At 63.7% G+C, this 110626-nt stretch carries 114 protein-coding genes and 1 pseudogene (1 of these 115 cut by a window edge); 56 read left to right on the forward strand and 59 right to left on the reverse strand.

Annotation, left to right across the window (positions count from 1 at the left end; genetic code table 11):
- The first annotated feature begins 341 nt into the window (after positions 1-341).
- Positions 342-605, forward strand: a complete 264-nt coding sequence (locus tag Q7J44_RS10255; protein ID WP_304879518.1) for a YjhX family toxin — start codon at positions 342-344, stop codon at positions 603-605.
- Between the two features lie 141 nt (positions 606-746).
- Here the strand turns inward: Q7J44_RS10255 and Q7J44_RS10260 are convergent, their stop codons facing one another.
- The 10 genes from Q7J44_RS10260 to argH all read right to left on the reverse strand — a co-directional run bounded on the left by Q7J44_RS10260 (position 747) and on the right by argH (position 9991).
- Positions 747-1508, reverse strand: a complete 762-nt coding sequence (locus Q7J44_RS10260) for a TSUP family transporter (RefSeq protein WP_304879520.1) — start codon at positions 1506-1508, stop codon at positions 747-749.
- Between the two features lie 84 nt (positions 1509-1592).
- Positions 1593-2423, reverse strand: coding sequence for an SMP-30/gluconolactonase/LRE family protein (locus Q7J44_RS10265; protein WP_304879522.1), 831 nt, complete (start codon positions 2421-2423; stop codon positions 1593-1595).
- Positions 2420-3028 carry a 2-dehydro-3-deoxy-6-phosphogalactonate aldolase gene (locus Q7J44_RS10270; protein WP_304879524.1) on the reverse strand — a complete coding sequence of 203 codons (609 nt, stop codon included), beginning with the start codon at positions 3026-3028 and terminating at the stop codon, positions 2420-2422. The genes Q7J44_RS10265 and Q7J44_RS10270 overlap by 4 nt, the downstream gene beginning before the upstream one ends.
- Entirely contained in the window at positions 3025-3924 is a 900-nt protein-coding gene (locus Q7J44_RS10275) for a 2-dehydro-3-deoxygalactonokinase (RefSeq protein ID WP_304880348.1), read from the reverse strand. Before Q7J44_RS10275 ends, Q7J44_RS10270 begins: the two co-directional genes overlap by 4 nt.
- Positions 3925-3935: 11 nt before the next feature.
- Positions 3936-4163 (reverse strand): hypothetical protein, encoded by a 228-nt coding sequence (locus tag Q7J44_RS10280; protein ID WP_304879525.1) that lies wholly within the window; start codon positions 4161-4163, stop codon positions 3936-3938.
- A gap of 59 nt (positions 4164-4222) precedes the next feature.
- The gene (locus Q7J44_RS10285) at positions 4223-6709 is read right to left on the reverse strand and encodes a TIGR02302 family protein (protein ID WP_304879527.1); all 2487 of its coding nucleotides are present in this window, start codon (positions 6707-6709) and stop codon (positions 4223-4225) included.
- Between the two features lie 29 nt (positions 6710-6738).
- Positions 6739-8004: a diaminopimelate decarboxylase gene (lysA, locus tag Q7J44_RS10290; RefSeq protein ID WP_304879529.1), complete on the reverse strand. Its 1266-nt coding sequence runs from the start codon at positions 8002-8004 to the stop codon at positions 6739-6741.
- An 88-nt stretch (positions 8005-8092) separates the two neighbouring features.
- Positions 8093-8401: a DUF2834 domain-containing protein gene (locus Q7J44_RS10295; protein WP_304879531.1), complete on the reverse strand. Its 309-nt coding sequence runs from the start codon at positions 8399-8401 to the stop codon at positions 8093-8095.
- Between the two features lie 58 nt (positions 8402-8459).
- Positions 8460-8591 carry a hypothetical protein gene (locus Q7J44_RS10300; RefSeq protein WP_304879533.1) on the reverse strand — a complete coding sequence of 44 codons (132 nt, stop codon included), beginning with the start codon at positions 8589-8591 and terminating at the stop codon, positions 8460-8462.
- Positions 8588-9991: an argininosuccinate lyase gene (argH, locus tag Q7J44_RS10305; protein ID WP_304879535.1), complete on the reverse strand. Its 1404-nt coding sequence runs from the start codon at positions 9989-9991 to the stop codon at positions 8588-8590. The genes Q7J44_RS10300 and argH overlap by 4 nt, the downstream gene beginning before the upstream one ends.
- 22 nt (positions 9992-10013) lie before the next feature.
- Here argH and Q7J44_RS10310 point away from each other — a divergent pair, with 22 nt between their 5' ends.
- The gene (locus Q7J44_RS10310) at positions 10014-10553 is read left to right on the forward strand and encodes a TlpA disulfide reductase family protein (protein ID WP_304879536.1); all 540 of its coding nucleotides are present in this window, start codon (positions 10014-10016) and stop codon (positions 10551-10553) included.
- A gap of 110 nt (positions 10554-10663) precedes the next feature.
- Here Q7J44_RS10310 and fliP read toward each other — a convergent pair whose 3' ends face one another.
- The 4 genes from fliP to fliF are packed head-to-tail and all read right to left on the reverse strand — an operon-like array spanning position 10664 to position 13866.
- A complete protein-coding gene (gene fliP / locus Q7J44_RS10315) occupies positions 10664-11392 on the reverse strand; it encodes a flagellar type III secretion system pore protein FliP (protein ID WP_304879538.1) in 729 nt (242 codons plus the stop codon).
- A gap of 8 nt (positions 11393-11400) precedes the next feature.
- Complete coding sequence (locus tag Q7J44_RS10320) at positions 11401-11670, reverse strand: FliM/FliN family flagellar motor switch protein (RefSeq protein ID WP_304879540.1); 270 nt, start codon at positions 11668-11670, stop codon at positions 11401-11403.
- Positions 11663-12262, reverse strand: coding sequence for a flagellar biosynthesis protein (locus Q7J44_RS10325; protein ID WP_304879542.1), 600 nt, complete (start codon positions 12260-12262; stop codon positions 11663-11665). The genes Q7J44_RS10320 and Q7J44_RS10325 overlap by 8 nt, the downstream gene beginning before the upstream one ends.
- Positions 12262-13866: a flagellar basal-body MS-ring/collar protein FliF gene (gene fliF, locus Q7J44_RS10330; protein WP_304879544.1), complete on the reverse strand. Its 1605-nt coding sequence runs from the start codon at positions 13864-13866 to the stop codon at positions 12262-12264. Before fliF ends, Q7J44_RS10325 begins: the two co-directional genes overlap by 1 nt.
- 121 nt (positions 13867-13987) lie before the next feature.
- On the opposite strand from fliF, the gene fliL reads away from it, so the two are divergent.
- The 5 genes from fliL (at position 13988) to Q7J44_RS10355 (ending at position 18550) form a co-directional block, all read left to right on the forward strand.
- Complete coding sequence (fliL, locus tag Q7J44_RS10335) at positions 13988-14470, forward strand: flagellar basal body-associated protein FliL (RefSeq protein WP_304879546.1); 483 nt, start codon at positions 13988-13990, stop codon at positions 14468-14470.
- A gap of 11 nt (positions 14471-14481) precedes the next feature.
- Positions 14482-14859 carry a hypothetical protein gene (locus Q7J44_RS10340; RefSeq protein ID WP_304879548.1) on the forward strand — a complete coding sequence of 126 codons (378 nt, stop codon included), beginning with the start codon at positions 14482-14484 and terminating at the stop codon, positions 14857-14859.
- The gene (locus Q7J44_RS10345) at positions 14856-15425 is read left to right on the forward strand and encodes a MotE family protein (protein WP_304879550.1); all 570 of its coding nucleotides are present in this window, start codon (positions 14856-14858) and stop codon (positions 15423-15425) included. The genes Q7J44_RS10340 and Q7J44_RS10345 overlap by 4 nt, the downstream gene beginning before the upstream one ends.
- 63 nt (positions 15426-15488) lie before the next feature.
- Positions 15489-16358, forward strand: a complete 870-nt coding sequence (gene motA, locus Q7J44_RS10350) for a flagellar motor stator protein MotA (RefSeq protein WP_304879552.1) — start codon at positions 15489-15491, stop codon at positions 16356-16358.
- Positions 16355-18550: a hypothetical protein gene (locus tag Q7J44_RS10355; RefSeq protein WP_304879554.1), complete on the forward strand. Its 2196-nt coding sequence runs from the start codon at positions 16355-16357 to the stop codon at positions 18548-18550. The genes motA and Q7J44_RS10355 overlap by 4 nt, the downstream gene beginning before the upstream one ends.
- A 58-nt stretch (positions 18551-18608) precedes the next feature.
- Here Q7J44_RS10355 and Q7J44_RS10360 read toward each other — a convergent pair whose 3' ends face one another.
- Positions 18609-19127 (reverse strand): DUF2478 domain-containing protein, encoded by a 519-nt coding sequence (locus Q7J44_RS10360; RefSeq protein WP_304879556.1) that lies wholly within the window; start codon positions 19125-19127, stop codon positions 18609-18611.
- Between the two features lie 90 nt (positions 19128-19217).
- On the opposite strand from Q7J44_RS10360, the gene mobA reads away from it, so the two are divergent.
- Both mobA and Q7J44_RS10370 read left to right on the forward strand, forming a co-directional pair.
- Positions 19218-19832, forward strand: a complete 615-nt coding sequence (gene mobA / locus Q7J44_RS10365; protein ID WP_304879558.1) for a molybdenum cofactor guanylyltransferase MobA — start codon at positions 19218-19220, stop codon at positions 19830-19832.
- Positions 19822-20679, forward strand: coding sequence for a molybdopterin guanine dinucleotide synthesis (locus Q7J44_RS10370; RefSeq protein ID WP_304879561.1), 858 nt, complete (start codon positions 19822-19824; stop codon positions 20677-20679). Before mobA ends, Q7J44_RS10370 begins: the two co-directional genes overlap by 11 nt.
- Here the strand turns inward: Q7J44_RS10370 and Q7J44_RS10375 are convergent.
- The 6 genes from Q7J44_RS10375 to Q7J44_RS10400 all read right to left on the reverse strand — a co-directional run bounded on the left by Q7J44_RS10375 (position 20671) and on the right by Q7J44_RS10400 (position 24849).
- The gene (locus Q7J44_RS10375) at positions 20671-20892 is read right to left on the reverse strand and encodes a sulfurtransferase TusA family protein (RefSeq protein ID WP_304879563.1); all 222 of its coding nucleotides are present in this window, start codon (positions 20890-20892) and stop codon (positions 20671-20673) included. The two genes, Q7J44_RS10370 and Q7J44_RS10375, sit on opposite strands and share 9 nt — an antisense overlap.
- Positions 20893-20906: 14 nt before the next feature.
- Positions 20907-21710 (reverse strand): 3-deoxy-manno-octulosonate cytidylyltransferase, encoded by an 804-nt coding sequence (locus Q7J44_RS10380; RefSeq protein WP_304879565.1) that lies wholly within the window; start codon positions 21708-21710, stop codon positions 20907-20909.
- Between the two features lie 2 nt (positions 21711-21712).
- Positions 21713-22540, reverse strand: coding sequence for a 3-deoxy-8-phosphooctulonate synthase (gene kdsA, locus Q7J44_RS10385; RefSeq protein ID WP_304879567.1), 828 nt, complete (start codon positions 22538-22540; stop codon positions 21713-21715).
- Between the two features lie 7 nt (positions 22541-22547).
- The gene (locus Q7J44_RS10390) at positions 22548-23513 is read right to left on the reverse strand and encodes an SIS domain-containing protein (RefSeq protein WP_370693005.1); all 966 of its coding nucleotides are present in this window, start codon (positions 23511-23513) and stop codon (positions 22548-22550) included.
- A 74-nt stretch (positions 23514-23587) separates the two neighbouring features.
- Positions 23588-24652: an AbrB family transcriptional regulator gene (locus Q7J44_RS10395; protein WP_304879571.1), complete on the reverse strand. Its 1065-nt coding sequence runs from the start codon at positions 24650-24652 to the stop codon at positions 23588-23590.
- The gene (locus Q7J44_RS10400) at positions 24646-24849 is read right to left on the reverse strand and encodes a SlyX family protein (protein ID WP_304879573.1); all 204 of its coding nucleotides are present in this window, start codon (positions 24847-24849) and stop codon (positions 24646-24648) included. The genes Q7J44_RS10395 and Q7J44_RS10400 overlap by 7 nt, the downstream gene beginning before the upstream one ends.
- Before the next feature lie 74 nt (positions 24850-24923).
- Between Q7J44_RS10400 and hisS the strand changes: the two genes are divergently transcribed.
- The 4 genes from hisS (at position 24924) to Q7J44_RS10420 (ending at position 28756) form a co-directional block, all read left to right on the forward strand.
- A complete protein-coding gene (gene hisS, locus Q7J44_RS10405; RefSeq protein ID WP_304879575.1) occupies positions 24924-26531 on the forward strand; it encodes a histidine--tRNA ligase in 1608 nt (535 codons plus the stop codon).
- The gene (locus tag Q7J44_RS10410; protein WP_304879577.1) at positions 26531-27637 is read left to right on the forward strand and encodes an ATP phosphoribosyltransferase regulatory subunit; all 1107 of its coding nucleotides are present in this window, start codon (positions 26531-26533) and stop codon (positions 27635-27637) included. The genes hisS and Q7J44_RS10410 overlap by 1 nt, the downstream gene beginning before the upstream one ends.
- Positions 27634-28338, forward strand: coding sequence for an ATP phosphoribosyltransferase (gene hisG, locus Q7J44_RS10415; protein ID WP_304879579.1), 705 nt, complete (start codon positions 27634-27636; stop codon positions 28336-28338). The genes Q7J44_RS10410 and hisG overlap by 4 nt, the downstream gene beginning before the upstream one ends.
- A 64-nt stretch (positions 28339-28402) precedes the next feature.
- Complete coding sequence (locus Q7J44_RS10420) at positions 28403-28756, forward strand: hypothetical protein (protein WP_304879581.1); 354 nt, start codon at positions 28403-28405, stop codon at positions 28754-28756.
- Here the strand turns inward: Q7J44_RS10420 and Q7J44_RS10425 are convergent.
- Together Q7J44_RS10425 and Q7J44_RS10430 are read right to left on the reverse strand one after the other, a co-directional pair.
- Entirely contained in the window at positions 28753-30756 is a 2004-nt protein-coding gene (locus tag Q7J44_RS10425) for an NADPH-dependent 2,4-dienoyl-CoA reductase (protein ID WP_304879583.1), read from the reverse strand. The two genes, Q7J44_RS10420 and Q7J44_RS10425, sit on opposite strands and share 4 nt — an antisense overlap.
- Positions 30757-30832: 76 nt before the next feature.
- The gene (locus tag Q7J44_RS10430; RefSeq protein WP_304879586.1) at positions 30833-31693 is read right to left on the reverse strand and encodes a zinc-ribbon domain-containing protein; all 861 of its coding nucleotides are present in this window, start codon (positions 31691-31693) and stop codon (positions 30833-30835) included.
- A gap of 201 nt (positions 31694-31894) precedes the next feature.
- On the opposite strand from Q7J44_RS10430, the gene Q7J44_RS10435 reads away from it, so the two are divergent.
- From Q7J44_RS10435 to Q7J44_RS10455, 5 genes are all read left to right on the forward strand, one after another.
- The gene (locus Q7J44_RS10435) at positions 31895-32566 is read left to right on the forward strand and encodes a cell division ATP-binding protein FtsE (protein WP_304880350.1); all 672 of its coding nucleotides are present in this window, start codon (positions 31895-31897) and stop codon (positions 32564-32566) included.
- Positions 32563-33459 (forward strand): ABC transporter permease, encoded by an 897-nt coding sequence (locus Q7J44_RS10440; RefSeq protein ID WP_304879588.1) that lies wholly within the window; start codon positions 32563-32565, stop codon positions 33457-33459. Before Q7J44_RS10435 ends, Q7J44_RS10440 begins: the two co-directional genes overlap by 4 nt.
- On the forward strand, positions 33459-34187 hold the full coding sequence (locus Q7J44_RS10445; protein WP_370692991.1) for a lysophospholipid acyltransferase family protein: 729 nt from the start codon (positions 33459-33461) through the stop codon (positions 34185-34187). Before Q7J44_RS10440 ends, Q7J44_RS10445 begins: the two co-directional genes overlap by 1 nt.
- 69 nt (positions 34188-34256) lie before the next feature.
- A complete protein-coding gene (locus tag Q7J44_RS10450) occupies positions 34257-34961 on the forward strand; it encodes an MgtC/SapB family protein (RefSeq protein ID WP_304879589.1) in 705 nt (234 codons plus the stop codon).
- Between the two features lie 59 nt (positions 34962-35020).
- Complete coding sequence (locus tag Q7J44_RS10455) at positions 35021-35626, forward strand: pyridoxamine 5'-phosphate oxidase family protein (RefSeq protein WP_304879591.1); 606 nt, start codon at positions 35021-35023, stop codon at positions 35624-35626.
- An 11-nt stretch (positions 35627-35637) separates the two neighbouring features.
- On the opposite strand, the gene Q7J44_RS10460 is transcribed toward Q7J44_RS10455, so the two are convergent.
- The 3 genes from Q7J44_RS10460 to Q7J44_RS10470 form a co-directional block, all read right to left on the reverse strand.
- Positions 35638-35952, reverse strand: coding sequence for a multidrug efflux SMR transporter (locus Q7J44_RS10460; RefSeq protein ID WP_304879593.1), 315 nt, complete (start codon positions 35950-35952; stop codon positions 35638-35640).
- A complete protein-coding gene (locus Q7J44_RS10465; protein WP_304879594.1) occupies positions 35949-36908 on the reverse strand; it encodes an acetyl-CoA carboxylase carboxyltransferase subunit alpha in 960 nt (319 codons plus the stop codon). The genes Q7J44_RS10460 and Q7J44_RS10465 overlap by 4 nt, the downstream gene beginning before the upstream one ends.
- Positions 36909-37202: 294 nt before the next feature.
- On the reverse strand, positions 37203-38159 hold the full coding sequence (locus Q7J44_RS10470) for an L-malyl-CoA/beta-methylmalyl-CoA lyase (RefSeq protein WP_304879596.1): 957 nt from the start codon (positions 38157-38159) through the stop codon (positions 37203-37205).
- 186 nt (positions 38160-38345) lie between these two features.
- Here Q7J44_RS10470 and Q7J44_RS10475 point away from each other — a divergent pair, with 186 nt between their 5' ends.
- Both Q7J44_RS10475 and Q7J44_RS10480 read left to right on the forward strand, forming a co-directional pair.
- The gene (locus Q7J44_RS10475; RefSeq protein ID WP_304879599.1) at positions 38346-38969 is read left to right on the forward strand and encodes an isoprenylcysteine carboxylmethyltransferase family protein; all 624 of its coding nucleotides are present in this window, start codon (positions 38346-38348) and stop codon (positions 38967-38969) included.
- 161 nt (positions 38970-39130) lie between these two features.
- Positions 39131-39991: a D-amino-acid transaminase gene (locus Q7J44_RS10480; protein ID WP_304879601.1), complete on the forward strand. Its 861-nt coding sequence runs from the start codon at positions 39131-39133 to the stop codon at positions 39989-39991.
- Between the two features lie 29 nt (positions 39992-40020).
- Here Q7J44_RS10480 and Q7J44_RS10485 read toward each other — a convergent pair whose 3' ends face one another.
- The 3 genes from Q7J44_RS10485 to Q7J44_RS10495 all read right to left on the reverse strand — a co-directional run bounded on the left by Q7J44_RS10485 (position 40021) and on the right by Q7J44_RS10495 (position 42223).
- Entirely contained in the window at positions 40021-40341 is a 321-nt protein-coding gene (locus tag Q7J44_RS10485; RefSeq protein WP_304879604.1) for a DUF1244 domain-containing protein, read from the reverse strand.
- Between the two features lie 55 nt (positions 40342-40396).
- The gene (locus Q7J44_RS10490; RefSeq protein ID WP_304879608.1) at positions 40397-41287 is read right to left on the reverse strand and encodes a calcium-binding protein; all 891 of its coding nucleotides are present in this window, start codon (positions 41285-41287) and stop codon (positions 40397-40399) included.
- A gap of 183 nt (positions 41288-41470) precedes the next feature.
- Positions 41471-42223, reverse strand: coding sequence for an N-formylglutamate amidohydrolase (locus tag Q7J44_RS10495; RefSeq protein ID WP_304879611.1), 753 nt, complete (start codon positions 42221-42223; stop codon positions 41471-41473).
- 132 nt (positions 42224-42355) lie between these two features.
- On the opposite strand from Q7J44_RS10495, the gene pyk reads away from it, so the two are divergent.
- From pyk to rplT, 4 genes are all read left to right on the forward strand, one after another.
- The gene (pyk, locus tag Q7J44_RS10500) at positions 42356-43801 is read left to right on the forward strand and encodes a pyruvate kinase (RefSeq protein ID WP_304879613.1); all 1446 of its coding nucleotides are present in this window, start codon (positions 42356-42358) and stop codon (positions 43799-43801) included.
- Positions 43802-43828: 27 nt separating this feature from the next.
- Positions 43829-44053 carry a hypothetical protein gene (locus Q7J44_RS10505; RefSeq protein WP_304879616.1) on the forward strand — a complete coding sequence of 75 codons (225 nt, stop codon included), beginning with the start codon at positions 43829-43831 and terminating at the stop codon, positions 44051-44053.
- A 132-nt stretch (positions 44054-44185) separates the two neighbouring features.
- Positions 44186-44386 carry a 50S ribosomal protein L35 gene (gene rpmI, locus Q7J44_RS10510; RefSeq protein WP_300855159.1) on the forward strand — a complete coding sequence of 67 codons (201 nt, stop codon included), beginning with the start codon at positions 44186-44188 and terminating at the stop codon, positions 44384-44386.
- A 12-nt stretch (positions 44387-44398) separates the two neighbouring features.
- Positions 44399-44761: a 50S ribosomal protein L20 gene (gene rplT / locus Q7J44_RS10515; RefSeq protein ID WP_304879617.1), complete on the forward strand. Its 363-nt coding sequence runs from the start codon at positions 44399-44401 to the stop codon at positions 44759-44761.
- 114 nt (positions 44762-44875) lie between these two features.
- Here rplT and Q7J44_RS10520 read toward each other — a convergent pair whose 3' ends face one another.
- Entirely contained in the window at positions 44876-45823 is a 948-nt protein-coding gene (locus tag Q7J44_RS10520) for a glycosyltransferase family 8 protein (protein WP_304879620.1), read from the reverse strand.
- Between the two features lie 162 nt (positions 45824-45985).
- Between Q7J44_RS10520 and Q7J44_RS10525 the strand changes: the two genes are divergently transcribed.
- The 4 genes from Q7J44_RS10525 to Q7J44_RS10540 all read left to right on the forward strand — a co-directional run bounded on the left by Q7J44_RS10525 (position 45986) and on the right by Q7J44_RS10540 (position 50314).
- Positions 45986-46282: a hypothetical protein gene (locus tag Q7J44_RS10525; protein ID WP_304879622.1), complete on the forward strand. Its 297-nt coding sequence runs from the start codon at positions 45986-45988 to the stop codon at positions 46280-46282.
- Positions 46283-46365: 83 nt separating this feature from the next.
- Complete coding sequence (gene map, locus Q7J44_RS10530) at positions 46366-47118, forward strand: type I methionyl aminopeptidase (RefSeq protein WP_304879625.1); 753 nt, start codon at positions 46366-46368, stop codon at positions 47116-47118.
- Positions 47119-47409: 291 nt separating this feature from the next.
- Positions 47410-49551 carry a polyribonucleotide nucleotidyltransferase gene (gene pnp, locus Q7J44_RS10535; protein WP_304879628.1) on the forward strand — a complete coding sequence of 714 codons (2142 nt, stop codon included), beginning with the start codon at positions 47410-47412 and terminating at the stop codon, positions 49549-49551.
- A gap of 169 nt (positions 49552-49720) precedes the next feature.
- Positions 49721-50314, forward strand: coding sequence for a L,D-transpeptidase (locus tag Q7J44_RS10540; RefSeq protein ID WP_304879631.1), 594 nt, complete (start codon positions 49721-49723; stop codon positions 50312-50314).
- Between the two features lie 36 nt (positions 50315-50350).
- Here Q7J44_RS10540 and Q7J44_RS10545 read toward each other — a convergent pair whose 3' ends face one another.
- Entirely contained in the window at positions 50351-51541 is a 1191-nt protein-coding gene (locus Q7J44_RS10545) for a hypothetical protein (protein ID WP_304879634.1), read from the reverse strand.
- A gap of 123 nt (positions 51542-51664) precedes the next feature.
- On the opposite strand from Q7J44_RS10545, the gene Q7J44_RS10550 reads away from it, so the two are divergent.
- Positions 51665-52882, forward strand: coding sequence for a GTP-binding protein (locus Q7J44_RS10550; RefSeq protein WP_304879636.1), 1218 nt, complete (start codon positions 51665-51667; stop codon positions 52880-52882).
- Positions 52882-53142 carry a DUF6525 family protein gene (locus tag Q7J44_RS10555; RefSeq protein WP_304879639.1) on the forward strand — a complete coding sequence of 87 codons (261 nt, stop codon included), beginning with the start codon at positions 52882-52884 and terminating at the stop codon, positions 53140-53142. Before Q7J44_RS10550 ends, Q7J44_RS10555 begins: the two co-directional genes overlap by 1 nt.
- Positions 53143-53187: 45 nt before the next feature.
- Here Q7J44_RS10555 and Q7J44_RS10560 read toward each other — a convergent pair whose 3' ends face one another.
- A complete protein-coding gene (locus tag Q7J44_RS10560) occupies positions 53188-53844 on the reverse strand; it encodes a peroxiredoxin (protein ID WP_304879642.1) in 657 nt (218 codons plus the stop codon).
- A gap of 282 nt (positions 53845-54126) precedes the next feature.
- On the opposite strand from Q7J44_RS10560, the gene Q7J44_RS10565 reads away from it, so the two are divergent.
- The 7 genes from Q7J44_RS10565 (at position 54127) to Q7J44_RS10595 (ending at position 62385) form a co-directional block, all read left to right on the forward strand.
- On the forward strand, positions 54127-55584 hold the full coding sequence (locus tag Q7J44_RS10565; RefSeq protein ID WP_304879645.1) for an aldehyde dehydrogenase family protein: 1458 nt from the start codon (positions 54127-54129) through the stop codon (positions 55582-55584).
- A gap of 262 nt (positions 55585-55846) precedes the next feature.
- Positions 55847-56920, forward strand: a complete 1074-nt coding sequence (locus Q7J44_RS10570) for a hypothetical protein (RefSeq protein ID WP_304879647.1) — start codon at positions 55847-55849, stop codon at positions 56918-56920.
- The gene (locus Q7J44_RS10575; protein ID WP_304879649.1) at positions 56921-58051 is read left to right on the forward strand and encodes a hypothetical protein; all 1131 of its coding nucleotides are present in this window, start codon (positions 56921-56923) and stop codon (positions 58049-58051) included. It abuts the gene before it with no gap.
- Between the two features lie 8 nt (positions 58052-58059).
- Positions 58060-59988, forward strand: coding sequence for an ATP-binding protein (locus Q7J44_RS10580; RefSeq protein WP_304879651.1), 1929 nt, complete (start codon positions 58060-58062; stop codon positions 59986-59988).
- Positions 59989-60069: 81 nt separating this feature from the next.
- A complete protein-coding gene (locus Q7J44_RS10585; RefSeq protein WP_304879653.1) occupies positions 60070-61428 on the forward strand; it encodes a DUF6638 family protein in 1359 nt (452 codons plus the stop codon).
- Complete coding sequence (locus Q7J44_RS10590) at positions 61425-61703, forward strand: hypothetical protein (RefSeq protein WP_304879655.1); 279 nt, start codon at positions 61425-61427, stop codon at positions 61701-61703. Before Q7J44_RS10585 ends, Q7J44_RS10590 begins: the two co-directional genes overlap by 4 nt.
- Before the next feature lie 7 nt (positions 61704-61710).
- Positions 61711-62385 carry a DUF1523 family protein gene (locus Q7J44_RS10595; protein WP_304879657.1) on the forward strand — a complete coding sequence of 225 codons (675 nt, stop codon included), beginning with the start codon at positions 61711-61713 and terminating at the stop codon, positions 62383-62385.
- Positions 62386-62462: 77 nt separating this feature from the next.
- Here Q7J44_RS10595 and pheT read toward each other — a convergent pair whose 3' ends face one another.
- On the reverse strand, positions 62463-64871 hold the full coding sequence (pheT, locus tag Q7J44_RS10600; protein WP_304879660.1) for a phenylalanine--tRNA ligase subunit beta: 2409 nt from the start codon (positions 64869-64871) through the stop codon (positions 62463-62465).
- Between the two features lie 168 nt (positions 64872-65039).
- On the opposite strand from pheT, the gene Q7J44_RS10605 reads away from it, so the two are divergent.
- Complete coding sequence (locus tag Q7J44_RS10605; RefSeq protein ID WP_304879662.1) at positions 65040-65171, forward strand: hypothetical protein; 132 nt, start codon at positions 65040-65042, stop codon at positions 65169-65171.
- 8 nt (positions 65172-65179) lie between these two features.
- Here the strand turns inward: Q7J44_RS10605 and pheS are convergent, their stop codons facing one another.
- The gene (pheS, locus tag Q7J44_RS10610; protein WP_370692992.1) at positions 65180-66259 is read right to left on the reverse strand and encodes a phenylalanine--tRNA ligase subunit alpha; all 1080 of its coding nucleotides are present in this window, start codon (positions 66257-66259) and stop codon (positions 65180-65182) included.
- 370 nt (positions 66260-66629) lie between these two features.
- Here pheS and Q7J44_RS10615 point away from each other — a divergent pair, with 370 nt between their 5' ends.
- A complete protein-coding gene (locus Q7J44_RS10615) occupies positions 66630-67247 on the forward strand; it encodes a hypothetical protein (RefSeq protein ID WP_304879663.1) in 618 nt (205 codons plus the stop codon).
- A complete protein-coding gene (locus Q7J44_RS10620) occupies positions 67244-68284 on the forward strand; it encodes a DUF262 domain-containing protein (protein WP_304879664.1) in 1041 nt (346 codons plus the stop codon). Before Q7J44_RS10615 ends, Q7J44_RS10620 begins: the two co-directional genes overlap by 4 nt.
- Positions 68285-68376: 92 nt before the next feature.
- Here the strand turns inward: Q7J44_RS10620 and rpsO are convergent, their stop codons facing one another.
- Entirely contained in the window at positions 68377-68646 is a 270-nt protein-coding gene (gene rpsO / locus Q7J44_RS10625; protein WP_118154278.1) for a 30S ribosomal protein S15, read from the reverse strand.
- Positions 68647-68937: 291 nt separating this feature from the next.
- Between rpsO and Q7J44_RS10630 the strand changes: the two genes are divergently transcribed.
- Complete coding sequence (locus Q7J44_RS10630) at positions 68938-69969, forward strand: calcium-binding protein (RefSeq protein ID WP_304879667.1); 1032 nt, start codon at positions 68938-68940, stop codon at positions 69967-69969.
- A gap of 12 nt (positions 69970-69981) precedes the next feature.
- Here the strand turns inward: Q7J44_RS10630 and Q7J44_RS10635 are convergent, their stop codons facing one another.
- The 4 genes from Q7J44_RS10635 to rbfA all read right to left on the reverse strand — a co-directional run bounded on the left by Q7J44_RS10635 (position 69982) and on the right by rbfA (position 72725).
- A complete protein-coding gene (locus Q7J44_RS10635) occupies positions 69982-70509 on the reverse strand; it encodes a DUF1643 domain-containing protein (protein ID WP_304879669.1) in 528 nt (175 codons plus the stop codon).
- Positions 70510-70630: 121 nt separating this feature from the next.
- Positions 70631-71536 (reverse strand): tRNA pseudouridine(55) synthase TruB, encoded by a 906-nt coding sequence (truB, locus tag Q7J44_RS10640; protein WP_304879671.1) that lies wholly within the window; start codon positions 71534-71536, stop codon positions 70631-70633.
- 3 nt (positions 71537-71539) lie between these two features.
- Positions 71540-72265 carry a phosphodiester glycosidase family protein gene (locus Q7J44_RS10645; protein WP_304879673.1) on the reverse strand — a complete coding sequence of 242 codons (726 nt, stop codon included), beginning with the start codon at positions 72263-72265 and terminating at the stop codon, positions 71540-71542.
- A 4-nt stretch (positions 72266-72269) separates the two neighbouring features.
- On the reverse strand, positions 72270-72725 hold the full coding sequence (gene rbfA, locus Q7J44_RS10650) for a 30S ribosome-binding factor RbfA (protein ID WP_370692993.1): 456 nt from the start codon (positions 72723-72725) through the stop codon (positions 72270-72272).
- Positions 72726-72833: 108 nt separating this feature from the next.
- Between rbfA and dapB the strand changes: the two genes are divergently transcribed.
- Positions 72834-73643 (forward strand): 4-hydroxy-tetrahydrodipicolinate reductase, encoded by an 810-nt coding sequence (gene dapB, locus Q7J44_RS10655; RefSeq protein WP_304880356.1) that lies wholly within the window; start codon positions 72834-72836, stop codon positions 73641-73643.
- Positions 73644-73711: 68 nt separating this feature from the next.
- Positions 73712-74074 carry a dihydrodipicolinate reductase gene (locus Q7J44_RS10660; protein ID WP_304879676.1) on the forward strand — a complete coding sequence of 121 codons (363 nt, stop codon included), beginning with the start codon at positions 73712-73714 and terminating at the stop codon, positions 74072-74074.
- A gap of 10 nt (positions 74075-74084) precedes the next feature.
- Here the strand turns inward: Q7J44_RS10660 and Q7J44_RS10665 are convergent, their stop codons facing one another.
- Positions 74085-74267 (reverse strand): DUF1674 domain-containing protein, encoded by a 183-nt coding sequence (locus Q7J44_RS10665; protein ID WP_304879678.1) that lies wholly within the window; start codon positions 74265-74267, stop codon positions 74085-74087.
- 72 nt (positions 74268-74339) lie between these two features.
- Here Q7J44_RS10665 and Q7J44_RS10670 point away from each other — a divergent pair, with 72 nt between their 5' ends.
- The gene (locus Q7J44_RS10670; RefSeq protein ID WP_304879680.1) at positions 74340-75581 is read left to right on the forward strand and encodes an RsmB/NOP family class I SAM-dependent RNA methyltransferase; all 1242 of its coding nucleotides are present in this window, start codon (positions 74340-74342) and stop codon (positions 75579-75581) included.
- A gap of 91 nt (positions 75582-75672) precedes the next feature.
- On the opposite strand, the gene Q7J44_RS10675 is transcribed toward Q7J44_RS10670, so the two are convergent.
- From Q7J44_RS10675 to Q7J44_RS10690, 4 genes and pseudogenes are all read right to left on the reverse strand, one after another.
- Positions 75673-76410, reverse strand: a complete 738-nt coding sequence (locus Q7J44_RS10675; protein ID WP_304879682.1) for an SDR family oxidoreductase — start codon at positions 76408-76410, stop codon at positions 75673-75675.
- Between the two features lie 135 nt (positions 76411-76545).
- Positions 76546-77793: an MFS transporter gene (locus tag Q7J44_RS10680; RefSeq protein WP_304879684.1), complete on the reverse strand. Its 1248-nt coding sequence runs from the start codon at positions 77791-77793 to the stop codon at positions 76546-76548.
- A complete protein-coding gene (locus Q7J44_RS10685; RefSeq protein WP_304879686.1) occupies positions 77790-78542 on the reverse strand; it encodes a DUF1365 domain-containing protein in 753 nt (250 codons plus the stop codon). Before Q7J44_RS10685 ends, Q7J44_RS10680 begins: the two co-directional genes overlap by 4 nt.
- Positions 78539-79830 (reverse strand): annotated as a pseudogene (locus tag Q7J44_RS10690) (NAD(P)/FAD-dependent oxidoreductase). The gene Q7J44_RS10685 and the pseudogene Q7J44_RS10690 overlap by 4 nt, the downstream one beginning before the upstream one ends.
- A 260-nt stretch (positions 79831-80090) precedes the next feature.
- On the opposite strand from Q7J44_RS10690, the gene Q7J44_RS10695 reads away from it, so the two are divergent.
- Both Q7J44_RS10695 and Q7J44_RS10700 read left to right on the forward strand, forming a co-directional pair.
- Complete coding sequence (locus Q7J44_RS10695; RefSeq protein ID WP_370692994.1) at positions 80091-80654, forward strand: sigma-70 family RNA polymerase sigma factor; 564 nt, start codon at positions 80091-80093, stop codon at positions 80652-80654.
- Positions 80651-81295, forward strand: a complete 645-nt coding sequence (locus Q7J44_RS10700) for a ChrR family anti-sigma-E factor (RefSeq protein ID WP_304879688.1) — start codon at positions 80651-80653, stop codon at positions 81293-81295. The genes Q7J44_RS10695 and Q7J44_RS10700 overlap by 4 nt, the downstream gene beginning before the upstream one ends.
- Here the strand turns inward: Q7J44_RS10700 and Q7J44_RS10705 are convergent, their stop codons facing one another.
- From Q7J44_RS10705 to Q7J44_RS10755, 11 genes are all read right to left on the reverse strand, one after another.
- Positions 81296-82456: a DNA recombination protein RmuC gene (locus tag Q7J44_RS10705; protein WP_304879690.1), complete on the reverse strand. Its 1161-nt coding sequence runs from the start codon at positions 82454-82456 to the stop codon at positions 81296-81298.
- Positions 82453-84279 (reverse strand): DNA mismatch repair endonuclease MutL, encoded by a 1827-nt coding sequence (gene mutL / locus Q7J44_RS10710; RefSeq protein WP_304879692.1) that lies wholly within the window; start codon positions 84277-84279, stop codon positions 82453-82455. Before mutL ends, Q7J44_RS10705 begins: the two co-directional genes overlap by 4 nt.
- 57 nt (positions 84280-84336) lie before the next feature.
- Positions 84337-85647 carry a pitrilysin family protein gene (locus Q7J44_RS10715; protein ID WP_304879694.1) on the reverse strand — a complete coding sequence of 437 codons (1311 nt, stop codon included), beginning with the start codon at positions 85645-85647 and terminating at the stop codon, positions 84337-84339.
- A complete protein-coding gene (locus Q7J44_RS10720) occupies positions 85644-86975 on the reverse strand; it encodes a pitrilysin family protein (protein ID WP_304879696.1) in 1332 nt (443 codons plus the stop codon). Before Q7J44_RS10720 ends, Q7J44_RS10715 begins: the two co-directional genes overlap by 4 nt.
- A 104-nt stretch (positions 86976-87079) precedes the next feature.
- Positions 87080-87568: a DUF3035 domain-containing protein gene (locus Q7J44_RS10725; RefSeq protein WP_304879698.1), complete on the reverse strand. Its 489-nt coding sequence runs from the start codon at positions 87566-87568 to the stop codon at positions 87080-87082.
- 80 nt (positions 87569-87648) lie between these two features.
- Positions 87649-88149, reverse strand: coding sequence for a signal peptidase II (gene lspA, locus Q7J44_RS10730; protein WP_304879700.1), 501 nt, complete (start codon positions 88147-88149; stop codon positions 87649-87651).
- A 3-nt stretch (positions 88150-88152) separates the two neighbouring features.
- Positions 88153-89742, reverse strand: coding sequence for a bifunctional phosphoribosylaminoimidazolecarboxamide formyltransferase/IMP cyclohydrolase (gene purH / locus Q7J44_RS10735; RefSeq protein ID WP_304879702.1), 1590 nt, complete (start codon positions 89740-89742; stop codon positions 88153-88155).
- A 15-nt stretch (positions 89743-89757) separates the two neighbouring features.
- A complete protein-coding gene (locus Q7J44_RS10740; protein ID WP_304879705.1) occupies positions 89758-91506 on the reverse strand; it encodes a heparinase II/III family protein in 1749 nt (582 codons plus the stop codon).
- A 107-nt stretch (positions 91507-91613) separates the two neighbouring features.
- A complete protein-coding gene (locus Q7J44_RS10745; RefSeq protein WP_304879706.1) occupies positions 91614-92765 on the reverse strand; it encodes a saccharopine dehydrogenase C-terminal domain-containing protein in 1152 nt (383 codons plus the stop codon).
- A 12-nt stretch (positions 92766-92777) separates the two neighbouring features.
- Positions 92778-93827, reverse strand: a complete 1050-nt coding sequence (locus tag Q7J44_RS10750) for a saccharopine dehydrogenase (protein WP_304879708.1) — start codon at positions 93825-93827, stop codon at positions 92778-92780.
- The gene (locus tag Q7J44_RS10755; RefSeq protein ID WP_304879709.1) at positions 93824-94060 is read right to left on the reverse strand and encodes a WGR domain-containing protein; all 237 of its coding nucleotides are present in this window, start codon (positions 94058-94060) and stop codon (positions 93824-93826) included. Before Q7J44_RS10755 ends, Q7J44_RS10750 begins: the two co-directional genes overlap by 4 nt.
- 70 nt (positions 94061-94130) lie before the next feature.
- On the opposite strand from Q7J44_RS10755, the gene Q7J44_RS10760 reads away from it, so the two are divergent.
- The 4 genes from Q7J44_RS10760 to Q7J44_RS10775 all read left to right on the forward strand — a co-directional run bounded on the left by Q7J44_RS10760 (position 94131) and on the right by Q7J44_RS10775 (position 98655).
- A complete protein-coding gene (locus Q7J44_RS10760) occupies positions 94131-95060 on the forward strand; it encodes a hypothetical protein (RefSeq protein WP_304879710.1) in 930 nt (309 codons plus the stop codon).
- A 9-nt stretch (positions 95061-95069) separates the two neighbouring features.
- Positions 95070-97571 carry a hypothetical protein gene (locus Q7J44_RS10765; protein WP_304879712.1) on the forward strand — a complete coding sequence of 834 codons (2502 nt, stop codon included), beginning with the start codon at positions 95070-95072 and terminating at the stop codon, positions 97569-97571.
- Complete coding sequence (locus tag Q7J44_RS10770) at positions 97565-98383, forward strand: glycosyltransferase (protein WP_370692995.1); 819 nt, start codon at positions 97565-97567, stop codon at positions 98381-98383. Before Q7J44_RS10765 ends, Q7J44_RS10770 begins: the two co-directional genes overlap by 7 nt.
- Before the next feature lie 71 nt (positions 98384-98454).
- Positions 98455-98655, forward strand: coding sequence for a hypothetical protein (locus Q7J44_RS10775; protein ID WP_304879717.1), 201 nt, complete (start codon positions 98455-98457; stop codon positions 98653-98655).
- A gap of 21 nt (positions 98656-98676) precedes the next feature.
- On the opposite strand, the gene Q7J44_RS10780 is transcribed toward Q7J44_RS10775, so the two are convergent.
- Complete coding sequence (locus tag Q7J44_RS10780; RefSeq protein ID WP_304879719.1) at positions 98677-99465, reverse strand: exodeoxyribonuclease III; 789 nt, start codon at positions 99463-99465, stop codon at positions 98677-98679.
- Between the two features lie 106 nt (positions 99466-99571).
- On the opposite strand from Q7J44_RS10780, the gene Q7J44_RS10785 reads away from it, so the two are divergent.
- Complete coding sequence (locus tag Q7J44_RS10785; protein WP_304879721.1) at positions 99572-100792, forward strand: MFS transporter; 1221 nt, start codon at positions 99572-99574, stop codon at positions 100790-100792.
- Between the two features lie 282 nt (positions 100793-101074).
- Here Q7J44_RS10785 and Q7J44_RS10790 read toward each other — a convergent pair whose 3' ends face one another.
- The gene (locus Q7J44_RS10790; protein ID WP_135428910.1) at positions 101075-101761 is read right to left on the reverse strand and encodes a response regulator transcription factor; all 687 of its coding nucleotides are present in this window, start codon (positions 101759-101761) and stop codon (positions 101075-101077) included.
- 153 nt (positions 101762-101914) lie between these two features.
- Between Q7J44_RS10790 and ribA the strand changes: the two genes are divergently transcribed.
- The 3 genes from ribA to Q7J44_RS10805 are packed head-to-tail and all read left to right on the forward strand — an operon-like array spanning position 101915 to position 105448.
- The gene (gene ribA / locus Q7J44_RS10795) at positions 101915-103003 is read left to right on the forward strand and encodes a GTP cyclohydrolase II (protein WP_304879725.1); all 1089 of its coding nucleotides are present in this window, start codon (positions 101915-101917) and stop codon (positions 103001-103003) included.
- A complete protein-coding gene (locus Q7J44_RS10800) occupies positions 103000-103503 on the forward strand; it encodes a L,D-transpeptidase (protein WP_370692996.1) in 504 nt (167 codons plus the stop codon). The genes ribA and Q7J44_RS10800 overlap by 4 nt, the downstream gene beginning before the upstream one ends.
- A 58-nt stretch (positions 103504-103561) precedes the next feature.
- Complete coding sequence (locus Q7J44_RS10805) at positions 103562-105448, forward strand: amylosucrase (protein WP_304879727.1); 1887 nt, start codon at positions 103562-103564, stop codon at positions 105446-105448.
- On the opposite strand, the gene Q7J44_RS10810 is transcribed toward Q7J44_RS10805, so the two are convergent.
- Positions 105449-106102, reverse strand: coding sequence for a YggS family pyridoxal phosphate-dependent enzyme (locus Q7J44_RS10810; protein WP_304879728.1), 654 nt, complete (start codon positions 106100-106102; stop codon positions 105449-105451). It lies immediately after the preceding gene.
- A 92-nt stretch (positions 106103-106194) separates the two neighbouring features.
- A complete protein-coding gene (locus Q7J44_RS10815) occupies positions 106195-107166 on the reverse strand; it encodes a porin (RefSeq protein ID WP_304879730.1) in 972 nt (323 codons plus the stop codon).
- A gap of 269 nt (positions 107167-107435) precedes the next feature.
- Here Q7J44_RS10815 and Q7J44_RS10820 point away from each other — a divergent pair, with 269 nt between their 5' ends.
- The gene (locus Q7J44_RS10820) at positions 107436-107987 is read left to right on the forward strand and encodes a DUF3576 domain-containing protein (RefSeq protein ID WP_370693006.1); all 552 of its coding nucleotides are present in this window, start codon (positions 107436-107438) and stop codon (positions 107985-107987) included.
- A 140-nt stretch (positions 107988-108127) separates the two neighbouring features.
- Positions 108128-110626, forward strand: partial view of a leucine--tRNA ligase gene (gene leuS / locus Q7J44_RS10825; RefSeq protein ID WP_304879734.1) — the 5' portion only. 57 nt of this gene lie beyond the right edge of the window; 2499 of the gene's 2556 nt are visible here — the first part of the coding sequence; its start codon is at positions 108128-108130; the stop codon falls past the right edge of the window.

Consider the following 110626-nt stretch of genomic DNA (forward strand, 5'->3'; position numbering starts at 1 on the left):
TGTTTGCGTGAAAGCCCACTGGTCAGCGCGATCCGCACCGCATCCTTGCGAAATTCTTCCGTCCTGACTGTGCCCATGGTTCATCTCCTTTGCTGCACATTACGCTATCAAAGGAGCGGCACCAAACCGCGACAAGACCAACCCTCCGCAGGCTTGCATGCCCGACACGTCTCTCCTAAATTCTCATGCGGGCGACGACACACTGCGTCGCCCGGACAACGGAGTCCTTATGTCAGAGCTTGTGACTTAAGGCTCTCTGAGCCTCAGAGAGCCGCGTGAAACCAAAGCCGCCGGGTGCCTGAACGCCCGGAGTTTTTTCACGTCTTTCACAAGAGACTTCCATGAACATCTCAAAGAATGAACAGCGTGCCCTGCACGTTCTGGCCCTTGGCGGCCGCATCCTGCACGAGCGGGACAATGGCCGGAAAATTACCGCTGTCACCTGCGTCACACGCGAAGGGATGATCCTTTCCGATTTCGATCTGACGGTCTTCGGCAAATTGCGGCGAAAACGGTTGATCGAATCCCACGCGGGCAGTCCCTACCGCATCTCGAAACGCGGGCGGCTTTCGGTCCGTGCTCAACTCGACAATCAGGGCACATGACAGGCCGATCCGCTGACATTGACAAAAGACCTGGCCGCGCGGCTTTGGCTGTGCGGCCCGGCCAAAGGTTAAAAGTCCCTTAATCCCGCACCATCAACCCATTGAACTCAAACGATCTCATAAACTTCCCCCTGTGTTACACTACCCCCAGACCTGCCACAGCAGCCGGGCCGCCATCAGGGTCGATGTGGTCACCAGCAAGGGCTTGATCAGCCGCGCCCCCACCCGCATTGCCAGCCGCGCCCCCAGCAAGGCCCCCGCCGTCTGGGCCAGTGCCATCACCAGCCCCACCGCCCACCAGGTCGCCCCCGAAAACACGAACACCGCCAGCGACCCAAGGTTGGAGGCGAAGTTCAAAAGCTTGGTATGGGCCGTCGCCTTCAGCACGCCGTACCCCGCCAGCATGATGAACCCGATCATGAAAAAGCTGCCCGTGCCGGGGCCAAAAAATCCGTCATAGGCGGCAATCAGGGGCACGGCGGTAAAGGTGAACACCCCCGGCCCCATCCGCTGCACCCGGTCCAGATCGGTCAGCCCCGGCTTGATGGCAAAGAACAGGGCCACCGCCACCAGCACCACCGGCATGATCACCCGCAGCACCTCGGCCGGGATCAGATGCGCCACCAGCGCCCCGCCCGCGCCCGCAAGCAAGGCAAGCAGCGCCATCCCGGCCTGATCTTTCAGCCGCACATGCCCGGCACGGGCATAGCTGATCATCGCCGTGCCCGACCCGAAGCTGCCCTGCAGCTTGTTGGTCGCCAGCGCCTCCACCGGGTTGGCCCCGGCCAGCAGCAGTGCGGGCACCGTGATCAGCCCGCCGCCCCCGGCGATGGCATCGACAAAGCCTGCAACAAAGGCGGCCAGCACCAGCAGCGCCACAAGCTCGGCAGTCACTTCAAACATATTGGCCCCACAAGGATTGCGGGGCCGTTCTGATCGTGTAGGCAGGTGAAGTAAAGAGCGCTGCAGCGCCGCCTTCTGGCCGGGTCAGAGAATCACGCGCGGTTCAGCACGGCCCATGAACGGGGTATCTATCGCAAAGGTCTGGCCATTGGCCGGGTTGTCATCGGTCAGGTCCCGCGCGGCAGAGGTACAGTACAACCGGCTGAAATCCGCGCCGCCAAAGGCCGGGCAGGTGGTCTGCGGGCAGGGAAAATCAAACGTCGCCAGCTTTTCCCCGCCGGGCGTATAGCCCTCGACACAGCCACGGCCCCAGAAGGCGATCCACAGATTGCCCGCCGCATCGGTGACGGCTCCGTCAGGATACCAGTCCTGTGCAGTGAAATCCAAAATCACCTCAGGGCGCGCCTCCGGCCAGCCATCCGCATCAAGCGCCACGCGCATCACCTGATGCGTGGGTGTGTCGCTGAAATAGGCGGTGCGGCCATCAGGGGCAAAGCATTGGGCGTTGGTCACGGTGATGCCACCCCACAGCTTACGCAGCTCACCCTTGTAGTAGCGGTAAAACGCGCCTGCGCCCTCGGCCTCGGCCTTGGCCATGGTGCCGATCCAGAACCCGCCCATCGGGTCGGCGCGGCCATCGTTTGACCGTGTGGCGGGATTGTCTGCCTCCAGCGCACATAGGGTTTCCTCGGCCCCGGTTTCCAGATGGAATCGGAACAGCCGCGATTCTGATGCGATCAGCAGCTCATCGCGGCTGACCCAGCCTGCGGCGCTGACCATTTCGGGAAAGTCCCATTGGCGGCTGGCAGAGTGCAGCCGCTTGCCGACAATGTCGAACCACAGCAATTCCCCGCGTTCCGGGTGCCAGAGCGGGCCTTCGCCAAGGGTGCATGTGGTGGTGTTGAAAACGGTCATGCCTTGGCCTCGTCGTAAGCGGTCACGATAGCCCGCGCCCGCGTGGTGACATCCGCCACCGACAGGCCGGGGGTATAGATGGCAGTGCCGATGCCAAAGCCATCGGCACCAGCCTTGATCCAGTTGGAAAAATTCTCCGGCCCCGCCCCGCCAACCGCATAGACAGGGGTGGCGCGCGGCAACACGGCGCGCATCGCCTTGATGCCGGCGGGGCCGATCAGCGAGGCGGGAAAGATCTTCAGCCCGTCAGCCCCGGCCTTCAGCGCGGCAAAGCATTCCGTCGGGGTCATCACGCCGGGCCAGGAGTCCATCCCACGCGCCTTGGTAGCCGCGATCACCTCGGCGTCGCAATTTGGCGAGACGATTAGCGTACCGCCTGCCGCCTGCACTGCCGCCACATCGGCCACGCTCAGCACCGTGCCCGCGCCGATCTGCGCCCGCCCCTTGCAGGCCTGCGCCATTGCCGCAATCGACAGCAGCGGGTCGGGCGAATTCAGCGGCACCTCTATCCGGGTGATACCCGCAGCGATCAGCGCCTCGGCCACCGGCACCGCTTCTTCCGGCGTGATGCCACGCAGGATGGCGATCAGATTGCGGTGAGTCATGGCGTGGTCTCCAACTGAAGGGCAAGGCTGGCAAGGCCAGCCAGAGTGCATTCGGTGGCGGGCAGGGTGCGCGCCGTAACCCCTTGGGCAAGCAGCGCGCGGGCATAGTTGGCGCACAGCGCCTCCGCCCCGATCAGGGTGACTGGCTGGCCCAGCCAATAGGGCTTGGCAGCGGCCAGTTCGACACCGATCAACAGGCCCGACAACCGCGACCGCGCGCTTTCCGGCAGCAGACCGGCCAGCAGCCCCTCGGCCCGCAGGGTGAACAATTGCGCCCCGATCCGGTCGGGGCGCGACAGTGCATCGGACAGACCCGCATCAAACGCCGCATCGTCCCAGCCCGTGCCCACCATCCCATGCCGCAGGACCGAGTGTTGCGACAGCAAGGCGAACAGCTCTCCGGTCATATAGGTCTGAAAGCTGACCACCTCACCCGCGCTGATCTGCGCCCATTTGGAATGAGTACCGGGCAGGCACATCACCCCGTCAAATGCCGGGTGCAGGGCAAGCGCCCCGGCGATCTGCGTCTCCTCGCCGCGCATCACATCGGCGGCCCGGGTCTGTTGCAGCCCCGGCGCGATGAACATGGCGATGCGCGCATCCTGCACCGGAACCCGCACCAACCCGCTGCGGTCCAGCGGCGCGCAGGGCACGGCGCGGTACGGTGCCTCATGCCAGCCCTGACGGCTGCCAACCATGCCGCAGGCGATCACTGTTGTCTCACCGGCCCCAAGCCATGGGGCGATCAGCTCCAGCAGGGCAGGTTCAAACTGATCCCGCGTCAGTTGTCCCATCCCGTTGTCGGATGAGGCGTGGGCCAAAATCCCCTCGGCCCCCATCGCCCAGACCCGCAGGTTGGAGGTGCCCCAGTCGACCGCAATCCAGTCAATCGCTATCCTGTCTGGCGTCACAGCCGCTCTCCTTCCGGCATCCACATCGTTGGGGGCCATGCCACGGGCAGCCGAATCCCCTGCGCCATCGGCGCCTGCCCGGTCAGGGTCAGCGGCCCGTCTTTCAGCGCATTCGGCCCCCGCGATTGCGGCGGCCTGTCTGCCCCGTTGCGCAAGGTGATACGGTAGCGCGCCGCAAGGTCAAGCCCGGTCAGCCGCAAAAGTGCGGCAGCATCTGCACGCATTGCACGTGTTGCCCGGCAAAAACCATCAAGCGCGCCATCTGCGGCCAGCCGACTGAACCTCAGAACATATCCAGCAGGCGGCGCAGGTACTCACGCTCCGCCTCTGGCCGCAGTTGCTCGCCGGTGCGGCGGCGGATTTCGTCGAGCAGATCCTGCGCGCGGCGATACACATCCTCGCCCTGCAGCATGTTGCGGTCTGACCCGATGCGGGCGGAATCGCCCGGCTCGCGGCCCAGCGGGTCACGCTGGCTGTTGGGGTCGGCGCGGCCAAAGGCCTCGCCCTCAGTTGCACCGTTCTGCTGCTGGCGCTGTTCTTCGGTCAAAGCCTCGCCAAAGTTGCGCATGCCTTCGCGCAGGGCCTCCATCGCTTCGGCCTGACGGTCCAGCGCGCCGGGCAGATCGCCGCCGCGCAGGGCATCTTCGGCCTCGCGCATCGCGCGACCCGCGCGGTCCATCTGCTGGCGCCCGGCCTCACCACGTTCGCTGCCCTCTCCCGGCAACTGCCCGCGGCCAAGCTGGCCCAGACGGTCGCGCAATTCCTGCTGACGCTGGGCCAGACCTTCGCCGCCCTGACCTTCGCCCTCTTGTCCCGGCTGCTGCCCACCCGGTTGCCCATCCTGCAGATCGCGGAAGGCGTCATCCGACAGGCCCTGCTGATCGCGCAGGGTCTGGCCCAGATCGCGCATGGCCTGATTGCCCTGCCCTTGACCTTGGCCTTGGCCCTGCCCTTCGCCTTGCGCCACCTGCATGTTTTCCATCAGCTGGCGCAGCATCTCCATCAGTTCCTGCGCTTCGGCCATGCGGCCTTCTTCCATCAGCTTTTGCAGCTCATCCAGCATCTGCTGCAGCTGGTCGCCCGACATGGTCATGCCTTCCATGTTCTGGGAAAGCTGGCCTTCGGGGTTGCGCTGCGCCTCTTCGGCCAGTTGCTGCATATAATCGGCAAGCGCCTGACGCATTTCCTGCATCAGCTGGTCAATCTCTTCCGGGCTGGCCCCATTGCGGATGGCCTCATCCAGCCGGTCCTGCGCGCGGCGCAGGCGTTCCATCGCAGATGCCAGATCGCCCTCTTCCACCAGTAGGGCGATCTGCCACAACTCTTCGGCAATCTCATCGCGGATGTCCGGCGACAAACTGGCCTTTTCCGCATCAAGCTGCCGCATCACCACCCGCAGCCGCAGATAGGCGCGCTGGTTGCGGATGAATTCTTCGGGCTTATGCGTCACCGCTTTCAGCACCTGTGCCGAGCGCGCGGCATTGTCGCGCGTCCACAAAAGATCACGCCGCATCTCGATCAGCGCGGCGGCCAGCGGGTCAAAGAACCGCTTGCCGGGCAGGATCACGTTCAGCGGGGCTGCCGCCCCCGACTGGCCCGCCGCATCGGTGGCCGAAAATGTCATAGTCACTGGCAGATTGGCAAAGGGGTGCTGCGACAGATCGTCGATCAGAATCTCGGAAAACGCTGCGCGATTACCGGTCACCGGCATCGGCAGGTCCAGCACCACAGGCTCGCGCGGCTCCGGCTGTGCCGTCAGGCCAAAGCGCCGGTCAATCCCGGGCAGGTTCAGCGCGATGCTGACTTGCCCCGCCACCACGCCATAGTCGTCGCTGGCGGCAAATCCTTGCCGGAAGCGCCCGTCAGCCTCGCGCCCGATCTCGCCTTCTGGGGTGATGGCCGGGGCCTGATCGGGGGTGGCGGTAAAGGCCCAGGCCCGCCCGCCGGGGCCGTCAATCGTGACCGATCCCGATGTGTTCAGCACGAAATCGCGGGCAACGCTTTGCACGGCATCGGCTGGTGCATCCGTGGCACCCGACACGGTTTCGGTCAGCGTCAGCGCGCTAACTTCACCATACAGCCGGAACTGCATCCGGGTGCCGACGGGCACCTCCAGCGACTCCGCCGTCACATCGTTCAGATACAGCGTCGGCTTGCCGGTATAGGCGGGCGGCTGTGCCCACCCCTCCCACGTTGGCCCCGCCGCGAGCGATCCCGCCGCCCCCGGCGCAAGCGCTGCCACCGATGTGACCCGCCACAAAGACCCGAACATCAGCGCCATCACGAACGCCGTCAGCGCCACATAGCGCAGCGCAAACGGGTCGCGCGATGACAGGCGCAGGTCAGGCTCCACCGCGCGCGCCTGTGCGGCCCGTGCCGCCATCCGCGCCTGATGCGCGCGCCACACTGCGAGCGAGGCCGGGTCACCGGCCCCGATCGCCTGCACATCGGTCAGCGCCGCAATCGGGTTGCCGGGCAGCCGCGAATCAAGCCGGACCAGCGCCTCGGCCCGCTTTGGCGCACGAAACGCCCGCAAGCCATAGGCCAGTGCCACCAGCGCCGCGACCGCTATGGCCGCCGCCACACCCCAAAGAATATCAAATGAAACATGGTCCTGCACCCCAAAGGCAAGGGCCGCCAGCACCGCCAGAGCCAATGTCCACAGCGGCCAGAACGCGCGCGTCAGCCGTTCCGCCCACATCCCCATATGGGTCAGACGCAACGGCGCGGCGATGCTTTTCATCAGGTCATTCGGGTCGGAAACCGCCATGCCAGCCTTTCCATCGGCTGAACGGGGTGTCACAGCCATGTGGGGATGGTATCGCGCGAAAGGATTTCGTCAAAGGTCGGACGCGCCCTTATGACAGCGAAGTGATCCCCTTTGACCAGAACCTCGGGAATAAGCGGCCGTGTGTTGTATTCCGAGGCCATCACCGCCCCGTAAGCCCCCGCGCTGCGGAAGGCGATCAGGTCGCCTTCGGCCAGCGGGGCAAGCGCGCGCTGCTTGGCAAAGGTATCCCCCGTCTCACACACCGGGCCGACCACATCATAGGTCTGCATTTCTTGCGCCACCGCAGGTTCGACCACCGGCACGATATCATGATGCGCACCATACATCGACGGGCGCACCAGATCGTTCATCGCCGCATCGACAATCAGAAAATCCCGCCCCTCACCGTTTTTCACATAGACAACCGATGACACCAATATCCCGGCATTGCCCGATATCAGGCGCCCCGGCTCGATTTCAATCTCGCAGCCCAGATCGCCCACGGTACGCTTGATCAGCGCGCCGTAGTCGGTCGGCAACGGCGGCGCCTCGTTCGAGCGGGCATACGGAATGCCCAGACCGCCGCCCAGATCCAGCCGTTCAATGCTGTGACCTTCGCTGCGCAAGCGGCGGGTCAGGTCAGCCACCTTCAGATAGGCCTGCTCAAACGGCTCCAACTCGGTCAGCTGGCTGCCGATATGCACGTCGATGCCAATGACACGTAGACCGGGCAAGGCAGCCGCCTCGGCATAAACCTCAGACGCGCGGGCAATCGGGATGCCGAATTTGTTCTCGCTCTTGCCGGTCGCGATCTTCTCATGCGTTTTCGCGTCCACATCCGGGTTCACGCGAATGGTGATCGGGGCCACCACGCCCAAAGACACCGCCACTTCGGACAGCGCGCGCATCTCGGGTTCCGATTCCACGTTGAACTGCCGGATGCCCCCGGTCAGCGCCAGCCGCATCTCTTCGCGCGTTTTGCCAACGCCGGAAAACACAATCCGCTCTCCCGGAACGCCAGCGGCACGCGCACGGCGGTATTCGCCGCCCGACACCACATCCATGCCGGCACCCAGATCGCCCAGAAGCTTCAGCACCGCCACATTCGACAGCGATTTGATCGCAAAACACACCAGATGCGGCAGTGGCGACAGCGCCTCGGTGAACAGATGGTAGTGGCGGGTCAGCGTGGCCGCGGAGTAGCAATAAAACGGCGTGCCGACCGTGGCTGCGATATCGGCAATCGCCACATCTTCAGCATGCAGCATCCCGTTCTGATACAGAAAATGGTCCATGTGCCCCGCAACCCCGGCTACCCCGCGCGCCAGCACTATCCCCTGCCGCGCGCAAATTCAAACGGAACCGTGCAGGCCCCCGGCAGCCTCAGCGTGACCGCAAAAACAGATAGAGCGGCAGGCCACAGCTGACCCCGATGCAGAACGTGGCGGGAATGGCGATCAGATTTCGCCATGCCTTCCGCCGCATGGTCTCGACGATCACCCAGACCGTCAGCGCAATCGCGGCAATGGTGAGATCCCAGGTCAGACCAGTGGTCGAGGCATTGACATACCAAGCGTCGATCAGCCCTGACAGCCCGGTGCCGGTTTCGCGCATGTACCTGACAAACCAGTACATCGGATGCACGGCACCCCAAACGGCCAAGGCCAGATAGATCATGCGGATCAGTGTCATCGCTCGCCCTTTCGTGACTTGGGCACAGTTAGTGCAACAGGATGGCCTGACCAGCGGATCAGTTCAACACCACCCCGACCCGCGCCTCACCCGTCATTGTGACGCCCGGCTGCGGGCGCTCCGGCGCACCATCGGCCCCGCAAGCGGTAAGGGTAGCCAGCACAGCCATCAGACCCAGTACACGCATCATGCCAAAATCTCCTTCCAGCGCGCCACCTGTACTCGCACCTGATCCGGCGCGGTGCCACCGTAGGACTGCCGCGACCGCACCGAGTTTTCCACGCCCAGCACATCAAACACATCGGCGCGGATGCCGTCATGCACGCTCTGCATCTGCGATAGTGTCAGGTCCGGCAGATCACAGCCCGCGCTTTCGGCCAAGGCCACCAGCGTCCCGGTCACATGATGCGCGTCACGGAACGGCAGGCCCAGTTCACGCACCAGCCAGTCGGCAAGATCGGTCGCGGTGGAAAAGCCGCTGGCCGCCGCCTGCGCCAGCACGGGGCGGTTGGCGGTCATGTCGCCCACCATGCCGGTCATTGCGGCCAGACCCAGCATCAGCGTATCGGCGGCGTCAAACACCTGCTCTTTATCTTCCTGCATGTCCTTGGAATAGGTCAGCGGCAGGCCCTTCATCACCGTGAACAGCGCCACCGTTGCCCCCAGGATCCGCCCCAGCTTGGCGCGCAGCAATTCCGCCGCATCCGGGTTCTTTTTCTGCGGCATGATGCTGCTGCCCGTCGTCCATTTGTCCGACAGCCGCACAAATCGGAACTGCGCCGAAGACCAGATCACCAGCTCTTCGGCGAACCGGCTCAGGTGCATGGCACAGATGCTGCTGGCCGCCAGAAACTCCAGCGCGAAATCGCGATCGCTGACGGAATCGAGGCTGTTGGCCGTAGGCCGGTCGAACCCCAGCGCACGGGCGGTCATCTGACGGTCAATCGGGAACCCCGTTCCGGCAAGCGCCGCCGCCCCCAGCGGGCATTCGTTCATCCGCGCCCGCGCATCGGCAAAGCGTGACCTGTCGCGCGCGAACATCTCGACATAGGCCAGCATGTGGTGCCCCCATGTCACAGGTTGCGCGGTCTGCAGATGGGTAAAGCCCGGCATCACCCAATCTGCCCCGGCCTCTGCCTGCGCGACAAAGGCGCGCATCAGCGCGGTCAGCCCGTCAATCGCCGCATCACATTGATCACGCACCCAAAGCCGGAAATCCACCGCCACCTGATCATTCCGGCTGCGCGCCGTGTGCAAACGCCCCGCTGACGCGCCGATCAGCTCTTTCAGCCGGTTTTCCACGTTCATGTGGATGTCTTCCAGATCAGTGCGGAACGGGAACCCGCCCGTTTCAATCTCTGACAACACGGTGAGCAGGCCTTCCCCGATCGCTTCCGCATCGCTAGGTGTCAGAATACCTGTCGCGGCCAGCATCGCCGCATGGGCGCGCGACCCGGCAATATCCTGCGCGTAAAGCCGCTGGTCGAACCCGATCGAGGCGTTGATCGCCGTCATGATCGCGTCCGGTCCTTCGGCGAAACGCCCGCCCCACATCTGGTTGGCGGTTTTTGGATCTGCGGGTGCGGTCATGGATGCGTCTTTCGGAGGGGTTATGCTGCGGAAATCTCTGGCTGTCCTTTATACGGCCTTGGCGCTTGGTGCAAATCCGGTGGCGGCAGATGTGGCGGACCTGCGGACCGGCGACATGAAAAAGCTTGCCCTGCATGCCGCACCAGTCGCGCTGGCAGAGGTCGGCCTGCTGGACGCCGAAGACAATCCGAAGTCGATGGCCGAGTACCACGGCAAATGGGTGGTGCTCAACTTCTGGGCCACCTGGTGCGCGCCCTGCCGGCACGAGATGCCCTCGCTCGACCGGTTGCAGGCCGCTATGCCGGACATCGCCGTGGTGCCGGTCGCCACTGGGCGTAATGCCGTGCCGGGCATCCAGAAATTCTACGCCGAGGCAGGCATCGAAAACCTGCCCGTCCTGCGCGACCCGACATCAGACCTCGCCCGCTCCGCCAGCGTGATGGCGCTGCCGGTCACACTGATCCTGAATCCGCAAGGCCAGGAAGTTGCGCGCCTGATCGGCGATGCAGAATGGGACAGTGACAGCGCCAAGGCCGTTCTGCGGGCACTCGCCGCGCAATAGCGCTTTGGCGGCATCCCGGTTCGGGCTGCATTTCTGAACGACCATTTGATGCCCATTGTCGCGTAGCTTCGGGTCAGCGGGGGTGAGAAGGCGTAACCATCTGACAGATATTACAAATAACTTCGCACCAAAGCCTGCGCGATCAGGCTCCAGCCGTCCGCCACAACAAAAAATGCCAGCTTGAACGGCAGCGACACAATCGCGGGCGGCACCATCATCATCCCCATCGACATCAGCACCGCCGCCACCACCAGATCGATGATCAGAAACGGCAGGAACACCAGAAAGCCGATTTCAAACGCCAGCTTGATCTCGCTCAGCATGAAGGCCGGCACGAGCACTGACAACGGGGCATCGGACAAGGCGGGGGGCAACGGGCCGGGGCGCAGTTCGGCCAGCTGGGCAAACGTCTCCGGGTCCAGCCTGGCGGCCATGAATTCGCGGAACGGGGCCACTGTCAGGGTAATGGCCGGCCCGATCTCCAGCTCTTCCCGGCTCAGCGGGCCAAGGCCGTTGGTCCAGGCTTCGGTGAACACCGGGTCCATCACATACCAGGTCAAAAACAGAGCCAGACTGACGATCAGCATGTTGGGCGGGGCCTGTTGCAACCCGATGGCCTGACGCAGGATCGACAGCACCGTCACCACAAAGGGAAAGCAGGTCACCATGATCGCCAGCCCGGGGGCCAGGCTAAGCACCGTCAGCAGCAGGATCAGCTGCACCGACCGCGCCGAAAGCGACGGCCCGTCGCCAAGATCAAGCGACAGGTTCTGCGCCATCGCGGGCCCTGACAGAATGGCGATCAGGCCCAGCAGCAGACCGGCGCGCAGAAAGGGCATTCTGCGCCTCACAATCCGCCGCGCAGATTGGCCACTTCGATCAGCCGCACCGCCAGCTGCCCGGCCTGTTCGCCCTCCAGCTCCTGCAATTCGCCGCGCGCGATCAGCCGGTCACCGATGTACAGTTCCACCGGGTCTTCCACCCGCCGGTCCAGCGGCAGCACCGCATCCTGCCCCAGCCGCAGCAAGTCGCGCACCAGCGGCCGCGCCTTGCCGACCGAGACCGTGATCTCTATCGGCACCTGAGCAAACGGGTTTGCGTCTGTCGGATCAGCCATTTGTGTCATCCTTTTGGGAGTATTCAAAAAAATCATGCACCGCGCGGGTGATCTCGGCCACCGCATGATCAAGGTCGACACGGTGTTCCACCTGTCCCAGCCGCAGATAGACCTGCCCTTCGCCCAGGGTGGTTTCCTCAACAATCTCCAGCGGCAGACCCGTCGCCCGTGACAAAAGCTGCTCGACTGCGGGCCGGGCGGCCGGGTTCAGCACCACATGCACCTTGGCATCCGCAAGATCATCCAGCAGTGGCATCACCGTCTCCAGCACCACAGGGGCCAGCGCCGTCTGTGCAAGCGGGGGCAGAAGCTGGGTGCACAGCTGGGTCAGGAGCGGTTGAACAGACTGCAGGATGTGCGCGCGGGCCTCCTGAAAGGTAAAGGCCATCTGTTGCAGGTTGTTGGCCAGCTCAGAGCTGATCCGGGTCTGGTCATCCTGACTTGCCGCTGTCGCATCCTCCCAACCTGCTGCATAGCCGGTTTCATAGGCGCGCAGCCGGGTGTCTTCGATGGCTGCATTGTCCATTACCACGGTCTGGCTGCTGTCGCGCTGCGACGGCGATTCAAAGACCTCCAGCTTCAGCGGCGGCATCAGCTGCGCTCCTCTTCTTTTTCCATCCAGTTGCGCAGAATCTCGACCGATTCGGTCTGGCGTTCGTCAATCAGGCGGCGCAGCCGCGCCACCGGATCGTTTTGCGGTGCGCCATAGACACCAGCGTCGTCAAAATTCACCATTGGCATTTCCGGCAGATCAAAACCGTCTGCAATCTCGCCGGTCAGCCCTCCAAACCCCCCCGTATCCAACGGGCCCGGCAGGGACAGCGCGCCACCGCCAGGGCCCGGCAGCTCCGCCGCCGCGCGCTGGGTCAGCAGCGGACGCAGTACAAACAGGCCAAGCACCAGACTGACCAGAGCCAGAATCAGGATCTGGAAAAGCGACATGATGTCGATCGGCCCGATCGGCGACAAAAATCCTGCCTCTGCCAAAGCACCCGCGTCGGGCAAAAGGTTGAATTCCATGGATTTGAGGGTCAGCACATCGCCCCGCGCCTCATCCAGCCCGGCGGCAGAGCTGACCAGTTCGCGCAGATCGACCAGCTCCGCTTCGGACCGGGGTTGCCAGCTCAGTGTGCCATCAGCAGCCGTAACCTGTTGACCGTCCACCAGAACAGCAACGGTCAGCCGGCGGATGGCACCGGGTTCGCGCAGCAGCTCCCGCTGGGTCTGCGAGACCTCAAAGTTCACACGCTCGCGGCTGGTGGTGCTCTGGCTTTCGCCGGTCGAGCCTGCAGCACCGTCGCCATCGGGCAGGTTTGACGCGACAGTCACGCCAGCCTGCCCGTCCTTTGATGTATCGCTGCTTTGTTCGGTATCCGACGAAATCGCCACCCGTGCCTGCGGATCAAAGGTACGCTCGGTGATGGCTTCGCGGTCGCGCACCACATCGACAGACACTTCCACCACCGCCTTGCCCGGACCGACGCGGGCGGCCAGCAGGCGTTCGACGTTGTGCTTGATGTCCAGCGCGCGCGCATCCCCTGCAGAGGTGGCAGTGGCCGATGCCTGCCCGGCGATCAGGCCCGCGACCGAATCGATGACCGACACATCGTCCGGCTTCAGATTGCCGGTTGCGCTGGCCACCAGATGGCGCAGCGCATTTGCCTGTTCAGACGAAAGCGTACCCGCCGACGTTGTGACTGTGACACTGGCCGTCAGGGTCTGATCGCGCAGAAAACCGCTTCGGTTGCCCTGCGAGATGTGCACACGTGCAGATTTGATCTGCGGCATAGCCAGGATGGTGCGCGCAAGTTCCCCTTCCTTTGCGCGCCAGTACGCCGCATCGAACATCTGCGAGGTGGTGCCAAATCCCGTCAGACCGTCCAGCAATTCATAGCCCGCCCCGCCCGAAGCCGGCAGTCCCTGACCCGCCAGTTGCATGCGCAAGCCGTCGCGGGCGGTCGTCGGTACATAGATCGAATTTCCGCGGACATCATAGGTGACACCGGCCTGATCCAGCGCGGTGATCACATCGCCCGCCGTCCGCCCGTCCAAACCGGCGTAAAGCAGGCTTTGGCCGCCGGATTGCCCCATCCGCGCAAGGGCCAGCACCGAAAGGAACATCCCGACAGTCGCCGCAACCAGCACGATCCGCTTGGCCAGCGTCAGCCCCAGCCATAAGGAAACGAGATTGTTCACACCAGTCCTCCGTCTTGCAGACTTCTGCCTGCGCTTCGACTGATCAATGAAGGATGTGCCTTAACAATCGGTTAGTGACCTTTGATCTATTTTGGTCTCGCAGAACAGATGTGAGCCCGCGATGACCCATGCCGACACTCCGACTGACGAACTGCCGAAAAAGAAGGGCAAGCTGCCGCTTCTGATCGGGCTGGCGGGGGCGATTGCCCTTGGTGGCGGCGGATTTTATGCAACCTATTCAGGCCTGATCCTTGGGTCACCGGGGGCGCACGCCCCGGCTCCGGGCGGGGCAACGGCGCTGCCCAGTATCGTCTTTGTGCCGGTGGAGCCCATCACCATCAGCCTCGGGCCGCAGTCCCGGTCACGGCACCTGCGATTCGCCTCGCAGCTGGAAGTGAACGCCGCCCATGTGGCCGAGGTGCAGCTGTTGCTGCCCCGGGTCTCAGATGTGCTCAACAGCTACCTTCGTGCTGTTGAGCTGACCCAGCTGGAAGACCCCGCAGCTCTCATGCGGCTCAAGGCGCAGATGCTGCGCCGCGTCCAGATCGTCACCGGGCAAGACCGGGTACGTGATCTGCTCATTTCTGAATTTGTCCTGAACTGAAGGGGAGCATCATGAACCTGATTGCCGATTTTCTCATGGCTGCCGGTGCCTTTTCGGTTGCTGTCTACTGTCTGGTCCTCTCGCGCCGCCTCAAACGGTTCACTGCACTGGAATCCGCCATGGGGGGGGCGATTGCGGTGCTGTCCGCGCAGGTGGATGATATGACCAAAGCGCTGGAACAGGCGCGGTCGTCGGCCCGGAAATCTGCCTCCGGGCTGGACGATCAGGTGCGCCGTGCCGAAGCGGCAGCCGCCCGGCTTGATCTGATTCTCGCCTCGATGCACGACCTGCCCGAAGAAACTGCGGCAGAACAGGAGCCTGCAGAGGACAAACGCCTGAAATTCGTGCGCCGCCGCCCCGACCGTGCCGTGCTGAGGGTGGCGGAATGACCGCGCGACCCAGCACAGCCGGGCGCGGAACGCTGGCGCTTCTGGCTCTGGTTCTTGCGGCAGCCGGGGCCTTGCGACTGGGGCATGGCATCGGGGCCGCGATGGCGCTTCAGGCCGCCGAAGACCCCGCCGTCAGCGCAGAACCTCTGCAATGCCCAGCACCCCCCGCCGCACTGGCACAGGCCCTGCGGGACCGCGACGCCGCCCTGACCGCGCGCGAAGCCGCCTTGCAGGACAGGCTGGCTGCATTGTCCCTGGCTGATTCTGCCCTGACCGCGCGCCTGGCAGAGCTGGAAGCCGCCGAGACAAGTCTGCGAAACACGCTCGCCATTGCTGACGGGGCCGCCGAGAAGGACCTTCAACGGCTGACCACCGTGTACGAGGCGATGAAACCGGCCGACGCCGCAGCGATCTTTGAAGCCATGGCGCAGGAATTTGCAGCCGGTTTTCTGGGTCGGATGCGCCCTGATGCCGCCGCCGCAGTCCTTGCCGGAATGAAGCCGGAAACTGCCTATGCAATCACCGTGTTGATTGCCGGGCGAAATGCCCTTGCTCCAAAGGAATAAGGTCAGCCTTTCTTTACATCTGGCTGCAATGATCGGGCCGAACAACAGCAGGATGGGAAGCGGATGTTTGGCTTCATTGGCATTGGTTTGATCTTTGTGATGGTGTTCGGCGGCTATATGCTGGCGGGCGGCAAGCTGGGGATCATTCTGAAAGCGCTCCCCTTTGAAATGATGATGATTGGGGGGGCGGCAATTGGTGCCTTCCTGATTTCCAACAATATTACTGTGGTCAAGCACACCGCCAAGGATCTCGGCAAGGTCTTCAAGGGCGCGCACTGGAAACCGGCAGATTACCGTGATCTGCTATGTCTGCTATTTGAACTGATCCGTCTGGCCCGGTCAAACCCGGTTGGGCTTGAGGAACATGTTGAAAATCCGGGAACATCCACCATTTTCGGGCGCTATCCGAAAATCCAGAAAGATCACGAAGCCGTCGATCTGATTTGTGATACCTTCCGGGCCGCTTCGATGAATTATGATGACCCGCATCAGGTGGAAGAGGTTCTCGACAAACGGATGGAGGCGACGCAGGTCCATGCGCTTCACTCCAGCCATGCCCTGCAATCGATGGCCGATGCGCTGCCCGCGCTGGGGATTGTGGCTGCCGTTCTGGGCGTGATCAAGACGATGGCATCCATCGACCAGCCACCGGAAATACTGGGAAAGATGATCGGCGGCGCACTGGTCGGCACGTTTCTGGGGGTGTTTCTGGCCTATGGCATCGTTGGGCCCTTTGCCGCCCGCGTAAAGGCCGTGGTGGATGAAGATGCGCATTTCTATCAGCTGATCCGTGAAGTGCTGATCGCCAATCTGCACAACCATCCGGCCAATATCTGCATAGAAGTGGGACGTCAGAACACGCCCCACTCCGTGCGCCCCAGCTTCGGCGATCTGGAAGAGGCGCTGCGCGGTCTCAAGCAGGAAGCGGCATGAAGGTTCTGCTTCTGCTTTTTTCCCTTGTTGCCGGGCAGGCGCAGGCTCAGGCGCTGGGTGTGACGGTCAGAACGGGCGATCACGGGGCTTTCACGCGGGTCGTTCTGACCTTCCCTGCGCGGGTGAACTGGGTTCTGGGGCGGACATCAGCGGGCTACGGCCTGCGGGTGGCTGGGCCAAGGTTTACCTATGACCTGTCGTCGGCCTTTGACCGGATCAGCAAGGACAGGTTGCGCACGGTCTGGGCAGATCCGGCAAACGGGGATCTGATGCTTGGGGTTGATTGCCCGTGCCACGCCATTCCCTTTGAACTGGGCAGCAGAATTCTGGTGATCGACATCCGGGACGGTGCGCCGCCGCCGAATTCCAGCTTTGAACGTCGGCTTGTCGACGGCACGCCGGCCCCGCCGCTCCGGCCTGCCCCGCCGGCACGCCCGCGCCGGTCCGGCGACCTGACGGCCGGCTATGACTGGCTTGACCGGCCGGCTCCTGTCCAGCGCGCCGCACCCGGGCGGGCGGCAGAGCCGGGGCTCACCGGGCTGGACAGTGACCTGCGGCTGCAGGACTTCCGCACCATGCTGATCGAGGAAATGGGGCGCGGGGCCACCCAAGGCGTGGTCGAGATGGAGGTGCCGTCGCGGCCCCCTGAACCGACCTCTGACAACGCTGTGACGTCCCTGCCCGACAACGCCCGCGCTGCTGTCAACGAACTGCCGGGCATCGGCATTTCGTCGGGGCCGGACTCTCCCCCCGCTCTGATGGTTCAGGGCAGCACTTGCCCTGAACCTGCCGATGTCGATGTCGCCACATGGGTGGAGAGCGAGGATGCCGCAGAGGCGTTGGGGCGCGCCCGTGCCGCCCTGCTGAGCGAATTTGATGTTCCGGACCCGGACAAGGTGTTGCAGGCGGTGAACACGCATCTGCACTTCGGCTTCGGCGCAGAGGCGCGGATGATGATGTCCAGCTTTATGCCCACCGGGAAGGACACGGCCCTGCGCACCGGCCTGTCTTATCTGCTGGACGGCGATGTGCCGCCTGACAACCCGTTCCTGTCAATGCAAAGCTGCGACTCTGCCGCCGCGCTCTGGGCCCTGCTGGCCGCCCCGGAGGGGGAGGTGCTGCCCTATCTCAACGGTGCCGCAATCAGCCGCAACTTTCTGGGGCTGCCGGCCCATCTGCGCACGACACTTGGGCCAGAAGTGGCAAAGCGGTTGTTGAAAGCGGGTGACGGTGCCAATGCCCGCGTGGTCACGCAATCTTTCGCCCGGGCGGCACCGCAGGGAGACCCGACGGTTGATCTGCTCACCGCAGATCAGGCCCTGCACGCAGGGTCTCCCGCAGAAGCCGAAGCCGCCTTGCCAAAAGAGGCGACCGGCGAAACCGCAGTCGCGGCTCTGTTCACACTGGTCGAGGCGCGGTTTCAGCAGCGCAAAGCTGTTGAGGGCAAGGACATTCTGGCGCTGGAGGCGTTTTCCTTCGAACATGGCAATGGTCCGCTGCGGCCCCGGCTGGATCGGGCGCTTGCCCACGGTGCTGCGCTGGGGGGGGATTTCGCGGCGGCGTTTGGCCATGCACAAGGCACAGCCGCGCTCGAACGCGATGTCTGGATGCTGCTGGGCGAAACGGGTGCCGAGTCGCAACTGTTGCTGCATGCGGTCGGGCTTGACCCGGTCCGGCGAGATGCGCTGCCACTGCCGATCCGCAGCAAACTTGCCGAACGTCTGCTGGATGCCGGATTGCCCAACAGCGCGGCAGACTGGGGGCAATCGGGCGATCTCGATCCCGGTCTTGCGGCCCGCATCGCCCTGGCCAATGGCGACGCGCGCGCGGCGCTACGGTCCCTTGCTGCACGCTTGCCGGATGCCGACCCTGATCTGCTGGCCGCCTCTTACGCGGCTTTGGGTGACTATGATGCGGCGGCGAGCGGGCTGGAAGCCGCCGGAAATCTGGCCGGGGCCGAACGGTTGCAACGCTGGGCCGGTGCCTGGGCTTCACAGGCCGATGCTGATACAGACGCGTCAATCCCGGCGAACAACCCTTGGGCCGCAGTGGCCGGTCTGATCGACCCAGATACCGCCGTGGCGACCGCCCCTCCGTTGCAGGCAGGTCTGACGCAGCTGGATCAGAGCGCCGCCACGCGTCAGGCCATTGCCGACCTTCTGGCAACCGCCCCGATGGATACCCCACCCTGAGCGAATGAGCGCAAATCGGCAAAAGTGAGCAAACTTTGCACTCGTTCACCCCCGCGGCCTAAGCCCGCAACTGCGTCCCGGCCTGTCGCTGGCACCACGCCATGACGGCTGCTTCATCTGTCCCCAGCGCTATGGCAAATGTTCCGGCAAAAAGATCAAACCCCGCCCGGTTCTTTTCCGAAACGCTGATCAGCACCGGCACCCCCAGCGCCATGGCCTGCGCGATGACCGGGCGAAAGCCCCGGCCCTCGGCCTCTTGCTTGCCGAATTTGTTCAGGATCAGCAGCTGCGGCGGCGCGGCATTCAGAGCCGCATCCACCCGCCCGGCCGCGTCTTCCAGCCCGGCAGCATCCAACCGGCAGCCCCGGGCATGTTGGCCCAGGCTCTGGCTGATCCGGACGATGCTGTCGTCCGTCAACAGCCGCAGGTCCATCAGGCAGGGTCGGTCGGGGTCGGTCTCGGTATTGACCTGCACCACGCCGCCCAGCACAACCCCTGCCGCAGCAAGCCGCTGGGCCACGCGGGCCAGCAGCCGGTCGCCATCTCCCCGATCCGGGGCGGATACAAATGCCAGCATCTTCACCTGCCCCGTTGGCTTGAATCTTGACGGCCCTGCTTACATGATGGTGGCGATGCGCGAAAGCGCCGGCTTAGGACAGGACAGATCATGCAGCGTGCCGGGCCGATCGGCGTCATTCTGGCGGGCGGGCAATCGCGGCGCATGGGCGGGGGTGACAAGGGGTTGCTGAGCTTGGATGGCCACAGCATCCTGCACCATGTGATCGCTCGCTTGTCACCACAGGTGCAGCGCATGGCGATCAATGCCAATGGCGATGCCACGCGCTTTGCCCCGTTCAACCTGCCCGTGCTGCCCGACCCGGTGCCGGGCCTCCCCGGCCCGCTGGCGGGGGTGCTTGCGGCGATGGACTGGGCGGCGGGCCTTGGCGCGGCCACGGTGATCACCGTGGCCGCTGATACGCCGTTCTTTCCCACCGATCTGGTCACGCGCCTGCAAGCAGCGGGCGGTTCTGCAGGGTTCAGCCTTGCCGCAACCGGCAAGGATACCGCGCCCGACTGGCACCCGGTGTTTGGCCTTTGGCCGGTCGCGCTGCGCCATATCCTCCGCCAAGATCTGTTGGCCGGGCAACGCAAGGTGAACACATGGGCGGTGCAGAACGGGGCGCGGCCGGCGCTGTTTGCAGGCACCAACCCGTTTTTCAACATCAACACGCCCGAGGATCTGGCCATCGCGCGCGCGCGCATCGCCCGCCATGAGGTTTGACCGCGTCGCCATCCTCGACTGGTCCGCAGCCAAAGGGCCAAAGCGTGGCAAGGATTCGATATGGCTGGCTGTGGCGGCACCTCAAGGCTGCACCGCCCACAACATCGCCACCCGGCCCGCCGCCGAGGCCGCACTTACGGCGCTGATTGCCGATTCTCTGGCCCAGAACCACCGTCTGCTGCTAGGCGCGGATTTCGCTTTTGGCGCGCCAGAGGGGTTCGTCGCCCGGCTGACCGGACAGCCCGATGCGCTGTCATGGTGGGGCTGGCTGGCAGACCGGGTGACCGATACGCCCGGAAATGTCAGCAATTACCGCCAGATCGCCGCCCAGATGAACAGCGCCTTTGCCGGCGACGGCCCGTTCTGGGGCAATGGCGAAAAAATCCCCACCCCCGGCCTGCCCCGCCTGAAACCCGTTTTGCCGCCCGGTCTGGCCACGCATCGCGCCACCGATCTGGTCGCGCGCGGGCCGGGGGCGTCGCCAAAGCCCATCTGGCAACTGGCGGGGGCAGGGGCGGTGGGGGCGCAGGTGCTGACCGGGGTGCCAGTGCTGGAACGGCTGCGGCAGCGTTTCACCGGGCAGGTCTCGGTCTGGCCGTTTGAGCCGCCAACCACGCCCATCGTGCTGGCCGAGGTATATCCGTCGCTGCTGGCCGCAGTCGTCCGCCGCCACGTGGCCGCCACCGGCATGGTCGCGGATGAGGCACAGGTGCGGCTGTTGGCCGCAGCACTTCACCGCCTTGGCCCCACTGAGATGAAACGGCTGTTCACCCTGCCCCACCCCGTGCCGGAGGAGGGCTGGATTCTGGGTGCGGGTCACGCCGCATTGCTGCAAGCGTCAGGCTGACCCTTTGCGGATCAGAAACACATGCGCGGTACCGTCCTGATCTACCGCCAGCAACGTATCCCCCGACTGGCTGCAATAATGCGGCATGTCGATGACAGAGGCCGGATCGGTCGCCACCACCCGCAGCACCTGCCCGGGCTGCATCGCCAGCAACCGCTTGCGCGCGCGCAAAACCGGCAGCGGGCACAACAGCCCCGCGGCATCAAGCTCCACGTCCCAACCCGCCGTCAATCCCAGCCCATCCGCGCCAGATACCCCTCGATCAGCGGCACATCGCTTGGGTTGTTCAGCTCCCAGAACACCGCTCCGGGGGCAGATACCTCGACCATGCGGATAGGGTGGCCGTTTTCCAGAAACCGCAGCTGCTCCAGCCCCTCCAGCCCCTCCAGCGGCCCCGGCTCCCAACTCTGATAGGCCGCCAGTGCCGAAGGGCGATAGGCGTAGACACCGACATGATGGAACACCGGCACCTTGCCGTTCACAATGCCGCGGCCGTTGGTGAAGGGGATCACCTCTTTCGAGAAATACAGCGCCCGTCCGGCCCGGTCAGCCACCACAGTGGTGGCCCCCACGCGGCCGGCGCGGCGGTCCATCAGCAGGTTTTCCACCGTCTCCGGGTCACAGCGCAAAAACGGCGTCGCCATGCTGCATTCTGGATCGGCGCGCATGGCGTCGATCAGCGCGGTCACGAAATGGGCCGGCGTCAGCGGGGCATCGCCTTGCAGGTTCACCACGATATCCGCCGTGATGCCCGCCACCGCAACCGCTTCGGCCACCCGCTCGGTGCCGTTGCGGCAGGTGTCAGAGGTCATGATCACATCAGCCCCGATCCGTCGCGCCTCATCGGCGATGCGTTCGTCATCGGTGGCGACATAGATCGGGATCTGCCCACAGGACGCGGCCCGCCCCGCCATCACAGACCGCTCAATCAGGCTGCGCGCCACGCCCTTGGCCCCGGTCAGCGCCACCAGCGGTTTACCGGGATAGCGCGTGCTGGCAAAGCGTGCCGGAATAATGATGCAGGCGTCCATGCTTACAGCCCCTTTGCCAGACGATCAAAAGCGCACAGCGTGCCGATCAGCGCCTTCATATTGTGAAGATGGATCATGTTCGGCCCGTCGCTGGGTGCGGTGTCAGGGTCTTCATGGGTTTCGATAAACAGCGCCGACACCCCGACCGCACAGGCCGCCCGCGCCAGCACCGGCGCAAACTGCCGCTGCCCGCCTGATGACCCGCCCAGCCCGCCGGGCTGCTGCACCGAATGGGTGGCATCAAACACCACCGGCCAGCCGGTTTCCGCCATCGTCGGCAGACCGCGGAAATCGGTGACCAAAGTGTTATAGCCAAACGACGTCCCGCGCTCGCACAGCATGATCCTCCGGTTGCCGGTGCTTTCCACCTTGGCCGCGACGTTTTTCATGTCCCAGGGGGCCAGAAACTGCCCCTTCTTGATGTTGATCGCCAAGCCGGTTTCACCCGCCGCCAGCAACAGATCGGTCTGGCGGCACAGGAACGCCGGGATCTGCAGCACGTCGACAGCCTGCGCCGCAATCGCGCAATGCGCCGGTTCGTGCACATCGGTCAGCACCGGCACGCCATATTCGGCGCGGATGTCGGACAGGATGCGCAACCCCATCTCCATCCCCAGGCCCCGGTTGGTGCTGAGCGATGACCGGTTGGCCTTGTCATAGCTGGCCTTGAAGATGAACTTGGTGCCCGTGGGCGCACACGCGTCCAGCAACCCTTCGCAGATCATCCGGGCGTGGGCAGAGCTTTCCAGCTGGCACGGGCCAGAGATCAGCGCAATCGGCGCATTCCCCCCGATTGCAATATCGCCCACAGTTACGGTTTGCTGATCCATCAGTCCCTCACATCACGCCAATGCGCAAAAGATCGTGCAGATGCACGATCCCCACGGGCCGCCCGTCTTCGCAAACAAACAGCGCAGAAATTTTCGACTTGTTCACAATCGCCAGAGCCTCAGCCGCCAGAGTTTGCGGGGCCACGGTTTTCGGGTTTTTCGTCGCCACATCGCCCGCCGTACGGTCCAGCAGCCCGACAATGTTGCGCCGCAGGTCCCCATCGGTGACCACGCCCACCAACATGCCTGCCGCGTCCACCACGCCGGTCACGCCCAGACCACCCGCCGTCATTTCGCGCACCACATCCTGCATCGGGGCATCCTGCGCCACCAAAGGCACCGCAGAATGCATCACCTGCCGAACCAGCGTCAGCTGCGCGCCCAGCTTGCCGCCGGGGTGATAGGTGCGGAACTGGTCCGCCTCAAACCGCCGCGCCTCCATCAACGCCACCGCCAGCGCATCGCCCAGGCCCATCATCAGCGTGGTCGACGTGGTCGGGGCCATGCCGATGGCACAGGCCTCGGGCAGATCGGGGATGGTCAGCCGGTAGTTTACTGCACGCATCAAGGTGCTGGCCGGGTCGCGTGACAACCCGATCAGCGGAATGGCGAACCGGGCGCAATGTGCGATCAGGTCACGCAGTTCCGACGTCTCACCGCTGTTGGACAGCAGGATGCAGATGTCATCCGGCGTGACCATGCCCAGATCGCCATGGCTCGCTTCAGCCGGATGCACGAACAGCGATGGCGTTCCGGTCGAGGCCAGTGTGGCCGCAATCTTGCGCGCTACATGCCCCGATTTGCCGATCCCCGACAGCACCGCACGGCCCTTCAGATCCAGCAGCGCCGTCACCGCGCCGGCAAAATCAGCGGGCAGCGCCGCCGCCAGCGTCAGCAGCGCCTCCCCCTCGATCCGCAGCACACGGGTTGCGGCGCGGCAATGCGCCTCGGCAGTCAGGGCGGGCAATGTCATGTCAGCCATCGGGCGGGCCTTCCTTGGGTCGCGCCTGTAGTGCCACGCGTGGCCCCGCCTGTCCAGAACCGGGCCTAGCGCTTCAGAAACCAGCGCGCCCCGATCTGCGCCGCAAACACCGCCATCGCAATCCGCACCACATGATGCGCAGTCACATAAATCGCGCTGATGTTCAGGCTCAGCGCGATCAGGCTCATTTCCGCCAGCCCTCCGGGGGCAAAGGCCAGGAACACCGCCGCCACCGGCTCCCCCACCAGCGCGTGCAGCGCCAACGCAAAGCCAAAGGCCAGCGCCATCACCGCCGCGCCGTTCAGCACCGCCAACAGCCCGGCCCGCCGCAGCATGGCACCCGTCACCCCGGCAAAGCGCGCGCCCAGCCCGGTGCCCAGCACCACCTGCGTGAGCGAGATCAGCCACCCCGGCGGCACGTCTTCCACCCAGCCCAGCCCATGCGCCAAAGCCGACAGGATCAGCGGCCCGGTGATGATCCACGCCGGAATCCGGCACAGCCGCGCCAGCCAGACCCCCACGCCACCACAGACCAGCAGCACCAGCACATCGCGCAAGCTCAGCGCCACATCAGCCCCCGTCATCTGCACGCCAGAGGCAGAGCCGACAGAATGCCCCGTCACACCCAGAAAGATCAGCGGCACCGCAATGATGGTCAGGATCAGCCGCAAGAACTGCATCACTGTCAGCAGCCGCACATCGGCCCCGGCCTCTTCGCCCAACTGCACGCTTTCGATCAGCCCGCCCGGCAGCGCGCAGAAAAACGCGTCCACTTGCGCCAGCCCGCCCCGGCGAAAGATCACATAGCCCAGCCCATGCGCCACCGGCACGAACACCAGCAGCGCCAGCAGGCTCGGGCCCCAGCCCAGGGCCTCCCGCGCGACTTGCGGGGTGAACGCCCCGCCAATCGCCACCCCGATCACCGGCACAAAGGCCATGCGCAGCCGCATCGGCATGGTGACCGCGCGGCCAAGGGGCCGCCAACCCATCGCCGCCGTCACCCCCACCGCCAGAAGCGAGCCCAGCAGGTAACCCAGCGGCAGCCCCAAAGCCGCCGCCAGCATCCCGCCCGCAGCCCCGATCGCAAGCGTCAGCGCCAGTGCCGGAATGTCCACCCGCAGATCTACCAATGCGGCGGCCTCACATTGGCGGCGGGCGCGCCCCCGGCCCCGTCTTCGCGCTCGGCCTCGCGTTCCACCAGCAGGCCGACCAGCCGGGTCAGCCGGTCAATCTCCTTTTGCTGCGCGCTCACCACGTCCGACAGATCATCGACCGCCCGCAGCAGATGCGCCATCCGCTCTTCCATGCTGTCAATCCGGTCCATCATCCACCTGTGCCGCTTGCCGCCATCCCCCCCATCCGTTACAGGATGCCCGGCAAAGATCGAAGGGCCAAACCGCCATGTCCGACGCGAAAATCCGCCGCCCAAGGGCCGAAACCCCCAAAGGCTTCCGCGATTACTTCGGGGCCGAAGTGACCGAACGAAAGGCCATGCTGGACAAGATCGCTGCGGTCTATCACCGCTATGGTTTTGATCCGCTGGAAACCAGCGCGGTGGAAACCGTTGAATCTCTTGGTAAATTCCTGCCGGACGTCGACCGCCCGAATGAGGGCGTGTTCGCGTGGCAGGAGGATGAGGCCGACTGGCTGGCCCTGCGCTACGACCTGACAGCACCCCTTGCACGGGTGGCTGCACAATACCGCAACGACCTGCCATCGCCCTACCGCCGCTATGCGATGGGGCCGGTCTGGCGCAACGAAAAGCCCGGCCCGGGCCGATTCCGCCAGTTCTATCAATGCGATGCCGATACCGTGGGCGCGCCATCGGTCGCCGCCGACGCCGAAATCTGCGCCATGCTGGCCGACGCGCTGGAAGCCGCAGGGATTGAGCGCGGCGATTATGTGGTCAAGGTCAACAACCGCAAGGTGCTGAATGGGGTGATGGAGGTGGCGGGCGTTCTCGACCCGTCAGACCCGGAGAAATTTGCTGACGAACGCGGCATCGTCCTACGAGCAATCGACAAGATCGACCGGCTAGGGGTTGAGGGCGTTCGCGCGCTTCTGGGTGAGGGTCGCAAAGATGCCAGCGGCGACTTTACGAAGGGCGCAGGACTTTCGGAGTCCCAAATACGAGTGCTGATGCAGTTCATCCAAGCAAAAATGTATATTGACCAAGAATTGGCACTCGGTTCGGTTAAGTTTGCGCGAATTGATCACCCTGCAGCAGAAATTTTCCATGCAGCAGCGCTTCGACAAGACAGTCCGACCAAGAAAGCGCTAGTCCTTCGAAACTTGTTCACATGCTCTTACTTGGGAGAAATTGTAGGAAACTCAGCGCAGGGCAAACAAGGTGCGCTAGAACTTTTCGAGATAGCTTTCACCTTAGGTCAGTTAGGCTACGGCCCAGACCGCATCGTGATTGACCCCGGCGTCGTCCGGGGCTTGGGCTACTACACCGGCCCGGTCTACGAGGCGGAACTGACCTTCGAAATCCTCGACGAAAAGGGCCGCAAGCGCCAGTTCGGCTCCGTCGCAGGCGGGGGCCGCTACGACGACCTCGTGAAACGCTTCACCGGCCAGTCCGTACCCGCCACCGGCGTCTCCATCGGTGTCGACCGCCTGCTCGCCGCCCTGCACGCCAAGGGTCGCATCAGCACCGACACCACCGGCCCCGTCGTCGTTACCGTGATGGACCGTGACCGCATGGCCGATTACATGTCCATGGTCAGCGATCTGCGCAACGCGGGCATCCGCGCCGAAACCTACCTCGGCAACCCGAAAAACTTCGGCAACCAGTTGAAATACGCCGACAAACGCAACTCCCCCATCGCCATCATTCAGGGCGGGAATGAGGCGGATGCGGGCACTGTCATCCTCAAAGACCTGATCCTCGGCGCGAAGATCGCGCAGAACGCCACGCTGGAGGAATGGAAAGACCGCCCCGCACAGGTCGAAGTCCCGCGTGCAGACCTCGTCGCCGCCGTGCGCCGGATGCTGGACCAGAACTGATGCGCACAGGGGCCGAACGCAGCCTGTCCGACCGCCTTGCCGCGTGGTTCACCGATCAGGGGGCCACGCTGGTCGAGGCCGATATCCTGCTGCCCGCCGAAACCCTGCTGGACCTCTATGGCGAAGATATCCGCGCCCGCGCCTACATGACCGTCGATCCGGTGCAGGGCGAAATGATGCTGCGCCCGGACTTTACCGTGCCGGTGGTGCAGCAGCACATGGCGGGCGGTGCCGACCCCGCCACCTATGCCTATTCCGGCCCGGTGTTTCGCAAACAGACCCACGCGGGCGACCGCCCTTCGGAATACCATCAGGCCGGGATCGAGATCTTCCGCCGCGACGAGCCCGAAGCGTCTGACGCGCGCGTTTTTGCCCTGATCGACCGCGTTCTGCGCGAAAACGGCCTGACCCTGCGCCCGGTCACCGGAGATATCGGCATCCTGATGGCCGCCGTGCGCGGCCTTGCCACCACCGAGCGCCGCAAACAGGCGCTGTTGCGCCACATCTGGCGGCCCCAACGCTTCCGCGCCTTGCTCGACCGTTTCTCGGGCCGCGCCCCGGTGCCTGCGGCCCGCAAGAACCTGCTTGACCGTCTGGCCGCAGGCACCCCCGCCGATCTGATCGCGCAGGCTGGCACCTTCACCGGCCTGCGCGGCGAGGCCGAAATCACCGCCCGAGTGCAAGCCCTGACCGAAGACGCACAAACCCCGCCGCTGAACGCGCCCGAGGCCGCGCTGCTCTATGACCTGCTCTCCCTGCAAGCCCCGTCGCGCGCCGCGCTGCAGCACCTGCGCGGCATCGCGCCGATGCTGCCCGCCATCACCCCGGCGGTGGACCGCTTTGCGGCGCGGCTCGACGCTCTCAACGCGCAAGGCATCGACACCGAAACCCTGCCGTTCGAGGCCAGCCATGGCCGGACCAGTCTGGAATACTACGATGGCTTCGTCTTCAGCTTCCACGCCGACGACCCGGCTTTGCCCCCCTTATCCAGCGGCGGACGTTATGATGCGCTGACCGCCGTGCTGGGGCAGGGCAAATCCATCCCTGCCGTTGGCGGCGTGATCCGCGCCGGGCTGATGGCCCGGTTGATGGGGGACCAGTCATGATCAAGATCGGCGTGCCGTCCAAAGGGCGGCTGATGGAGAAAACCTTTGACTGGTTCGGCGCGCGCGGCGTCACCCTGCGGCTGTCGGGGGCCGAGCGCGAATATGCGGGCAAGGTTGATGGCATCGATGGCGTGGAACTGGTGCTGCTGTCGGCGGGCGAGATCCCGCGCGAACTGGCCGCCGGGCGCATCCATCTTGGCGTCACCGGGTCTGACCTTGTGCGCGAGAAACTGGCCGACTGGCCGTCACAGGTGGCCGAACTGGCCCCGCTTGGCTTTGGCCATGCCGACCTGATCATCGCGGTGCCAGTCGCGTGGATCGACGTTGACACACTCGATGATCTGGACGCCGCCGCTGCTGCTTTCCGCAAAACCCACGGCTTTCGCCTGCGCATCGCCACCAAATACCACCGGCTGGTGCGCGATTTCGTGACCACGCATGGCGTGGCCGATTACCAGCTGGTCGACAGTCAGGGGGCCACCGAAGGCACGGTCAAGAACCTGACCGCCGAGGCGATTGCCGACATCACCTCATCGGGCGAAACCCTGCGTGCCAACCACCTCAAGGTGCTGTCCGACGCGGCCATCCACGCCAGCCAGGCCGTGCTGTTCCTGTCGCATCAGGCAGACTGGGCACCGGAAAACCGCGCGGCCCTTGCGGCTCTTGCAGCAAAACTGCACATCACGGTGCCGAATACCTGACCTTGCCGGCCCTTTGAAACCGCAGCGCAGTGCGTTAACGTTTGGGCAAGTGAAGGAGGTTCCGATGACCCGTGCCCGCATCCTGCTGTGCCTTGCCGCCCTGATGCCGCTGCCTGCAGCGGCTCAGGATCTCGCCTCGGCTGATGCGATCCGCGCGACGATTGTCGGCAATACCGTGCGCGGGTCGATGGTCGCCTCGGGGGGGTTCACCGAATATTACGCGCCCGACGGGGCCATCCGTGGCCCGGATTATGCGGGGCAATGGTCGATCACCGGCAACCGCATGTGCTTTGGCTATGACGGCAACCCCGCCAGTTGCTGGGCTGTCCGGGTAAGCGGGCGCAATGTGGTCTGGGTCGGCAGCGGCGGGGATGAGGGCACGGGCACGATCTTGCCCGGCAACCCCAACAACTTCTAAAGCGCCGCCGCCAGCCGCGCGCCCTGATCAATTGCGCGTTTGGCGTCCAGTTCCGCCGCCACATCGGCACCGCCGATGATGTGCGGCGTGATCCCGGCCGCCATCAGCGCCTCGGCCAGCCCGCGTTCGGGCACCTGCCCGGCGCACAGGATCACATCATCGACCGGCAGCAACGCTTCCACCCCGTCGCGCTCGATCAACAGCCCGGCTTCGGTGATCGCCTTGTAACTGACCCCGCCCAGCATCTTCACACCCTTGGCCGCCAGTGCCGCGCGGTGAATCCAGCCGGTGGTCTTGCCCAAGCCCCGCCCCGGCTTTTCCGCCTTGCGCTGAAGCAACCAGACTTCGCGTGCGGGCGCTTCGGGTGCGGGCAGCGCAAGGCCCCCGGCAACCTCTGCCGGATCGCCCACGCCCCATTCGCGCCGCCACAGGGCGAAATCCTCGGTCGGGCTTTCGCCCTGATGCACCAGAAACTCAGCCACATCAAAGCCGATGCCCCCGGCCCCGATCACCGCCACGCGGTGGCCCACCTCTGCCCCGCGCAGCGTTTCCAGATAACCCAAAGCACTGTCCTGCCCCGGAATTCCCGGATCACGCGGGGCAACGCCGGTGGCAATCACGACCGCTTCAAACCCGGCCAGTGCTTCTGCCGTGGCCTCTGTGCCCAGTGCCAGCTCTACTGATGACCGCTCCAGCATGGTGGTGAACCATGCGATCAGCCCGCGAAACTCTTCCTTTCCGGGGACGGATGCCGCCAGATGCAACTGGCCGCCCACCCGGTCCGCGCGGTCAAACAGCACCACCTGATGCCCGCGACCTGAGGCCACCAGCGCCGCCATCATCCCCGCAGGACCCGCACCCACAACGGCCACCCGTTTGGGCGCATCCGTGGGCGCATAGACCAGTTCTGTTTCATGACAGGCACGCGGGTTCACCAGACAGCTGGTCAGCTTGCCGCTGAACGTGTGGTCCAGACAGGCCTGATTGCAGGCAATACAGGGCGCAATCTCTTCCGCCCGCCCCGCCGCCGCCTTTGCGACGAAATCGGCATCGGCCAGAAAGGGCCGTGCCATCGAAACCATATCGGCCAGACCCGCCGCCAGAACCGCCTCACCCACCCCTGGCGTGTTGATCCGGTTCGAGGTGATCACCGGAATCCCCACATGCGGCCGCAGCCGCGCCGTCAGCCAGGTAAAGGCCGCCCGCGGCACCGAGGTGGCAATCGTCGGCACCCGCGCCTCGTGCCAGCCGATGCCGGTGTTCAGCAGGCTCGCCCCTGCCGCCTCGACCCGCTTTGCCAGTTCCACCACCTCATCCCAGGTTGAGCCATCGGGGATCAGGTCGATCAGGCTGATCCGGTAGATCAGTATGAAATCGGGGCCGACCGCTTCGCGCACCCGGCGCACCACCTCGACCGGCAGGCGCATCCGGTTTTCATAGCTGCCGCCCCAACCGTCCTCACGCCGGTTGGTGTGGCGCACCAGAAACTGGTTCAGGAAATACCCCTCCGAGCCCATGATCTCCACTCCGTCATAGCCCGCCTCACGGGCGCGGACGGCAGCGGTGACGATATCGGCGATCTGCTTCTCGATTCCGTCCGCATCCAGCGCGCTTGGCACAAAGGGCGAGATCGGGGATTTCAGCGCCGACGGGGCCACGCATTCCTTGCCATAGGCATAGCGACCCGCATGCAGGATCTGCATGGCAATCAGACCGCCCGCCGCATGCACTGCATCGGTGACCCGGCGGTGATTGGCGATATCGACATCGCTGAACAGCCCCGCAGCCCCCGGAAACACCCCGCCTTCACGGTTCGGGGCCATGCCGCCGGTCACGATCAGCCCGACACCCCCCGCAGCGCGCGCCGCGTAGAACGCGGCCACCCGGCCCCAGTCGCCGGTTTCTTCCAGCCCGGTGTGCATCGACCCCATCAGCACACGGTTGCGCAGACGGATATGCCCCAGATCCAACGGGGCAAGCAGATGGGGATAGGTGGTCATGATGTCCTCCGGCAACCTGCGCGCAGCATGGCCGTCGGCGGCAGGCTTGTCACCCGCAACGCGGCGTCACCGCAGGTCAACCGCCGGTCAGGCCGTTCAGCGCCCCGGCCGCCTGCCGCATCAACCCATCCACCGACAGGCGCAGCGAGTCGATCATAGCCACATATGAGGCCATCGCATCGGCGGCACCCGGCATCTGGGCCGAGATTTCAGGGGCCATCACATACAGCGCCACAGCCACAGCCGCCAACAGCAGCGCCAGCACAAAGCCGGACCGGAACCCCGATCCCGATGACGCCGCTTTTGCTGCCCGCGCCTCTTCCCGGCTGACCGCACTGTCATTGGGCCGCAGGCTGGAGTTGATCTCTTCGATATCGGGCAACAGATCACGCCGGGCGGCAGCGCGCGGCGGCGGCACAGCCTCGCCCTTCATGGTGGCAATCCGCCGGTCGGTTTCCGTGCGCGCCGATGCGGTGGCCGCCGCCGCCGCAGCCGCTGAGCCCACGACGGGTGATACGGGTGGCGGCAGGCCCAGATCGCCCTGCATCTCGATGCCGCCGCTGTCAGCCCTGCGCGCGGCCATCTCTAACTCTGCCTCTTCGCGCAGGATGGCCAGCACATCGGCGTCCAGCACCCGTTTTACCGGCGCGGACCCTGCCCCGGGTGGTGGCAGTGGCGTCATGTCATCTTCGTCATCCGGGTCATCGGCGGGCGCATCGGTCTGGGCCACGGCTGCGGGCACATCGGCCACCGCCTCCGGCTCGGGGTCGCGGTACAGATCGTCGGTCAGATCGTCGGTCAGATCGTCTTCGAAGCTGTCGCGCATCTGAAACCACGCATGGCCACAGCTGGAACATTGCACGTCACGCCCGGCGTCCGGAATGGCGCTGTCGTCCACCTCATACTGGGCGTCGCAATTCGGACAGATCAGACGCATGCCACAAAACCCTTTCCCGGCTTTTCCCGGATGTTAACAGACACTAGCAACGATATGTCACAAGGCCAAGAGTTTGTCGGTCCCCCCAAGCCGCTGTTCCTCTGGCGCTTTCGCAACACCGGGGCATCTGTCCTGCCCGTCCGCGATTGTATCCGCCCCCGCTTTGCGCAATTCTGCCACCATGCCATGGGGGGCCACCGAGTGATCGCGTTCGAGAATGTGGGTTTCAACTATGGCGGCGGCGAATTGCTGTCCGATGTCACCCTGCGCCTTGCGCCGGGGTCGTTTCACTTTCTGACCGGGCCGTCGGGGGCGGGAAAGTCCACCTTCCTCAAGCTGGCCTATGCCGAATTGCGGCCCACAGCGGGCCGGGTGTCGATCTTTGACCGCGATGCGCGGATGATGACCCGCGACGATGTCGCGCTCAGCCGCAGGCGCATCGGCGTAGTGCATCAGGATTGCCAGTTCCTCGACCACCTGCCGCTGGCCACCAATGTTGCCCTGCCGCTGACCGTAGCCAGCCGCACAGGCGATGCGCAGGATCTGACGGCGCTGCTCGATTGGGTGGGTCTGGGCAAGCTGGCCGATGCCTTGCCGCCGCAACTGTCGGGCGGGGAACGTCAGCGGGCCGCCCTTGCCCGCGCCATCATCATGTCGCCCGATGTCATTCTTGCTGATGAACCCACCGGCAATCTGGACTGGGAAATGTCTTTGCGCCTGCTGACGCTGCTGGTCGAGCTGAACCGGATGGGCAAGACCATCCTGATCGCCACCCATGACATGAACCTGATCCGGCAGGCAAAATCGCAGCTGGCAGCAAGGGTGCTGCGCATCCAGAACCGCCGGGTGCAGCTTGCGGGGGCCGATCTGTGAAATTTACCCTTCCCGCCCTTCTTGCGCCTGACCGGCAGGCCGACCGCGTGGTGCCTCCCTCGGGCTTTACCGCGCAGCTGACCCTGTTCACTTCGGGTTCCATGGCGTTTCTGGCGGTGTTCGCATTGGCCCTCTCGCTGGCTTCGGGTCGGCTGGCCGACCGCTGGGGCTCGGCGCTTGCGGGCACGGCCACGATCCGCATCTCGGCCCCGCCGGAACAGCTGGATACGCAAGTGGCCGCCGTTCTGGCCCTGCTGTCGACCACGCCCGGCATCGCATCGGCCCGCGCGCTGGACACCGCAGAACAGCGCACCTTGCTGGAACCGTGGTTCGGCCCCGACCTGCCGATAGATGCCCTGCCGCTGCCGCGCCTGATTGAACTGTCCGAAGGCTCACCCGGCTATGACAGCGAAGGCCTGCGGCTGCGCCTGAGCGCCGAGGCGCCGGGGGCGGTGCTGGATGACCACACCCGCTGGCGCCGCCCGATGGCGCAGGCGGCGGAGCGGCTGCGCCTGCTGGGCGCGCTGTCGCTGATCCTGATCGCCGGATCGACGGCGGCGATGATCACGCTGGCCGCCAATTCCGCCCTGTCCGCCAACCTGCCGGTCATTCGCGTGCTGCGGCTGGTGGGCGCAAAGGATGCCTATATCGTCCGCGCCTTCGTGCGCCGCTTCACCTTGCGCGCGCTGACCGGGGCGGCTATCGGCACGGTTCTGGCGATGATCGGCATCGCCCTGCTGCCCCGCGCAGATGACGCAGGCGCATTCCTCACTGGGCTGGGGTTTCAGGGCGCGGGCTGGCTTTTGCCGCTGCTGTTGCCACCCGTTGTTGCTGTTCTGGCCTTTGCCGCCACCCGACATGCCGCCTTCCGCACCCTGAAAGGGCTGACCTGATGCTTGCCGTCCGCTGGACCCTGTCGCTGTTGTTCAACATCCAGATGTATCTGGCCATGGCCGTCATCGCCGTGGTCTTCGCGCCATGGGCGCTGGTGTCGCGCGAAGGGGCTTTTGCCGCCTGCCACAGCTATTGCCGCTGGGTGATCTTCACCGCCCGCGTCATGCTGGGTTTGAGGGTCGAGGTGCGCGGCACGCCGCCCACGGATGAAGTGATCGTCGCCGCCAAGCACCAGAGTTTCTTCGACATTCTGGTGATCTTCAACGCCATCCCGCGCGGCAAGTTCATCATGAAGCGCGAACTGATCTACACCCCCTTCCTTGGCCAGTATGCCCAGCGCATCGGCTGTGTCTTCGTCGATCGTGGCAAGCGCGGTGCCGCGATCTCGCGGATGAAGGCCGATGTCGCCAGAACCGCCGCCCATCCCGGCCAGCTGGTGATTTACCCGCAGGGCACCCGCGTTGCCCCCGGCGTGAACAAACCCTACAAGGTCGGCTCGGGGCTGATCTATGAGCAGCTGGGCCAGCCCTGCGTTCCGGTGGCGACAAATATCGGTGTGTTCTGGCCAAAGCGCGGCATCCTGCGCAAGCCCGGCACCTGCGTCGTGGATTTCCTGCCCCGGATCGAACCCGGTCTGCGGGTGGCGGATTTCATGAAGCGGCTGGAGCATGATATCGAAACCACCTCCGACGCCCTGCTGGTCGAGGCCGGGTTCCGCAAACCCTGAACAGCGGGACGGGCCGACAGGCAGTCATTGCGCAGACGGAACCGGATGGGCCATCCGGGGTTCTGCCAGATGACATTTGACAGTTTTTTGACCATCCTCCTCTCCGCCCCGCTCATGCTGCCGCTGATCGGCAGTCTGATCACCGGCGCACTGATCGGCGGCGAGCGCGAGGTGCATGGCAAGCCCGCCGGTCTGCGCACGCATACGCTGGTCTGCTTCGGGTCCGCACTGATGATGCTGATCGCGGCCCATCAGGCATCTTGGGACACCGCGCTGATGTCAGACACCCAGATCGTCAGCGACATGTCCCGCATGCCGCATGCCATTCTGACCGGCATCGGTTTTCTCTGCGCCGGGGTGATATTCCGCGAAGGGCTGTCGGTGCAGGGCCTGACCACGGCTGCCTCGCTCTGGGTCACGGCATCGCTGGGCATCGTCTATGGGGCGGGGATGCTGGAACTGGCTATCATCGGTACGCTGATCGTTCTGGCGGTGCTGGTGGCGCTGCGGGTGATGCAGATCGTGCTGCCGGTCCACATCGGGCTGCGCATCAGCGTCACCGCCAAGCCCGGTTTCCGCTGTGCCGATCTGACACGGCAGCTTGCGGCCCATCGTCTGACAGCCGGCCATGTTGCCCTGAGCCGCACCAGCGACGAGGTAACCCTCACCACCACGGTAAACCAGCCCGTGCGCGGCCTTGATCTGGATGCCCTGTCCGCAACCCTGCAGGAAAACCCGCTGGTGCAGAAGGTCTCACTTGACCCGGCGGAATGACCCGGCCATCACTCGGCTTGCCCCAGGCCACAACGTCCGGGCCATTGACAAGGACAGCCATGATCCCGATCACCGATCTTGACAGCCTGCACGCGCTATACGGCACCGCTGGCGAGGCTGCACTGCGCAAGGTCACGCCGGTTTTGACCCCGGCCTACCGTACATGGATTGAACGGTCACGCTTTTGCGTCCTCACCACCGTCGGGCCAGAGGGCACCGATGGCAGCCCACGCGGCGATGACGGCCCGGTCGTGATGGTGCGGGATGACCGCACCCTTGCCCTGCCCGACTGGCGCGGCAATGAACGCATCGACAGCCTGCGCAACATTGTGCGCGATGGCCGCGTCAGCCTGATGTTTCTGGTGGCGGGCAGCGTCAACGCCCTGCGCGTCAACGGTACCGCCATCGTCACCGCCGACCCAGCGCTTTGCGCGCGGTTCGACCGCGACGGCAAACAGCCCCGCAGCGTGATCGTGATCGGCATCGCCGAGGTCTATTCCCAATGCGCCCGCGCCCTGATCCGCGCCGCGTTGTGGTCATCAGGCGACCAGTCGGCGGGCCTGCCCAGCGTGGGCGACATGCTGCGCGAAATCACCGATGGTGGCATCGACGGCACTGCCTATGACACCGCATGGCCGATCCGCGCCGCCAAGACCATGTGGTAGCGGCAGCCCGGTCAGGCCAGCTTCAGCGCAACGATGCCGCCAAGGATCAGCAAGATCCCCAGAACCCGCACCGTATTGACCGGCTCACCGAACAGGATGACCGCCAGAATCGCGGTCCCCAATGTGCCGATCCCGACCCAGACAGCATAGGCCGTCCCCACCGGCAGATCTTTCATCGCCAGCGACAACAGCCAGAAGCTGGCCAAAGCGCCGATGATGGTCAGACCCGTGGGAACCGGCCGCGTAAAGCCGTCAGAATACTTCAGCCCGATCGCCCAGCCGGTTTCCAGCAGACCTGCCAGCAGAACCAGAATCCATGGGCTCACGCTGCAAGCCCTTTCGTTCCCATCTCGATGAACTTTGACCGCCGGTCCTTGATCAACGCCTCGGGCTTCTTGCCTGACAGCTCTTTCAGCATCGCCTCAATGCCCTTGCCCACCGCCTCGATGGTCTCGCGCGGACCGCGCTGCGCGCCGCCCATCGGTTCGTTGATGATCCGGTCAATCACGCCCAGCTTCTGCAGATCCTGCGCCGTCAGCCGCAGGGCCTCGGCGGCCTCGCGCATCTTTTCGGCATCTTTCCACAGGATGCTGGCGCAGCCCTCGGGCGAGATCACCGAATAAACGCTGTGCTCCAGCATCGCGACCCGGTTCGCAGTGGCAAAGGCCACCGCCCCGCCCGAGCCGCCTTCGCCGATCACGACCGAAATCAGCGGCACGCCGATTTCCAGACATTTCTGGGTGCTGCGCGCAATCGCCTCGGCCTGCCCACGCTCTTCCGCGCCTTTGCCGGGGTAGGCGCCGGGCGTATCGACCAGCGTGATCACCGGCAGCCGGAAGCGATCCGCCATCTCCATCAGCCGGATCGCCTTGCGATAGCCCTCGGGCCGCGCCATGCCGAAGTTGCGTGCAATCCGCGATTTGGTGTCATTGCCCTTTTCATGGCCGATCAGCATCACCGGCTGATCGTTGAACCGGGCAAGGCCGCCCATCACCGCGTGGTCATCGGCAAAATTCCGGTCGCCGGCCAGCGGGGTATATTCGCTGAACAGCGCCTCGATGTAATCTTTGCAATGCGGGCGTTCAGGGTGGCGCGCGACCAGACATTTGCGCCAGGGCGTCAGATCCTTGTACAGATCGCGCAGCATCGCCTCGGCCTTCTTGTCCAGCGCTTCGGCTTCCCGGGCGATATCCATTTCAGGATTGCCCCGCCCCATCGCCCGCAACTCTTCGGCTTTGCCTTCGATTTCGGCGAGGGGTTTTTCGAACTCAAGGTAATTCATCGGGCTCTCCGTGAAGGACAGGGCACTATATGCCTCTGCCCGCCCGGCAATGCAACTGTGGCCCCCGAACACCGCCATCAATCCGCACAGGGCATGGGGGACACCCCCCACAAACAGCAGCGCCCCGAACCGCTGGTTCGGGGCGTGCATCCTCCCCTTGATGCTGCGCGGGGGCCTCCTCTCCCCTGGTGCGCAGCGCGGGTATTCTTTTCAGACTGCCAGTATTTCAGGCGCTGATTTCAGACCATTGACCAGACTGTGTCAACTTGTCAACGATTCCCATATAACGCTGCGTCACAGGACAATCATTTCTGCCTGACGCACCACAACCTCGGCCTGTTTGATGCTGGCAATGTCGACCAGACGGCCTTTGTACACCGTGGCACCTTCGCCGCGCGCCTTTGCCGCCTCCATGGCGGCCAGAATCTCGCGTGCCTCGGTCACTGCTGCCTCGGACGGGGTGAACACCTCATTGGCCAGCGCCACCTGCTTGGGGTGGATCGCCCATTTGCCGACCATGCCCAGCGTGGCCGACCGCCACGCCTGCGCGCGGAAGCCTTCGTCATCGGAGAAATCGCCGAACGGCCCGTCCACCGGCAGGATGCCATGCGTGCGGCAGGCCGCCACGATCGCCACCTGCGCCCAGTGCCACGGGTCAGACCAGTGCTTCACCCCGTCACGCAACATGTAATAATTCTCCTGCGTCCCGCCGATCCCGGTGGTCTGCATCCCCATGCTGGCCGCAAAATCCGCAGCCCCCAGGCTCATAGCCTGCAAGCGCGGGCTGCTGGCGGCAATCTCTTCAACATGCGCGATTCCGGCGGCAGATTCGATGATCACCTCGAAACTGATCGGCTTTGTGCGCCCCTTGGCGCGCTCCACTGCCGTTACCAGCGCGTCCACCGCATAGACATCCGCCGCGCAGCCGACCTTGGGAATCATGATCTGGTCCAGCCGGTCGCCTGCCTGCTCCAGCAGATCGACCACATCGCGGTACCAGAACGGCGTATCCAGACCATTGATCCGCACCGACAGGGTTTTGGTCCCCCAGTCCACCGTGTTGATCGCCGCAATGATATTGGCGCGCGCGGCATCCTTGTCACCCGGCGCGACCGAGTCTTCCAGATCCAGATTGATCACATCCGCCGCCGAGGCCGCCATCTTTTCAAACAGGGCCGGGCGCGAGCCGGGACCGAACAGCTGGCAGCGGTTCGGACGGGCGGGCGGTGTGGGTTGGATACGAAAGCTCATCGGGGCCTCGGGCAAGTTAATTTCACGACTCTGCACCGCAGCGATAGATTATTGCGTGATCGCGTGCAATCCCCCGTTTGCAGATGCAGCAATGGGCGCTGTTTGTCCGACGGCAAAATGCCTCACTTGACAGCACCACAGCGGCGGGAGCCATGTCGCGCCAGCCAAGCAACAGGAATGCACGCCATGTCCACCGCCACTGCCCTCCACGCGCCGGTCAACCAGAAACTGCGCATCGCCGCTCTGCGGGCCGCCTTTCTGGTGGCCCTGCCGCTGATCATCTTCTCGAAATCCGTGTGGATGGATCAGCACTGGGTCTTCGAGGTGATGGAAGTCACGGGCATCGCGCTGATCATCGTGGCAGTGCTGGGCCGGTTCTGGTCGGTGCTCTACATCGGAGCCCGCAAGAACGCGATGGTGATGCAGGATGGCCCCTATTCAATGATGCGGCACCCGCTGTATCTGTTCTCCACCATCGGTGTCGCAGGTTTTGGCCTGATGCTCGGTTCGGTCGTCCTGACTCTGATCATGACGGCCCTGTTCTTCACCATTCTGTCCATCACCGCCTCAAAGGAAGAGGCGTTTCTGCGCGCCGAATTTGGCCCGACCTATGATGCCTATGCCGCCCGCGTGCCCCGGATCATTCCGAAACCATCACTGTTCCGCACCGAAGGCGAAGTCACCTTCAACGTCCGCACCCTCCGGGTCAATCTGCAGGATGCACTGGTGTTTCTGGCGCTGATTCCGCTGGCAGAAGCGTCTGAAATGGTCAAAGACTACGGCCTGATCCCAACCTTTCCACTTTTCTGAATGATCACCGTCACCGCTGATACCTTCCCGCGCCCGGTCATCGCCGCTTGCCTTCTCAGCCCTTGACGGGCCGCTTCTGCTGGCCCAAGACCGCGACAACCTGCTGTTGTTCGACGAACACGGCATCCACCCGCCGCATCCGGCCCTATGGGGATAGCACCATGACCCGCACCGTCTATGTCAACGGCCAGTATCTGCCCGAGCACGAAGCCACCGTGTCGATTTTTGACCGGGGCTTTCTGATGGCAGATGGGGTGTATGAGGTGACATCCGTCCTCGACGGCAAGCTGATCGACTTTGACGGCCATATCAAACGCCTGCACCGCAGCCTGTCCGAACTCGACATGGCAGCGCCGTGCTCGGATGAAGAGCTGATCGCCATGCACCGTGAACTGGTGAAGCTGAACCACATCGACCAGGGCATGATCTATCTGCAGGTCACGCGCGGCAACCCCGGCGACCGCAGCTTTGTGTTCCCGCCCGCCGATCTGCCGCCGACCATCGTGGCATTTACGCAAGATATCCCCAACCTCGCCGATGCCCCCGCCGCCAAGACCGGCTTTCGCGTGATCTCGATCCCCGATCTGCGCTGGGACCGTCGCGATATCAAAACCGTGCAACTGCTGTACCCCTCAATGGGCAAGATGGCCGCTAAAAAGGCCGGGGTCGATGACAGCTGGTTTGTCGAGGACGGTGCCGTGACTGAAGGCACCTCGAACAACGCCTATATCGTCAAAGGCAACCGCATCATCACCCGCCAGCTGTCGACCGACATCCTGCACGGCATCACCCGCGTCGCCGTTCTGCGCTTCGCGGCTGAAGCGCAGTTTGAGGTCGAAGAACGCCCCTTCACCATTGAAGAGGCGCAAAACGCGGATGAGGCGTTCTCTACCGCTGCCAGCATCTTCGTCATGCCGGTGGTGGAAATCGACGGCAAAGCGGTCGGCAACGGCAAACCCGGCCCGGTCGCCCAGCGCCTGCGTGAGCTGTATCTGGACGAAATGCGCAAAGCCGCGATCTGATCGAAAGGCTGGCCTCAAAAGGCCAGCTTTCAATCCGCCTTGCCGACATTCTTCGCAAAAGCCTCGGCAAACGCCGCCTGCTTGTCGGCATCCGCCGGGGCCTGATGCGCGGCGACCCATTGGTCATAGGGCATGCCATAGACAATCTCGCGCGCGGCGGCCTTATCCATCTCGATCCCCCGGGCATTGGCCGCTTCCTGATACCAGCGGCTCAGGCAGTTGCGGCAGAACCCGGCCATGTTCATCAGATCAATGTTCTGCACATCGGGCCGCTTTTCCAGCAAATGATGCATCAGCGCACGAAAGGCTGCGGCCTCCAGCTCGGTTCGGGTCTGGTCATCCTGGGTCATATCATCCTCCTGCCCTGACAGCATGTCCTATCGGGGCAGGGGCGGCAACCCGGCGTCAGGCCGGTTCCAGAAACAGCCATGATGACGGGTCTGCCGACAGCTCTGCCACGGTCTGACCAATCAGCCGCACCGCAATCTGGCCATTCACCAACAGCACCGAATCTGTCAGCCCGTCCGCCCGGAGCAGAAGGCTGGCAGCGTCCGGGTCATCCAGCACCAGCGACAGGGCTTCGGTCTGATGGTCGAAATCGGTGATGATGGTCGCATTCTCGCCGCTGCGGTAGACAACGACAAACTCGTCAACGCCTGCGCCGCCGGTCAGGGTGTCGCCATCATCGCCGAACAGCAGATCATCCCCCGCGCCGCCTTCCAGAAGATCAGGGCCGCGCGCTGCTGCATTGCCCGAGACCACGCCATTGGTGATCCGCGACGAAATCTGATCCGCCGCGTCTTCGCCGAATGTGTCGGCAACGATCTCCCTGATCTCATCCGCAAGCTCTGGAAGCTCGTCTGCAATCAGGTCATACTCCACCCCGATCAGCGTATCGTTGCCCTCTCCGCCGTATAGGGTGTTTGACCCGCTGGACCCGATCAGCACATCAGCGCCAAACCCTCCGAACAGCACGTCATTCCCGCCCCCGCCGATCAGAAGGTCACGGCCCGTACCGCCTGCCAGCACGTCATTGCCGGCACCGCCCAAAAGAATATCATCCCCCGGGCCACCATTCAGCCGATCAGCCCCAGACCCGCCGAAAATAATGTCGTTGCCTTCCAGACCATTGATCAGATCGGGCCCGTTGCCACCCAGCAGGATATCCGGGTCAGAGGTTCCGTTCAGAAGCTCTTTTTCCTCATCGGCCGGGGCGTCATCGTCATCGCTGCCGCTGCTTCCGCCGAAAACCAGACCGCCTGCCAGCAAAAGGGGAAGGAAAAGCAAAAGTTCCACGGTTTACTCCACTGTCAGCCGGCCTGCGCCTGTAAATACCCAGCTGAGCTATGGGCTGAAAATTGCGTCCGTCAAGCCGCTTCAATCCTTGAGCAAAAAAAGCCTTTCCCCGCGAGGCGTGCGATAAAACAATGCCCGTTTTCTGTTACAGATTATCGCGTTTCACGCCACAATGTCCCGCGTTCAGCCCGCAACCGCCCCCAGCGCCGCCGTCAGAACCGGGGCCAGTCGCCGTGCCCAGTCCTGCTGCTGCGACTCGGTCCCGATCAGATCATTGCGCACTTCGATCAACGTGTTGTGCCGCCCCGGCTGCAGGGCATGGCGGTCAATCGCATCGCCGGGCAGATGGCCGGAGTAGGGCTCGTTATCGCCAACGCACCAGTCGGGCACGGTCTGCAATTCGCTGATCACCGCGCGCGACAGCCGCTCATCCTCGGGGCTGTGCAGCACGCCGATGTGCCAGGGCCGGGGCGGGCGGCCCTTGAGGCAGGGGGTAAAGGAATGGATCGCCAGAATCGCCCGGCCTTCGGCAATCTGCGCAAAGGCCGCGTGATAGGGCCGGTACAGCCGCTGCAACCGTTCCTCCACTTCCGCCGGGCCAACATGCCGGTTGGCCGGAATGATGGTGCCGTCATACAGCTTCATCACCAGCGTCGGGTCGTCTTCGCCCCGGTTCGGGTCGATCACCAACCGGCTGAAATCGGAACAGATCACCGGGCTGTCCAGCGCGGCACCCAGCGCAATCGCCAGACCCCGCGCGCCCACATCATAGGCGATGTGCCGCGCCATATCCTCCGGCGCGATGCCAAGCGTGCCGCCCAGCCACTCCGGCACCCGGTTGGTGGCGTGATCACAGGTCACCAGCCAGGGGCCCAACCGGCCTGCGCCAAGAACTTCAAAAGCTTCATGCCTGATTTCCGGGCGAAATTCTGTCATGCTTTCTTTACCCCGCCGTGCTTTTAACCGTTTAAGTCCTTTGGACCGAAAGCGCCAGTTGCCCCGCAGGTCTGATTGCTTTATTCCCACCCGTGGCCCACCACGAAGTGATAACCGAAGAAGGAACAAGGCATGAGACGCCTTCGGAATGTTAAGATCGTGGCCACTCTGGGCCCCGCATCCAATGATTATGAAATGATCCGCGCCTTGTTCGAGGCGGGGGCAGATGTCTTCCGCCTGAACATGAGCCATGGCACGCATGACGATATCCGCGCGCGCCACGCCATCATCCGGCAGGTCGAAGCTGACACCGGGCGTCCCATCGCCATTCTGGCCGATCTTCAGGGTCCCAAACTGCGTGTCGGAACATTCGCGGCGGAGTCGTATGATCTGGCCGATGGCGACAAGTTCCGCCTCGATCTGGATGCCACGCCTGGCGACGCCACCCGCGTGCAGCTGCCCCACCCCGAGATTTTTGCGGCCCTCGAACCCGGATCTTCGCTGCTGGTCAATGACGGCAAGATCCGCCTGATCGTTGACGATTGCGGCAAGGATTACGCCAATTGCACCGTCACCGTCGGCGGCGCGATTTCCAACCGCAAGGGCGTGAACGTCCCCGATGTGGTGCTGCCGCTGGCGGCCCTGTCGGAAAAAGATCTCAAGGATCTGGAATTCGCCTGCGAGCTGGGGGTCGACTGGCTGGCCCTGTCCTTCGTGCAACGCCCCGAAGACGTGATCGAGGCCAAGGCGCTGGCCCGTGGCCGTGCCGCCATCCTGTCGAAAATCGAAAAGCCCGCCGCTGTCAAAGCCTATGATGCGATTCTTGCCGTGTCAGACGGCATCATGGTCGCCCGTGGCGACCTTGGGGTTGAGCTGCCGGTCTATTCTGTGCCGCCGATCCAGAAACGTCTGGTCCGCAAGGCCCGCGCCGCCGCCAAGCCGGTGATCGTCGCCACCCAGATGCTGGAATCGATGATCGAATCGCCGATGCCCACGCGGGCAGAGGTGTCAGACGTCGCAACCGCCATCTATGAAGGTGCCGATGCGGTGATGCTGTCTGCTGAATCCGCTGCCGGGAAATTCCCGATCGAGGCGGTGACCACCATGAACAACGTGGCGATCTCGGTCGAAAGCGATCCGACCTATCGCCAGATCATCGAATCCAGCCGCAGCGTGGTCCGCTCCAGCGTGGCCGATGGCATCGTCTCTGCCGCGCGCGAAATCGCGGAATCGGCCGATATCAAGGCCATCGCCGTGTTTTCGCAGACCGGCACCACGGTCAGCCTTGTTGCCCGCGAACGCCCGCGCGTTCCGATCATCGCGCTGACCCCGCTCGTCAACACTGCGCGCCGGTTGTGCCTCACCTGGGGCACCCATTGCGTGATGACAGAAGAGCAGGACCGTTTCAAAGGTGCCGTCATCTCGGCCGTCCGCGCCGCGCGCCAGCACGGCTTTGCCTCGGAAACCGATCAGATCGTGCTGACCGCTGGTGTGCCGTTCAACGTGCAGGGCACCACCAACATCCTGAGGGTGGCCCCATGTGATGAGCGGTTGATTTACAAAGCCGATCCTGAATAATCCGTCACAGGATTACAGGGGGTGGCGATGGACTCTGATCTGATGTTCGTCATAGGGGCCGTTCTTGTGGCCCTGTCCGTCCCCTCGATGTTTTCCGCGCTTGCTGACAGCCGCCCGCCCCGGGCGGCTGCCATCATCCTGCTGATCGGCGGCACACTGGTGGTGATCGCGCTCAGCCAGAAACCCGGCGGGGTGGCGCTAGCCCAGATCCCCGACATCTTCTTCCGCGTCATCGCCCGCGTTGTGAACTGACCACGCAAAGGCCAAACGACTCTTTTGCCTTGCACCCAAACCGCCTCCCCCCTATAGGAGCCGTTCTGGAAAGCCTGCGGGGCCGGCCAACTTAGGCATGCCGAGTCGCGCATATGACGATTGGAGATCGAAATGCCCAAGATGAAGACCAAATCCGCTGCGAAGAAGCGCTTCAGCTTCACCGCGTCCGGTCGGGCCAAAGCCGGCGTTGCCGGCAAACGCCACGGCATGATCAAGCGTACGACCAAGTTCATTCGCGATGCTTCTGGTACGATGTTGCTGTCCGCTGCGGACACCAAGATCGTCAAGAAGTACATGCCCTACGACCGCTGAGGAGAGACACCCATGTCCCGCGTTAAATCTGGTGTCGTCACCCACGCACGTCACCGCAAGGTCATCAAGAAAGCCGCCGGTTACTACGCCGCCCGCTCGACCAACTTCCGCACCGCCACGCAGGCCGTCGACAAGGCCCAGCAGTATGCGACCCGTGACCGCAAGGTCCGCAAGCGCCAGTTCCGCGCCCTGTGGATTCAGCGGATCAACGCCGCCGTGCGTCTGTTCGATATGGAAATGACCTATTCGCGCCTGATCAACGGCCTGTCGAAAGCCGGCATCGAAGTGGACCGCAAGGTTCTGGCCGACCTCGCCGTGCACGAGCCCGAGGCGTTCAACGCCATCGCGGCCCAGGCGAAATCCGCTCTGGCCTGATCTGCGCCTGACAGTCCGGAAAAGCCCTGCCGTTTGGCGGGGCTTTTTCATTTTTAACCGGCTCGCCTTTGAAATCACCGCCCTTGCAAGATGCGCGCAATCCGGCAGGCAGCGTCACCCCGGCTGATAGGGGTCTGGAAACCGCTCAAGATATCGCAACAGACGCCCCCGTAAGCCAAGGAACCGCAGCGCCAGCCACAACATGCGGGATTTGGAATGAAGCACTGATACAGTCTGCGCCGCCACCACGGGCGGTGATGCAAAATTCTGTTCGAAGAACGCGGCATAGGCCATCTGAAACCGCCGGGGGCAATACCCCTGCGGATCGTTCCATGGCTTCTTGTCTCCGATGAAATGCAACAGCCTCGGGCCAGCCCAATCGGTAAACAGCGGGTATTTCCACGGCCATTGCCAGTTCCAGACCGGCGAAAGCTCCAGCCAGTCGCCGTCCAGTGCAAGGTTCAGCAAAGACTGATCGTGATGCAAAATCCACTCGGGATGTGCCTCGCCAATGGCCAGAGCGCGTTCCAGTACAAGGTCTTCGCGATAGCGCGCGGTGTCTGTCATCAAAAAACCACCGTTGAAATAGGGCCGCAACGGACGCCCCGCCAGTTCGAATTCCTTGACATTGCGCCGGGGCCGGTACCACTGCTGCACGTCCCTGACCGCGGCAATGGCTTTGCCTTGCATATCCAGCCCGAACAACCGCGACAGGCCTGCGGCATCTGCAAAGATGTCGCTGTCGAGATAGATGATCCGGTCGTAATCGAGCCCAAGAATATGCGGCACCCACATCCGCAGATAGGTCGACCGCGCCAGGTGCGTCACCTTCAACCCATCGTAATCAGCGCTTTCCAGCGGCAACGGAACCTTCAGGTTCAGATCTGCGAATGCGTCAGGAATCCGCAAAGGCTCATCCGACACCATACAGATATCATACTCACGCAACGGCTCTTTCTGGTGCAATTGCTGCGCAAGAAACAACGCATAGGGCAGATATTTAGCGTCCACGCAAAACACCACTGCGTTGCGCGTGTTCTTTCTGCCAGTCGGTAAGCTCATACGTCTGCCTTCCTCATGCGCCCTGAACAGCGCCCACTGGTCGCCCGATCCTGCAGATCGGTCAACCGCTTTATTGCGCTCTCTGACATGCAGCCTTACCGTGACCCCGTATCCGCTCCGCTGCCCCTGTCGCCTTTGCCCCATCGCCGCCAAAAGGACACCATGTCACAAACCGCCTTTATGATCTGGTTTGCGCTTCTGTCCGGGGCTGTTGCGATCCTGTTCTGGCTGCTGCATGGCGGGCCGGATGCCGCTTCGGTCGGCGGCGGCGGCTATGATCTGGGGCCGTTCATCTATGCATGGCTGCTGGTCCTGCTCTCGGGGCTGTGGACCGTGATGGCGTTTGTGGCCGGGCTGGCGACAAAGGGCGGGGCGCCGTGGCGGGCCTTTGTGCTGGGCGGGCTGGGGCTGGCGGTGTTCGTCCTGACCCTCTGGCTGCACGGGTCAGACCTGAGCTGAAGTCGCCTGCATGGTGAAACTCTGCCTTGTGTGCGACCCTTGCCTCGCCCACATAGCGGCAACACCATTATGCGCGGATCATCATGACCATCACCCAACAGGACGATCTTGACCGGTTGCACCACATCGGCCGCATCGTCGCCAACACCCTGCAAGGCATGGCGCGCGCGATGGAACCCGGCATGACCACGCGCGAGTTGGATCAGCTCGGCCGCGCGCAGCTGGAGCGTGAGGGTGCGGTCTCGGCCCCCGAGTCTACCTATGACTTTCCTGGTGCTACCTGCATCAGCGTGAATGAAGAAATTGCCCATGGCATTCCGGGCGACCGGGTGCTGCGTGCGGGCGATCTGGTCAATATCGACGTGTCGGCCTCCAAAGACGGCTATTTTGCCGATACCGGGGCGAGTTTTGGTATTGGCCCGGTCTCCCCGTTGGTGGATCGGCTGTGCCGGGATGGGCGGCACGCGATGCAGATCGGCATCGCGCAGGTCGGCCACGACAAACCGCTCGCGGGCATCGGCAATGCCATCGGGGCCTTTGCAGCACAGCGCGGCTATACGCTGATCCGCAATCTGGCCAGCCATGGCGTTGGCCGGGCGCTGCACGAAGAGCCGGAAGAGATTCCGACATGGCCGACAAGACGCGACAGGCGGCGCATCCATGACGGGCTGGTGCTGACGGTAGAGCCGTTCCTGTCGCGCGGCGGAACATGGGCGGCGTCGGGTATGGCGGATGACTGGACACTGTTCAGCACACCCCCTGCTCCGGTGGTTCAGTACGAACACACGGTGGTTGCCACCCGGCGGGGGGCGATCATCGTCACCTTGCCGGGCTGATCCGCGCCCGATGCGATGGGCGCGATCCGGGTCAAATATTAACAACTTATGAAGATCATAAATTCAACCCGTTGAAATCGTTGAATACCACAGCCTGTAGTGAAGGGGGAAGCCACGCCCCTCTCACAGCCCGCTTCCCAAAGCCCCGATTTTGCTGTAAGGCCCCGGAATCTGCGACGTGAGGCCCGCCCCCGGCCGCATGCAAAGGATTGGGGGGCGGCGGCAATGGGGCCGCCATGCAAAGGGAAGACACGGCAGGGGCCGTGGGTGCTTCCATATAGGGAACGATAGATGTTCAACGTGACTCGTAAATCCATCCAGTGGGGCCAAGAAACCCTGACACTGGAATCCGGCAAGGTTGCCCGTCAGGCCGACGGTTCCGTGATCGCCACCATGGGCGACACCTCTGTCATGGCCAACGTGACCTTTGCCAAGCAGGCAAAGCCGGGACAAGACTTTTTCCCGCTGACCGTGCACTATCAGGAACGCTACTACGCCGCCGGTAAAATTCCGGGCGGCTTTTTCAAACGCGAAGCCCGTCCTTCGGAAAAAGAAACCCTGACCTCGCGTCTGATCGACCGTCCGATCCGCCCGCTGTTCGTCGATGGCTTCAAGCATGAAGTGCTGGTGATCGTGACCGTGCTCAGCCACGATCTGGTCAACGAACCCGATATCCTTGCCATGGTCGCCGTCTCTGCCGCGCTGACCATCTCCGGCGTGCCGTTCATGGGCCCGATCGGGGCTGCACGTGTGGGCTTCTCGAACGGCGAATACGTTCTGAACCCCGATGTCGAAGACATGCAGAACCTGCGCAACAACCCGGACCAACGGCTTGATCTGGTCATCGCCGGCACCAAAGACGCCGTGATGATGGTGGAATCCGAAGCCTATGAGCTGTCGGAAGCCGAAATGCTGGGCGCTGTGAAGTTCGGCCACGAGGCGATGCAGCCGGTGATCGACCTGATCATCGACTTCGCAGAAGAAGCCGCCAAAGAACCGTTCGATTTCCAGCCCGCCGACTACTCGGACCTGTATGCCAAGGTGAAAACCGCAGGCGAAGCGCAGATGCGCGCCGCTTTCGGCATCAAGGACAAGCAGGAACGCACCAACGCGATCTCGGCCGCCGTTTCGGCGATCAAGGGCGCTCTGTCGGAAGCTGACCTTGGCAACGAAAACCTTGGCTCGGCGATCAAGAAGCTGGAAAGCAGCATCCTGCGCGGTGACATCATCAACGGTGGCGCGCGTATTGATGGCCGCGACACCAAGACCGTGCGCCCGATCGTGTCGGAAACCGGCATCCTGCCGCGGACCCATGGCTCGGCGCTGTTCACCCGTGGGGAAACCCAAGGGCTGGTGGTGACCACATTGGGCACCGGCGAAGATGAGCAGATGATCGACGCGCTGACCGGCAACTCGCGTTCGAACTTCCTGCTGCACTACAACTTCCCGCCCTATTCGGTTGGTGAAGTGGGGCGTTTCGGCCCACCCGGCCGTCGTGAGATTGGTCACGGCAAACTGGCATGGCGCGCGCTGCAGGCGGTTCTGCCTGCGGCCACCGACTTCCCCTACACCATCCGCCTTGTGTCCGAGATCACCGAGTCGAACGGCTCGTCCTCGATGGCCACTGTTTGCGGCGGGTCGCTGTCGATGATGGATGCGGGCGTGCCGCTGAAAGCTCCGGTCGCCGGTGTGGCGATGGGTCTGATCCTGGAAGATGACGGCAAATACGCCGTGCTGACCGATATTCTTGGCGACGAGGATCACCTCGGCGACATGGATTTCAAAGTGGCAGGCACCGCCAACGGCATTACCAGCCTGCAGATGGACATCAAGGTTGCCGGCATCACGCCTGCGATCATGGAGCAGGCGCTTGCGCAGGCGAAAGATGGCCGGATGCACATTCTGGACGAAATGGCCAAGGCGCTGACGCAGGCACAGGCGTTCAGCCAGTACGCGCCGAAGATCGAAACCATGCAGATCCCGACCGACAAGATCCGGGAAGTGATCGGTTCCGGCGGCAAGGTCATCCGCGAGATCGTGGAGCTTTCGGGCGCCAAGGTCGATATCAACGACGAAGGCATCATCAAGATTGCCTCCAGCGACGCAGCCGCCATCAAGCGCGCTTATGACATGATCTACTCGATCGTGGCAGAGCCGGAAGAAGGCCGCATCTACACCGGCAAGGTTGTCAAACTGGTCGATTTCGGCGCGTTTGTGAACTTCTTCGGCAAGCGCGACGGTCTGGTCCACGTCAGCCAGATCGCCAACAAGCGTCTGACCCACCCGAACGAGATCCTGAAAGAAGGCCAGGAGGTCAAAGTCAAACTGCTGGGCTTTGACGACCGTGGCAAGGTGCGCCTTGGCATGAAGATGGTCGATCAGGAGACCGGCGAAGAAGTCGCTGAAAAGAAAGAAGAGTCGTCCGAGGCATAATTGCCCCGGCCACGACATGCGAAAAGCCCCGGCACGTGCCGGGGCTTTTTGGGTTTTGACGGCAGATTAAGATGACATGCCTACACATGCGCGTGAGATGGGTCACAGTGGCTTCCCTTGACTCATATCTGTGGCAAACCTGTCTGCACACTTACGAGGAATGATCTTTATGTCGCCCGACCTGACCCGCCGCCTGTTTCTGACCTCTTCGGCCGCGCTGCTGGCCAGTCCGGCGATTGCGCAGACCAAACCCAGCCTCAGTACCTATGTGGTCCCCCCAGAGCATGATCCGGTCATCGTCCGGCTGCGGGACAGCTTTGCGCCGGGCACGCTGCTGGTCGATCCGAACACGTTTTCGCTGTACTGGCTGCTGGAGCCACGCCGGGCGCTGCGGTTTATCGTGGGAATCGGGCGGGGCGACCTGTATGAGTCGGGGCAGTTCACCATCGGGGCCAAAAAGGAATGGCCAAGCTGGACGCCAACAAAAAGCATGATCGAACGCAATCCGGGGGCCTATGCGAAATATGCCGATGGTATGCCGGGCGGGCCCGGCAACCCGCTGGGCGCGCGGGCGCTCTATCTGTTCGACGAGCGGCGCGGCGATACGTTCCTGCGCATCCATGGCACGCCAGAGCCTTGGACCATCGGAACAGCCGTGTCGAACGGCTGTGTGCGTCTGGTCAATGATCATATTCAACAGCTGTATGACATGGTGCCGATCGGCGCGCAGGTCGTGCTGTATTCCAAACGCGCGGCGGCGTGATTCAAAAGGCCGGTCCCTTGCGGGACCGGCTTTGGCTCAGGCGTTGCGGGCGGCCAGCCAGTGGTTCAGCCGCCACATCCCCCAGGCCAGCGGGATCGCGGCGAAACCGCCGATGACATAGGCCAGCGGCTCATCCGCAAAGCTTTCGAACATCTGGGTATAGGCATGGAGCGCCGCAAAGGTGACGCCCGCGTTGAACAGGGCGCGGCGGTTGGTGCGCGCCGCCCATGCGATGATGCCGATCAGAGCGATGGCCCAGAGCACCGAATAGACATTGGCCGAAATCACCAGCGTTTTGGCTTCATACGCCTCACGCAGCGCCTCGTACTGCTCATAGCTCGTGTCGTTGTAATAGTCATAGGCCGGGCCCCAGATCGTCTGCCCCACCACATCCCCCCAAAGCGACCCGACCAAGGCGCACAGGTTGGCGACGATGAAGCCCATGGTGGCAAGGATGCGGGTATGCCGCCCGGTCCGTTCCTGCACCCGGCTGCCCAGCCAGATCATCGCCGCCACGAGGGCCGACATCTGCAGAATGCTGAGGGTGGTTTCAGGCGACATGAAAACGTATGCCGCGTGGAAATAGCTGGTGCTGGTAGACAGCATCTGCGCGAAGGGCACGATGGCAAGCGCGGTCACAAGGCGGACATCGGTGGCCCAGCCCGCCAGTGCCAGCAAGACAGCGCTGTAACCATAGGCAAGCGCCACCAGCGGACCGCTGACCTGCCACTGCTCTATCAGCAGGCCCAGACCCGCCAGATGCAGTGCGATGCCCATCAGCAGGATCGCGCCCTGCACAAAGCGCGTGGTCAGGCCGCCGGTCAATAACGCGCGGCCCGCAATGGCTGCCACCACAGCGCCGCCCGGCAGCATGATCCACGGGGCAATGCCGTAGTACTTGTCTACCAGTTCTATCCCCGCGCCGCCGATCAGCATGCCCGCCCCGATCAGCGCGGCGGCATTGCCGAACATGCGGTAAACCTGCCCGCTGCGCGCAAGGATCAACAGGCCCGCGCCCAGCAGGACAGAGCCGAAGACGGCAACGGCGGCTGCGCTGGCCAGCCAGAAGATGGTGCCGAGTGTTGCCGCGACAATCCCCGCACCAAGCAGAGTGTTGATTCCCATGGCGACCATCGCCTCCCGCGCGCGGGACTCGATGATGCGGGCCTGATCGGGCGAGATAATTCCATCAAGCGTAAGTTGCCTGGTATCGGCCAATGTGTGCATCTGAAGCTCCATGAACAACGTTCAATCGGGTTACCTCACGCATGAACGTTGTTCAAGACTTTTAGCTTGAGACGCTGCGTCATGTCCGCTAGATACGTTATGTTATTACATACAGGAGCAGCCATGCGCGATCGTCTTCCCGTCACCGTTCTTTCAGGCTTTCTGGGGGCCGGAAAGACCACTTTGCTGAACCATGTGCTGAACAACCGCCAGGGTCGCCGCGTTGCTGTCATCGTCAATGACATGAGCGAGGTGAACATCGACGCCGACCTGATCCGCGCAGACCTTAGCTCTGGCGGGGCGGACCTGTCGCGCACGCAGGAAAAGCTGGTAGAAATGACCAATGGCTGCATCTGCTGTACCCTGCGCGATGACCTGCTGATCGAGGTGAGACGGCTGGCGGCAGAGGGTCGGTTCGACTATCTGCTGATCGAGTCCACCGGCATTGCCGAACCGCTGCCGGTGGCCGCCACCTTTGATTTCCGGGACGAGGCTGGCGACAGCCTGTCAGACGTGGCGCGGCTGGATACGATGGTCACGGTCGTCGATGCCATCAACCTGCTGCGCGATTTTTCCAGCCATGATTTCCTCGCCGACCGGGGAGAGGTGATGGGTGAAGGGGACGAGCGCACGCTGGTCAACCTGCTGACCGACCAGATCGAATTCGCCAATGTCGTCATCCTGAACAAATGCCGTGACGCAGGTCCGGAACGGGTGGATGCCGCGCGCAAAATCATCCGCGCCCTGAACCCCGATGCCCGGCTGATCGAGGCGGATCAGTCCCGGGTCGACCCCGATGCGATCTTCGGCACCGGGTTGTTCGATTTCGACCGCGCGCAGGAGCATCCGCTTTGGGCCAAGGAGCTGTACGGTTTCGCGCACCACACGCCAGAGACCGAGGAATATGGCATCAGTTCTTTTGTCTACCGCGCCCGGCGTCCGTTTGATCCGGAAAAGGTGCATGCGGTGCTGAACGGTGATCTTCCGGGGGTGATCCGGGCCAAGGGGCACTTCTGGCTGGCCACGCGCCCGAACTGGGTGGCCGAGTTCTCGCTGGCCGGGGCAGTGTCTTCGGTTGCGCCCTTGGGCGGCTGGTGGGCTTCCGTCCCGCGGGAGCGGTGGCCGACCCATCCGGACGCTTTGGCCGAGGTAGCACGGCATTGGCAAGAGCCATGGGGTGACCGGCGGCAAGAGATTGTGTTCATCGGTGCCGGGCTGGATCAGGCCGCGCTGACCGCTGCACTGGATGCGGCGCTGGTCGAGGCCACGGAGTATGCGCCGCATCTGTGGGCCGGTCTGAGTGATCCGTTCCCGAACTGGCGGCGGCAACAGGCGGCATGATGCGCAACCTGACCTCGCCACGCGCCCGGTGGCGGTCTGGCAATGCCATGGCCGCGCATGATGGCCTGCCCGCGCCGGTGCGGATCTGGGCCGCGCAGGCCGCCTTGCCGTGGAGCGCTGTTTCCCTGCGGAAGCTGTGGTCGCGTGCCCTGCGCGAAACCGGATGCCCGGATGCAGCGCTTGCACGCCTGTCAGCCGCCGAACGCGCAACGCTGCGGCGTGAATCGGCGCAGGTCTGGGGCGACGATTACCCAAGGTAGCAAAAGGCCCCGGAAATGCCCGGGGCCTTCGTTCCTTCTGGACGGTCAGACCGGCCGTTTGGCAAAGCGCAGATAGGGCAGCTTTATATCCAGCTCGCCGAATTTTTCCTTGGCCTGTTCGTCATTCAGCGACAGCGCCACGATCACATCCTGACCAGGCACCCAGTTGGCCGGGGTGGCGACCGGCACGCCATCGGTGGCCTGCACCGCATCAAGTGCGCGCAGAATCTCAGAAAAGTTGCGACCGACCGACATCGGATAGGTCATCGTCAGCCGCACCTTTTTATCCGGCCCGACGATATAGACCGTGCGGACAGTCGCCGTATTGGCCGGTGTGCGGCCTTCGGTCGGCAGGTAGAATTCGGCGGGCAGCATGTCGTAGGCTTTGGCCACGGTCAGGCTGGTATCGTCGATGATCGGGAAATCGGCAGGCGCACCGGCGAAAGCCTCGATATCGCGTTTCCATTTGCCGTGATCCGCAACCGAATCGACCGAAACCCCAATCACCTTGGTTTTGCGCTTGGCAAATTCCCCGGCCAGCTGTGCCACTGCGCCGAATTCGGTGGTGCAGACCGGCGTGAAATCGCGCGGGTGGCTGAAGATGATGGCGTAGCTGTCGCCGAGCCAGTCGTGAAAATTGATCGTGCCGGCGGTTGAGTCGGCGGTGAAATCTGGGGCAATGTCATTGATACGGATCGACATGGACGACTCCTTCGTTTGTCAGACGAAAGTTAGTGGTTTTGGAACGTCATTGCATCCCCCTGCGAAAAGGATGCGCAGAATGAGAATATCAGACCACGCAACCGCCGTCCGGCGAAATGAATTTTCCACGCGGACACAGGCTGGCAAGACGAGGCACCGGGCAATCTGACGGAAGGAATGGTCAAAACACGGCAGACTAACCCCGGCACAGGTCGCAAAGCTGCTTGCAGCGCGGGGCCCGTCGGTCCAGCATATGATCAAATTCACAGCGGGAGCACACCAATGCTGACGAAGCGCGATTTTTACATCAACGGATCCTGGGTCGCCCCGGCGAACCCCCGCGACTATCAGGTGATCAACCCATCGAACGAAGAGCCCTGCGCCGTGATCTCCTTGGGTGATCAGGCCGATACCGATGCAGCCGTGGCCGCAGCCAAGGCCGCGTTGCCGGGCTGGGCCGCGACCCCGCCGAAGGAACGCGCCCGGCTGGTGGCGGCGATCCTTGATCAGTATGAGGCGCGGCTGCAGGAATTTGCCGAGGCAATTTCGATGGAAATGGGCGCGCCGATTGATTTTGCGCTGGAAGAGCAGGCCCCCTGCCTGCCGTGGCACACGCAGAATTTCCTCAAGGCGTTCGAGCATATCGAATGGGTCCGCCCCTTGGGTCCGCAGGCCCCCGGCTCAGCCGTGGTGATGGAGCCGATCGGCGTGGTCGGGTTGATCACGCCGTGGAACTGGCCGGTGAACCAGATCGCGCTGAAGGCCATTCCGGCGATGCTGGCGGGTTGCACCTGTGTGCTGAAACCGTCGGAAGAAAGCCCGCTGAATGCGATGCTGTTCGCCGAATTCTGCCATGATGCGGGCATTCCGGCGGGCGTGTTCAACCTGGTAAATGGCGATGGCGCAGGCGTCGGCAGCCAGCTTTCCAGCCACCCGGATGTCGAAATGATTTCCTTCACCGGGTCAACGCGGGCGGGCAAGGCGATTTCCAAAGCTGCCGCCGAAACGCTGAAACGGGTGACGCTGGAACTGGGCGGCAAGGGGGCGAACCTGCTGTTTGCCGATGCCCGGGACGATGCCGTCGAATGGTCCGTGCGCCGGATGATGGAAAACACCGGCCAAAGCTGCAACGCGCCGTCGCGCCTGCTGGTCGAACGCAGCGTTTATGACCAGACCGTCGCCAAGGCCGCCGAAGTGGCCAACAGCATCAAAGTCGGCCCGGCGCATGAGGCTGGCCCGCATGTTGGTCCGGTGGTGAACAAGCGCCAATGGGATCAGATTCAGGGCTTTATCCAGAAGGGCATTGATGAAGGCGCGCGTCTGGTCGCGGGTGGTCCCGGCCTGCCCGAAGGCTTCAACCGCGGCTTCTATGTCAAGCCGACGGTCTTTGCCGATGTCACCCCCGGCATGACGATTGAACGCGAAGAGATCTTTGGCCCGGTGCTGTCCATTGTCGCCTTCGAGACCGAGGAGGAGGCGATCCGCATCGCCAATGACACGCCCTACGGCCTGACCAACTATGTCCAATCCGGTGACCCCCACCGCACCAACCGCCTGGGCCATGCGCTGAAAGCCGGGATGGTCGAGATAAATGGCAAGTCGCGCGGGGCCGGTTCCTTCTTTGGCGGCGTCAAACAATCGGGCCGCGCACGTGAAGGCGGGGTCTGGGGTCTGGAAGAGTTTCTCGAAGCCAAAAGCGTTTCCGGTTATGACTTTGCGCTGAAAGACGCCGCCGAATAGGCCCTTCCCTCGCATGGTCTTGAATTTGCAGTGGTCCGGGGGCACAACCCCCGGACCTTTTGCTTGGTCGGGTGACCAGATCAGGGGGCCGATAGGGACTTGGCGTCTGGCACTGACTACGGCAAGAATGGCGCATCTGACACGCGGCGTGCGGTGGCCCGGGTCCTGTAATTTTTAGCTCAGAATTTCCCCGTAACAGGGAATGTAATTCGCATTTACATTCCCCATATCAAAAACGTGGCGCAGTCCAGCGGAGGGTATAATGGCCGATTTCAATACGCAGATTCAGGAAAGTCAGAAACAGGTGGCCGAAGCGCAGGCCAAGATCAGCGCCGTAACCAGCCGGATCGAAATGTCCCGGCAAAAGCTGGATCAGGGCGAAGCGGCCATCGACATCGAAAACGCCACGCTGGAAGATGTGCACAAACACACCGACCTGATGAACGCCAATATCGCCGAGCTGATCATGGGGCTTGATGATGTGACAGAAGGGTTCTCCAGGGACTTCGACGAGATGCGGTCGAAAACCGGGATGGAGAGCTTTATCGGCATCTTCAGTTCGGCCAAATCGGAGTCGATGCGGCAGGAACGGATGCGCACCGCCAGCATCGACGACAAGCTGCAGGATCTGATCGCCAAATCGGATGTGATCGTCAAACTGCTGCAAGGCCAGCTTGACCTGCTGAATGGCCAGAAAGACAGCGTGGAATCAAATCTGTCGGCAACGCTGGTCGACCGCGAACAGACCGTCGGCGCGCTGGAGGCTGTGCGGACCGAAATTGCCGGGATGGACCCGATGATCATTGATCTGGAAAATCGGATCAGTGTCGAACAGGACGCCGCAATGCGCACCCGGCTGGAAACCCAGCTTGCCGAAATAAATAACAAATTCAACGCACTGGTTCAGGATGAACAGGTGCAGCTGGCCAAAAGCCAGACGCTGGAGCGCTATATCGAAAAGGGCAAGACCTGGATGGACAGCCTGCAAAATCAGGCGGCCACCCAACTGGTGCTGATCAACAAGTTGCAAACCGACACCAAGCAACGCGTGGTGCTTTACGATGCGCTGATCAGCAGCCTTAAAACCGCGCAGCAGCAGGACGTGGCCCACCGGATCAACGAAATTGGCGTCAAGACGGACCAGGAGGCGCAGGCGGCCATGGCGGCCATCGGATCAGCCACCAACGACCGCATGGCCGGGATGCTGGAGTCGCATGAGGGCCATATGGTCTTTGCCCGCAAGATCCTGGAACAGAAGGCCAAGGCGGATGAACGCTTCAACCGCCGCTTTGCCGCGATTGTCGAAAAGCACGACAAGAACGCATACGGGGAATAAGTGACAAACGGTGTCAAGGACCAGCTGACAAGCGACCATACCGAGCTCTATGACACGTTGGTCGCCCGGCGCTATTTCGCGAAATTCGACCGCATCTCGGGCCATCTGGGCCGGGTTGCGGGCGAGTTGGAGGCCGAGGGCACACTGACCCGAACCGAAGCCCGGGTGCTGGGCCGTTATATCACCGCCCTTGCCACCACCTTCCGGGCGCTGTCGCACAAATACCTGATGACCGGGCGTGCCGACGCCGCGCAGCGGCTGACCTTTGACCGGCATGAGAGCGGCTTTCCGGTGGCGCAGGAACTGATGATGATGGCGGTAGATGCCGCGCAGGTGGAAAAACACCTGAAGAGCAGCGCCTCGGTCGAAGAGCTGAAAGACCGCATGATCCGCCGGATCGTCGGCGATCTGTCCTTGCCCACCGATCTGCAGTTCGCCCTGTCGCAGCGCTTGTACTATGAGGCCTTGGCGCAGGGCGGGCTGTTTCTGGCCCGCAACGACCCGGATGCGCAGTGGATCGAAGACCGCAACACCCGCCGCCAGTATCTGGTGCATTGGGCGGTCTATGACACGCAGGTCAACCTGCCGGTGGTCTATCTGCTGGATCTTGAAGACAGCGGCAAACGCCCCTTGCCCACCGATGACGGTCGCTGGCCAAGGGCGCAGCACCATCTGATGGCGCAATCTGCCGCCGGGCTGAAACTGCTGACCATTGCGCAGGGATTTGATACCGATTTTCCCAGCTTGCACCCTAAACGGCTGCGCCGCATTCACCTTGGCCCGATGTATTCGCACAGCTTTACCCTGCAATCGGGCCCGATCTCTGACGTACTGTCCACCGCCCGCGCGCCCGAAGGGCAGGACTGGGCGCTGGTCTGGACGGTGGAAGATCTGCGCGCCGACCGGGTGGAACAGGTCAAGGAAGGCTGGTTCGGCACGGTCGAACGGCAGATCTTTGCGCTCGACCCGTTTGCCGGCAAGGGTGCCGACACCGGCACCTCGCGGATGGACCGGATGGTGGTGCTGCCCGAGCAGCCCTATCAGGCGCTGGCCGAGCTGAACCCGCCCGGTTTCCGGGATGTGCGCAAATTCGTGGTGGGCGCAGGCGGGCGCATCATCGCAACACGGTAGGGGGCAGCATGACACCGCGCGACACGATGGAACTGAAAGAAGACATGATCCGCGCGCAGTACGCTGCGGCGCTTGGCCTGCTGACCGGGTTTGACCACGCGCCACGTCTGGGCAAAGCGATGGCCCCCGACCGGGTGGAAGAACGCTCCTCCGGGCTTGGCAGCCGCCCGCGGTTCCGCTCCACCACACCCGGCCTTGTCACCCGCCCGATCACCCGCCCCGGCGGCGTGCAGCTGGTGGAACGGGTTGAGGCGGGGGCGGATGGCCTTGTCTCGCCTGCACAAGCCGCTGTCCTCCACGCCCTGCGCCGCGCCCTTGCCATCGCTTTGGCGATGGGGGAAACCTTTGCCGCGCAATCGCCCTTGGGCGAACTGAAAAAGGCCAATCTGGAGGGGCGTCTGCCCGACCTGCGCCGCGCCGAATTCACTGAACTGCTGGCCGCCGAGGCGCTGCTGGTGCTTTACACCTTCGCCAATGCCACCGCCTATCTGCTGGCCCCGCATCTGGGCACCACCACGGTGGAGGTCGGCACGGTTGACGAAATCCTGACTGACAACGCCCCCCTTGCCCTGCAGGGCGTGTTGTGGGAACTGGATCAGGACATCGCCACCTTTGCCACGGACGAGCCGCGCCTTGCCGCCACCGTCGCCGGCTTTGCCGAGGCGCTGATGGAAAAGGTCGCCCTGCGCGCGCAGACGGCCCCCCGGCTGGATGCCTTCACCAGCGCAAGCTGGACGGTCGAGGCGGACGGGCTGTCCATCGCCGGGTTCAAGCCCGCCCGCGCGGCCAAGGGCAGCACGATCACCATGCAGTTCAAGAAGCCGCATGAGGTGGTGGGCAACCATATCGCCAAATACCAGTCGATGCGGTTGGCCAAGATGCTGATGGCCTATGATTTCGAACGGCGGCTGAACCCCTTTGCCGAGCTTGGCGGGTTCATCTTCACCTTCATGGGCGACGGCAAACCCGGCACTGGCAAGACCACGCTGATTCAGATGATGGCGGGGCTGCTGAATGATTATTGCACAAATGCTGGCTATCCGTTCCGCTACCAGAACTTCAGCATCGACCAGATCGACAGCTATCAGGGCAAATCCGGCCAGAACGCCAAGGCCTTCATCGATACCGTGCTGGACCCCGGGGTGATCGGCTTTGGAACCATCGACGATATTGATCAGGTCGCAGGCAAACGCGGCGACCGGCAATCCTCGGCGGGTCAGCAAGAGGTGACGGCGGTGTTCATGCAGGCCTTTGCCGGGGCGGGCACAGTGGTGCGCGGCAACTGCACCTTTGGCATGTTCTCGAACTACCCCGAGAATGTGGATGACGCCCTGCGGCAACGCGCCGGCGCGCGGTTTCTGGTCGACGGGCCCCAGACGCAGGACGACTACATCGACATCCTGTCGCTGCTGCTGGGCAAAAACCATGCCATTCCCTTGGGCGATCATGATCTGTTCGCAGCGCAGGAAATCAGGAAAGCCGTCGCCGCCAGCTTTGAAGGCCACGCCAGACCGCATGAAGACGGCCTGCTGCGGGTCTGGGACAAGGTGGCCGCCGAGATCGGTCCGCTGAACACCATCGCCCGCATCGGCCGCTACCTGAAGGCCATTCAGGGCGCCGACCCGCGTTTCACCGGCCGCGCGATCAAGAACATCACCGACGCGGTGAAGGTGCGGGCGATGGATTTTGAACTGCCGGATGTGTGGATGGAAGCGCCCGACCTGTTCCTGTTCAGACCCTATGACGAGAAGCTGACCATGATCCGCGACCTGATGACGCCGATCACGGTCGATATGGTGATACAGGAGGTGAACCGCTACGCAGATTCCGAATTCCGCTATGCCGACAAATCGGATGAAGTGGCGATTGAGGGGCTGGTGCGGGACTTCGGGCGGCAGGAAGAGGCGAAGCGGCGGTGGATGGAGGGTAAGCCATGACCGCGCTCTGCCCGCAAGCCCCGGGGGCTTTGCCCCCGGACCCCCAGGACATTTTTGAACAGATGAAAGCGGGGTCGCCAGATGCGCAGGCTGATTGAAAAGGGCCTGATGTTCGGCAACCTGATCGAGGTTTCCTCACCCGCCCTGATCGACCGCTACAAGCGGGCGATGAAGCATCTGTGCGGGCGGGAAACCGCGCTCACTGATTTTCACATCGACATTTCCGGCTATTCGCCCGAAATCGGGGCCGAGCTGGGGGATGACCTGTACCTGAACCCCAACGGGGCCAACCGGCAGTTCATCCTGCTGACCACGGCGCAGAAAAACGCGCCGCTGCTGAATGCCAAATTCTCCACCAGCCGGGGCATCATCCGGCAGTTCATCGACACCAACGAGGCGCAGTTGTTTGCCCTGACCGCCCGCGATGCGGTGGCGGGCGAGTTGCAGAATTCGGTGTTTGAAATCTCCACCCCTGCCAAGCTGCTCGATATCCGCCGCATCACGGTTGAGGCGGATACCATCGGGGGCCATGTCGCCGATGCGGGCAAGCTGGCAAAGCTGATCGACCGCTTCCGGCAGGAACCGGATGGCTGGCGCGATGATCTGCTGATCGCCGAGATGATCGGCCTTGCGAAAAAGACCGGCGATGTCACACGGGTGCCGGTCCATCTGCTGCAGATGCGCTTTGAGCAGCCGAATTTCTGGACCAGCCATTTCGGCGGCTTGTATGTGTTCCGCGACGTGCCCTTTCCCGCAGTGATCGCTGCCCTGCCGCGCGAAAGCCTTGGCGACGTGCCGGTGTCATCGGTATTCGACCTGACCAACCGCAACCAGATCGCCGACTGGCTGGAGCGCAACCAGCTGGCCGAGCCCATCGTGCAGGCGCGCGGCATGGATGCGGCGGCGGTGATCCGGCAGAAGATGGATTTCATTCTGGTCGAGGCGGCGGAGTCGCTGAACCTTGATATCGGCGACGCGCGGCGCACCGAATTGCGCAGCATCGCGCATAGGCTTGGCAGCAGCCTGCCGCCGGAGTTTCAGGGCCTTGCCGCGCTGCTGCGCTGGATTGAGGCGGGCGGGACATGGCCCCGCATCACCAGCGAACACCCGGCCTATTTCTACACCCTGCGGGCGCGGGCGCACAAAGACCGCGATCTGGTGAATATGCTGCTGTCCGAACTCGCCCCGATGGATGTGCGGCAGCTGTTTATCGTGCATAAAGAGCTGTTCTATGCCAGCTATGCCCGCTGGTCTGACCGCAAGCGCCAGTATGTGGCCGATTTTCTGGAACGGGAATATGTGGTGGACAAACAGGGTGCCCGCGATGCCCTGTTCGGGCCGGAACCGGGGATGGAGGAACGGCCCCGGCCAGATCTGAAGCCCGTCCGCGATCTGGGGCCCGTGGCAGGACCATGGGGTGCGGCAAGGGGGCGGCGATGATAGGGTTTCTGCGGCTGATGGTGTTCTGGTCGGTCTTTGCGGCCATCGCCTATTGGTCTTTGTTGGTCTATTCCCGGTCCTTGCGCCGTGAGTCGCTGGAAAAAAAATGGGATGCCGATCCGCCGGACGGGGCCACCGATGACATGCGCCGCGCATTCATCGAACAGGGCATGGCAGCCTATGAGGGCAGCCTGCGGCGGAAACTTCTTTGGGGCGTGATCGTGTTGCCTTTCCTTGCAATCGGGACGCTCTTATATCTGGTGAATTACGCGTGAGGGTGTGATGCGATATGTCAAATGGGCCTTCTGGGCCATGATCCTGGCGGTCTTCGGATCGTTCCTGCACTACACCCTGCCACAGCATGATGTGGTGCGCATCGTCGGCACCTATCAGGAACGGCAGGATCTGACCGACTGGACCAGCATGTTCTGGTCGCAGCCGGATGATCAGTCCGGCAGGCTGGTCAACCGCGATGTGCAGTTCATTCAGTCGGTCCGGCCCAATGGCAGGCCGATGGTCTATCGCAATGAAGACACCGGCTGGCGCTGGCCGCCCTATTTCAAATTCAATACCGCCAGCCTGCAAACCCAGGCCGATGATCTGAAGTCAAATGTCGAAGTGCCGAAATGGGCGGTGATCATGCATTATGGCTGGCGCAATGAGCTGATCTCAATCTTTCCGAACGCCGTTGCCATCCGCCCGGTTGAAGGGCCGGATGCGACGATCATCCCGTGGTTCAACATCTTCTTCTTCGTGTTCATGGGCCTTATTATACTGCTGCTCTGGCGGATGTGGGCGCAGTTCCGCGAACGGACAATTGATCCGGTTCTGACCGATGCGGGTGAAGTGTGGGAGTCGGTCGACGCGCGGGCCGATGCCGCACGGGACCGGGCAAAAGGGGTCTTTGGCAGGATCAACGCCTGGCTGGCCACCTGGCGGCCAAAGCCGCGCAAATAGGCCGCGCATAGCCACAATACAAAACGCCGCGCAGCCCTGCTGCGCGGCGTTTTGTATTGCCCCGGATCAGCCCCGGATCAGCCCCGCAGTGTGCCGCCGGTGGCCTTGGTCACCTTGTCAATCACCCGTGCCGACACCGCCTCGATCTCGGCCTCGGTCAGGGTCTTGTCCGTCGGCTGCAGCCGCACCGTCAGGGCGATGGATTTCTTGCCCGCCCCCATCTGCGCCTCGGCCTTGTCGCCGCTGAACTGGTCAAAGATCCGCACCGATGCAATCAGAGCCTTGTCCGCGCCAAGCGCCGCATTCACCGCTGTCATCCCCTCAACCCGGCTGTCGACCACAAAGGCAAAATCACGGTCCACCGCCTGCAGATCACTGATGGTCAGCGCCGGGCGGGTGGGGGTTTTCACCTTGGGATAGGGGATATTTGCCACCAGAATTGTAAAGGCCACCGCCGCGCCCTTTATGCCTATTTCGGCCAGAACCTTTGGGTGCACCTCGCCGAAACTGGCCATGACATTGGGGCCAAGCCCGATCACGCCGGACCGGCCCGGATGCCACCATGATGCAGCCTTGCGGGTGATCTGCACCCGGGCGGGCGCGCCAAGCGCGGCCAGCACCGCCTCGGCATCGGCCCTGGCGTCGAACACATCGACCGGGCGGCGGCTGCCATAGGGATCGCGCGGGGCAGAATGCCCGATCAGCAGGCCGGTGGCCTGCAAAAGCTGCTCCCCCGGTTCGCCGCCCGAAAAGGCCGGGCCGATTTCAGCCAGCGACAGATCCATGAAGCCGCGCGCCTGATTGCGCGCCGCGGCGCGCAGCAGGCCGGGCAGCAGATCGGGGCGCAGATGGCTCATTTCCGATGAAATCGGGTTGTCGACCCGCACCGCATCGGTCCCACCGCCGAACAGCCTTGCTGCCGCCTCATCAATGAAGCTGTAGGTCACGCATTCATTATACCCCAGCGCCGCAATTGTACGCCGCGCCGTGCGTTCGCGCTGTTGCAGCGGCGTCAGGATCGGCCTTGGCACCCCGGCATCAAGTCGCGGCAGCGGCTTGCCCACCAGCTTGGTGAGCGAGGCCACACGCGCCACTTCTTCAATGAGATCCGCCTCACCCAGCACATCGGGGCGCCAGCTTGGCGGCGTGGCCATGTCACCATTCAGAGTGAACCCAAGCGCCTCCAGCGTGGCGCGCTGCTCGGCTTCGGGAATATCCATGCCAACCAGCGAAATCACCCGCGCCGGATTCAGGCGATAGGCGCGGGCGGTGTCAACCGGCGCGCCGTCCTGCGCGATATGGCTGGCGGTGCCGCCGCACAGATCCTGCACCATCTGCGTCGCAAGATCCAGCCCCGGCAGCGTGAACTCAGGGTCCACCCCGCGTTCAAACCGATATCGCGCATCGGAATTGATCTTCAGCGCTCGCCCGGTGGCGGCAATCGTGATCGGGTCCCACCAGGCGGATTCAAGGAACACATCGGTGGTTTCCGGGGTGCAGCCAGACATCTCGCCGCCCATGATCCCGGCCAGAGACTCGACGCCGACATCATCGGAAATCGCCATCATCCCGGCGCGCAGGGTATAGGTCTTGCCGTCAAGGGCCAGCATCTGCTCGCCCCCCTCGGCCGGATGAATGCGCAGCACGCCCCTTACCTTGGCCGCATCAAACACGTGCAACGGGCGGTTCAGACCAAAGGTGAAATAGTTGGTGATGTCCACCAGCGCCGAAATCGGGCGCAGGCCGATCGCCTTCAACCGCTGTTGCAGCCAGGCCGGAGACGGACCGTTCGTCACACCCCGGATCAGACGGCCGGCAAAATGCGGGCAGCCCTTGGCCTTCAGCACCGGGTCGATCTGCACCACAACCGGGCAGTCGAACTGCCCGTCGATTTGCGGAATGGTCAGCGGCTTCAACCTGCCGATCCCCCGCGCCGCAAGGTCACGCGCAATGCCGCGCACGCCCAAAGCATCAGGCCGGTTCGGGGTCACCTTGACGTGGATCATCGGGTCCACCGCATCGGGGCGGTGTGCGGCCAGCCAGTCGATGAACTTGTCGCCGACCTCACCCGAGGGCAGCTCGATGATGCCATTGTGCTCATCCGACAGCTCCAGCTCGCGCTCGGATGCCATCATGCCATGCGACTCGACGCCCCGGATCTTGCCCACCCCCAGCGTGGTGTCGATGCCCGGCACGTAATCACCCGGCTTGCACAGCACCACCGTGATCCCGGCACGGGCGTTGGGGGCACCGCAGACGATCTGCTTTTCACCTTCATCCGTCAGCACCCGGCAGACGCGCAGCCGGTCGGCGTCGGGGTGCTGGTCGGCTGTCAGGACGCGTGCGATCGTAAAGGCAGCCAGTCTGGCGGCGGGATTCACCACCTCTTCCACTTCCAGCCCCAGATCGGTCAGGGCGTAGAGAATGTCATCAAGCGACGCCTCGGTGTCGAGATGGTCCTTGAGCCAGGAGAGGGTGAATTTCATCGCAATATCCCTTGGATTTCCTGCGTCCGGGCTTAGCGCAAAGCAATCCCGAGGGGAAGCCGGGCGGAGGGGGTTTCCGGTTCAGAAACGGGTTGTCCCGTCAAAGCAGGCCAGTTCGCCACATTCTTGCTTAAACTGTCCCGTAGACCCATCGACATGATGGATCCGATGCTCAACAAACCCAAGAACCACAAGCCTGGGCCTCCTTGGGCGCTTATCCTGATGATCGCGATTGCGGCGGTATGCTTTATCCTCGCCTCGCAGGACGCGCAGATCACCACCGCAGTTCTAACCCGCTGATCCGGGGATCAGCGGGAAAGGCCGCCGGCCAGATCGGGCATGTCCAGCGCGGCAAAGCCGTAATGGCGCAGCCAGCGCAGGTCTGATTCAAAGAACGCCCGCAGGTCGGGAATGCCGTATTTCAGCATGGCAATCCGGTCGATGCCCAGACCAAAGGCGAACCCCTGCCATTCATCCGGGTTCACCCCGGCGGCGGCAAGCACCTTTGGGTGCACCATGCCCGACCCCAGGATCTCCATCCACTTGTCGCCCTCACCGATGCGCAGCTGGCCGCCCACAACCGAGTAGCGGATATCCACCTCGGCCGAAGGTTCGGTGAAGGGGAAATGGCTGGCCCGGAACCGCAGCTCCACCTTGTCGACCTCAAAGAACGCGCGGCAGAATTCTTCCAGCGTCCATTTCAGGTTGGCCATGCTGATATCGCGGTCAATCGCCAGACCTTCCACCTGATGGAACATCGGGGTGTGTGTCTGGTCCATATCCATCCGGTAGACGCGGCCCGGCGCGATCACCCGGATCGGCGCGCCCTGATCCATCATCGCGCGGATCTGCACCGGGCTGGTGTGGGTGCGCAGCACATGGGGCGGGCGGTTGTCGCCTTCCGCCCGGTGCATGAAGAAGGTGTCATGCTCCTGCCGCGCCGGGTGTTCGGGGGGGATGTTCAGGGCGTCGAAGTTGTACCAGTCGCTTTCCACCTGCGGCCCCTCGGCCACGGCGAACCCCATGTCGGCGAAAATGGCGGTCAGCTCTTCCATCACCTGGCTGACCGGATGGATGGTGCCGCGCGGACGGGGGCGGCCGGGCAGGGTCACGTCCAGCCATTCTGACGTCAGCCGCTCATTCAGCGCGGCGTCGCCTAGGGCGAGCTTTTTGGCCCGCAGCGCGGCGTCGATCTCGTCGCGCAAGCTGTTCATCGCGGCCCCGGCGGCCTTGCGTTCCTCGGGGTCCATCTTGCCCAAGGTCGCCATCAGGGCCGAAATCTCGCCCTTCTTGCCAAGGGCCGCCAGCCGCACCTCTTCCAGCCCGGCCTCAGAGGCGGCACCGGCCACGGCCTCAATATACTTGCCCCGGAGGTTGGTCAGGTCCATCGCGCGTCCCCTTGGAATATGCAGCTTTGGGTTAGCGGGAAGGGGGCGGGGATGCAAGGGGGAGGCGTGGTTCCTCCTGTGCTGCAAGGGGGTGGACTGAGGGAAATCAAGGGGTTAGGGCGCGCGGATTCAAGGGTTGTTAATGAGCGGCATCTTTAAGCATGCGGCGCGCTCATCCAAAACTCGTGAACTGCCTTGGAGAGTTCTGCGAGGTAGCCATGTTAGCGTCTTGTGCTCCGAAGTCACTGGACTAATCAGCTGGAATCCGCTTTGGTTAGTTGTCTATGACATGCATCCAGATTGCAGAACGCAGTCGTCTAAAGCTTAGGCAAAAAAACTGAAAGTGGCAACCGCAGCAATGTGAGAACGAATGCCTGTATTTTCCAATGTTGATGTGCTCAAAGAAGAAATTCTTGCACTCAGTCCAAGTGATTTCTTTGATAGGTACATTCTCCATGAGGACACAGAGCATTTTGGTAACGACAGAATAGACTTTGTTGCCGAGATCCTGACAGACACGTATGGAGTTGCAGTGAACCGCGAAGATATACTAGTCGTCGGATCGTCCAAGATCGGGTTTGCAATGCATGACAAGTTTAAAAACGGAGTGAATTCTGCGCCAGCATTCCGGAGTTACGGCGTTGAATCAGATATCGACCTTTCGATTTGCAGCGAGAGCTTGTTCAAGGTTCTTTGGCATGAGCTAAGTGAATTTGCATGCCGGCAAAAGTCAACACCGTATCGCAGCGGTGACCTAGGCAACTATCTTGCATATGGTTGGCTGCGCCAAGATCATTTTCCAAAGCTCCCCGGTGCACGCCTCATCAGGTGCGAAAATCTTCAAGTTTGTCGAGGACGAGTTCGCAGGAATAGAGCGCGCGGCCATCCAAAGGTAGACTTTGGTATTTTCTACAACATTGAGCACCTCAAGTTGTACCAGTCGAGAAGCATTCGACTTTGCAGACAGAAACTGGAGAAGCCACTGTGATACAGACTACAGCGACTAATAAGAAAGTACGAGAACTACTTAAGGCTACAAGAGATGGGGCCTTAGTTCCTCGCCCCGAGTTCCAGCGAAGGCTGGTTTGGACATCCAAGGACAAAGATCGGTTCATTGAAACCGTGCTTAAAGGCTATCCGTTTCCAGAGATATATATATGCAACGGCGAAATTGATGTGGAAACCGGTGATGGAACGCAGCTCTTAGTTGACGGACTTCAGCGCGTCAGCACCTTGAGCGAGTATTTTCTTGGCGAGCCTGGAATTTCTCACGTTGCGAGCGTCCCATATGCTCAACTATTACCTGAGGAGAAGCAGAAATTCCTAGAATATAATGTAGTTGTGCGAGATTTAGGTGCACTGAGTAAAGACCAGATTATTGAAGTGTTTCGGCGCCTAAACTCAACGCAGTATACTCTCCGAGACATGGAGGTTCATAATGCCATTTACGACGGTGAGATGAAGAAGTTCTGCGAAAGATTTTCTGAGAGCTCATTTTTTGACGATCACCGAGTATTTTTAGCAAGTGATAGAAAGCGAATGGGCGACGTATCATTTTGTCTGTCGATTGTTGCAACGATGATGAACGGGTATTTTAACCGTGACGCCGATCATGAGAGCATTCTGAATAAATACAATGAAAGTTTTCCAGAAGAGGCGACATATCAATATCGAATAGATCGTATCTTGAACTTCATCGAGGAGTGTGGATTTGATCATAGATCTAGAATATGGAAAAAAGCTGATTTCTTTTCAGCCTTCATTGAACTTGATTCTGTCTTTCAACTGCCGACTGCACACCCAGAGCCAAGATTTGTACTTACTACATTGGAGAAATTCTACGCCGATGTTGAGAGTGAAGCCCCTAGAAGACGGGGCACCGCAGACATTTACTATAAATCAGCTCTTCAAGCGTCGAATGACCGAACTAGTCGAATTCGCCGGGGCATGATTATTGGGGGAAAACTCATTAGTGCGAGGGAAGAAGAGATTCTGGAGCAATTGGCTGCAATGGGTTTGATCTAAGTCAGTCAATGGAATGCATAGAGATGACCCCAAACGCAAAACGCCCACCCCTCTCAGGGCGGGCGTTTCCGTAACCGTTGCTCCGACCGCGCTTAGCGGCGCAGGCCGAGGCGGGCGATCAGGGCGGTGTAGCGGGCCTCTTCCTTGCCTTTCAGATAGTCCAGCAGCTTGCGGCGCTGGGCGACCATCATCAAAAGACCACGACGCGAGTGGTTGTCTTTCTTGTGGCTCTTGAAATGCTCGGTCAGGGTCGCGATGCGCGATGACAGGATGGCCACCTGAACTTCCGGCGAGCCGGTGTCGTTCTCTTTGGTGGCGTATTCCTTGATCAGGCGGGCTTTTTCTTCGACGGTGATCGACATCGGAAATCTCCTTGTGCAGAAGGGTGAAGGTGCAGGCCGGGATGTCGTCCAGCAAGACCACTGTGCCCCCCGGACCCCGGGGGATGCGCGCGTATAGGGGAAATCCGGCGCGAAGGGAAGCCCCGCTGTGCGGCGGGCCGGTGCCCCGTTAACCCTGGGGCAGGATTTTTGCGCCACAGTCTGGGCGCAGGGCCGGATCTGTGCTAGGCACGCGGGCAGGATTTTCTTTTGTGTTCTGTTGGTTGCGTGGCTTTGTGGTTAACGCGCCGGGGCGTGGTAAGGGGTATGGGCATGTTGGCATTGCTGGCAATCATGGGGGCCCTTGGGGCCGGGATCTTCGTCGACAGTCTGGCGCGCTCTGCCGACAGCGATGAGGCCGAGGATCTGCCCGAGGATGACATGGCCGAAGAGGCGACCCGCGGGTCGCTGCTGGATCCGGATTTCGGGGCAGCGGGCACTCCGGCCGGTTTTGTCGATGACGGGATGCCGGTGTCGGATGATATCGCCGACCCGGAGGCGGAGCCGCTGGATCTGGCGGGCGGTGCCGGTGACGATATCCTGAGTGGCGGCGCGGCGGGGGACCGGCTGAGCGGCGGCGATGGTGCCGATCAGCTGACCGGGCGCGGCGGCGATGACCGGCTCTGGGGTGGTGCCGGGCGTGACTGGCTGGACGGTGGCGATGGTGACGACAGCCTGTACGGTCAGGGCGGCGATGATGTGCTGAACGGCGGCGCGGGCGATGATGTTCTTGTGGGCGGCCGCGGCGCGGATCAGTTGGCCGGGGGGCCAGGGGACGACCGGCTGTGGGGCGGCGGCGGACATGACACGCTGTTCGGCGGCGAAGGGCATGATACGTTAGACGGCGGCATGGGGCGCGACTGGCTGGCCGGTGGGTCTGGGAATGACCTGCTGATCGGCGGGGGCGGGCGCGACACGCTGGACGGCGGCCCCGGCAATGATACGCTGTGGGGCGGGTCGGAAGGGGCCAGCGACGGGGCAACGGACTGGCTCAACGGCGGCGCAGGTGATGACTTTCTAGGCGTCGGGCCCGGCGATATCGCGACGGGCGGGGCGGGGTCGGATGTGTTCCAGCTGCAGGATTTCGGACCGGGCCTGCCCGTCGCGGACATCATGGACTATAATCCGGAGGAAGATCAGCTTGTGCTGCTCTATGACGCCACGCTGCACGTCGCCCCGGTTCTGAGCGCGGAACCGGTCGAAGGCACAGGTGATGTGACCCTGATGCTGGACGGCGTGGCGGTTGCCCTGATCCGCAACGCGCCTGACCTCGACCTCTCGCTCATTCAGCTGCGCGCCGCCTGACAAACCGCCCCTCTAAACCCAAAGCCGTGGCTGTTCGGCATAGCCGATATACAGCGGATGCTTTGGCTGACCCGCAGCGGTCAGCCCAAGATGCCACAACGGCACCCCGGTGCCGCGCAACAACCCCGCCACCGCCTCACCGCGCCCCAGATACACACCATGCCCGCCCCAGGCGCAGACCACCCGGTCAGGCCGCCAGTCCAGCACCGATGACAGGATCGCCACATCATTCCCCGGCCCCACCGGATCGGCTGCTGCGCGCATGACCCGCGGATCGGTCGCGCGGAAGGCAAAGATATTCACGACCCGGAACGCCCCAAAGCCCAACGCCCGCGCCCGCCGCTCACAGCGCTCTACCGTCGGGTCATTCTGCACCTCGGTCGCGGTGGACGGGTTGAGCATCACGAACAAGGCCCGCTCCCCCGCCGCATCCCAGACCCGCGTCAGCAGATAGCGATAGCATTCACAGGCCGAATAGACCGCAACCGACGCTGCATCGCCCTTCACATGCGCCCGCTCCAGCCACCCGTCACTTTGCATTGCAGCTTTCCCAAATACTCCCGCCGGAGGCTCCGACGCTCGTGCCAAAATCACAGCCCAAAGCCCATTCCGTGGCAACGCCGCCGCGCGGGGCTCGATGCCCCGCGCGGCGGCACGCGGTTCACAGGTTGAACACCCGGCTGGGGTGCAGTTCTCCGGCCTTGTAGACGCCCACGGCCACGGCGCGGCCCTGGTGGCTGGCCCAGGCCTCGTCGCCCCACTCGGCGGAAGAGGCCAGCACCATCCCCGGATTGCCGTTGCGCAGCCGCGCGGCACCCTCTGGGGTGGCGGGCAATTCTGGCAGGTCGGTCAGGCCCAGCTCCAGCGGGCGCAGCAGGGTGTCGATCTCGTCTGTGCGGGCCAGACGCTCGATATCGGCCATCGTTGCTGCCCCTGCCGCGTCAAACGGGCCGGACCAGACCCGGCGCAGGGTGGCGACGTGGCCGAGGCACCCCAGTTCCCGCCCCAGATCGCGCGCAATCGACCTGACATAGCCGCCCTTGCCGCAGATCATTTCCAGATCGACATGATCCGCATCGGGACGGGCCAGCACGGTCAGTTTTTCCACCCACAGCGGGCGGGCCACCAGATCCATCTCTATCCCCTCGCGCGCCAGATCATAGGCCCGTTCGCCATCGACCTTCACCGCTGACACCTGCGGCGGCACCTGCAGGATATCGCCGCGGAAGGCGGCCAGTGCCGCTTCGATGTCCCCATCCGATGGCCGCACCTCACGGGTTTCCAGCACGCTGCCAGAGGCATCATCGCTGCTGGTGGCGGCGCCGAACACCACGCGGAAGTGATAGCATTTCAGCCCGTCGGTCACGTAAGGCACGGTCTTTGTCGCCTCACCCAGTGCGATGGCCAGAACGCCGGTAGCATCCGGGTCCAGCGTGCCGGCGTGGCCGGCCTTTTGCGCCTGAAACGCCCATTTCACCTTGTTGACCACGGTGGTCGACCCGACGCCCGCCGGTTTGTCGATGATGACCCAGCCGGAAACGGCGCGGCCTTTTTTCACACGGCCCATGGCTCAGTTCCTGTTGATGACGGTGCCGACGATCGGCCCCATGGCAAAGCCAAAATCATTGCGCCGGATGGCAGGCGCATAAAGCCGCGAGATCTTGCCGTCGAAATACAGCGCATCGGGCAGGCCAAGCGCGTCGCGGAAAAACCGGGCAAAGCGGTGAAAGTTCACCCGGTCGTCCGAGATGACAAACACCGCGCGGGTGCCATCGACGCTGACGCCCACACCGTTGCGGATAAAGGTGCTGTCGCTGTCGGGAATCAGGCGGGGGTGCAACTGGCCACCGATCACCAGCATCGGGCCGGATTGGGTGGCATAGCTGCAGGCGGGCGGGTTGGCGGCAAAGGCGCGGCTTTCCACCAGCCGGAACCCGTCACCGATGCAGAATACGCCATTGGGCAGCAGGCCGAAGTTTCCCGGCCCCTCTGCGGTGACGATGGCCGATTGCTCGCGTCCCCCGTCGATGAACAGCCCGACCGGCGCACGGTCCGGATGGTACATCCCGGCATTCATCGCAAATCCCAGCGTCTTGCCCTCGGCCGCCAGCGCGCTGTTCACCGCAGAAAAACTGCCCAACCGGCCCGAGGGGCCGGTGTGGAACAGGCGCAGGTCTTCGCCAGCGCTGACCTCGCATGTGGTGAAGGCGCTGCCTTCAAAGCTGACCGTAGCGCAGGACGTGGCCCCGACCACCTGCGGCAGCAGAAGCGCAAAAAGAGCGGCGAGACGCCACATCCGCTCAGGCGTCCTTGTCGCGGGGCGCGCCGCCCTCTGGGCCCGTGTCGTCATCTTCATCCGGCGCCGACAGGTCTTTGACCACCTTCGGGTCAGAGAACAGGCGGCGGGTTTCATCCAGACGGTCAAAGGTCTCATCGGGGCGGAAGCGCAGGTCGGGCGCGTATTTCAGCGTCAGCTGTGACGCGACGCGGTGGCGCAGTTCGGCCTTGTTGCGGGCCAGCGCCGCGATGGCATCCTGCACCGGAACCGATCCCATCAGCGGCATGACATAGACCGTGGCGACCTTGAGGTCGGTCGAGCACGACACCTCACCCACGGTAATCGACATGCGGTTCAGGTCGGGATCATGGATCTCGGCCCGGTTGAGCACATCTGCCAGCGTGCGGCGGATCAGTTCGCCGACGCGCAGCTGGCGTTGATTGGGGCCATCGCCCTGAGAATTGCGTTTGTTCGACATGCGCGCCATGTAAGCTGTTTTTGTGCGCCCCGCAACGGCGGGCTTTTGCCGCGTGCGGCTTCGCGCTACACCGCGCGGGCGGAACAGGCGGCCAGAAGGGAAATGACCATGCAGACTATGCCGGGGTTGGTGGTGACAGGGGCGTCGGGCCGGATGGGCCAGATGCTGATCCGCACGATTGCGGCCTCGGACAAGGCGCGGCTGGTCGGCTGTCTGGAACGGCAGGGGCACCCTTGGGTCGGGCGTGATGTGGGCGAGTGCATGGGCGGGGCGGCATTGGGGGTTCCGGTGACCGATGACCCGCTGGAGGCGTTTGTGCAGGCGCAAGGCGTGATCGACTTTACCGCTCCGGCGGCGACAGTGGAGTTTGCAGCCCTCGCCGCGCAGGCGCGGGCGGTGCATGTGATCGGCACCACCGGGCTGGAACCGGCGCATATTGCGGCGATTGACGCGGCGGCGCGGCATGCGGTGATTGTGCGGGCGGGCAACATGAGCCTTGGGGTCAACCTGCTGGTGCGGCTGACGCAAAAGGTGGCGCAGGCGCTGGATGCGGACTGGGATGTCGAGGTGGTAGAAGCGCATCACCGGATGAAGGTGGATGCGCCATCGGGCACCGCGCTGATGCTGGGGCAGGCCGCCGCGCAGGGGCGCGGGGTGACGCTGGATGCGGCGATGGTGTCGGGGCGCGACGGGATCACCGGCGCGCGCGAACGGGGGACGATCGGGTTTTCCGCGATTCGCGGCGGCGATGTGGTGGGTGAGCATGACGTGATCTTTGCCGCCGATGGCGAGCGGATCGTGCTGCGCCACCTGGCCACCGACCGCGCGATTTTCGCACGTGGTGCCTTGCGGGCGGCGCTGTGGGGGCAGGACCAGAAGCCCGGTCACTATGATATGATGGATGTGCTGGGGATATAATTCATCCGTTGTGAACCAAAGCCTGCGAGCCTTCGTATAACGTTCATTCTGAACATCGGGGGCCGGAAATGCGTGGTTTGCTGTTGGCGATGCTGGTACTGGTTCTGCCCGGTCTGGCGCAGGCCAATGCGTTTGAGCCGGTTCGCGACAAGGCCGTGTTCCTGTCGCTGGTAAAGAACAAGGATCTGCGGATCGGGCTTTATAACCTGACCCTGAAGGTCACGCCGGACGGCAGAATCAATGGCACTGCGCTTGGCTGGGCCATCAGCGGCAGCTGGCGTTGGGAAGACGGGTATTTCTGCCGCGACATGGACTGGAGCGGCTATGCCATCCCGTTCAACTGTCAATTGGTCGAGGCGCGGAATGGCCAGGACCTTCGCTTTACGGTGGACCGGGGGGCGGGGAAGTCGGCGTCTTTCCGGCTGCGGTAAACGCTGCCGCTCAGAAGTCGATGGCGATGCCCTTTTTCTCCCAGTCGCCATAGCGTACGGGTTCGGGCCCGGTTCTGCCGCCAAGCTCTGTCGGCAGCGTCAGCGCTTTGGCGTTGCGCCTGCGCTCTTCCGCCTCGGCCAGGGCGCGTTGCGCGGCGGGGGGAAGGTCGGGGGTATGGGCTGTATCAGTCATGGCGGCTTTCCTGTCTGTGGTTCTTGATATACGGCCTTTGGCCAGCGAGACAAGAAGCAGGGACGTCGCAGGATGAAAGCCGGAACAGACAGCGTGACCGCACGCAGTGCCGCCGTGGGTGTGCTCAACGCGGTTCTGGGCGATGGGCAGATGCTGTCGCAGGTGCTGCTGCCCGACGGGCTGTCGGGGCCGGACCGGGCCCGGGCGGAACGGCTGGCGGCGCAGGTGCTGCGCCAGCTGGACCGGATTGACCGGGTGCTGCGGCCACTCCTGCGCAAGGTGCCACCTTTGGCGGTGCTGAACATCCTGCGGCTGGCGGTGTGGGAACGCGCCGACGGTGCTGCGGCGCACGGCGTAGTAAATGAGGCAGTGGCGCTGGCACGGCGCGGCAAGCGCACCACGCATCTGTCGGGTCTGGTGAATGCCGTGCTGCGGGCGCTGCCCGAGCCGGTCGATCTGGCCACCCTGCCCGCACCGCAGATGCCGCGCTGGATCCGGCAGCCGATGGTGCATGCCTATGGCCGTGACGCGGTCGCCGCGATTGAAGCAGTGCAAGCGCAGGTGCCCCCGGTGGATGTAACGCCGAAGGCGGGGGCTGTCGCGTTGCCTGAAGGGGAGGTGTTGCCATCGGGCAGCATCCGGCTGGCGGCACCGGGGCAGATCACGCAACTGCCGGGTTATGACAGCGGCGACTGGTGGGTGCAGGACGCCGCCGCCGCCATTGCAGTGCGGCTGATGGGCGTACAACAGGGCGAGGCGGTGCTGGATGTCTGCGCCGCGCCGGGTGGCAAGACCCTGCAGCTGGCGGATGGCGGGGCGGTGGTGACATGTCTCGATATCTCGGCCCCGCGCATGGCGCGGGTGGCGGAAAATCTGGCCCGCACCGGGCTGAGCGCCGATCTGGTGGTGGCCGATGCGCTGCACTGGCAGCCAGAGCAGCGGTTTGACGCGATCTTGCTGGATGCACCCTGTTCGGCAACCGGAACCCTGCGGCGGCACCCGGACCTGCCGTTCATCAAGGACGGTTCAGAGGTTGAGGGGCTGGTGGCCCTGCAGGCAGCCCTGCTGGACCGGGCGCTTGGCTGGCTGAAACCCGGCGGGCGGCTGGTTTATTGCACCTGCTCGCTGTTGCCGGCAGAGGGCGAGGACCAACTGGCGGCTGCACTGCTGCGGCATCCGGGCCTTGCGGTGGTGCCACCTGCCCTGCCATGGCTGCCCGCCGAATGGGTCACGCCGCAGGGCGGCGTCCGGCTGCGCCCGGATTACTGGGGCGGAATGGACGGGTTTTTCATGGCGACGCTTGTCACCGCCTGAGGTTTGCCGCGTACTTATCGCTTTCTGACGGTTGTTTTCACTGCGCGGCCCGGGCCGCGCAGTGAAGAAAATCAACAGGCTGGAAAAGTTACTACTTGCCAGCGAATATCCGGTAATACGCCCAGTCGGGCAGGAACTGCGACAGGCGGAACACCCACGAAAACATCAGCGGAAAGCTTTTCTTGAACGCGTCGCTGTTCATATGCTCAAACATCTCACGCGCGGCCTCTTCCGGTTCCATCAGGAAGGGCATCGAAAAATCGTTCTTGTCGGTCAACCGGGTGCGGATGAAGCCGGGATTGGCGACCTGCACATCAATGCCAGAGTCGCGCAGATCGGCATAGAGACATTCCGCCAGCGACATCACCCCCGCCTTGGACGCCGTATAGCCGATGGACCCGGGCAGCCCGCGAAAGCCCGACAGCGACCCGGTGATCACCACATGCCCTGACCCGCGCACCACCATGGCGGGCAGCACCGCACCAATCACGCGGGCGCAGCCAGTAAAGTTCACGTCGCACATCGCCTCAACCTCATCGGCCTTCCAGTCCTGCGCTTTGGTCGGCCAGTAGACGCCCGCCAGATAGACCACGCCATCGACCGGGCCGATCTGATCGGCGGCGGCCTGAACCGATGCGCGGTCAGACACATCGCAGGCCACCGCGCTGCCCTTGCCCGCAAGGGTGGCGACGGCGGCGTTCAGCCGGTCTTCGGACCGGGCGGACAGGATCACCTCGGCCCCGGCGCGGGAGAGCATTTGCGCAAGGGCCAGACCCAGCCCTTCGGAGGCACCCACAAGCCAGTAGCGTTTTCCTGTCCAGTCTCTCATCTTCCGTCTCTCCTTCATCCGGCCCGCGCTGGTGCGTGGGTGTCAACGGGGGGCGGTTGGTGATGGTTCCGTTTGTGGCCTGATACACCGGACCCGCCGCATCAGGTTCGGCGCGTGCTGCCCTTGGGTCAAGCCCTATGCGCGGGGTTCATCGGTTTCGGTCATGGCAAGCAGCGTGATGGCAAGCAGTTTCAGCGCGCAGGGCAGCGCTGCGTAGAGCAGCGACAGGGCGAAAAGCGCAGGTTCGGTGTTATTGGTGCCGGGGGTGAACTCCGCGGCCTGAAGTGCGGGCAGCAGTGTGGCCGCAGCAAGGGCGAGCGAGAGCTTCGACATAAAGGACCACAACCCGAAAGCAGCGCCCTCGCCCTTGCCCAGCGTTGCAAGGCGGCGGGCAAACAGGGCAGGCAGCAGGGTCAGGTCGGCTCCCAGCGCGGCACCAGAGGCGGCGCAGATCAGGGCGAAGGGGACCACGTCACCTTCGCGAAGGGTGACGGCCCAGAGGAAAGCGGCGATGGCGAGGGCCATGGCGGCCAGCAGGCTGCGCTTTGCGCCGAAACGGGCGGCGGCGCGGCTCCACACCGGGGCGGAGGCGGCGGCGGAGAGGAAGAACAGCAGCAAAAGCGGGCCTTCCAGCCCCGGGGCGTTCAGGCGGCTTTCGACGAAGAACAGGAACAGGGTGGAGGTGACGGCGACCGGGGCGGCGTTCAGCAGCGCGATCAGCAGCAAGCGCCGGGCGAGCGTATCCGCAAGGATGGGGCGGAACAGCGACAGGTCTGCGGTGGGGCGGTCATTGGCTTGCGCCGCTGCGCTGCCCCATTCGCCGCGCATGGCCAGCGTGGCCATCAGGGCGAGCACGGCGAAGCCAAGGGCAAAGCCGGTGAAGGGATGCGCGGTCACGCTGGCAAGCCCGACCGGCGCAACGGCGGCGGCGGATACGCCAAGCAGCGAGCCGGTTTCGCGCCAGCCTGCCAGCCGGAAATGGCCTTTGGGGCCGAGTTGGGCGGCCTTCTGCACGCCCTGGGCGTAGAACACGATGGTAAGGAAGGAAAACCCGCTGAACAGCAGGATCAGCGTCAGGGCGAACCATGCCAACGGCGCGATGGGGGGCGCGACCGCGAACAACCCGGTCATGGCAAGCGCCATGACCATGGCGGCCACCCAGACCAGCGTCGCGCGGTATCTGCGCCCGGCTTCGGCCAGCCAGCCCAGCAACGGGTCTTGCACCACATCGATCAGCCGCAGCGCGGCAAGGGTAAGCCCAAGGGCGGTCAGGCTGGTGCCGTAGCTGTCGACGTAGAACTTCGGCGCATGGATATAAATCGGCAGGCCAGCCGCCGCGATCATCGCCGCGAACAGCGACCAGGGCCAGAGGGCAGGCGTCATCTGGTGACGTCTTCGGCGGGGGGCTTTGGGTGACTGCGGAACTTGGCACCCTTGATGGCCAGCTTCAGCGCCTGCCAATGGATCAGCGCCAACACCCGACGCGACCCGAAGGGGCGGCGCAGGCAGGCGCGCAGGATGGCAGCGTTGGTCAGCGGCACGCGCGGCCCGGTCAGGTTGGTGAACAATCCGCCGCCGGGGGTGGTGTAGTCAATCCAGATGCCGATACGGTCATTGGTGATGTCGAAACGGAAGTCATACCCGCCTTCAATGGGTTGAAAGGGCGAGACGTAGAAGATCTTGCGCGCGGCCAGCGTGTCGGTCCGGGTGATCGGGCCGTGGTTGTCGTGATGGGCCAGATAGGAATGCCGGTCACCATAGGTATTCGACACCTCGGCAATCACCACCCGCAGGTCGCCCGCCGCGTCATAGCACAGCCAGAACGACACCGGGTTGAACACATGGCCCAGCACGCGCGGCTGCGCCATCAGGATAATGCGGGCGGGCGCGGGCAGGCTATGCGACGCCAGCACCTCGCGCACCCAGACAGGCCCCCTGCCCTGCCCCGGCGCGCCGCCGTGATCGGCGTCCCACAGCGCGGTCAGGTTGCGGCGGTTGCGGCCAAAAAGCGCCGGACCGCGCACCGCAGCCTCGGCATCAAGGGCGACATAATCCACGGTATAGCGAAAACTGTTGCGGACCGCGCCTTTGCGGCCATGGAAGGTTTCGCCATGGATCAGGTCAACCGTCATGCGGCAATGCCAGATGCACTGCGCAGGCCCATGGCGCTGACCACATCGACCGCGCTGGCGATGCCATCCTCATGGAAGCCGTTCTTCATCCAGGCCCCGCAGAACCACGTGTTGTCGGTGCCGTTCATCATGCGGATGGCCCCCTGTGCTGACAAGGCTGCTGCATCATAGACCGGATGGCGAAAAATGGTGCTGTCATAGATCAGCTCATCACGGATGGAGCGGTTGCTGTTGAGCGTGACAAAATGCGGATCATCCCGCGGAATCGGTTGCAGGCTGTTCATCCAATAGGTCAGGTCGATCCGGTCGCCGGGGCCGCCCTTGGGCTCCACATAGGACCAGCTGGACCATGTCTTGCGCAGCTTTGGCATCAGGCTTTCATCGCAATGCAGCACCGCCTCATTCGGCTGATAGCGCACGGCCCCCAGCGTGGCGCGTTCGGCGGCCGTGGCGTCTGACAGCAGCGACAGCGCGTCGTCGGAATGGGTGGCGAAGATGACGTCGTCAAACACCTCCCACTCCGCGCCCTGCGCGCGGAGGTGGACCATGCCGTCCTGCCGCCGCACACCGGCAATGCCCGCGCCAAGGCGCAGATCCACACCCTGCCGCAGCAGCGCGGCCTGCAGGCGCTGCACGTACTGGACCGACCCGCCCTGCACGGTGAACCACTGGTGCTGGCCTTCGGTATGCAGCAAGCGGTGGTTGTCGAAGAACCGGATCATTGCATCGGCGGGAAAGTCGAGGATACCCTTGGTGGGGGTAGACCAATCGCGCCGGAAAACGGCGTGATGTAATAGTCGCGGAAATAGTCGCCAGTGCCAAGCGCCGCCAGCAGATCGCGGATCACCATGCCGGGTTTTGCCACTGCGACCGCGTGTTTGTTGAAGCGCAGGATATCGCGGATCATGCCCAGAAACTTAGGGTTCAGCAGGTTGCGGCGCTGCGCGAAAAGGGTATCCAGACTGGCCAGCGCATATTCGATGCGGCCGCCGTCGATGCTGGCCCCAAAGCTCATCTGGCTTTTGGCGACCGGCACGTCCAGTTTGTCGAACAACGCCACCAGATGCGGATAGTTCACGTTGTTGAACACGATAAATCCGGTATCCACCGGCTGATCGCCATGCTTTCCGGCCATGACGGTGCGGGCGTGGCCGCCCAGTCGCGGCGCGGCCTCAAACAACACCACCTGATTGTGGTCGTCCAGCATATGGGCCGCAGACATGCCAGCGATGCCGCCCCCGATCACTGCAATACGGCGGGGGGCAGAGGCGATGGTCTCAAACGGCATGAACTGGCTTTCATTGGGCTTATCACGCTTATACGCACAGAACCGCCGATGGATCACCTGCTGCGTTGTCGCAACGGAACATGGTTGAAAATCAAGGCGTGAAAGACAGATGTCCGCAATGTGATCCGGTCGCCCCTGTGCTGCGTAGACAGTGTATGATGTTCGATGCCATGGGAGCCGAGAAAGCGGATGCGCCTGCCAGACCACAGCCCTATGCTGCGGGTCACAGCAGGGGCTTGCGGCGAAAAGGGAATTTGCGCTTGGCGGCGGATGTCGAACAGACAGAGTGGTCGGCCCTGGTGTTCCGGGTGCGGGATCATCAGGACAAAGCGGCTTTTGCCGCGTTGTTCCGGCATTTTGCGCCACGGGTGAAGGCGTTTTTGATGAAGTCCGGGGCCTCTGAGGCCCTGGCCGAGGAATGTGCGCAGGATGTCATGGCGACGCTGTGGCAAAAGGCGCGGCTGTTTGATGCCGAGCGGGCATCGGTGGCGACCTGGGTGTTCACCATCGCCCGCAACCGCCGGATCGACGCGCTGCGCAAATCGCGCCGCCCCGAGCCGGAAGATCTGCCCTGGGGGCCAGAGCCTGAACCCGATCAGGCCGAGGTGCTTGAGGCACAGCAAGAGACTGAACGGTTGGGCAAGGCACTGGCCCAATTGCCACTAAAACAGCGCGTCCTGATTGAACGGGCCTATTTCGGCGATCTGTCGCACAGCGAGATTGCCGCAGAAACCGGGCTGCCCTTAGGGACCATAAAGTCGCGGATACGATTGGCGCTGGACCGGCTGCGCCAACAGATGGATGTGAAGGCAACGGAAAAATGACGATCAAGCACCACCTGTCGGATGAATTGTTGATGGCCTATGCGGCGGCGGATCTGCCAGAGGCGTTCAATCTTGTGATCGCGGCGCATTTGTCGATGTGTGATGAATGCCGGGCGCGGTCGATGGCCTTTGACGCCCTTGGCGGCGCGGTGATTGAGGACAGCACCTGCGAGATGTCGGCGGGCAGTCTGGAAGCCTGCATGGCCCGGATTTCTGAGCTGCCGCAGGCACAGGTCCCCGAGGTTCGGCGCACCGACGCCGTGCTGCCTGCGCCGCTGCTGGATTATGTCGGCGGCGGGCTGGAGGCGGTGAAGTGGCGGTCGCTTGGCATGGGGGTGCGCCAAGCGATCCTGCGGATCGGCGACAGGGGCGCGTCGGCGCGGCTGTTGTACATTCCGGCTGGTGCCGCGATGCCCGATCACGGCCACCGCGGGCTGGAGCTGACGCTGGTGCTGCAAGGCGCGTTCCGCGATGAGGCAGACCGCTTTGGCCGGGGCGATATCGAGATTGCCGATGCGTCGGTCGAACATACGCCGGTGGCCGAGGCGGGCGCGGATTGCATCTGTCTGGCGGCGACCCAAGGCGCGCTGAAGTTCAACGCCCTGCTGCCAAGGCTGGCGCAGCCGTTCTTCCGGATCTGACTATTCCGCCGCAGTCGGCGCGATGACCGGGGTGGGCGGAGTATTGGCGATGTCCTCAAAGTCGAAATTGTCCAGCCGGCGGGCGCGTTTGGTGGCCTTGTCCGAGCTGATCTTGATTTCTTCCAGATCTTTCGCGGCTTGCCCGAAATGCCGGTCAAGGTTTTCGACCCGGTTGCCCAGCCGGTCGACATCGGCGTAAAGCAGCGCCAGTTCTTTGCGGATCGCGCCTGCCTGTTCGCGCATCCGCGCGTCTTTCAGCACTGCGCGCATCGTGTTCAGCGTGGCCATGCAGGTGGTGGGGGAAACGATCCAGACCTTGACCGCAAAGCCTTCGCGCACGATTTCCGGGAAGTTGGAGTGCAGCTCGGCATAGACCGCTTCGGACGGCAGAAACATCAGGGCACCATCGGCAGTTTCGCCCTCGATGATGTATCGCTCGGCAATGGCGCGGATGTGCTGGCGCACCGCGCCGCGCATCAGGGTGGCGGCTTCCTGCGCCTGACGCGGGGTTTCGGCGCGGCGGATCGCCTCATATGCCTCCAGCGGAAATTTCGCGTCGATCACGATCGGGCCGGGCGGGTTGGGCAGGTGGATCAGGCAATCAGCGCGGCGGTTGTTGGAAAGCGTGGCCTGCATGGTGTAGGCGTCTTTCGGCAGCGCCTTTTGCACAATGTCATGCAGCTGGATTTCCCCGAACGCGCCACGGGTCTGTTTGTTGGACAGGATATCCTGCAAGGACAACACATTGCCCGACAGTTTCTCGATATTGGCCTGCGCCTTGTCGATGGTTTCCAGGCGCTGCTGCAATTCGCCCAGGCTGCGGGCGGTGCGGGTCGAGGTGCCGTGCAGGCTTTCGCCCATCTGGCGCGACACTTCGGCAAGACGCTGTTCCATCACCTGCAGCATCGCGGTCTGGCTGACCGCCTGCGTCTCCGACACATGATGCAGGCCCCCGGCCAACCGTTCCTGACCGTCGCCCAACTGCTGGACGCGCTGCGACAGCCAGCCCATTTCGCGCATCAGGGGGGCTGCCATGGTGGCGGACCGGCCTGCGGCGCGCAGGATCAGCGCGAGGAAGATCAACAGGATCAGGGCAGCACCGCCAAGGATCAGCACCTCGGGGTCGGTGATTGCGAAGGTCTGGCCGAATAGCGTGATCATCTGCGCCCGAACAGCCGTTCAATGTCGTGCAGTTTCAATTCCACATAGGTGGGGCGACCATGGTTGCACTGGCCCGAATGCGGCGTCGCCTCCATTTCGCGCAGCAGCGCGTTCATCTCTTCGGCGCGCATCTGGCGGCCCGAACGGATGGAGCCATGGCAGGCCATGCGCGACAGCACGGCGTCAATTTTCGCACGGACGTTGGTTGTGTGGCCAGAGTCGGCCAGCTCGTCCAGCACATCGCGGATCAGCGCGGCAGCGTTGACGGCCCCCAGAATGGCCGGGGTTTCGCGCACGGCGATGGCAGTGCCGCCGAAGGGTTCAGCGGTCAGTCCGATTTCGGCCAGCGTCGGGGCGGCGTCGAGGATGCGGGTGGCGTCGGTCGGGGAAAGTTCGACGATTTCAGGGATCAGCAGCGCCTGTGCGGTGATGCCGGTTTCGGCCATCTGGCGTTTCAGGCGTTCGTAGACCAGGCGCTCATGGGCGGCATGCTGATCGACGATAACGATGCCGGTCTCGGTCTGGGCGATGATGTAGTTTTCATGCACCTGCGCGCGGGCCGCCCCGAGGGGGTGGTTCGTCGCGGGCGTCTCATCGCTTGCTGTGCTGTGCGCGTCAAAACGGGCCGTGGGACTCTCAGCGAAACCAGTCGGTTCCGGGGCCTGAAAGGCAAAGGCGCGGGCAAAGGTGGCCTGCGACGGGCGGTCCATCTGATAGAGGCGCGGTTCCGGACGCATCGCGGCGAGCGTTTCACCGGCGACGGTGGTCGAGGCACGGTGGCCCGCACCAGACAGGGCCGTGCGCAACCCGGTGATGATCAGGCTGCGCGCGGCATCGGGTTCGCGGAAACGCACCTCAGCCTTGGCGGGGTGAACGTTGACGTCCACCCGTTCGGGGTCGCAGGACAGGTTGAGCACCGCCGCCGGGTGGCGGTCGCGGGACAGAAAGTCGAAATAGGCCACCCGCAAAGCGCCCAGCAGCAGCTTGTCCAGCACCGGGCGGCCGTTGACGAAAACGAACTGCTGCGCGCCCGAGCCGCGCGAATAGGTGGGCAAGGCGGCATAGCCGGTCAGGTGCATCCCGTCGCGGGGGATGTCGATGCGCAGGGCATTGGTGGTGAAATCCGCGCCCAGAATGCCGGTCAGGCGGCCATGCAGCGCATCGAAGAAATCGCCCGATTGCGGGTCGGCGCGGAAGATCACACGCGCGTCGCCATTTGTGGTTTCGGTCAGGGTGAAGCCGACATGCGGTTCGGCCATCGCCAGACGGCGGATCACCTCGGCAATCGCCTGCGCCTCGGCCCGGTCGGTGCGCAGGAATTTCAGCCGTGCCGGGGTGGCGTAGAACAGATCGCGCAGCTCGACCACGGTGCCACGGGTCAGCGCTGCGGGGCGGGTATCGCCGATGCGGCCGCCGGCCACCGTGATCTGCGCCGCATCATGGCCCTGTGCGCGCGAGGTCAGCGTCAGCCGCCCGACCGAGCCGAGCGAGGCCAGCGCCTCGCCCCGGAAGCCGAAGCTGTGGATGTTCAGAAGATCAGTGCCGTCGATTTTTGACGTGGCATTGCGGGCAATGGCCAGCGGCAGATCGGCAGCGGTCATGCCGCAGCCGTCATCGCTCACCCGGATCAGGGTCTTGCCGCCATCGGCAAACTCCACTGCAATGCGGGTGGCCCCGGCGTCGAGCGCGTTTTCCACCAGTTCCTTGACCGCCGAGGCGGGGCGTTCCACCACCTCTCCCGCCGCGATGCGGTTGATCGCAGCCTCATCCAGCGGCCGGATCACCGGGCGATCTGTGGATATGTTGGGGGTGGCGATGTTCATACCCCCAAGTCTAGCACCGACCGGCCCGAAGGGCCATAGATTCGGATCGTCCCTTGGTCACTCGGTCGAGGTGACCCCTTCGGGCTGACCCACCACGACAAAGCGCAGATCGCCCTCGCGGAACAGGGTGGCGGCGACGCGTTTGACGTCTTCCATCGTCACCGCCTCTACCTTGGCGTTGCGGGTTTTGGGGTAATCCGGAGACAGACCGATCATCTGCATCCCCACCAGCATACCGGCAATCGGGCCGTTGCCATCGAAGCGCAGCGGGTAGTTGCCGGTGAGGTAGGTCTTGGTCTTCTCCAGCTCTGCCTCTGTCACGCCATCACTTGCGATCTTGCGCCATTCGTCGCGGATCACCTCTATCGCCTGCCCCACTGTGGCGTTGGCAGATGAAAACTGGCCCATCAGCATTTCGGCCTGATCATAGCCGATCAGATAGCTGCCGATGCCATAGGTCAACCCGCGCCTGTCGCGCACCTCGGTCATCAGCCGGGCCGAAAAACGCCCGCCGCCAAGGATTTCGTTCAGGATCGAGGCGGCGAAAAAGTCTGGGTCGTCGCGCTTGATGCCTTCATGCGCGAACAGCACCGTGGCTTGCGGGCCGGGGAAATCCTGCACGGTGATGCCGCCGGTCAGGTTCATCGGCGCGCGCGCGGGCAGCGGGGTGCCGGTGGCGGGCAGGCCGCCCAGCAGCGTGTCGAGCATGGGGCCGAGGTCTTCGGCGGTGATGTCCCCCGCAGCGGCCACATAGATGCGGTCGCGGGCTATGCTGGCCAGAAGCGCCGCGACCATGTCATCGCGCGTCAGGGCAGATACCGAGTCGATGGTGCCGTCGCCGGTGGTGGCATAGGGGTGGCCTTCAAACGCCATTGCGCGCAGGCGCTGGCTGGCCAGCGTGCGGGGGTCTTTGGCATCCTGCCGCAGACCGGCCAGCACCTGCCCCCGCACCCGTTCAATCGCGTCATCGTCAAATCGTGGCTCTGTCAGGGCGCGGCGCAGCAGATCCACCGCCTCATCGCGGTTTTCGGTCAGGAACCGCGCGGAAACGCCCACCGAGTCCTGATCGGCGGAAAAGCTGTAGCTGGCGGCAAGGGAATCGCGGGCACGGGCAAAGCCCACCGAGTCCAGATCGCCGGTGCCTTCCTCGATCAGCGCGGTCATCAGGTTGATGGCACCGCGTTTGCCCGACGCGTCCAGCGAGGTGCCGCCGCGAAACCGGATTTCCAGCGCGGTGAAGGGGATATCAGGTTCATTCACCAGCCAGGCGGTGATGCCGCCGGGCGAGGTGACGGTCTGGATGTCAATATCTGCCTGCGCGGGAAGGGCGAAGGCGATCAACAGGGTTGCAAGCTTGAGGATTTTCATTCTGCGGCCTCCGCTTCGGGCATCAGCCATCCGGTGACGGCGCGGTTGCGGTTCAGCGTGTCGCGCGCGGCTTCCACGACCTGTTCGGCGGTGACGGCTTCGAGCACATTGGGCCAGTCCTGCACGTCCTGCACGGTCAGTCCGACGGCCAGCGCCTCGCCATAGCGGCGGGCAAGGCCATCGACGTTGTCGCGGGCATAAATCTCACTGGCGCGGATCTGGGTCTTGATGCGGGCCAGATCCTCGGGGTCGGGGCCGGTTTCGATGAAGGTGGTAATGATGTCATCCATCGCAGCCTCTGCCGTGGCGAGATCGACACCGGGCATCGGCACCACCACAAGGCCAAAGGTGCCGTCATCCAGCGCGGTGCCGCTGTAATAGGCCGAGGCGTAGACCGCCACCGGATCAGCCCCGAACTGCAGCCCCTGGGCAAAGAGCGAAGTCTGGCCGGAGCCACCCAGCAATTCGGCCAGAATCGTCAGCGCCGCCGCCTGTTCCTGCACGCCCGGATCGCGTTCCGGGGCAAGATAGGTGCGCAAAACGTAGGGTTCCGACACGCGCGCATCGACCAGTGTCAGACGGCGTTCGGCAATCTGCGGCGGCTCTGCCGGGCGGATGCGATCGATGATGGCGTCAGAGGGCGCGAGCGGGCCGTAATGGGTCTGCGCCATGTCGCGCACCGCATCAGGCGTCACGTCACCCGCGACAACCAGAATGGCGTTGTTGGGGGCGTAAAACCGGGTGTAATGGTCCAGCGCATCCTGACGGTCCAGCCCCTCCATCTCGTGCAACCAGCCGATGATCGGGATGCCGTAGGGGTGGTTCAGAAACTGTGCGGCGCGCATCTGTTCCTGCAACAGGGCTGCGGGGCTACTGTCGGTGCGTTGCTTGCGCTCTTCGATGATGACCGCGCGTTCGGTGATGATGTCTTCTTCCGAGATGGTCAAATTGCGCATCCGGTCGGATTCGATCTGCATCATCAGATCCAGCCGGTCGGCGGCGACGCGCTGGAAATAGGCCGTATAATCCCAACTGGTAAAGGCGTTGTCATTGCCGCCCTGCGCCTCGACCGTGGCGGAAAACTCACCCGGGGCCAGCGTATCGGTGCCCTTGAACATCAGGTGTTCCAGAAAATGCGCGATGCCGGACTTGCCCGGTGCCTCATCCGCGGCCCCGGTGCGGTACCAGACCATCTGGGTGACGACAGGGGCGCGGTGATCTTCGATCACCACAACCTCCAGCCCGTTTTCAAGCCGGAAGGTGGTGACATCTTCGGAAAGGGCCGGAGTGGCGGCCAGCAGGCAAAGCGCAAGTGTGCAGCGCAGCATTGCGGAATAATCCTTGATCGTTGTGGCGCAAAGCTACCCCGCGCGGCGCAATGCGCAAGCCCTGCCTACGGCAATGTGACCGGCAGGGGCAGATCAGATGCGGATCATTCCTTTTCTTTCGGCGGCGGGGCCGAAGGGGTGCGGGCCCCGCGCTGACGCCAGCGCCACAGCTCGGCATGCTGGTCCAGCTGCTGGTCGGCGTAAGCGCGGTAATAGACGTTCACGTTGAACAGACGTTCCAGCACCCGGCCATTGTTGTCGCGCCGCCATTGCAGATCTTCGGCGGCCAGCGTCTGGCGGATGCCAGCCGCTACGCCATAGCGCGAGACATGGTTGACCAGCCCGGCATCAAGCCCCGCCCCGGCACCAGGACGACCGCCAAGCGCGATGATCGCATCCGCCTCTGGCGTGGGGTCAGTGCGGTTGGTGCCACCAAGCGTGGGTTCGGGCAGCTGGGCCAGATCGGTCGGCATTTCCAGTGGTTTTGGCGGCAGGATGCCGAATTCATCCGGCCCGGCAGAGGTGGAGCGGATGTTCATCAGCTGCGGCGTGTCGCCACCGGCGCACCCAGCCAGAACAGCCGCGCATGTCATTGCGAGGAGTATCCGTCCTGCCTGCATCATCGCCTCCACCAAGTCCAACGCCCCCGTCTTAACCCAATCATTGCCCCGCGTCACGGGGTCTTTCGGCGCGGCTTGCGCGGTGCCTTATCCTTGCCGCCGCCAGAGAACAGCACAAGACCGGCGGCACCGGCAAAAATGGCAATGTCAGCCACATTAAAGGCATAGGGGTTTTCAAACCCGCAGCAGGACATGTTCAGAAAATCGGCCACGGCCCCGTAGACGATCCGGTCAATCACATTGCCCAGCGCCCCGCCGACCAGCAGGCCCGCCGAAATCTGGGTCCACAGACCCGGATTTTCGCGCCGGACCCAGGTCCAGACCCAGGCCGCAATCGCCAGCGACACCACGATCAGCCCCCAGCGCACAAGATCGGCGTCGTTTGCCAGCAGGCCGAAGTTGATGCCCCGGTTCCACGCCATGCGGAACACCAGATAGGGCGGCACCACCTCGATCACGCCACGCTCGATCAGGTTCAGACCCTGAACCACCGCCAGTTTCGAGATCTGGTCGATGGCAAAGGTGGCAATCGCGGTGATGGTGGCTGTGCGCATGGGTCAGTGCCGGAAGTGGCGCATGCCGGTGAAGACCATGGCAAGCCCGGCCTCATCCGCTGCGGCGATCACTTGGGCGTCGTTCATGCTGCCGCCGGGCTGGATCACCGCCGTCGCCCCGGCCTCTGCTACGGTCAGCAACCCGTCGGGAAAGGGGAAGAACGCGTCGGATGCCACGGCAGAGCCGATGGTCAGCGGTTGCGGCAGGTCCAGCGCATCGGCCATGTCCTGCGCCTTTCGGGCGGCGATCCGGGTGCTGTCGACCCGGCTCATCTGGCCTGCGCCGACGCCGACGGTGGCACCATCCTTGACGTAGACGATGGCGTTGGATTTGACGTGTTTGGCGACTTTCCACGCGAACAAAAGGTCAGCCAGTTCGGCTTCGGTCGGCGCGCGTTTGGTCACCACCTTCAGGTCGGCATGGGTCAGGAAACCGCTGTCACGGTCCTGCACCAACAGGCCACCGGAGACTTGTTTGAAGGCCAGCCCAGCGGCACGCGGATCAGGCAGGCCGGATGTGGTCAGCAGGCGCAGGTTTTTCTTGGTGGCAAAGATCGCCTTTGCCTCGTCGCTCGCGCCCGGTGCGATGACGACTTCGGTGAAGATCTTCACGATTTCTTCCGCCGTCTCGGCATCCAATGGCTGGTTGAGCGCGACGATACCACCGAAGGCCGAAGTCTGGTCGCAGTGATAGGCGCGCAAATAGGCGTCTTTCAGGCTGCTGGCACGGCCCACGCCGCAGGGGTTGGCGTGTTTGATGATGGCGCAGGCGGGGCCTTGCTCGGGGCTGAATTCGGCGACAAGCTCGAATGCGGCATCGGTGTCGTTGATGTTGTTGTAGGACAGTTCCTTGCCCTGCCACTGCCGCGCGGTGGCGACGCCTTCACGCTTTGACCCGTCGGTATAGAACGCTGCCGACTGGTGCGGGTTTTCGCCATAGCGCAGGGTCTGCGCCAGCTTGCCTGCAAAGGAGCGGTTGCGCGGGGCCTTTTCCTTGATCTCACCCGCAAGCCATTTGCTGACGGCAGTGTCATAGGCGGCGGTCTTGGCATAGGCCGACAAGGCCAGCTTCTGGCGGAAGCCAAGGCTGGTCGCGCCATCCTGTGCCTTCAGCTGATCCAGCAGCGGGGTATAATCGGCGGGGTCGGTGACTACGGCGACAAACTTGTGGTTCTTCGCCGCCGCGCGGATCATCGCCGGGCCGCCAATGTCGATATTTTCGATACAGGTGGCGTGGTCGGCCCCCTTGGCCACAGTTTCCTCGAACGGGTAAAGGTTGACGATCAACAGGTCGATCGGCTCGATCCCATGCGCTGCCATGGCGACCAGATGTTCGTCGTCATCGCGCAGCGCCAGCAAACCGCCATGCACCAATGGGTGCAGGGTTTTCACGCGGCCATCCATCATTTCCGGAAAGCCCGTCACATCAGACACATCGCGCACCGGCAGACCGGCGGTGCGCAGCATGCCCGACGTGCCGCCGGTGGAAATCAGCTCTACCCCCATGGCGTGCAACGCGCGGGCCAGATCGAGCAGGCCGGATTTGTCAGAGACGGAAATCAGCGCACGGCCGACGGGGACGAGGTTGGTCATGAGGCAGCCCTTTGGTCAGAGGGGGACCGGGGTGTCGTCGCGGTCCAGATCGCGGATGGCCAGCGGAGTATCCTGTGCTTTGGCCAAGGTCCAGCCGATACGGGTCTCAATCCCCGCCGCAAAGCCCGAAAGCACGATCTGTTTTGTCGCACGCGGTTTCAGCCGCCCTCTTTCCAGATAAACCGACGGCTCCAGCGACAATGTGGCGGGGCTGTCATGGCGGAACACCCAGATTTCGCCTGATTTCAGGGCAACTGAAACGGCGTTGCCGCCCATGTCGAGCGTCGAATCAGTGTCGGGATGCAGGTGGAAGCGGATCGAAAACGGCACACCCTGCAACCCGGTGGCGGTCAGCACCCGTTCAAACCGTGCCTTACCTTGGGGGTTGAGCGAGATCAGCGTATCGGCCCCGGCGATGTGGCGGCCATCAGCCGACATGGCCAGATCGCGCGCATGGGTCAGGCCGTGGGTCATGGCCCAGCCATCCTGCGCGGCATGCACGGCGGCCCCTTCTTTCGTGGCCTGCTGCCGCAGGGTCAGCACGGCGGCGCGTTCCTCCAGCACCTCACCCGCACCGGCGCCAAAGCGCGAGGAGGACACGCCGTCGATGCCCAGCGTGGAATGCGACGGGGTGGCCCGGCCCGCGCGGCGCCATTCGGTGCCAAAGGGCGCGCCCGACCCGCAATTGACCACCAGCGGCCTGCGGCCCGATGTCACCTCTATGGCGAGGGTCGAGGCATGGGCGGACCCGCCGGCGCGCCCGCCGGGCGGGGCAGCGGCATCCATCAGCATCGAGGTGCGCCCGGCAGACAGCCGCACATAGCCCATGGCGGGGGCGTTGCCGTGGCCCAGCGGTTTGTGCGGGCGGATGCGGGCCGTCGCCAGCGCCTGATCCAGCCGCCCTTCGGCCCCTTTGCCGCCGCCGTGAAACCGGGCCAGCCCGCCATCGGCATGGCGCAGAGCGCGCAGCGTGGGGGCGATACGCTCGATCGCGTCAAGGTGATCGTTTGGCACCGTATGGCCCGCTTCGGACAGGGCCTGTGCGGCCCAGTTCAGCAGGGTGAACACCTCCAGCAGCTCTTCGGGGTTGCGGGTGGTGATGCCGCCGCCCTCGTCCACCTCGGCCCTTGCCTCGGCGGCAAGGGCGGCGACGGCGGGGCCGACCAGCGGCTCCATCCCGATCAGCGACAAACCGGCGTAGACCAGACCTGTCAGCGCCTCAAACCGTGGCAGGCCGGGGGCGGCCCTGGCCCAGTGGCGCGACAGATAGCGGGTCTGGGTGGTCAGCACCCGGTAATAGGCATCGGTCGCATCCCGGTCGGCACTGTTGAGCAGGAACAGCGCGTGGTGAATCCAGCGGATCACCCGCCGCCCGGTCAGGTCCGGCGTCCAGCCCGGGCCACGCCCCGCGCCAAAGCGGGTGATCCAGTCTTGTGTCCAGACTTGGGCGCGGTTGCGCGCCTGCGCGTCGCCAAGGGCCGCAAGATCATCCAACCAGCCAAAACCCTGAAGCTCGGCCGCGAAGTCGATGTCGGGCGGGGTAATATCCCACAGACCCGCGCCGGGAGATTCGATCAGGTGGCCCGCAAACAGGTAGTTGCCCGCCACCAGCTGCCGACCCTTGGCGAACAGACCGATGGACCGGGGTTCGGGAGAGGAGGCAAAGCCGTTTGCCACCGGGCCGCGCGCGGCGCGCCAGACGGCAAGACGGGCGCGCCATCCGCCCGCGCCAAAGCCGCCCTGAGATGCGCGATAAAAGGCCATAAGGTTCCGCCTGCCCTGCCCGCCCGGATTCCCGGTGCTTGTCAGGCCCGAGCATAGCCGATGCGCGGGGTGTCTGTCACCCCGCGTAGCGTTGGTGGTTGGACCTGTCAGGCCAGATGATCGACGCGGGCCAGATACTGGACCAGACCCTGCACCTGATCCATCCAGTCTGCGATCAGTTTCGGGTCATGCGGGGCGGCATGCACCCCGGCGGAAATCTGGCGGGCGGCCACCGCCTCGACCCCCAGCGACACCGGAACCGAGACCAGACGCGCCATGGCGGTGCCGCGCGCATCGCCTGCGGCGTCCATCGCCCATGTCTCATGGAACACCGGCTTGCCGTCGCGCTCGGCCTTCAGCGACACGAACAGCACCACGCGGTCGGGCTCATCCGGGGCGTAGGAATTGTCTTTCAGCAGCGCATTGGCGCGGGCGGTCAGGGCGGTGTCGATCTCGGCAGGCGATGACCCCTCCAGCGCCTCAATTTCCGCGAAGATCGGGGCCCATGCCTCGGCCCAACCGTTCAGCCGGATGGTGCCGCGCACAAAGTCGCGCAGCTTCCATGCGGGGTCAAAGCGGTAATCGGCGATGAAGGGCAGGCTGTCGCGGTTCGGATAGACCTCGAACGATTCGGGCTGCGGCAGCGGCGCGTCATAGGCGGTGATCGCCTCCCACGGACGGTTGACGCGCAGATCGGAAAAGTTCCGCAACGACCGCGACGGCGAGCGCAGGGCTTTGAGCACCCCCGCCGGGGCCCATGAAAATTTGTAGCGGAACGCGTTTGGCTGCTTGGGTACCCCACCGCAATAGCTGGTGAAGCTGAGCACGTTGTCGGCATGGTACCCCGCGCTGGCGCGGTAACGCGCGACCAGATCATGCGCCATCAGATGGTCGATACCGGGGTCCAGCCCGATTTCGTTCAAAGACACCAGCCCTTTTTCGCGGAACTGCCCGTCCAGCGCGCGCATATCCGGCGCGATGTAGCTGGAGGAGACGAAGTTCGCCCCCTTTTGCAGACAAAGCAGCGCAATCGGCACGTGCTGATCGGCGGGCAGCATGGAGATGGCGATATCGCCGGGGTGCAGGGCGTCGGACAGCGCCTCCATCGAAAACGCGCGGATATCGGTGGCAATGTCGCCCACCGCCTCGCGTGCCTTGTCAACCGTGCGGTTCCACACCACAACCTCATGCCCGCCCTCAACCAGCCGCCGCAGACCGGGGATTGAGGACAGGCCAGTGCCGCACCAATGAATTGTCATGTGTTTCTCCCTTCAGACCGTTGCGATGTGGCGGTCAAATTCCGCCTTAGCCCGGCCCCAGACGCCGGACTCCAGCGCAGTAAGGGTCAGCAGGCTGGGCAGAAGCTGGGCCGCATAATCCTCGCTGCTTTCCACCGGCAGCAGGGAGGGCAGGTTGTCGATGGCGGTCACGTCCAGCGGCGGGGCCTCGGCCACGCGCAGGGCGGGGGCCGACCAGTCGGTGGCGCGGTCATAGACCTTGATCGGTGAGAAATCCGATGTCGGGTCGCAGGCGATGTCGCCGATCACGGTCAGCGCGCGGGCGTCGGTTTTGGCGCTTGCGGGCACAAACACCGGGCAACCCGGACGGGCGAGGATGCAGTTGAGGAAAATCTCATGCTGCAGCACCTGCGGGAACGGGCCGCCGCTTGCGGTCTCATCCATATCCCATTTGGTGACGATCACGCCCAGCGCCTCGCACAGATCACTCGCGCCGGTGCCGACGCGGCCCAGCGCGCCGATAACAATGGCGCGGGGGCGCAGCATCGACTGCATCTCAGCCGCCAGATCATCCAGCAATGCCTGCCGCCCCGGGTATTTGCTCACCGGGCCGATCAACGCGCCCCGCTGTTGCGCGGCCCATGTTTTCAGCGCGACGGCCGCTCCGGCATAGCCCGCCCAATAGCCAAAGGCGGCAACGCGGCGGCCGTCTTCGTTCACCAGATATTCCAGATCATACAGCGCGCCACCGCCTGCCTTGAAGCGTTTCAGCAGGTCGCGCCCCGCAGGCTGGCCCTTGTAGGCGTGGCCGAACATGATGTGGCGGTGCGGCAGCGCGGTGCCGTCTTCGGGCAGTTCCTTCAGGCCGAAGATGATCGCATCGGCGGGGGCCTGCGGCCACGCATTCTCTTCGGCAATCTCGCATCCGGCCTGCACATACCCATCCAGCGGAATGGCGCGGACCGAGGATTTTTCCACCGTCACCCGCAGCCCCGCCTGCACCAGTGCGGCGGCACCTTCGGGCGTCAGGCCGACGCGTTCCTCATTCGGGCGCTGTTCGGCCCGGACCCACAGATGTGTCATACGCTTGTTCCTTCGGTCACATAGCCCCGCCGCATGGCCCGTTTGCGCCACGCCTCGGCGGCGCGGCAGGCATCGCGCAGGTTGGAGAACCACACCAGCAAATGCTGCCCGCCCCGCCCCTTTCGCCCCCATTCGCGGACCACGGAATATTCGCCGAACAGATTGTAATCGACCTCGACCCGGTAAAAACGGGCGCGGCGGTCTGCGGTGCGGGTCATGAGAAAGGTCAGCAAAAGGTGGCCTCCATCTGGTCTTTCGATTTCAGAGTTATCAGATATGACAGCGGGAAACAGGGGGAAAGCGATGCGCAAAGGGATGCTTGCACTGGGGATTGCCACAATCGCCGGGGGGCTGTGGTGGTGGCAGCAAGGACGGATGGCAACGGCGCTGACGCCGGATGCGCTGGCCACACGGTTGGCGGTTCCGCTGGCCGCACCGGGTGGGCCGGTGGCGGTTTATCACCTGGGCCATTCGCTGGTGGGGCGCGATATGCCCGCAATGCTGGCACAGATGGCCGGGCATGACCACGCCAGCCAGCTGGGCTGGGGCAGCAGCCTGAAAGACCACTGGACCGGCGATGTCGCAGGGTTTGATGCTGAAAACGCCCATGCCAACCACCGCCCGGCGGGCGAGGCGCTGGACAGCGGCGACTACCCCGTGGTGGTGCTGACTGAAATGGTCGAGATCCGCGATGCCATCCGCTATCACGACAGCGCCCGGCATCTGGGGCTGTGGGCGGCGCGCGCGCGCAAGGCGCGGCCCGATGTGCGGCTGTATCTGTATGAGACATGGCATCCGACCGATGATCCCGAAGGCTGGTTGCAGCGCATCGACAGCGATGGCGCGCGCTACTGGCACGGCGATCTGCTGGCCGGTGCCATGGCGCAGCCGGGGGTGGGCGAGATCTACGTGATCCCCGGTGGCCCGGTGATGGCAGCGGTGGTGCGGGCGATTGAGGCGGGGCAGGTGCCGGGGCTGACCGCGCGGGACGATCTGTTTGCGCGCACAGACAGCGGGGCGGTGGACCCGATCCACGTCAACGATACCGGCGCCTATCTGATGGCGCTGACGCACTATGCGGTGATCTACCAGCGCAGCCCCGAAGGATTGCCGCAGACCCGCGCCGATGGAACCCCTGTGACGGCCCTGCCAGAGCAGACGGCATTGGCCCTGCAACGGATAGTCTGGGATACGGTTCTTCGCTATGGTCTGACCGGCATGGCGAACCGATAAGGGGGCACGGTGGGATTTCTTGCGCTGTTGACGGATATTCTGTTTGTGGGTCACAGCCTTGTCGGCCCCGACCTGCCACCGCTGGTCGAAGGCGGCTTGCGGCTGATGGAGCGGCCTGCGACCGTTTCAGCGCAGATCATCAACGGCGCGCCGTTGCGGTTCAATCTGGAAAACGGGGCGACTGCCGAAGGGGTGGACGCGCGGGCCGAACTGGCCAAAGGCCAGACCGAGGTGCTGATCCTGACCGAAGCGATCCCGCTGGCAGAGCATCTGCGCTGGAACGACACGCCGGGGGTGATTGCGGCCTATGCAGCGCTGGCAAAGGCGGCAAACCCTGCGGCGCGGGTGTTTGTCTATGAAACCTGGCACAGCCGCACGGCAGGCGCGGTGGAAGGCGAGCCGAACTCGGCCTTGCCCTGGCGCGACCGGCTGACGGCGGACCTGCCACTGTGGGAAGGGGCATTGCGCGAGTCAGGTGCAGATGTGGCGCTGATCCCGGCTGGGCAGGCGATGGCGCGGCTGGCCGATGCGGTAGAGGCAGGCACGGTGCCGGGTGTGGCGTCGATGGATGACTTCTTTTCCGACGACATCCATCTCTCGGACAAGGGCAAGTATTTTGTGGCGCTGGTGCATGTCGCGGCGATCACCGGGGCCTCACCCGAGGGTCTGCCCGCCCAGATGACCCGCGCGTGGCGCAGCCGCGAGGCGGTGATCGCAGATGATCTGGCGGCGGTGTTGCAACGGCTGGCATGGGAGACGGTGAGGGACTATGCGCCAAGTCTGGCGGCGGCACCTGCGCCAATAGCGGCTGAACAGGCCGAGGCCGAAATCCAGCCACCCGCTGCCCCGCCGATGGCGCAGGCGTTGATCGACCCGGCGGCGCTGACCCCCATCACCAACCCCAATCTGGCGCTGGGGCTGAACGGCATCACCGACTGGTCGGTGCAGCAGCCGTTTCTGGATGTGATGAAAACCGCCCGCGACTGGACCGGCCATCTGCCCGGCCAATATGGCGGCTGGGATCATGACCGGCTGGCGGCGGCAGGGGTGCTGGGGCCGAACGGCTGGCCCACCGCCATCCCGCCCGAGCTGACCGGGATTTCCACGCTGGTGATGGTGGACCTGCCCGCAGATGCGGGCGGCGTGGCCGGGCGCTATCTGGTCAGCTTTGAGGGCAAGGGCGATCTGCGGATCGACGGGCGGGTGACGAATGTGATCATCGGCGACGGGATGGCGCAGTTTGACTTTACTCCCGGTGAGGGCGGGGTGTTCCTGCATCTGGACACGATTGATCCGGCAGACCCGATCCGCGACATCGTCATCGTGCGGCAGGACCGGGCGGCCTTGCTGGCGGGCGGGCAGATCTTCAACCCCGACTGGCTGGCGCGGCTGCGCGGGGTAAAGACGATCCGGCTGATGGACTGGATGCGCACCAATGACAGCCCGCTTGCGCAGTTGGAAGACCGGCCAAAGCCGGAAGATTACACATGGACCCGCCTCGGCGCGCCCATTGAGGTGATAGTCGCACTGGCCAATGAGCTGGACGCACACCCATGGTTCACCATGCCACATCTGGCGAGCGATGATCTGGTGCGGTTCTACGCCACCGCCGCGCGCGACGGGCTGGACCCGGGGCTGGTGGCGCATGTCGAATATTCCAATGAGGTCTGGAACTGGCAGTTCGAACAGGCGGTCTGGGCCGAAGAACAGGGCCGCGCCCGCTGGGGCGGCGAGTCGAAATGGGTGCAGTACTACGCCCTGCGCGCCGGTGAGGTGGCAACGATCTGGGCCGATGTCTATGGCGATGCGGCCCCGACCCGGCTGGTGCGGGTTCTGGCAACGCAGACCGGCTGGCTTGGGTTGGAAGACCAGATCCTGACCGCGCCGGAGGTGATGGCCGAGGGTCGGCCCGCGCCGGCAAGCCTGTTCGATGCCTGGGCCGTCACCGGCTATTTCAGCGCCGGGCTTGGCAGCGATGAAAAGGCCCCGCTCGTGCGCGGCTGGATCGCGCAGTCCGAGGCCGCAGCGCGCGACGCGGCGGCAGCGCAGGGGTTGCAAGGCGCGGCGGCGACGGACTATGTCGCGGCGCACCGGTTTGACCGCGCCGTAGAAATGGCGGTGGCGGAACTGGAAAGCGGTGCTGTGACTGGCAGGTCCGAGGACAGCGTGGCAGACTACCTGACCCGCACCCTGCCGCATCAGGCGCAGGCGGCGGCAGCGCATGGCCTGCGCCTGATGATGTATGAAGGCGGCAGCCATGTGGTGGGCAACGGGGTGCAGGTTGATGATGACCTTCTGACCGCGTTTTTCGTCCATCTGAATTACACGCCCGGCATGGCACAGCTTTATGACCGTCTGCTGCAAGGCTGGGCAGCGGTGACGCCGGAACCGTTCAACGCCTTTGTCGATGTGGCGACCCCCGGAAAATGGGGCAGCTGGGGGGCATTGCGCCATCTGGGCGATGACAACCCGCGTTGGCAGGTGTTGGCCAAAGGGTGCGCCGCGTGCTGAGCGTGATCATCCCGGCCTCGAATGAGGCTGGCTACATCAGCGACTGCCTGCGGCATCTGTGCGCATCAGATGCGGCGGGGGTGCAGGTGATTGTGGTGGCGAATGGCTGCCGCGATGCCACAGCGCGTTTCGCGCGCGAAACATTGGCCGCGCATCAGCCAGCGGGCTGGACCAGCACGGTGCTGGAACTGGCGCAGGGCTCAAAACCCGGCGCGCTGAATGCCGGGGATGCGGCGGCGCTGCATCCGATGCGGGTCTATCTGGATGCCGATGTTCAGGTCTCGCCCGGCCTGCTTTCAGCGCTTGGCGCTGTCTTGGCAGGGCCGGTCCCGCGCTATGCCAGCGGCACGCCGGTCATTCCTGCGGCGCAAAGTGCGGTGACGCGCGCCTATGCCCGGTTCTGGCAGAAGCTGCCGTTCAACCAGACGGCTGCCCCCGGCTATGGTCTGTTTGCGGTGAATGCGGCGGGGCGGGCAAGGTGGGATGATTTCCCCGCCCTCATCTCGGACGATACCTTCGTGCGGCTGCAGTTCCTGCCGGAGGAGCGGGTGCAGGTGGCAGACCCCTATCTGTGGCCGATGATCGAAGGCTTTGCCCCGCTGGTGCGGGTGCGCAGGCGGCAGGATGCGGGGGGGCGAGAGTTAAGCGCGCTCTACCCCGGTCTGATGGCGCGCGAAGGCAAGCCTGACCTGACCGCAACGGGGCTGCTGCGGCTGGCATTGGCTGACCCGCCGGGCTTTGCCACCTATGCCGCCGTGTCGCTGGCGGTGCGGGCCAGACGCGGCGGGGCGGGGTTTGCGCGGGGGCGGTGATCCGGGCATCACCGAACTTGCTTTTCCAACAGCCCCCTTTACCGTTGAGGAGTCGTAAACAGGTTGATCCCATGGCATTCGGCATTTCACCGATTGGTGCCTCGCAAAGCGCTTTTATCGCATGGGCAGCCGTTACGATGGTGGTGTGTGGCGTCATTGGTTTGATTGCGGCCTATGCGATGTATTGCCAAGGACGCGAAACGCAGGCTGCGATCATCATGTCGGCCTGCGTGGTGATGATTGTGGTCGCAGTCTCAGTGCTGAACAAATAAATACCCCTGCCAGTCCGGGTATCAAAGATCGAACGTCGCAAACACCGGCACGTGATCCGACGGTTGCAGCCAGCCGCGTACCGGGCGCAGGATGCGGCTGGAATGGCCGGCATTGGCAATGTCGGGCGAGGCCCAGATGTGGTCGAGCCTGCGGCCTTTGTCTGCCGCATCCCAGTCGGCGGCGCGGTAGGACCACCAGCTGTAGAGCAACCCGTCAGGAATGTCCTTGCGGGTGATGTCCTGCCAGCCGCCCGCCTCCATTACCTGATTGAGATGCTCGACCTCCACCGGCGTGTGGCTGACGATCTTCAGCAGGGCCTTGTGGCTCCAGACATCATCTTCGCGCGGGGCGATGTTCAGATCCCCCACAAGAATGGCCCGGTCGGGTTTGTCCCAGCGGCACCATTCGCGCATGTCGGTCAGAAAATCGAGCTTCTGGCCGAACTTGGGGTTGATGTCCCGGTCGGGAATATCGCCGCCTGCGGGGACATAGCAATTGTGGATCGTCACCCCGTTTTCCAGCCGCGCCGCAACATGGCGGGCGTGGCCCATGGCGGCAAAGTCGCGGTCCCCTGCATCCATGATCGGCAGTTTCGACAGGATCGCCACGCCGTTGTAACCCTTTTCACCACGCGCCACCATGTAGCGGTAGCCAAGCGCCTGAAACTGCTCGACCGGGATCTTGTCGACCGGGCTTTTGCATTCCTGCAGGCACAGGATATCGGGGGATTCCTCGGTCATCAGACGGGCGACCAGACCTTCGCGCAGGCGGACGGAATTGATGTTCCAGGTGGCGAGGGTGAAGGTCATGACGCGTCTCCTTAATTTACGCGCAGGTTAGGCGGCAGGCGCGCGCATCTCAACCCTTGTCGTGGCCGGGCGCTTGCGCAAAGCTGCGCAAAACGAAGGGGCGCGCATGCTGCTGACACGGAACCGCAATTATCGGCTGGTGTTTTCGGCCTCGGTCATCTCGAACCTTGGTGACGGGGTGCTGGCATTGGCGCTGCCCTGGCTGGCGACGGTGCTGACGCGCGACCCGATGCTGGTGGCGCTGGTCGCGATGGCGCAGCGGCTGCCGTGGCTGCTGTTTGCGCTGCCTGCGGGGGTGTGGACGGACCGGGCGGATCATCGCGGGCTGATCTGGCGCGCCGATGCGCTGCGGGCGGTGATGGCGGCGGGCATCCTGATGCTGGCGCTGTCAGCGACGCCGGATCAGGCGCTGCTGATCTGGCCACTGGCGTTGCTGGCATTTCTGCTGGGCGCGGTCGAGGTGATCCGGGACAATGCAGCGCAGACCATTCTGCCATCGGTGGTGGCCAGCGCCGATCTGGAACGCGCGAATGGCCAGATGTGGAGCGCGGAGAAGGTGACGGGCGAGTTCATCGGGCCGCCGCTGGCCGGGGTGCTGATCGGGCTGGGGCTGGCGGTGCCGTTCGGCTTTGATGTGCTGACCTTTGCGCTGTCGGCCCTGCTGATCTGGCTGATCGCGATGCCGCCGCGTGCGCTGCCGGTGCCACAGACGTTCTGGCCCGCGCTGCGCGAGGGGATTGTCTGGATAAGGGCGCAGCCGGTGATCCTGACGCTGGCGCTGATGCTGGGGGCGGTGAATTTCCTGCATACGGGCGCTTTCACCATGCTGGTGCTGTATTCGCAGGAGGTGCTGGGGCTTGGGGCCGCCGGTCATGGGCTGCTGCTGACCGTAGGGGCTGCGGGAGGAGTGATCGGCGGGCTGATCGCACCTGCGATTGCAAAGCGGCTGGGGATGAAGGCAAGCCTTTTGCTGGCGCTGGTGGGGTTTGGGGCGAATTATGCCATGCTGGCGGTTCTGCCCAACATTGTTTCAGCCGGGGTGGCGATGTTTGTCGGGGCGGCCGCGTCGATGCTGTGGAATGTGGTCACGGTATCCTACCGCCAGAGGATCATTCCGGCGGGTATTCTGGGCCGTGTGAACAGCATCTACCGCTTTTTCGGCTGGGGCTCGATGCCGTTTGGCGCGTTGGCGGGCGGGGCGATCGTGACGATGGCGCAGGCCGATCTGGGGCGCGACATGGCGCTGCGGCTGCCGTTTGTGTTGGCGGGGGCGGGGATGGTAATTGTGGCAGTGGTGGCAGTGCTGCGCATTCCGCGTCAGGTCTGACCCGCGTGCACGCGACCCGGGCAAAGAAAGACCCGAACCTTTCGGTCCGGGCCAAGGTCCAACAGGGAGGTGATTTTGAAACCGCCCTCGGCGCTGTTTGGTTCCCCTGGCGCGGATGTTTTCTGTCGCACGGGCAAAAAAAGGCCGGGCACAAGGCCCGGCCAGGTCCAACAGGGAGGTGCCGTGCCATAACCCCGACACGACAAGGGGAACTTGGGGAACCAATCCATTCACACTCAACCCTAAAGGTATAATAAGCGTGAATGCGGCGACAATAGGACGTCAGGCAACCAGCCGATATCCGCCGCTCTCTGTGACCAAAATGCGCGCATTTGAGGGATCAGGCTCTATTTTCTGCCGCAGACGATAGATATGCGTCTCCAGCGTGTGGGTGGTGACCCCGGCGTTGTAGCCCCAGACCTCGTGCAGCAGCACGTCGCGCGCCACAACCCCAGATTGCGCCCGGTACAGGAATTTCAGGATGTTGGTCTCTTTTTCCGTCAGGCGGATCTTCTTTTCCTTATCATCCAGCAGCATTTTCTGCGCCGGTTTGAAGGTGTAGGGACCAAGCTGGAAGATCGCATCTTCGGACTGTTCATGCTGGCGCAATTGCGCGCGGATGCGGGCCAGAAGCACGGGAAATTTGAACGGCTTTGTCACGTAATCATTCGCGCCAGCGTCCAGCCCCAGAATGGTATCCGAATCACTGTCATGCCCGGTCAGCATCAGGATCGGGCATTTGACGCCCTGCTTGCGCATCCGGCGGCACAGCTCGCGCCCATCGGTATCGGGCAGACCGACATCGAGGATCACCAGATCGTACAGCGCAGCCTTGGCCTTTTCCATGCCTTCGGCACCATTGCTGGCTTCGAACACATCGAAATCTTCGGTCATGACCAATTGTTCGCTCAGCGCCTCGCGCAGATCGTCATCATCGTCCACCAGCAGGATCTTGCGAAGTTGTGCCATTGGGGTCTCCCTTGTTCTCTTGGGGTATCACATGAGCGTGCGCAGGCGCGGTCACAAGAATTGTAACCTTTCCCTCACGCGGACGTGTCGTCTGACGTGGATATGTTTCAATTCCGTAATTCCCCGGCTAGAGATAACCGCAGGAGAGCGCCCATGACCCTTGCCCCGACCATCACCGAACGGCTGACCCGCGCGCGGGGCGATCTGCGCATGGGGGTGCCGGTGGTGCTGTCCGGGGGCGGGCGCGCGGCGCTGGTGGTGGCGGTAGAGGCGCTGACGGCGGAACGGCTGGTGGCGTTGCGGGCGCTGGGTGTGGCCGAACTGGCGCTGACGGCGCGGCGCGCTGAAACGCTGAAGGCGCGCGCCTATGATGGAGATCTGGCGCGGATCATGGTGCCGTTGGAGGCGGATGTTGCCTGGCTGCGCGCGCTGGCCGACCCGGCGGATGATCTGCGGATGCCGATGAAAGGGCCGCTGCGGTCTGTGCGCGAGGGTCCTGCGGATCTGCACCGGGCGGCAGTGGGTTTGGCGAAGTCGGCGCATCTGTTGCCTGCGGCGGTGCTGGTGCCGGTGCCGAACGGGCTGGCGCTGGCGGCGGAGTTGGGGCTGACCTTTCTGACGCTGGATGCCGTGGCCCCTGCCCTGCTGTTGCTGTCGCCGTTACACGAGGTGACCTCGGCCCGGTTGCCGATGGTGGCGTCTGATGCCGGGCGGGTGCATATTTTCCGCCCCGAAGACGGCGGCGATGAGCATTACGCAATCGAGATCGGCCAGCCCGACCGCAACGCGCCGGTTCTGGCGCGTCTGCACTCGGCCTGCTTTACCGGCGATGTGCTGGGGTCTTTGAAATGCGATTGCGGCCCGCAGTTGCGCGCGGCTTTGGCGCAGATGGGGGCTGAGGGGGCGGGGGTGCTTTTGTACCTGAATCAAGAGGGGCGCGGCATTGGCCTTGCCAACAAGATGCGCGCCTATTCCCTACAGGATCAAGGGTTTGATACGGTTGAGGCCAATCACCGGCTGGGGTTTGAGGATGACGAGCGCGATTTCCGGATCGGTGCCGATATTCTGCGGCGGATGGGATTTTCGACGGTGCGCCTGCTGACCAACAACCCGAAAAAGCTGGCGATGATGGAAACCTGCGGCTTGCAGGTGGTGGAACGGGTGCCACTGCATGTGGGCCAGACCGCGCAGAATGCCGGGTATCTGGCGACCAAGGCGGCGAAATCGGGGCATCTTTTGTGACGCCGCTGGATATCGTGGTCAATCAACACGGCGCGCGGTTCATGGGGCGGCGGTTCCCCTGTTCTGTAGGCCGGGGTGGCATTGTGCCCGCACGCGACAAGCGCGAAGGCGACGGGGCCACACCTGCGGGCACGCACCGGATTGTCGGGATGCTGTATCATCCCGCCCGCCTGACCCCGCCCGCCGATTGGGCGCTGCCCACCGCGCCCGCCGACCGCTGGTCGGATGACAGTGATGATCCCGATTACAATCTGATGGTCCGCGCCGGGCACCGTTTCAGCCATGAGCGGTTGCAGCGGCCTGACCCGCAATATGATCTGATCCTGATCACGGACTGGAACTGGCCGCAGGCGGAGCCGGGGCGCGGGTCGGCGATTTTCATCCACACCTGGCGCAGGCCGCGCTATCCCACGGCGGGTTGCATTGGCTTTGCACGGGCCGATCTGGTGTGGATCGCGGCGCGCATCCGGCATCAGACGCGGCTCATCATCACGGGGTAGCCCCTTTCCAAACCGCTTTGGCTTGCATAATCTGCCCGGCGAACAGGGGAGGATGACCATGCCAAAGGCAGCCGCAACAGCGGATGACGAGATTTTCGCGCTGCGTCTTGACCGCTCTGCCCCCGACCTGTGGCCGATGCTGGAAGCGCTGTATGGCCGCCACCCGGCCTTTGATGCCTTTCGTGCCAACCTGCTGAAAGCGTTACGTAAAGCCTGGGCGGCGCGACCCGCCGACCTGAAGCGGCTCGACCTGCGGCGCGATCTGGAGCCGGACTGGTTTCAGCGCCCCGATATGGCGGGCTATGTCTTCTACATCGACCGCTTTGCCGGCACTCTGCGCGGGGTGCTGGACAAGCTGGATTACCTGACCGATCTGGGCATCACATACGTGCACTTCATGCCCTGCCTGAAGCCCCGCCCCGGTGACAGTGATGGCGGCTATTCGGTGATGGATTACCGCCAGATCAACCCAACCTATGGCACCATGGCCGATTTTGAGGCGGTCAGCCGCGCGCTGCGGGATCGCGGCATATCGCTGTGCATTGATCTGGTGCTGAACCACACCGCCAAAGAGCACGCTTGGGCGAAAAAGGCGGCCAAGGGCGATGCGCGTTATCAGGATTATTACCTGATGTTCGACTCGCCCGAGATGCCCGCGCGCTATTCCGACTCGCTGGTTGAGGTGTTTCCCGAACATGCGCCGGGCAATTTCACCCATTACCCGGATTTCGACCGCTGGGTCTGGACCACCTTCAACGAACACCAGTGGGATCTGAACTGGGCCAACCCGCAGGTATTTCTGGAGATCGTCGAGATCATGCTGCATCTGGCCAATCGCGGGGTGGATGTGCTGCGGCTGGATGCGGTGGCCTTTATGTGGAAACGGCTGGGCACGCGCTGCCAGTCAGAGCCCGAGGTGCATATGCTGTTGCAAGCACTGCGCGCGTGCAGCCGGATTGCGGCCCCGGCGGTGATTCATCTGGAAGAGGCGATTGTTTCGCCTGCGGAAATGCTGCCCTATCTGGGGCGCGGGCAGCATGATGGCAAAGAGGGCAACCTTGCCTATCACAACAGCCTGATGGTGCAGTTCTGGAGCGCCTTGGCCACGCGCGACACCGGCCTGATGGGCCATGTGCTGTCGACCCATTTCCCCGAAACCCTGCGCAATGCGACCTACGCCACCTATATCCGCTGCCATGATGATATCGGCTGGGCGGTGACGGATGAGGATGCGCATGCGGTGGGCATGTCGGGCCCGGCGCATCGAAGCTTTCTGTCTGCGTTTTATGAGGGCAGCTTTCCCGGGTCTTTCGCGCAAGGGGCGCTGTTTCAGGTGAACCCGGAGACGGGGGACAAGCGCATTTCGGGCAGTTTTGCGGCCCTTGCCGGGCTGGAAAAGGCGCTGGCGGCGGGGGATGCGGCGGGGGTGGACATGGCGGTGCAGCGCATGTTGATGGGGCATGCGCTGATTGCCAGCTTTGGCGGTATCCCGTTGATTTATATGGGGGATGAGCTGGCCTTGCCGAATGACTACGGCTATCTGGACGTGCCCGCCCATGCGCATGACAGCCGTTGGAGTCACCGGCCGCAGATGGACTGGCAGGCGGTGGCGCGGCTGGATGACGAGACCAGCCCGGCGGCGCAGGTGTTCTGGGGCACCCGGCATATTCTGGCGCGCAGGCGGGCGCTCGCGGGGTTGCATGCGGGCAATGGCACGCGGGTGGTGTTCCCCGAGGCGCGGGCTGTGTTCGCGTTTCAGCGGCTGGCCCCGACGGGGGTGGTGCTGTGCCTGTTCAACTTTACCGAACACTGGCAGCAGGTGCCGGAGGAGTGGGTGCGCGCGCAGGGCGTCAGCCAGATGCACGACATGCTGTCGGGCCATGTGGTGGAAATGCATCATGGCGCAGTGGCGCTGCCGCCCTATGCGCGGGTCTGGCTGGTGTGATCAGCCGTAGTCGCGCGCGCCAAAAATCGCGCTGCCGACGCGGATATGGGTGGCGCCGTGGGCGATGGCGGCCTCAAAATCGCTGCTCATCCCCATCGAAAGGCCGGAAAGTCCGTTGCGGGTGGCCATCTGGGCCAGCATGGCGAAATGCGGGGCGGGGTCTTCGCCTTCGGGCGGAATGCACATCAGGCCGTGCAGCGGCAGATCCATGCTGCGGCATTGGGTGACAAAGGCATCGGTGTCGCCCGGCAGGATGCCGGCCTTTTGCGGCTCGGCCCCCGTGTTCACCTGTATGAACAGCTGCGGGCTGGTGCCGCGGGTCTGCGCCAGTTTGGCCAGCTTTTCGGCCAGTGACGGGCGGTCGACGGTGTGGATGGCGTCGAACAGGTCCACCGCCAGCTTGGCCTTGTTGGTTTGCAGCGGGCCGATCATGTGGACCTGCACGGCACAGAAGCGGCTGCGCAGGTCGGGCCATTTGCCCGTGGCCTCTTGCACGTAGTTTTCGCCGAACAGCCGGTGACCCTGTTCCAGCACGGCAACCACGCGGTCCAGCGGCTGCACCTTTGACACGGCGATCAGCTGGACTGATGCGGGCGCGCGGCCATGGGCGGCGCAGGCGGCGGTCAGGCGGGACTGGATGGCGGCAAGTGACATGGCGAAACCCCTGTGTGTGGTGGGTCCCCCATAGCACAAAAGAAAAGAGCGGGCACAAGGCCCGCTCTTTCCATCACGTTGATCGGTTAAGATCAGAACGAGAACGACAGACCGAGGTCAGCGCGGGTTTGGTCAACAGGGCCGCCAAGGCCATAGTTCACGTCAACCAGACCGCCGACAACCGAAGCGCCGCCGCCGAGTGCGTAGGAAGCACCGATGCCGGTGAACTTGTCTTTACGCACACCGGTTTCAGCAACGCGGTGGAACGCGGTCACCGACAGAGCGTCCATCGAGTACTTTGCCGAGATACCGTACTGGGTGAAATCATTGCCTGCAATGCCGCCGAAGTCATCTGCTTCGCCGTACACAGCTTTCAGCGTGATGCCCGAGAAGGTTGCTTCACCCGACGCAATGATGTGATCAACAGAAACACCGTTTACGTCGGAGGTTTCATAGCCGAGACCGAACGCATACGCGTCAACCGAATACTTCACACCGATCGAGTACACATTTTCGAGTGCAGCCGCATCGTTCTGTGGGTTATCTGCCGACACAGCAAACGTCAGACCGCCCGTGCTGTACTCGTAGCGGGCTGCCGAGCGACGAACCGCATCTGTGTTCGACAGGAAGGCGGATTCGTTCAGATCGCCCAGACCGGTCAGGCCAACGCCTGCGAGGTCGCCGGTAACCAGTTCAGCAGCGCCGTCAACGTCGCCCATCGACAGTTTGCCGAAAGCGCCCGAAACGAACACGGAACCAGCAGCTTGGTTGCCTGCGCCGTTCACGTCGCCGCTGCCGGTGCCTGGTGCTGGGGTAGCACGTGCAACGCCGTTGTTGCCAGCGCCGGAGTTGTCAGCACGGATCGAAGCGCCGAATGCCAGGCCGGTGTCGGTTTCGCCCGACAGGCCGAAAGCAACGCGAACGCGGCTGGTGAAGCCCAGTTTGTTCACAGCTTCGGAGTTGTAAGCCACACCCATGCGAGCCGAGCCCGACACGGTGACATCTGCAGCGGCGACGGTGGCGGTCATTGCCAGAACGGTCGACGCGAGAAGAACTTTTTTCATGTTATTCCCTCTTTCCTCAAGGTAAGCCCGCCGCAGGGGAATCCGCAGTCGGAATGATGGTGTTTTCCACCCGCAGACCCCGGATTGCAACGATGACCGCATTTGCCGCCGAAAACCGGGAAGGCGTGGTGCAGCAATGCCACAGATGCCCGGACGGGCCGGGTGACTATAGTATAGGCATTAGGGCTGACGCGGGGCGGGCTGTGAAAAGCCTTGGCACGCCCCAAGGCCTAGGCTAGACAACCATGAAAGAAATTGCGGGGGTGCGGATGTTCTTTCACCGTCTGGCACGGGTTGTCATTTTCAGCGGATTGATCGGCGGGCTTTCGGCCTGTGGCGGCGGCTTTGCCAGCGGCGACAGCGGGTTGTTCCGCCGGTCCCCCGGCATTCCCAGCGAGCGCCAGCTTGACCAGAAGGCGCGCGCCGATGCGCAGCGCGCCGCCCTCGCGCGGTCTGTGGGTGAGGAAGAGCGCGGATCGACGATCTGGGATCTGTTCGGCAACCGTGATGATCCGAACACCACGGTCGAGGTGAACAAGTATCTGTGGCAGGCCAGCCTTGAGGTGCTGAACTTCCTGCCGGTGGAATCGGTTGATCCGTTCACCGGTGTGATTTCCACCGGATACGGCACGCCGCCCGGCGGCGGCCGCGCGTACCGCGCGACGGTCTATGTGCAGGACCCGGCGCTGGATGCGCGTTCCCTACGGGTGGCACTGCAAGCCCGCGGCGGCGGCGCGGTGGCGACGGAAACGTCGCGCGCGATTGAAGATGCCATCCTGACCCGCGCGCGGCAACTGCGGATTCGTGACAGCAAGCTGTAAGATTATCCCAAGGCTTTGGGTGAACGGGCGGCGGGTCAGTCTGACCCGCCGCCCGTTCAGGTTTAAGCGCGGGTTTCGCCTGACGACTGGACCTTTTGCCCCGCTTCGGTGTAACTCCGCCCAGCACCCGGAGGTTTTTCATGTCGCGCTACGAACCCGCCCAGATCGAACCGAAATGGCAAGCCGCCTGGGATGAGGCGCAGGCCTTTCTGGCCCGGCGCGATCCGGCAAAGCCGAAGTATTATGTGCTGGAGATGTTTCCCTATCCGTCAGGGCGCATCCACATGGGGCATGTGCGCAATTACACCATGGGCGATGTGGTGGCGCGCTATAAGTCGGCTTGTGGATTTTCCGTATTGCATCCAATGGGTTGGGATGCGTTTGGCATGCCCGCCGAAAATGCGGCGATGGAGCGTGGCGGCCACCCGAAGGACTGGACCTATGGCAACATCGCCGACATGCGCGGCCAGATGATGCCGCTGGGTCTGTCGATTGACTGGACCCGCGAATTCGCCACCTGCGACCCGGAATATTACGGCCAGCAGCAGGCGATGTTCATCGACATGATGGCGGCGGGGCTGGTTTACCGCAAGAATGCGGTGGTGAACTGGGACCCGGTGGATATGACCGTGCTGGCCAATGAACAGGTGATCGACGGCAAGGGCTGGCGGTCTGGTGCGGCGGTGGAGCGGCGCGAGCTGACGCAGTGGTTTTTCAAGATCTCGGACTATTCCGAAGAGCTGTTGTCGGCGCTGGATGGGCTGACCCACTGGCCGGAAAAGGTGCGGCTGATGCAGGCCAACTGGATCGGCCGGTCACGCGGGCTGCAGTTCGGGTTTGAGACGGTGGGCGCACCCGAAGGGTTCGACCGGCTGGAGGTTTACACGACCCGGCCCGATACGCTGATGGGCGCATCCTTTGCCGCGATTTCGGCGGATCATCCGCTGGCCCGGGCGCTGGAGTCTGACCCGGAGGTGGCGGCTTTCGTGGCGGAATGCCGTAGGGGCGGTACGTCGGCGGAAGAGGTCGAAACGGCGGAAAAGATCGGCTATGACACCGGAATCCGGGTGAAGCATCCGTTGAACCCCGAGTGGGAGCTGCCGGTCTGGATCGCGAACTTCGTGCTGATGGAATACGGCACCGGGGCGATTTTCGGCTGCCCGGCGCATGACCAGCGGGATTTCGAATTTGCCGGCAAGTATGGGCTGCCGATCAACGCGGTGTTTGCGGCTGAGAATGGCGGTGATGACCCGCTGGCCGAGGCGTTTGTGCCGATGAAATCCGAACGCGTGCGCTATCTGCGCGGGTTTGCCGGCGATGCGGTGCAGTCCGGCGATGAAGCGGTCGCCGCTGCGATTTCCCATGCCGAAACAAACGGCTATGGCAAAGGCGTTACCAAGTTCCGCCTGCGTGACTGGGGCGTTTCGCGCCAGCGCTATTGGGGCTGTCCAATTCCGGTGGTGCATTGCGAAACCTGCGGCGTGGTGCCTGAGGCCAAGGAAAACCTGCCGATCAGGCTGCCCGATGATGTCAGCTTTGACGTGCCGGGCAACCCGCTGGACCGTCACCCGACATGGCGCAAGTGCACTTGCCCGAAATGCGGCCATGCTGCACGGCGGGAAACCGATACGATGGATACCTTCGTCGATTCCTCCTGGTATTACGCCCGCTTTACCGCCCCGCGTGCGGCCACGCCGACATCCCTGCCCGATGCGGATTACTGGATGAACGTCGACCAGTATATCGGCGGCATCGAGCATGCGATTCTGCACCTGCTGTACTCACGCTTCTTTGCCCGCGCGATGGCGAAGACCGGACACCTGCCCGAGTCGGCGATTGAGCCGTTCAATGCGCTGTTCACCCAAGGCATGGTGACGCATGAGATTTACAAAACCACTGACGCAAATGGCCGCCCGGTCTATCACCTGCCGGAAGACATTCAGCGCAGCGACTCTGGCGCGACCTTGGCAGATGGTACTGAGGTTGAGGTGATCCCCTCGGCCAAGATGTCGAAATCAAAGAAAAACGTCGTCGACCCGATGAATATCATCGCGTCCTTCGGTGCCGATACCGCGCGCTGGTTCGTGATGTCGGACAGCCCGCCGGAGCGGGATGTGGAATGGACATCCTCGGGCGCCGAAGCCGCGTTCAAGCATCTGTCCCGCGTCTGGACCCTGTGCGGTCGGATCGGCGATATGCCTGCGGATCATGTGGGCACAGGTGATGACGACCTGCGCCGTGCCACGGCAAAGGCGATTGACGAGGTGACCCGGTCTATCGACAGCTTTGCCTTCAACAAGGCGATTGCGGTGCTTTACGGCTTCACCAACACGCTGGCCAAGGCCAACGCCTCGACCCCGGTGATGAAGGACGCGATCCGCACGCTGGCCCAGCTGATGCAGCCGATGGTGCCGCATATCGCGGAATCGATCTGGAGCTTTCAGGGCGGGCAGGGTCTGTGCTGCCAGGCCGCCTGGCCAAAAGCCGATCCGGCGTTGCTGGTTGACGACACAATGACTCTGCCGATCCAGATCAACGGCAAGCGGCGGGCGGAAATCAGCGTGCCAAAGGATATGCCTGCGGCAGAGATTGAAAAGATTGCGCTGGCGGATGAGGATGTGATCAGGTTTCTTGCCGGT

Source organism: Pseudotabrizicola sp., from assembly GCF_030656345.1.
Lineage (GTDB): Bacteria > Pseudomonadota > Alphaproteobacteria > Rhodobacterales > Rhodobacteraceae > Pseudotabrizicola.

What these genes read in the sequence shown, in the direction of transcription:
- Q7J44_RS10255 (WP_304879518.1), top strand. Translation starts at nt 342, where the DNA reads ATGAACATCTCAAAGAATGAACAGCGTGCCCTGCACGTTCTGGCCCTT.
- Q7J44_RS10260 (WP_304879520.1), bottom strand. Translation starts at nt 1,508, where the DNA reads ATGTTTGAAGTGACTGCCGAGCTTGTGGCGCTGCTGGTGCTGGCCGCC.
- Q7J44_RS10265 (WP_304879522.1), bottom strand. Translation starts at nt 2,423, where the DNA reads ATGACCGTTTTCAACACCACCACATGCACCCTTGGCGAAGGCCCGCTC.
- Q7J44_RS10270 (WP_304879524.1), bottom strand. Translation starts at nt 3,028, where the DNA reads ATGACTCACCGCAATCTGATCGCCATCCTGCGTGGCATCACGCCGGAA.
- Q7J44_RS10280 (WP_304879525.1), bottom strand. Translation starts at nt 4,163, where the DNA reads ATGCGTGCAGATGCTGCCGCACTTTTGCGGCTGACCGGGCTTGACCTT.
- Q7J44_RS10285 (WP_304879527.1), bottom strand. Translation starts at nt 6,709, where the DNA reads ATGGCGGTTTCCGACCCGAATGACCTGATGAAAAGCATCGCCGCGCCG.
- lysA (WP_304879529.1), bottom strand. Translation starts at nt 8,004, where the DNA reads ATGGACCATTTTCTGTATCAGAACGGGATGCTGCATGCTGAAGATGTG.
- Q7J44_RS10295 (WP_304879531.1), bottom strand. Translation starts at nt 8,401, where the DNA reads ATGACACTGATCCGCATGATCTATCTGGCCTTGGCCGTTTGGGGTGCC.
- Q7J44_RS10300 (WP_304879533.1), bottom strand. Translation starts at nt 8,591, where the DNA reads ATGATGCGTGTACTGGGTCTGATGGCTGTGCTGGCTACCCTTACCGCT.
- argH (WP_304879535.1), bottom strand. Translation starts at nt 9,991, where the DNA reads ATGACCGCACCCGCAGATCCAAAAACCGCCAACCAGATGTGGGGCGGG.
- Q7J44_RS10310 (WP_304879536.1), top strand. Translation starts at nt 10,014, where the DNA reads ATGCTGCGGAAATCTCTGGCTGTCCTTTATACGGCCTTGGCGCTTGGT.
- fliP (WP_304879538.1), bottom strand. Translation starts at nt 11,392, where the DNA reads ATGCCCTTTCTGCGCGCCGGTCTGCTGCTGGGCCTGATCGCCATTCTG.
- Q7J44_RS10320 (WP_304879540.1), bottom strand. Translation starts at nt 11,670, where the DNA reads ATGGCTGATCCGACAGACGCAAACCCGTTTGCTCAGGTGCCGATAGAG.
- Q7J44_RS10325 (WP_304879542.1), bottom strand. Translation starts at nt 12,262, where the DNA reads ATGCCGCCGCTGAAGCTGGAGGTCTTTGAATCGCCGTCGCAGCGCGAC.
- fliL (WP_304879546.1), top strand. Translation starts at nt 13,988, where the DNA reads ATGACCCATGCCGACACTCCGACTGACGAACTGCCGAAAAAGAAGGGC.
- Q7J44_RS10340 (WP_304879548.1), top strand. Translation starts at nt 14,482, where the DNA reads ATGAACCTGATTGCCGATTTTCTCATGGCTGCCGGTGCCTTTTCGGTT.
- Q7J44_RS10345 (WP_304879550.1), top strand. Translation starts at nt 14,856, where the DNA reads ATGACCGCGCGACCCAGCACAGCCGGGCGCGGAACGCTGGCGCTTCTG.
- motA (WP_304879552.1), top strand. Translation starts at nt 15,489, where the DNA reads ATGTTTGGCTTCATTGGCATTGGTTTGATCTTTGTGATGGTGTTCGGC.
- Q7J44_RS10355 (WP_304879554.1), top strand. Translation starts at nt 16,355, where the DNA reads ATGAAGGTTCTGCTTCTGCTTTTTTCCCTTGTTGCCGGGCAGGCGCAG.
- Q7J44_RS10360 (WP_304879556.1), bottom strand. Translation starts at nt 19,127, where the DNA reads ATGCTGGCATTTGTATCCGCCCCGGATCGGGGAGATGGCGACCGGCTG.
- mobA (WP_304879558.1), top strand. Translation starts at nt 19,218, where the DNA reads ATGCAGCGTGCCGGGCCGATCGGCGTCATTCTGGCGGGCGGGCAATCG.
- Q7J44_RS10370 (WP_304879561.1), top strand. Translation starts at nt 19,822, where the DNA reads ATGAGGTTTGACCGCGTCGCCATCCTCGACTGGTCCGCAGCCAAAGGG.
- Q7J44_RS10380 (WP_304879565.1), bottom strand. Translation starts at nt 21,710, where the DNA reads ATGGACGCCTGCATCATTATTCCGGCACGCTTTGCCAGCACGCGCTAT.
- kdsA (WP_304879567.1), bottom strand. Translation starts at nt 22,540, where the DNA reads ATGGATCAGCAAACCGTAACTGTGGGCGATATTGCAATCGGGGGGAAT.
- Q7J44_RS10390 (WP_370693005.1), bottom strand. Translation starts at nt 23,513, where the DNA reads ATGACATTGCCCGCCCTGACTGCCGAGGCGCATTGCCGCGCCGCAACC.
- Q7J44_RS10400 (WP_304879573.1), bottom strand. Translation starts at nt 24,849, where the DNA reads ATGATGGACCGGATTGACAGCATGGAAGAGCGGATGGCGCATCTGCTG.
- hisS (WP_304879575.1), top strand. Translation starts at nt 24,924, where the DNA reads ATGTCCGACGCGAAAATCCGCCGCCCAAGGGCCGAAACCCCCAAAGGC.
- Q7J44_RS10410 (WP_304879577.1), top strand. Translation starts at nt 26,531, where the DNA reads ATGCGCACAGGGGCCGAACGCAGCCTGTCCGACCGCCTTGCCGCGTGG.
- hisG (WP_304879579.1), top strand. Translation starts at nt 27,634, where the DNA reads ATGATCAAGATCGGCGTGCCGTCCAAAGGGCGGCTGATGGAGAAAACC.
- Q7J44_RS10420 (WP_304879581.1), top strand. Translation starts at nt 28,403, where the DNA reads ATGACCCGTGCCCGCATCCTGCTGTGCCTTGCCGCCCTGATGCCGCTG.
- Q7J44_RS10425 (WP_304879583.1), bottom strand. Translation starts at nt 30,756, where the DNA reads ATGACCACCTATCCCCATCTGCTTGCCCCGTTGGATCTGGGGCATATC.
- Q7J44_RS10430 (WP_304879586.1), bottom strand. Translation starts at nt 31,693, where the DNA reads ATGCGTCTGATCTGTCCGAATTGCGACGCCCAGTATGAGGTGGACGAC.
- Q7J44_RS10445 (WP_370692991.1), top strand. Translation starts at nt 33,459, where the DNA reads ATGCTTGCCGTCCGCTGGACCCTGTCGCTGTTGTTCAACATCCAGATG.
- Q7J44_RS10450 (WP_304879589.1), top strand. Translation starts at nt 34,257, where the DNA reads ATGACATTTGACAGTTTTTTGACCATCCTCCTCTCCGCCCCGCTCATG.
- Q7J44_RS10455 (WP_304879591.1), top strand. Translation starts at nt 35,021, where the DNA reads ATGATCCCGATCACCGATCTTGACAGCCTGCACGCGCTATACGGCACC.
- Q7J44_RS10465 (WP_304879594.1), bottom strand. Translation starts at nt 36,908, where the DNA reads ATGAATTACCTTGAGTTCGAAAAACCCCTCGCCGAAATCGAAGGCAAA.
- Q7J44_RS10470 (WP_304879596.1), bottom strand. Translation starts at nt 38,159, where the DNA reads ATGAGCTTTCGTATCCAACCCACACCGCCCGCCCGTCCGAACCGCTGC.
- Q7J44_RS10475 (WP_304879599.1), top strand. Translation starts at nt 38,346, where the DNA reads ATGTCCACCGCCACTGCCCTCCACGCGCCGGTCAACCAGAAACTGCGC.
- Q7J44_RS10480 (WP_304879601.1), top strand. Translation starts at nt 39,131, where the DNA reads ATGACCCGCACCGTCTATGTCAACGGCCAGTATCTGCCCGAGCACGAA.
- Q7J44_RS10485 (WP_304879604.1), bottom strand. Translation starts at nt 40,341, where the DNA reads ATGACCCAGGATGACCAGACCCGAACCGAGCTGGAGGCCGCAGCCTTT.
- Q7J44_RS10495 (WP_304879611.1), bottom strand. Translation starts at nt 42,223, where the DNA reads ATGACAGAATTTCGCCCGGAAATCAGGCATGAAGCTTTTGAAGTTCTT.
- pyk (WP_304879613.1), top strand. Translation starts at nt 42,356, where the DNA reads ATGAGACGCCTTCGGAATGTTAAGATCGTGGCCACTCTGGGCCCCGCA.
- Q7J44_RS10505 (WP_304879616.1), top strand. Translation starts at nt 43,829, where the DNA reads ATGGACTCTGATCTGATGTTCGTCATAGGGGCCGTTCTTGTGGCCCTG.
- rpmI (WP_300855159.1), top strand. Translation starts at nt 44,186, where the DNA reads ATGCCCAAGATGAAGACCAAATCCGCTGCGAAGAAGCGCTTCAGCTTC.
- rplT (WP_304879617.1), top strand. Translation starts at nt 44,399, where the DNA reads ATGTCCCGCGTTAAATCTGGTGTCGTCACCCACGCACGTCACCGCAAG.
- Q7J44_RS10520 (WP_304879620.1), bottom strand. Translation starts at nt 45,823, where the DNA reads ATGAGCTTACCGACTGGCAGAAAGAACACGCGCAACGCAGTGGTGTTT.
- Q7J44_RS10525 (WP_304879622.1), top strand. Translation starts at nt 45,986, where the DNA reads ATGTCACAAACCGCCTTTATGATCTGGTTTGCGCTTCTGTCCGGGGCT.
- map (WP_304879625.1), top strand. Translation starts at nt 46,366, where the DNA reads ATGACCATCACCCAACAGGACGATCTTGACCGGTTGCACCACATCGGC.
- pnp (WP_304879628.1), top strand. Translation starts at nt 47,410, where the DNA reads ATGTTCAACGTGACTCGTAAATCCATCCAGTGGGGCCAAGAAACCCTG.
- Q7J44_RS10540 (WP_304879631.1), top strand. Translation starts at nt 49,721, where the DNA reads ATGTCGCCCGACCTGACCCGCCGCCTGTTTCTGACCTCTTCGGCCGCG.
- Q7J44_RS10545 (WP_304879634.1), bottom strand. Translation starts at nt 51,541, where the DNA reads ATGCACACATTGGCCGATACCAGGCAACTTACGCTTGATGGAATTATC.
- Q7J44_RS10550 (WP_304879636.1), top strand. Translation starts at nt 51,665, where the DNA reads ATGCGCGATCGTCTTCCCGTCACCGTTCTTTCAGGCTTTCTGGGGGCC.
- Q7J44_RS10555 (WP_304879639.1), top strand. Translation starts at nt 52,882, where the DNA reads ATGCGCAACCTGACCTCGCCACGCGCCCGGTGGCGGTCTGGCAATGCC.
- Q7J44_RS10560 (WP_304879642.1), bottom strand. Translation starts at nt 53,844, where the DNA reads ATGTCGATCCGTATCAATGACATTGCCCCAGATTTCACCGCCGACTCA.
- Q7J44_RS10565 (WP_304879645.1), top strand. Translation starts at nt 54,127, where the DNA reads ATGCTGACGAAGCGCGATTTTTACATCAACGGATCCTGGGTCGCCCCG.
- Q7J44_RS10570 (WP_304879647.1), top strand. Translation starts at nt 55,847, where the DNA reads ATGGCCGATTTCAATACGCAGATTCAGGAAAGTCAGAAACAGGTGGCC.
- Q7J44_RS10580 (WP_304879651.1), top strand. Translation starts at nt 58,060, where the DNA reads ATGACACCGCGCGACACGATGGAACTGAAAGAAGACATGATCCGCGCG.
- Q7J44_RS10585 (WP_304879653.1), top strand. Translation starts at nt 60,070, where the DNA reads ATGCGCAGGCTGATTGAAAAGGGCCTGATGTTCGGCAACCTGATCGAG.
- Q7J44_RS10590 (WP_304879655.1), top strand. Translation starts at nt 61,425, where the DNA reads ATGATAGGGTTTCTGCGGCTGATGGTGTTCTGGTCGGTCTTTGCGGCC.
- Q7J44_RS10595 (WP_304879657.1), top strand. Translation starts at nt 61,711, where the DNA reads ATGCGATATGTCAAATGGGCCTTCTGGGCCATGATCCTGGCGGTCTTC.
- pheT (WP_304879660.1), bottom strand. Translation starts at nt 64,871, where the DNA reads ATGAAATTCACCCTCTCCTGGCTCAAGGACCATCTCGACACCGAGGCG.
- Q7J44_RS10605 (WP_304879662.1), top strand. Translation starts at nt 65,040, where the DNA reads ATGCTCAACAAACCCAAGAACCACAAGCCTGGGCCTCCTTGGGCGCTT.
- pheS (WP_370692992.1), bottom strand. Translation starts at nt 66,259, where the DNA reads ATGGACCTGACCAACCTCCGGGGCAAGTATATTGAGGCCGTGGCCGGT.
- Q7J44_RS10615 (WP_304879663.1), top strand. Translation starts at nt 66,630, where the DNA reads ATGCCTGTATTTTCCAATGTTGATGTGCTCAAAGAAGAAATTCTTGCA.
- rpsO (WP_118154278.1), bottom strand. Translation starts at nt 68,646, where the DNA reads ATGTCGATCACCGTCGAAGAAAAAGCCCGCCTGATCAAGGAATACGCC.
- Q7J44_RS10630 (WP_304879667.1), top strand. Translation starts at nt 68,938, where the DNA reads ATGTTGGCATTGCTGGCAATCATGGGGGCCCTTGGGGCCGGGATCTTC.
- Q7J44_RS10635 (WP_304879669.1), bottom strand. Translation starts at nt 70,509, where the DNA reads ATGCAAAGTGACGGGTGGCTGGAGCGGGCGCATGTGAAGGGCGATGCA.
- truB (WP_304879671.1), bottom strand. Translation starts at nt 71,536, where the DNA reads ATGGGCCGTGTGAAAAAAGGCCGCGCCGTTTCCGGCTGGGTCATCATC.
- Q7J44_RS10645 (WP_304879673.1), bottom strand. Translation starts at nt 72,265, where the DNA reads ATGTGGCGTCTCGCCGCTCTTTTTGCGCTTCTGCTGCCGCAGGTGGTC.
- rbfA (WP_370692993.1), bottom strand. Translation starts at nt 72,725, where the DNA reads ATGTCGAACAAACGCAATTCTCAGGGCGATGGCCCCAATCAACGCCAG.
- dapB (WP_304880356.1), top strand. Translation starts at nt 72,834, where the DNA reads ATGCAGACTATGCCGGGGTTGGTGGTGACAGGGGCGTCGGGCCGGATG.
- Q7J44_RS10660 (WP_304879676.1), top strand. Translation starts at nt 73,712, where the DNA reads ATGCGTGGTTTGCTGTTGGCGATGCTGGTACTGGTTCTGCCCGGTCTG.
- Q7J44_RS10665 (WP_304879678.1), bottom strand. Translation starts at nt 74,267, where the DNA reads ATGACTGATACAGCCCATACCCCCGACCTTCCCCCCGCCGCGCAACGC.
- Q7J44_RS10670 (WP_304879680.1), top strand. Translation starts at nt 74,340, where the DNA reads ATGAAAGCCGGAACAGACAGCGTGACCGCACGCAGTGCCGCCGTGGGT.
- Q7J44_RS10675 (WP_304879682.1), bottom strand. Translation starts at nt 76,410, where the DNA reads ATGAGAGACTGGACAGGAAAACGCTACTGGCTTGTGGGTGCCTCCGAA.
- Q7J44_RS10680 (WP_304879684.1), bottom strand. Translation starts at nt 77,793, where the DNA reads ATGACGCCTGCCCTCTGGCCCTGGTCGCTGTTCGCGGCGATGATCGCG.
- Q7J44_RS10685 (WP_304879686.1), bottom strand. Translation starts at nt 78,542, where the DNA reads ATGACGGTTGACCTGATCCATGGCGAAACCTTCCATGGCCGCAAAGGC.
- Q7J44_RS10700 (WP_304879688.1), top strand. Translation starts at nt 80,651, where the DNA reads ATGACGATCAAGCACCACCTGTCGGATGAATTGTTGATGGCCTATGCG.
- Q7J44_RS10705 (WP_304879690.1), bottom strand. Translation starts at nt 82,456, where the DNA reads ATGATCACGCTATTCGGCCAGACCTTCGCAATCACCGACCCCGAGGTG.
- mutL (WP_304879692.1), bottom strand. Translation starts at nt 84,279, where the DNA reads ATGAACATCGCCACCCCCAACATATCCACAGATCGCCCGGTGATCCGG.
- Q7J44_RS10715 (WP_304879694.1), bottom strand. Translation starts at nt 85,647, where the DNA reads ATGAAAATCCTCAAGCTTGCAACCCTGTTGATCGCCTTCGCCCTTCCC.
- Q7J44_RS10720 (WP_304879696.1), bottom strand. Translation starts at nt 86,975, where the DNA reads ATGCTGCGCTGCACACTTGCGCTTTGCCTGCTGGCCGCCACTCCGGCC.
- Q7J44_RS10725 (WP_304879698.1), bottom strand. Translation starts at nt 87,568, where the DNA reads ATGACATGCGCGGCTGTTCTGGCTGGGTGCGCCGGTGGCGACACGCCG.
- lspA (WP_304879700.1), bottom strand. Translation starts at nt 88,149, where the DNA reads ATGCGCACAGCCACCATCACCGCGATTGCCACCTTTGCCATCGACCAG.
- purH (WP_304879702.1), bottom strand. Translation starts at nt 89,742, where the DNA reads ATGACCAACCTCGTCCCCGTCGGCCGTGCGCTGATTTCCGTCTCTGAC.
- Q7J44_RS10740 (WP_304879705.1), bottom strand. Translation starts at nt 91,506, where the DNA reads ATGGCCTTTTATCGCGCATCTCAGGGCGGCTTTGGCGCGGGCGGATGG.
- Q7J44_RS10745 (WP_304879706.1), bottom strand. Translation starts at nt 92,765, where the DNA reads ATGACAATTCATTGGTGCGGCACTGGCCTGTCCTCAATCCCCGGTCTG.
- Q7J44_RS10750 (WP_304879708.1), bottom strand. Translation starts at nt 93,827, where the DNA reads ATGACACATCTGTGGGTCCGGGCCGAACAGCGCCCGAATGAGGAACGC.
- Q7J44_RS10760 (WP_304879710.1), top strand. Translation starts at nt 94,131, where the DNA reads ATGCGCAAAGGGATGCTTGCACTGGGGATTGCCACAATCGCCGGGGGG.
- Q7J44_RS10775 (WP_304879717.1), top strand. Translation starts at nt 98,455, where the DNA reads ATGGCATTCGGCATTTCACCGATTGGTGCCTCGCAAAGCGCTTTTATC.
- Q7J44_RS10780 (WP_304879719.1), bottom strand. Translation starts at nt 99,465, where the DNA reads ATGACCTTCACCCTCGCCACCTGGAACATCAATTCCGTCCGCCTGCGC.
- Q7J44_RS10785 (WP_304879721.1), top strand. Translation starts at nt 99,572, where the DNA reads ATGCTGCTGACACGGAACCGCAATTATCGGCTGGTGTTTTCGGCCTCG.
- Q7J44_RS10790 (WP_135428910.1), bottom strand. Translation starts at nt 101,761, where the DNA reads ATGGCACAACTTCGCAAGATCCTGCTGGTGGACGATGATGACGATCTG.
- ribA (WP_304879725.1), top strand. Translation starts at nt 101,915, where the DNA reads ATGACCCTTGCCCCGACCATCACCGAACGGCTGACCCGCGCGCGGGGC.
- Q7J44_RS10805 (WP_304879727.1), top strand. Translation starts at nt 103,562, where the DNA reads ATGCCAAAGGCAGCCGCAACAGCGGATGACGAGATTTTCGCGCTGCGT.
- Q7J44_RS10810 (WP_304879728.1), bottom strand. Translation starts at nt 106,102, where the DNA reads ATGTCACTTGCCGCCATCCAGTCCCGCCTGACCGCCGCCTGCGCCGCC.
- Q7J44_RS10815 (WP_304879730.1), bottom strand. Translation starts at nt 107,166, where the DNA reads ATGAAAAAAGTTCTTCTCGCGTCGACCGTTCTGGCAATGACCGCCACC.
- Q7J44_RS10820 (WP_370693006.1), top strand. Translation starts at nt 107,436, where the DNA reads ATGTTCTTTCACCGTCTGGCACGGGTTGTCATTTTCAGCGGATTGATC.